At 43.0% G+C, this 115343-nt stretch carries 109 protein-coding genes (2 of these 109 only partly in view); 41 read left to right on the forward strand and 68 right to left on the reverse strand.

The features are described 5' to 3' along the window. Positions 1-2494: the 5' portion of an autotransporter assembly complex protein TamA gene (locus tag VXQ92_RS04615; protein ID WP_416680626.1), read on the reverse strand. It extends 263 nt beyond the left edge of the window; the window shows 2494 of its 2757 coding nt (coding positions 1-2494); it begins with the start codon at positions 2492-2494; the stop codon falls past the left edge of the window. Between the two features lie 174 nt (positions 2495-2668). Between VXQ92_RS04615 and VXQ92_RS04620 the strand changes: the two genes are divergently transcribed. Both VXQ92_RS04620 and coq7 read left to right on the forward strand, forming a co-directional pair. Further along, the gene (locus tag VXQ92_RS04620) at positions 2669-3988 is read left to right on the forward strand and encodes an MFS transporter (protein WP_416680628.1); all 1320 of its coding nucleotides are present in this window, start codon (positions 2669-2671) and stop codon (positions 3986-3988) included. Between the two features lie 3 nt (positions 3989-3991). Then, positions 3992-4627: a 2-polyprenyl-3-methyl-6-methoxy-1,4-benzoquinone monooxygenase gene (coq7, locus tag VXQ92_RS04625; RefSeq protein WP_416680630.1), complete on the forward strand. Its 636-nt coding sequence runs from the start codon at positions 3992-3994 to the stop codon at positions 4625-4627. A gap of 146 nt (positions 4628-4773) precedes the next feature. Here coq7 and VXQ92_RS04630 read toward each other — a convergent pair whose 3' ends face one another. Beyond that, positions 4774-5475, reverse strand: coding sequence for a DUF1003 domain-containing protein (locus VXQ92_RS04630; RefSeq protein ID WP_064096493.1), 702 nt, complete (start codon positions 5473-5475; stop codon positions 4774-4776). 283 nt (positions 5476-5758) lie between these two features. On the opposite strand from VXQ92_RS04630, the gene VXQ92_RS04635 reads away from it, so the two are divergent. After that, positions 5759-6460, forward strand: a complete 702-nt coding sequence (locus VXQ92_RS04635; protein WP_064102681.1) for a VIT1/CCC1 transporter family protein — start codon at positions 5759-5761, stop codon at positions 6458-6460. Between the two features lie 538 nt (positions 6461-6998). Here the strand turns inward: VXQ92_RS04635 and VXQ92_RS04640 are convergent. From VXQ92_RS04640 to VXQ92_RS04655, 4 genes are all read right to left on the reverse strand, one after another. Beyond that, the gene (locus VXQ92_RS04640; protein ID WP_416680632.1) at positions 6999-7436 is read right to left on the reverse strand and encodes a 2-amino-4-hydroxy-6-hydroxymethyldihydropteridine diphosphokinase; all 438 of its coding nucleotides are present in this window, start codon (positions 7434-7436) and stop codon (positions 6999-7001) included. Continuing rightward, the gene (gene folB, locus VXQ92_RS04645; protein ID WP_064096496.1) at positions 7393-7773 is read right to left on the reverse strand and encodes a dihydroneopterin aldolase; all 381 of its coding nucleotides are present in this window, start codon (positions 7771-7773) and stop codon (positions 7393-7395) included. The genes VXQ92_RS04640 and folB overlap by 44 nt, the downstream gene beginning before the upstream one ends. Before the next feature lie 169 nt (positions 7774-7942). Further along, positions 7943-9241 (reverse strand): ABC1 kinase family protein, encoded by a 1299-nt coding sequence (locus VXQ92_RS04650; protein WP_416680633.1) that lies wholly within the window; start codon positions 9239-9241, stop codon positions 7943-7945. 58 nt (positions 9242-9299) lie between these two features. Continuing rightward, the gene (locus tag VXQ92_RS04655) at positions 9300-10085 is read right to left on the reverse strand and encodes a HesA/MoeB/ThiF family protein (RefSeq protein WP_416680634.1); all 786 of its coding nucleotides are present in this window, start codon (positions 10083-10085) and stop codon (positions 9300-9302) included. Between the two features lie 687 nt (positions 10086-10772). On the opposite strand from VXQ92_RS04655, the gene VXQ92_RS04660 reads away from it, so the two are divergent. Beyond that, the gene (locus VXQ92_RS04660; protein WP_416680635.1) at positions 10773-11285 is read left to right on the forward strand and encodes a pyridoxamine 5'-phosphate oxidase family protein; all 513 of its coding nucleotides are present in this window, start codon (positions 10773-10775) and stop codon (positions 11283-11285) included. Positions 11286-11480: 195 nt separating this feature from the next. Here the strand turns inward: VXQ92_RS04660 and VXQ92_RS04665 are convergent, their stop codons facing one another. From VXQ92_RS04665 to VXQ92_RS04675, 3 genes are all read right to left on the reverse strand, one after another. Then, the gene (locus tag VXQ92_RS04665; RefSeq protein ID WP_416680636.1) at positions 11481-13127 is read right to left on the reverse strand and encodes an AMP-binding protein; all 1647 of its coding nucleotides are present in this window, start codon (positions 13125-13127) and stop codon (positions 11481-11483) included. A 273-nt stretch (positions 13128-13400) separates the two neighbouring features. Next, a complete protein-coding gene (locus VXQ92_RS04670) occupies positions 13401-14537 on the reverse strand; it encodes an acyl-CoA dehydrogenase family protein (RefSeq protein ID WP_416680637.1) in 1137 nt (378 codons plus the stop codon). A 163-nt stretch (positions 14538-14700) separates the two neighbouring features. Next, positions 14701-15471, reverse strand: coding sequence for a 3-hydroxyacyl-CoA dehydrogenase (locus VXQ92_RS04675; protein WP_416680639.1), 771 nt, complete (start codon positions 15469-15471; stop codon positions 14701-14703). Positions 15472-15605: 134 nt separating this feature from the next. Between VXQ92_RS04675 and VXQ92_RS04680 the strand changes: the two genes are divergently transcribed. Together VXQ92_RS04680 and VXQ92_RS04685 are read left to right on the forward strand one after the other, a co-directional pair. After that, positions 15606-16628 (forward strand): AraC family transcriptional regulator, encoded by a 1023-nt coding sequence (locus VXQ92_RS04680; RefSeq protein ID WP_416680641.1) that lies wholly within the window; start codon positions 15606-15608, stop codon positions 16626-16628. A 222-nt stretch (positions 16629-16850) separates the two neighbouring features. Continuing rightward, complete coding sequence (locus VXQ92_RS04685) at positions 16851-17204, forward strand: hypothetical protein (protein ID WP_064102753.1); 354 nt, start codon at positions 16851-16853, stop codon at positions 17202-17204. A gap of 182 nt (positions 17205-17386) precedes the next feature. On the opposite strand, the gene prmC is transcribed toward VXQ92_RS04685, so the two are convergent. Together prmC and prfA are read right to left on the reverse strand one after the other, a co-directional pair. Further along, complete coding sequence (gene prmC / locus VXQ92_RS04690; RefSeq protein ID WP_416680642.1) at positions 17387-18205, reverse strand: peptide chain release factor N(5)-glutamine methyltransferase; 819 nt, start codon at positions 18203-18205, stop codon at positions 17387-17389. After that, a complete protein-coding gene (gene prfA / locus VXQ92_RS04695) occupies positions 18205-19293 on the reverse strand; it encodes a peptide chain release factor 1 (RefSeq protein WP_064096505.1) in 1089 nt (362 codons plus the stop codon). The genes prmC and prfA overlap by 1 nt, the downstream gene beginning before the upstream one ends. Before the next feature lie 383 nt (positions 19294-19676). Here prfA and VXQ92_RS04700 point away from each other — a divergent pair, with 383 nt between their 5' ends. The 4 genes from VXQ92_RS04700 to VXQ92_RS04715 all read left to right on the forward strand — a co-directional run bounded on the left by VXQ92_RS04700 (position 19677) and on the right by VXQ92_RS04715 (position 22959). After that, positions 19677-20093 (forward strand): glycine zipper 2TM domain-containing protein, encoded by a 417-nt coding sequence (locus tag VXQ92_RS04700; RefSeq protein ID WP_064096506.1) that lies wholly within the window; start codon positions 19677-19679, stop codon positions 20091-20093. A gap of 244 nt (positions 20094-20337) precedes the next feature. Further along, the gene (locus VXQ92_RS04705) at positions 20338-20793 is read left to right on the forward strand and encodes a hypothetical protein (RefSeq protein ID WP_416680643.1); all 456 of its coding nucleotides are present in this window, start codon (positions 20338-20340) and stop codon (positions 20791-20793) included. 156 nt (positions 20794-20949) lie between these two features. Further along, a complete protein-coding gene (locus VXQ92_RS04710) occupies positions 20950-21954 on the forward strand; it encodes an LLM class flavin-dependent oxidoreductase (protein WP_416680644.1) in 1005 nt (334 codons plus the stop codon). A gap of 447 nt (positions 21955-22401) precedes the next feature. Continuing rightward, positions 22402-22959 carry a flavoprotein gene (locus VXQ92_RS04715; RefSeq protein WP_191730596.1) on the forward strand — a complete coding sequence of 186 codons (558 nt, stop codon included), beginning with the start codon at positions 22402-22404 and terminating at the stop codon, positions 22957-22959. Between the two features lie 250 nt (positions 22960-23209). On the opposite strand, the gene VXQ92_RS04720 is transcribed toward VXQ92_RS04715, so the two are convergent. After that, complete coding sequence (locus VXQ92_RS04720) at positions 23210-24046, reverse strand: pyruvate, water dikinase regulatory protein (protein ID WP_064096510.1); 837 nt, start codon at positions 24044-24046, stop codon at positions 23210-23212. 154 nt (positions 24047-24200) lie between these two features. Between VXQ92_RS04720 and ppsA the strand changes: the two genes are divergently transcribed. The 10 genes from ppsA (at position 24201) to rplI (ending at position 34546) form a co-directional block, all read left to right on the forward strand. After that, on the forward strand, positions 24201-26579 hold the full coding sequence (ppsA, locus tag VXQ92_RS04725; protein ID WP_064096511.1) for a phosphoenolpyruvate synthase: 2379 nt from the start codon (positions 24201-24203) through the stop codon (positions 26577-26579). A gap of 416 nt (positions 26580-26995) precedes the next feature. Further along, positions 26996-27790: an RDD family protein gene (locus tag VXQ92_RS04730; protein WP_416680647.1), complete on the forward strand. Its 795-nt coding sequence runs from the start codon at positions 26996-26998 to the stop codon at positions 27788-27790. 303 nt (positions 27791-28093) lie between these two features. Continuing rightward, positions 28094-29188, forward strand: coding sequence for a ubiquinol oxidase subunit II (gene cyoA / locus VXQ92_RS04735; RefSeq protein WP_416680649.1), 1095 nt, complete (start codon positions 28094-28096; stop codon positions 29186-29188). A gap of 3 nt (positions 29189-29191) precedes the next feature. Further along, positions 29192-31180 (forward strand): cytochrome o ubiquinol oxidase subunit I, encoded by a 1989-nt coding sequence (gene cyoB, locus VXQ92_RS04740; protein ID WP_416680651.1) that lies wholly within the window; start codon positions 29192-29194, stop codon positions 31178-31180. A 4-nt stretch (positions 31181-31184) separates the two neighbouring features. Further along, on the forward strand, positions 31185-31805 hold the full coding sequence (gene cyoC, locus VXQ92_RS04745; RefSeq protein WP_004278786.1) for a cytochrome o ubiquinol oxidase subunit III: 621 nt from the start codon (positions 31185-31187) through the stop codon (positions 31803-31805). Continuing rightward, positions 31805-32131, forward strand: coding sequence for a cytochrome o ubiquinol oxidase subunit IV (locus VXQ92_RS04750; RefSeq protein ID WP_064096515.1), 327 nt, complete (start codon positions 31805-31807; stop codon positions 32129-32131). The genes cyoC and VXQ92_RS04750 overlap by 1 nt, the downstream gene beginning before the upstream one ends. Positions 32132-32141: 10 nt before the next feature. Further along, positions 32142-33020 (forward strand): heme o synthase, encoded by an 879-nt coding sequence (cyoE, locus tag VXQ92_RS04755; protein WP_416680653.1) that lies wholly within the window; start codon positions 32142-32144, stop codon positions 33018-33020. 443 nt (positions 33021-33463) lie between these two features. Then, the gene (gene rpsF, locus VXQ92_RS04760) at positions 33464-33850 is read left to right on the forward strand and encodes a 30S ribosomal protein S6 (RefSeq protein WP_004278789.1); all 387 of its coding nucleotides are present in this window, start codon (positions 33464-33466) and stop codon (positions 33848-33850) included. A 12-nt stretch (positions 33851-33862) separates the two neighbouring features. Then, positions 33863-34090: a 30S ribosomal protein S18 gene (gene rpsR / locus VXQ92_RS04765; protein WP_004278792.1), complete on the forward strand. Its 228-nt coding sequence runs from the start codon at positions 33863-33865 to the stop codon at positions 34088-34090. 9 nt (positions 34091-34099) lie between these two features. Then, positions 34100-34546, forward strand: coding sequence for a 50S ribosomal protein L9 (rplI, locus tag VXQ92_RS04770; RefSeq protein ID WP_004645413.1), 447 nt, complete (start codon positions 34100-34102; stop codon positions 34544-34546). Positions 34547-34617: 71 nt separating this feature from the next. Here rplI and VXQ92_RS04775 read toward each other — a convergent pair whose 3' ends face one another. Continuing rightward, complete coding sequence (locus VXQ92_RS04775; protein WP_416680656.1) at positions 34618-35535, reverse strand: hypothetical protein; 918 nt, start codon at positions 35533-35535, stop codon at positions 34618-34620. Between the two features lie 283 nt (positions 35536-35818). Between VXQ92_RS04775 and dnaB the strand changes: the two genes are divergently transcribed. Further along, positions 35819-37261, forward strand: a complete 1443-nt coding sequence (gene dnaB / locus VXQ92_RS04780) for a replicative DNA helicase (RefSeq protein ID WP_416680657.1) — start codon at positions 35819-35821, stop codon at positions 37259-37261. A gap of 49 nt (positions 37262-37310) precedes the next feature. After that, the gene (gene alr / locus VXQ92_RS04785) at positions 37311-38381 is read left to right on the forward strand and encodes an alanine racemase (protein ID WP_416680659.1); all 1071 of its coding nucleotides are present in this window, start codon (positions 37311-37313) and stop codon (positions 38379-38381) included. A gap of 45 nt (positions 38382-38426) precedes the next feature. Here the strand turns inward: alr and VXQ92_RS04790 are convergent, their stop codons facing one another. From VXQ92_RS04790 to VXQ92_RS04810, 5 genes are all read right to left on the reverse strand, one after another. Then, complete coding sequence (locus tag VXQ92_RS04790; RefSeq protein WP_004645416.1) at positions 38427-38858, reverse strand: BLUF domain-containing protein; 432 nt, start codon at positions 38856-38858, stop codon at positions 38427-38429. 80 nt (positions 38859-38938) lie between these two features. Continuing rightward, positions 38939-39673, reverse strand: a complete 735-nt coding sequence (locus tag VXQ92_RS04795) for a proteasome-type protease (RefSeq protein WP_004645417.1) — start codon at positions 39671-39673, stop codon at positions 38939-38941. Between the two features lie 13 nt (positions 39674-39686). Next, a complete protein-coding gene (locus tag VXQ92_RS04800; protein WP_004645418.1) occupies positions 39687-40466 on the reverse strand; it encodes a transglutaminase family protein in 780 nt (259 codons plus the stop codon). Further along, a complete protein-coding gene (locus VXQ92_RS04805; protein ID WP_004645419.1) occupies positions 40463-41065 on the reverse strand; it encodes an alpha-E domain-containing protein in 603 nt (200 codons plus the stop codon). The genes VXQ92_RS04800 and VXQ92_RS04805 overlap by 4 nt, the downstream gene beginning before the upstream one ends. A gap of 23 nt (positions 41066-41088) precedes the next feature. Beyond that, positions 41089-42648, reverse strand: a complete 1560-nt coding sequence (locus VXQ92_RS04810; protein ID WP_416680662.1) for a circularly permuted type 2 ATP-grasp protein — start codon at positions 42646-42648, stop codon at positions 41089-41091. 238 nt (positions 42649-42886) lie between these two features. Between VXQ92_RS04810 and VXQ92_RS04815 the strand changes: the two genes are divergently transcribed. Next, complete coding sequence (locus VXQ92_RS04815) at positions 42887-43894, forward strand: WYL domain-containing protein (protein ID WP_144723808.1); 1008 nt, start codon at positions 42887-42889, stop codon at positions 43892-43894. A gap of 499 nt (positions 43895-44393) precedes the next feature. After that, positions 44394-46064, forward strand: a complete 1671-nt coding sequence (locus VXQ92_RS04820) for an FMN-binding glutamate synthase family protein (protein ID WP_159138317.1) — start codon at positions 44394-44396, stop codon at positions 46062-46064. Positions 46065-46149: 85 nt separating this feature from the next. Here the strand turns inward: VXQ92_RS04820 and VXQ92_RS04825 are convergent, their stop codons facing one another. Genes VXQ92_RS04825 through VXQ92_RS04840 form a run of 4 tightly spaced genes read right to left on the reverse strand, consistent with a single transcriptional unit; the run spans position 46150 to position 49884 of the window. Continuing rightward, positions 46150-47193: an alpha/beta hydrolase gene (locus VXQ92_RS04825; protein WP_416680664.1), complete on the reverse strand. Its 1044-nt coding sequence runs from the start codon at positions 47191-47193 to the stop codon at positions 46150-46152. Further along, positions 47193-48332, reverse strand: coding sequence for an ElyC/SanA/YdcF family protein (locus VXQ92_RS04830; RefSeq protein ID WP_416680666.1), 1140 nt, complete (start codon positions 48330-48332; stop codon positions 47193-47195). Before VXQ92_RS04830 ends, VXQ92_RS04825 begins: the two co-directional genes overlap by 1 nt. A gap of 1 nt (position 48333) precedes the next feature. Next, positions 48334-49374 carry a UDP-N-acetylmuramate dehydrogenase gene (murB, locus tag VXQ92_RS04835; RefSeq protein WP_416680668.1) on the reverse strand — a complete coding sequence of 347 codons (1041 nt, stop codon included), beginning with the start codon at positions 49372-49374 and terminating at the stop codon, positions 48334-48336. 3 nt (positions 49375-49377) lie between these two features. Further along, positions 49378-49884 carry a low molecular weight protein-tyrosine-phosphatase gene (locus tag VXQ92_RS04840; protein ID WP_416680670.1) on the reverse strand — a complete coding sequence of 169 codons (507 nt, stop codon included), beginning with the start codon at positions 49882-49884 and terminating at the stop codon, positions 49378-49380. A 120-nt stretch (positions 49885-50004) separates the two neighbouring features. Between VXQ92_RS04840 and VXQ92_RS04845 the strand changes: the two genes are divergently transcribed. Both VXQ92_RS04845 and VXQ92_RS04850 read left to right on the forward strand, forming a co-directional pair. Next, positions 50005-51165, forward strand: a complete 1161-nt coding sequence (locus tag VXQ92_RS04845; protein ID WP_416680672.1) for an iron-containing alcohol dehydrogenase — start codon at positions 50005-50007, stop codon at positions 51163-51165. A gap of 44 nt (positions 51166-51209) precedes the next feature. Further along, entirely contained in the window at positions 51210-51644 is a 435-nt protein-coding gene (locus tag VXQ92_RS04850; protein ID WP_416680673.1) for an acyl-CoA thioesterase, read from the forward strand. 8 nt (positions 51645-51652) lie between these two features. Here the strand turns inward: VXQ92_RS04850 and dnaX are convergent, their stop codons facing one another. The 5 genes from dnaX to VXQ92_RS04875 all read right to left on the reverse strand — a co-directional run bounded on the left by dnaX (position 51653) and on the right by VXQ92_RS04875 (position 58200). After that, positions 51653-53785, reverse strand: coding sequence for a DNA polymerase III subunit gamma/tau (gene dnaX, locus VXQ92_RS04855; protein WP_416680675.1), 2133 nt, complete (start codon positions 53783-53785; stop codon positions 51653-51655). Positions 53786-53917: 132 nt separating this feature from the next. Further along, a complete protein-coding gene (locus tag VXQ92_RS04860; RefSeq protein WP_416680676.1) occupies positions 53918-54361 on the reverse strand; it encodes a copper resistance protein NlpE N-terminal domain-containing protein in 444 nt (147 codons plus the stop codon). Between the two features lie 78 nt (positions 54362-54439). Next, positions 54440-55705, reverse strand: a complete 1266-nt coding sequence (locus tag VXQ92_RS04865; protein ID WP_416680677.1) for a serine hydrolase domain-containing protein — start codon at positions 55703-55705, stop codon at positions 54440-54442. A 59-nt stretch (positions 55706-55764) separates the two neighbouring features. Beyond that, on the reverse strand, positions 55765-56619 hold the full coding sequence (locus VXQ92_RS04870) for a MaoC family dehydratase (RefSeq protein ID WP_416680678.1): 855 nt from the start codon (positions 56617-56619) through the stop codon (positions 55765-55767). A gap of 189 nt (positions 56620-56808) precedes the next feature. Beyond that, on the reverse strand, positions 56809-58200 hold the full coding sequence (locus tag VXQ92_RS04875) for a 3-oxoacyl-ACP reductase (RefSeq protein ID WP_416680679.1): 1392 nt from the start codon (positions 58198-58200) through the stop codon (positions 56809-56811). Positions 58201-58440: 240 nt separating this feature from the next. Between VXQ92_RS04875 and VXQ92_RS04880 the strand changes: the two genes are divergently transcribed. After that, positions 58441-59958, forward strand: a complete 1518-nt coding sequence (locus VXQ92_RS04880) for an acetyl-CoA C-acetyltransferase (protein WP_416680681.1) — start codon at positions 58441-58443, stop codon at positions 59956-59958. A 54-nt stretch (positions 59959-60012) separates the two neighbouring features. On the opposite strand, the gene VXQ92_RS04885 is transcribed toward VXQ92_RS04880, so the two are convergent. Continuing rightward, on the reverse strand, positions 60013-62202 hold the full coding sequence (locus VXQ92_RS04885; protein ID WP_416680683.1) for a hypothetical protein: 2190 nt from the start codon (positions 62200-62202) through the stop codon (positions 60013-60015). A 164-nt stretch (positions 62203-62366) separates the two neighbouring features. Continuing rightward, a complete protein-coding gene (locus VXQ92_RS04890; RefSeq protein WP_064096540.1) occupies positions 62367-62816 on the reverse strand; it encodes an AceI family chlorhexidine efflux PACE transporter in 450 nt (149 codons plus the stop codon). A gap of 98 nt (positions 62817-62914) precedes the next feature. On the opposite strand from VXQ92_RS04890, the gene VXQ92_RS04895 reads away from it, so the two are divergent. From VXQ92_RS04895 to VXQ92_RS04910, 4 genes are all read left to right on the forward strand, one after another. Beyond that, positions 62915-63805: a LysR family transcriptional regulator gene (locus VXQ92_RS04895; RefSeq protein ID WP_416680685.1), complete on the forward strand. Its 891-nt coding sequence runs from the start codon at positions 62915-62917 to the stop codon at positions 63803-63805. 89 nt (positions 63806-63894) lie between these two features. Further along, positions 63895-64872 (forward strand): transaldolase, encoded by a 978-nt coding sequence (tal, locus tag VXQ92_RS04900; protein ID WP_416680687.1) that lies wholly within the window; start codon positions 63895-63897, stop codon positions 64870-64872. 75 nt (positions 64873-64947) lie between these two features. After that, on the forward strand, positions 64948-65607 hold the full coding sequence (gene leuE / locus VXQ92_RS04905; RefSeq protein ID WP_064102707.1) for a leucine efflux protein LeuE: 660 nt from the start codon (positions 64948-64950) through the stop codon (positions 65605-65607). A 108-nt stretch (positions 65608-65715) separates the two neighbouring features. Beyond that, positions 65716-66891 (forward strand): benzoate/H(+) symporter BenE family transporter, encoded by a 1176-nt coding sequence (locus VXQ92_RS04910; protein WP_416680741.1) that lies wholly within the window; start codon positions 65716-65718, stop codon positions 66889-66891. A gap of 39 nt (positions 66892-66930) precedes the next feature. Here the strand turns inward: VXQ92_RS04910 and VXQ92_RS04915 are convergent, their stop codons facing one another. Together VXQ92_RS04915 and VXQ92_RS04920 are read right to left on the reverse strand one after the other, a co-directional pair. Further along, positions 66931-67275: an SMR family transporter gene (locus tag VXQ92_RS04915; protein WP_004645439.1), complete on the reverse strand. Its 345-nt coding sequence runs from the start codon at positions 67273-67275 to the stop codon at positions 66931-66933. A gap of 88 nt (positions 67276-67363) precedes the next feature. Further along, positions 67364-68350: an alpha/beta hydrolase gene (locus tag VXQ92_RS04920; RefSeq protein WP_416680689.1), complete on the reverse strand. Its 987-nt coding sequence runs from the start codon at positions 68348-68350 to the stop codon at positions 67364-67366. 268 nt (positions 68351-68618) lie between these two features. Here VXQ92_RS04920 and VXQ92_RS04925 point away from each other — a divergent pair, with 268 nt between their 5' ends. After that, positions 68619-69062, forward strand: coding sequence for a universal stress protein (locus VXQ92_RS04925; protein WP_064096545.1), 444 nt, complete (start codon positions 68619-68621; stop codon positions 69060-69062). A gap of 146 nt (positions 69063-69208) precedes the next feature. Further along, positions 69209-69655: a universal stress protein gene (locus tag VXQ92_RS04930; RefSeq protein WP_064096546.1), complete on the forward strand. Its 447-nt coding sequence runs from the start codon at positions 69209-69211 to the stop codon at positions 69653-69655. A gap of 38 nt (positions 69656-69693) precedes the next feature. Here the strand turns inward: VXQ92_RS04930 and VXQ92_RS04935 are convergent, their stop codons facing one another. Further along, the gene (locus tag VXQ92_RS04935; RefSeq protein WP_416680692.1) at positions 69694-69903 is read right to left on the reverse strand and encodes a hypothetical protein; all 210 of its coding nucleotides are present in this window, start codon (positions 69901-69903) and stop codon (positions 69694-69696) included. A 207-nt stretch (positions 69904-70110) separates the two neighbouring features. After that, positions 70111-72717, reverse strand: a complete 2607-nt coding sequence (gene pepN, locus VXQ92_RS04940) for an aminopeptidase N (RefSeq protein ID WP_416680742.1) — start codon at positions 72715-72717, stop codon at positions 70111-70113. Positions 72718-73078: 361 nt separating this feature from the next. Between pepN and VXQ92_RS04945 the strand changes: the two genes are divergently transcribed. From VXQ92_RS04945 to thiM, 3 genes are all read left to right on the forward strand, one after another. Continuing rightward, entirely contained in the window at positions 73079-73336 is a 258-nt protein-coding gene (locus VXQ92_RS04945; RefSeq protein WP_064102710.1) for a hypothetical protein, read from the forward strand. 160 nt (positions 73337-73496) lie between these two features. Then, positions 73497-74657 carry a hypothetical protein gene (locus tag VXQ92_RS04950; protein WP_416680693.1) on the forward strand — a complete coding sequence of 387 codons (1161 nt, stop codon included), beginning with the start codon at positions 73497-73499 and terminating at the stop codon, positions 74655-74657. A gap of 32 nt (positions 74658-74689) precedes the next feature. Continuing rightward, entirely contained in the window at positions 74690-75538 is an 849-nt protein-coding gene (thiM, locus tag VXQ92_RS04955) for a hydroxyethylthiazole kinase (protein ID WP_416680694.1), read from the forward strand. Positions 75539-76108: 570 nt separating this feature from the next. On the opposite strand, the gene VXQ92_RS04960 is transcribed toward thiM, so the two are convergent. Further along, entirely contained in the window at positions 76109-77632 is a 1524-nt protein-coding gene (locus tag VXQ92_RS04960; RefSeq protein ID WP_416680696.1) for a TerC family protein, read from the reverse strand. Positions 77633-78378: 746 nt separating this feature from the next. Here VXQ92_RS04960 and VXQ92_RS04965 point away from each other — a divergent pair. Then, positions 78379-78843, forward strand: a complete 465-nt coding sequence (locus tag VXQ92_RS04965) for a MarR family winged helix-turn-helix transcriptional regulator (protein WP_416680698.1) — start codon at positions 78379-78381, stop codon at positions 78841-78843. 78 nt (positions 78844-78921) lie between these two features. Here the strand turns inward: VXQ92_RS04965 and VXQ92_RS04970 are convergent, their stop codons facing one another. The 5 genes from VXQ92_RS04970 to VXQ92_RS04990 all read right to left on the reverse strand — a co-directional run bounded on the left by VXQ92_RS04970 (position 78922) and on the right by VXQ92_RS04990 (position 86028). After that, entirely contained in the window at positions 78922-79584 is a 663-nt protein-coding gene (locus VXQ92_RS04970) for an SOS response-associated peptidase (RefSeq protein WP_416680699.1), read from the reverse strand. Between the two features lie 92 nt (positions 79585-79676). Beyond that, on the reverse strand, positions 79677-81125 hold the full coding sequence (locus tag VXQ92_RS04975; protein ID WP_416680700.1) for an aldehyde dehydrogenase family protein: 1449 nt from the start codon (positions 81123-81125) through the stop codon (positions 79677-79679). A gap of 127 nt (positions 81126-81252) precedes the next feature. After that, a complete protein-coding gene (locus tag VXQ92_RS04980; protein WP_416680701.1) occupies positions 81253-83418 on the reverse strand; it encodes a malate synthase G in 2166 nt (721 codons plus the stop codon). A gap of 366 nt (positions 83419-83784) precedes the next feature. Beyond that, a complete protein-coding gene (gene zapE, locus VXQ92_RS04985; protein WP_064096555.1) occupies positions 83785-84936 on the reverse strand; it encodes a cell division protein ZapE in 1152 nt (383 codons plus the stop codon). Between the two features lie 84 nt (positions 84937-85020). Then, a complete protein-coding gene (locus VXQ92_RS04990; protein ID WP_416680702.1) occupies positions 85021-86028 on the reverse strand; it encodes an AraC family transcriptional regulator ligand-binding domain-containing protein in 1008 nt (335 codons plus the stop codon). Between the two features lie 144 nt (positions 86029-86172). On the opposite strand from VXQ92_RS04990, the gene VXQ92_RS04995 reads away from it, so the two are divergent. Further along, on the forward strand, positions 86173-87669 hold the full coding sequence (locus tag VXQ92_RS04995; RefSeq protein ID WP_416680703.1) for a flavin-containing monooxygenase: 1497 nt from the start codon (positions 86173-86175) through the stop codon (positions 87667-87669). Positions 87670-87736: 67 nt separating this feature from the next. Continuing rightward, on the forward strand, positions 87737-88645 hold the full coding sequence (locus VXQ92_RS05000; protein ID WP_064096557.1) for a lysine exporter LysO family protein: 909 nt from the start codon (positions 87737-87739) through the stop codon (positions 88643-88645). 403 nt (positions 88646-89048) lie between these two features. On the opposite strand, the gene pyrF is transcribed toward VXQ92_RS05000, so the two are convergent. The 28 genes from pyrF to VXQ92_RS05140 form a co-directional block, all read right to left on the reverse strand. Beyond that, positions 89049-89729: an orotidine-5'-phosphate decarboxylase gene (gene pyrF, locus VXQ92_RS05005; RefSeq protein ID WP_144723782.1), complete on the reverse strand. Its 681-nt coding sequence runs from the start codon at positions 89727-89729 to the stop codon at positions 89049-89051. Positions 89730-89978: 249 nt separating this feature from the next. Further along, positions 89979-90344, reverse strand: coding sequence for a lipopolysaccharide assembly protein LapA domain-containing protein (locus VXQ92_RS05010; RefSeq protein ID WP_064096559.1), 366 nt, complete (start codon positions 90342-90344; stop codon positions 89979-89981). A 21-nt stretch (positions 90345-90365) separates the two neighbouring features. Continuing rightward, a complete protein-coding gene (locus VXQ92_RS05015) occupies positions 90366-90671 on the reverse strand; it encodes an integration host factor subunit beta (protein WP_064096560.1) in 306 nt (101 codons plus the stop codon). 163 nt (positions 90672-90834) lie between these two features. Then, positions 90835-92511 carry a 30S ribosomal protein S1 gene (gene rpsA, locus VXQ92_RS05020; protein ID WP_064096561.1) on the reverse strand — a complete coding sequence of 559 codons (1677 nt, stop codon included), beginning with the start codon at positions 92509-92511 and terminating at the stop codon, positions 90835-90837. Between the two features lie 110 nt (positions 92512-92621). Then, entirely contained in the window at positions 92622-93305 is a 684-nt protein-coding gene (gene cmk / locus VXQ92_RS05025) for a (d)CMP kinase (RefSeq protein WP_144723781.1), read from the reverse strand. Positions 93306-93322: 17 nt separating this feature from the next. Next, on the reverse strand, positions 93323-93754 hold the full coding sequence (locus VXQ92_RS05030) for an SRPBCC family protein (RefSeq protein ID WP_144723780.1): 432 nt from the start codon (positions 93752-93754) through the stop codon (positions 93323-93325). A 60-nt stretch (positions 93755-93814) separates the two neighbouring features. Further along, entirely contained in the window at positions 93815-94330 is a 516-nt protein-coding gene (gene tadA / locus VXQ92_RS05035) for a tRNA adenosine(34) deaminase TadA (protein ID WP_416680705.1), read from the reverse strand. A 6-nt stretch (positions 94331-94336) separates the two neighbouring features. Next, the gene (locus VXQ92_RS05040) at positions 94337-95458 is read right to left on the reverse strand and encodes an enoyl-CoA hydratase/isomerase family protein (RefSeq protein WP_416680706.1); all 1122 of its coding nucleotides are present in this window, start codon (positions 95456-95458) and stop codon (positions 94337-94339) included. Then, complete coding sequence (ung, locus tag VXQ92_RS05045) at positions 95455-96168, reverse strand: uracil-DNA glycosylase (RefSeq protein WP_064102719.1); 714 nt, start codon at positions 96166-96168, stop codon at positions 95455-95457. The genes VXQ92_RS05040 and ung overlap by 4 nt, the downstream gene beginning before the upstream one ends. A gap of 46 nt (positions 96169-96214) precedes the next feature. Beyond that, the gene (locus VXQ92_RS05050) at positions 96215-96811 is read right to left on the reverse strand and encodes a 6-pyruvoyl trahydropterin synthase family protein (RefSeq protein ID WP_416680708.1); all 597 of its coding nucleotides are present in this window, start codon (positions 96809-96811) and stop codon (positions 96215-96217) included. Positions 96812-96962: 151 nt separating this feature from the next. Further along, on the reverse strand, positions 96963-97934 hold the full coding sequence (gene gspK, locus VXQ92_RS05055; RefSeq protein WP_144723776.1) for a type II secretion system minor pseudopilin GspK: 972 nt from the start codon (positions 97932-97934) through the stop codon (positions 96963-96965). Between the two features lie 12 nt (positions 97935-97946). Beyond that, positions 97947-98582 (reverse strand): type II secretion system minor pseudopilin GspJ, encoded by a 636-nt coding sequence (gspJ, locus tag VXQ92_RS05060; protein ID WP_191730584.1) that lies wholly within the window; start codon positions 98580-98582, stop codon positions 97947-97949. Further along, positions 98579-99016, reverse strand: a complete 438-nt coding sequence (gene gspI, locus VXQ92_RS05065; RefSeq protein WP_416680744.1) for a type II secretion system minor pseudopilin GspI — start codon at positions 99014-99016, stop codon at positions 98579-98581. Before gspI ends, gspJ begins: the two co-directional genes overlap by 4 nt. Before the next feature lie 70 nt (positions 99017-99086). Continuing rightward, positions 99087-99638: a type II secretion system protein gene (locus VXQ92_RS05070; RefSeq protein WP_064102722.1), complete on the reverse strand. Its 552-nt coding sequence runs from the start codon at positions 99636-99638 to the stop codon at positions 99087-99089. Positions 99639-99647: 9 nt separating this feature from the next. Continuing rightward, positions 99648-100262, reverse strand: coding sequence for a TetR/AcrR family transcriptional regulator (locus tag VXQ92_RS05075; protein WP_064096571.1), 615 nt, complete (start codon positions 100260-100262; stop codon positions 99648-99650). Between the two features lie 40 nt (positions 100263-100302). Further along, on the reverse strand, positions 100303-101076 hold the full coding sequence (locus VXQ92_RS05080; protein WP_416680711.1) for a TatD family hydrolase: 774 nt from the start codon (positions 101074-101076) through the stop codon (positions 100303-100305). A 27-nt stretch (positions 101077-101103) separates the two neighbouring features. Then, entirely contained in the window at positions 101104-101445 is a 342-nt protein-coding gene (locus VXQ92_RS05085; RefSeq protein WP_004645468.1) for a PilZ domain-containing protein, read from the reverse strand. 15 nt (positions 101446-101460) lie between these two features. Further along, complete coding sequence (locus tag VXQ92_RS05090) at positions 101461-102441, reverse strand: DNA polymerase III subunit delta' C-terminal domain-containing protein (protein ID WP_064102725.1); 981 nt, start codon at positions 102439-102441, stop codon at positions 101461-101463. Between the two features lie 14 nt (positions 102442-102455). Further along, positions 102456-103217, reverse strand: coding sequence for a 3-deoxy-manno-octulosonate cytidylyltransferase (gene kdsB, locus VXQ92_RS05095; RefSeq protein WP_416680712.1), 762 nt, complete (start codon positions 103215-103217; stop codon positions 102456-102458). Positions 103218-103229: 12 nt separating this feature from the next. Then, on the reverse strand, positions 103230-104234 hold the full coding sequence (gene lpxK, locus VXQ92_RS05100; RefSeq protein ID WP_416680714.1) for a tetraacyldisaccharide 4'-kinase: 1005 nt from the start codon (positions 104232-104234) through the stop codon (positions 103230-103232). A gap of 3 nt (positions 104235-104237) precedes the next feature. Continuing rightward, positions 104238-105965, reverse strand: a complete 1728-nt coding sequence (gene msbA, locus VXQ92_RS05105; protein ID WP_416680716.1) for a lipid A export permease/ATP-binding protein MsbA — start codon at positions 105963-105965, stop codon at positions 104238-104240. Continuing rightward, positions 105965-106387 (reverse strand): ExbD/TolR family protein, encoded by a 423-nt coding sequence (locus VXQ92_RS05110; protein WP_064096577.1) that lies wholly within the window; start codon positions 106385-106387, stop codon positions 105965-105967. Before VXQ92_RS05110 ends, msbA begins: the two co-directional genes overlap by 1 nt. A 10-nt stretch (positions 106388-106397) precedes the next feature. Then, positions 106398-107036: a MotA/TolQ/ExbB proton channel family protein gene (locus VXQ92_RS05115; RefSeq protein WP_064096578.1), complete on the reverse strand. Its 639-nt coding sequence runs from the start codon at positions 107034-107036 to the stop codon at positions 106398-106400. Positions 107037-107068: 32 nt separating this feature from the next. Next, positions 107069-107956 carry a ParB/RepB/Spo0J family partition protein gene (locus VXQ92_RS05120; protein ID WP_416680718.1) on the reverse strand — a complete coding sequence of 296 codons (888 nt, stop codon included), beginning with the start codon at positions 107954-107956 and terminating at the stop codon, positions 107069-107071. Beyond that, positions 107953-108735 carry a ParA family protein gene (locus tag VXQ92_RS05125; protein ID WP_416680720.1) on the reverse strand — a complete coding sequence of 261 codons (783 nt, stop codon included), beginning with the start codon at positions 108733-108735 and terminating at the stop codon, positions 107953-107955. Before VXQ92_RS05125 ends, VXQ92_RS05120 begins: the two co-directional genes overlap by 4 nt. 24 nt (positions 108736-108759) lie before the next feature. Further along, positions 108760-109392, reverse strand: coding sequence for a 16S rRNA (guanine(527)-N(7))-methyltransferase RsmG (gene rsmG / locus VXQ92_RS05130; RefSeq protein ID WP_064096580.1), 633 nt, complete (start codon positions 109390-109392; stop codon positions 108760-108762). An 85-nt stretch (positions 109393-109477) separates the two neighbouring features. Continuing rightward, on the reverse strand, positions 109478-110167 hold the full coding sequence (murU, locus tag VXQ92_RS05135) for an N-acetylmuramate alpha-1-phosphate uridylyltransferase MurU (RefSeq protein WP_416680722.1): 690 nt from the start codon (positions 110165-110167) through the stop codon (positions 109478-109480). Then, positions 110168-111181 carry an aminoglycoside phosphotransferase family protein gene (locus VXQ92_RS05140; RefSeq protein ID WP_416680723.1) on the reverse strand — a complete coding sequence of 338 codons (1014 nt, stop codon included), beginning with the start codon at positions 111179-111181 and terminating at the stop codon, positions 110168-110170. Between the two features lie 121 nt (positions 111182-111302). On the opposite strand from VXQ92_RS05140, the gene VXQ92_RS05145 reads away from it, so the two are divergent. Further along, on the forward strand, positions 111303-113756 hold the full coding sequence (locus VXQ92_RS05145; RefSeq protein ID WP_416680724.1) for an LPS-assembly protein LptD: 2454 nt from the start codon (positions 111303-111305) through the stop codon (positions 113754-113756). Then, positions 113756-115063, forward strand: a complete 1308-nt coding sequence (locus VXQ92_RS05150; RefSeq protein WP_064096584.1) for a peptidylprolyl isomerase — start codon at positions 113756-113758, stop codon at positions 115061-115063. Before VXQ92_RS05145 ends, VXQ92_RS05150 begins: the two co-directional genes overlap by 1 nt. A gap of 120 nt (positions 115064-115183) precedes the next feature. On the opposite strand, the gene hfq is transcribed toward VXQ92_RS05150, so the two are convergent. After that, positions 115184-115343, reverse strand: the final stretch of a protein-coding gene (gene hfq, locus VXQ92_RS05155) for an RNA chaperone Hfq (RefSeq protein ID WP_416680726.1). 308 nt of this gene lie beyond the right edge of the window; the window shows 160 of its 468 coding nt (coding positions 309-468); its start codon lies beyond the right edge, outside the window; it ends in the stop codon at positions 115184-115186.

Consider the following 115343-nt stretch of genomic DNA (forward strand, 5'->3'; position numbering starts at 1 on the left):
CAATTTCCGGAGAAAGACTCTTGTAGTCAAAACCGCGAATACTCTGGTCACCACCAGTGAAATATCTCAGGTTATATGGCACTTTGGCAAAATCATCGGTAAAGATATACCCTAAATCCATACGCCCAACAAACTGATAATCTGCATTTTCACCCAATGAATAGATAAAACGCCAGCCTGCATTCACAATGGCCATATCCGCATCGGATAATAAAGCCTCGCTACCCAGCTCAATCTTATAGGTTTGCTTGAAGCCCTTGGTCGGATTGACCCGACGATCGCTATCGGTACGTGAAACTTCATAACCCACCAGTAGCGATTGCTGTTCATCTTCGGTATTAAAGCGAAACGCTTCTGGAATCTGATTAAAATCGACAGAACCATCCTGTGTTAAGCGATCCAGACGATAACGGGCTCCAAAAGTACGCTGCCAGTTACCCAGTGGATTTTTAATAATCCGGTCTGCACCTAACACTGCTGATTCAATCATCAGTCCTTGGCCCTGTGCGACGCTATCACGTTCTTCACGTTCGTAGCCCCCCACAATACTGACATAATCATTCAGCGGATGGTTATAAGGAATATTATAACGTCCATCAATCGACTGGCGGATGCCTGACAACTCGATATTGGCATCAAAAGAGTGGCCACGCTTATTTACAATAGCGCGCCTGTATTGACCACGCAGACGGATATCGGTATCTGTTCCATAACCCAGACCCAGCTCTGCACTGTTTACCCGGTCTGCATTTAAAGTCACGATGACCGGGATTTTCTTCTCTTCCCGTGCCTGTTCTTTTAAACGATCCTGTTCATTTTCCTTGGTCTGCTGCTCAACCCGTAAGGTTCTTAAGTTTGGATTTTCCTGATCACGGCTACCGGCAAACTGGTCTTCATCCACGACATTCTGGGTCACCTCCTGAGAAGAGGCTGGCGAGCGGGCAGGTTTTTTCTCTACAGACTGATCTTCAGAAAGTTTTTGTTCTTCAATCAGCTGCTGAATATCCGGTGCCAATTCCAATTCCTTTTCAATCGGATCAGGGCGAACCGCATCGACCATGGTATAGTTAAAATAGCGTGAATTGGTCAGATTGTTGGCCAGGCTATTGACTCGCCAGAAGGTATAATCCGCCCCATCTTTCCAGGTAACCAGACTTTCGAGTACATCGCGGTCGAGTGGGAGTTCCTTTTCAGGATCACTCATTCTGAACTCGACATTCCCCAGCTTATAACGATCACCAGTCTCAAAACGAAGATTCACATCTGCCGTATTCTGTGGCAATGCAATCCTGACATCATGCATACGCCAGTATGAATCAAAATAACCATTATTATTGGCTGCAGTAACAATCCGGTTCTTGGTCTTTTCATAATCGCCATGATTAAAAATATCGCCATCTTGCTGTTCAGGCAAAATACTGATGACCTGAAATTGTGGCTGCTCTGCGCCAGCGCCAGTAAATTCCAAGTCATAACTGGTAATAATCACAGGTTCATTAGGGGTGACAAAAACACGAAGCCTGCTGTCTGATACTTTTTCAAACCTGAACTGGGCATCGTAATAACCCACCGCCTGAGCTGCCTGCCGTGACAGTGTCCGCAATTGAGGCAAAGCTGAATTAAAATCGCCAAAAGACTCCTGGGTAAAACTGGAGAGCTTGGCTTTGACATTATTTCTTAAATTCAGATAACCCTGGGATTCACTCTTGCGATTCAGTGTGCCGTTGCTTTGCGCCACACCTTCCTCATTCACAATGACGACGTCTGCATTAATCCGAGGAACTCTTGCCGTCATAATCTGGCGTGGCGGGCGGATCTTATAAAACAGTCTTTTAAAAATATTTGGCCGCTTGTCATTTTCAGGTGAAAGCGAGTCTGGTATTTCTGCTAGGGTCATGCCTGCTTCGTTGTTTTGCACCATAATCTGGCTGTCTGCCTGAATGGATTGCATCAACTGATCCACATTGACCGGCGCCTGATTAATTTCCAGTAGTTCTTGCTGGCTGATATCTGCGACTACAGTTTCGGTGGTCTGGCTATTGCGATAATTTTGCGCTTCCTGTTTGGCTTGTTCAGCCACACGATAAATTTCATTGGCCATGTTTTGGTCAACAGTCTGAACTGGCAACTCTTCCAAATCATCAAATTCGATTGGAGTAAATTCATCTAGACCCGATCCTGCATTTTGCTGTTGTTCCAGCATCAGCATACTGTCAACTGGCACTTCCTGTTCTAAAGCTTCTTCAACTTTTTCTTCTGCTTCTGTTTCAGACGTAACTAAGCCCTGACGAATCGCCTCTTTGGACAGCTCATCTACCATTTCTGCCTGGGAAATAGCCACGGGCGTTTCAGGCTGTTCGGTTTGTGCCATGCTCTGATGGGATAACATCATAAAAAAGATGCTCATACACAGCTGCATACCACTGTGCGGTGGTATATGAGGCCCCATACTGCGATTTAGCATCGTTTTTTTAAAATTTTTCTTTGCAGGCATAGCAAACTCTAAACGAATACATTCTTTAATTGATTATTTGACCGAAAAATATAAGCTAAGGAGCTTAATTAATTGGTTTTTACCTTTACATAGCTGAAAGTATCTTACATGATTTTTCTCAATGTTTACGCATAACTGACATTTCTTAATAAAACTTAATGTAGCACGGCCTATATGAACAAAAATGAACATTTGTTAGCTTCTCGGCGCTTTCTTCCGATGTTTCTGACGCAGTTTTTCGGTGCATTAAATGATAATGTATTTAAGCAAGCATTACTGCTGGTCATCACTTATGGCTGGATTCAACAGCAATCAGCCAGCATCAGCACCTTGAATAATCTGGCGGCTTTACTATTTATTCTTCCTTATTTTATTTTTTCGGCCACTGCCGGTCAGATTGCCGACAAATACGAACGTTCACAGCTGATTCGCTATCTCAAGCTTCTGGAAATTGTCATCATGCTGCTGGGAACTATCGGTTTCCTGCTAGGCAATTTATGGATTCTGTTATTTGCCCTGTTCCTGATGGGCACCCAGTCGACTTTCTTTGGTCCGATCAAATATGCCATTTTACCTGAAGTCCTGAAACCGGATGAACTGATGTCCGGCAATGCCCTGTTCCAGTCTGGAACTTCTCTGGCAATTCTGTTCGGTATGATTCTGGGCGGCGCAGTTATTGCAGCTTCGGCTGGTCACCTGATCTGGATCAGTTTAACCATCATCAGCATCGCACTGATAGGTTATATATCAAGCCGTTATATTCTGAAGCAAAACATTTCCGCACCGGAGTTGCAAATAGACTGGAACTTTTTTCGTACCAGCTTGCAGACTTTGAAATATGCCAAAAGCTTACCATTGGTTTTTACCATTTTACTGGGCAATTCATGGTACTGGTTTTATGGTGCAACCTATCTGACCCAGATTCCTCAGCTGACGTTACAGAATCTGCATGCATCTGAAAATGTCGCCAGTCTGCTCTTAACCTTTTTCTCTGTCGGGATTGGGTTAGGCTCATACTTATGCCGTAAAATTGGTGGCAGTCAGGTCAATATCAAGATGGTGCCTTTTGGGGCAATCGGTCTAGTAGTGTTTGCCTTATATCTGGCCTCGAGTCTGGCCTTTGTTCCAGAACGTGCAGGTGCATTAATTGGTCTGGCAGAAGTGTTCCAGCAAGGCTGGAGTTATTATCATGTGATGCTAGCCATTACCTTGCTCGGTATTAGTGGTGGTTTTTATATTGTCCCGCTGTATGCCATGATGCAGGCGCATTCTCCACGCTCACATCGTGCGCGTGTGGTTGCAGCAAATAATATTCTGAATGCCGTTTTCATGGTATCTTCTGCTATATTTTCTATTATTATTTTAAGTATTCTAGAGCTTGATCTTAAAATACTTTTTTGTATTACTGCAGTATTAAGTGGCCTGTTTACTTTATGGTTACTTTACCGCCTAAAACCAATGATCAAAATCGCGAAAGCACCCTTGGAGGATTAATTCATGCGTCAATATACAGGTCTGGATAAGTTGATTCATTCTTTTGACCAGGCATTACGCAGTCTAGTCCCGGGCACGACTTCAGCGCAACGTGAAAACCCGGCCCAACCGGTAGAAACGCAGTTAACGGTCAGTGATGCACGACATGTAGCCGGTTTAATGCGGGTCAACCATAGTGGTGAGGTCTGTGCACAGGCACTGTATCATGGTCAGGCCATGACGGCAAAACTCCCGAATGTGCGTCGTGAAATGGAACAGGCTGCAATTGAAGAACAGGATCATCTGGCATGGTGTGAAGACCGTTTGAAAGAACTGGATAGCCATACCAGTCTGCTCAATCCGGTATGGTACGGCCTTTCCTTTGGTATGGGCGCAATTGCCGGAATCGCAGGTGATAAATACAGTCTGGGTTTTGTGGCTGAAACAGAACGTCAGGTCAGCATGCATTTACAGCATCATATTAGCCAGTTGCCCGCTCAGGATGAACGTTCTCGCCGTATTCTGGAACAAATGAACGAAGATGAACTGCACCATCGGGATACAGCTTTAAAGGCAGGTGGTGTAGATTTGCCCATTCCTGTCAAAATCGCCATGACTGGCATTTCCAAGCTGATGACCAAAACCAGCTATTTTATTTAAACCAGTTATTTTCATTCTTAGCCCACTCATTTGTGGGCTTTTTAATAAGTCTCAAATCTTGAGCAAGATAATATTAACTCAAGGCATGTGGTGATCTTATTACTTTTAAGCTCTATAAAATAATAGAGATTGCCTACAGTATCCTTTTAATCTTTTTTGTTCATTTCAGAAAGTAGGTCTAGCTGAATTTCCTGGATTTGTGCCAGCCTTTCCCATTGATGTAGCAGCAAATGATCTAATTTTTCATGTAAATACTGAATTTCCAGTTCAGCTTTTAAATTAATCTGATAATCATTTTGTGAACGTAAACGGTCTTTTGCTTCCTGTCTGTTCTGGCTCATCATAATAATAGGCGCCTGAATCGCTGCAAGACAGGACAGGATTAAATTCAACAGAATAAATGGATAAGGGTCTGCAGGCTGAGTCACCATCACCACAGTATTTATCGTAATCCATAGACCTAGAAAAATTGCAAAACAGATCAGAAAGACCCAACTTCCACCAAAAGTTGCAATTTTATCGGCCAGCCTTTCACCCAAGGTCCATTTTTGTTCCAATGCCGTTTCTACATTTTTGGTGATCAGCTCATGTTCATGCATGCTATGAATCACTTCAAACTCAAGATCAGTCAATTCACCCTTTTCTGAGCTTAATAATGAATGCACATACTGCATGCGATATCGGGTCAGATCTGTCTGGCAGATATAATTTTGCGGTGTCCAGTCAGGAATATCCTTTGCAATTTCTTCGGTAATGACCTTTCTGACAGTTCCCATCGGTGTAAGATTTTTTAAAGGAAAACGTTTGCCGCACACCAAGCAGCTATGATTTTCATTTTTTTCTTTCATGATAATTCTCTTTTATACCAGCTTTCCTATCTATCATTTGGATATATCTTATTGGTTTATTGATTTTTTACTTTTATAATTTTTATATCAGTTCAGTATTACTTTCCCTCGAACTATTAAATTATTAAGTCCCAAATCGGTTAGATCTTTGGTTGATAAAATGCTTTGCCAAGTGCACTATGATCTGATCATTCAGGTTAATTTTCAGATCGATTTCATCTATCTGTCTCTACCTAACATAAATTTACTATAATCATCATAATAATAAAGAAGAGGCTTCATTATGCGCCACTCATACCATCTTGAAAAACATTATATTGAACGTGCGGGCTGGCTTCGCGCAGCTGTACTGGGGGCAAATGACGGAATTATTTCAGTCACCAGTCTGGTGGTGGGTATCGCAGCCAGTGGAGCATCCAAGGAAATTTTACTGGTGACCTGTGTTGCTGGATTAATTTCTGGTGCCGCCTCTATGGCAGCGGGTGAATATATTTCAGTCAAATCCCAGCAGGATATTGAAAAAAATGACCTGCTCATGGAAGAGCGTGAACTGCAACGCCATCCCAATAATGAACTAAATGAGCTGAAGACGATTTATATACAACGCGGCCTGGAACCAGGTTTGGCACAAAGGGTTGCTGAGCAGTTGACTGAACATAATGCTTTGGATGCTCATGCCCGTGATGAGATTGGTATTTCAGCGCATACCTCTGCCCGACCCTTTCTTGCGGCATTTTCTTCAGCTCTGGCATTTACCGTAGGCTCATTATTTCCTTTAATCTCGATTATGATTCTGCCAGATCGATATCTGGATAAAGGCGTTATACTAATTGGGGTTCTAAGCTTGGGAATGATGGGTGCACTGGCAAGTTATGCAGGTGGAGTCAGCGTGTGGAAAGGTGCAGTCCGGGTAATGCTCTGGGGAATTATCGCCATGTTGTTTAGTGCCTGGATAGGATCATTATTTAATGTGTCAGTTGCCTAAACATCTGTTTATCGTTTTGACAGGCTCACAATATGATAGCGTGACTATTATTTTAAGTTAGCTGAATAAGGTTAATAAAAATCTGGCTACGCTAACAAAACTCGGGTTTATTTTAAGCTATTTTGGTTTTAATTTAGAAAATTAAAAGCAACATTCTTGAACTGAAAGATATATTTATGGAAACCGTAATTATTTTTGCCATGTTGGCAATTATCATAGTATTGCTGATCATTTTCTATAACAAGAAAAAGTAAGAAAGCAAATATTCACTTTTATAATTCTAAGGTTTTTGTAAAGCTTAAAATAAATTCTGTAGTTTTAAATCAATCAGACTTCTTTCATGAATCAGAAAATAAGGGTTTATTAAAATTTTAAATATTTTCATTATTAAATGATTTCTAAATCAAGCTCGAGCTATTTTAGCTGAATTTTTCTTTAGATCTAAAAAAAAATGAATCATAAAAAGCCTGATCTTGGTTGATCAGGCAAGACATCGATACTGAATAAAATGCATAAACAAAAAATCATGGGATTTGATTTAAATAAACTGCTTGATTGTTGGAAAACTATGTTGTCCGTATTCAAATATGGCAGCATCCCAGAGATCAAACATCGGAACTTTCACATCCAGAGCCAAAGGCAGTTTTTTTTCATTAAACTGCATATGCGTTAGATCTGATCCCCAGGCAATCAAATCAACATCCAAAGTAATCTGATGTGATGGACGCACTCGCCCAGATGCCTTTTCTAGCTGTTTAAGCAGATCAATCATGTCTTCACTGGACACCGAACTTCGCAATAAACACGCTGCATTCCAGTAATTGGCTCCTATGCCATCACGGCAAGGAATCATATAAATGGGAGAAAACTGAACTTCCCCCCATTCGGAAATACGTTGCTGTGCAGCCTGAAAATGTTGTTGAGGATGACAATTACTCGCTAATGCTAGGGCGAAAATCGTTTCGGTGGCGTTCAAGACGTATTCCTACAGAATTGGCTTGCGCGATAATGGCAGGCTTACGGATCGTAATATTAATCGATTCAATTGCTGTAAAGGTAGTAAAAAGTGCATTTAGCACCAACTTTGCTGCATGTTCAATCAATTCAGGCTTGGCTTCTTGAATGACCTTGCTGGAAATCTCACAAATTTCTGCGTAATTTAGCGTATCTGCAAGCGCATCTGAGTTTGATGCCTGTTCTAAATCGGTGTGAATAGTCAAATCCAGCATTAAAGGCTGAATAATCTGGCGCTCCCAGTTAAAGCAGCCCACAACTGTCTCGACTTTTAAGCCTTCAATAATAATGGCGTCCATTGGATTGCTCGATAAGATGATATTTACCACTAATTTCCCGAAGTCCCTTTTTATTAAAGAGGGACTTGCATTGCTTATATTTTATCAAGCAATGAGACACTCCTCCATGCGCTTTTTTAAAGCCCTGCTTTAAAATTTGCGAAAGAAAAGAAGGTCGGGAGAGATTAAATTAATGCTTTAACAGCAGATTTGGATCCATACTTTGCACCATTTGCAAACGCTGATCTGCATAAATGTCTGTATATGGCGCAAGAATCCGCATAAAACGATCGAAATACAGCATTTGTTTGAACAGTAAGGCAAAATCACGCGGGAAGCGGATGCCATGACGCTCACCCACAGCCACCATATCCATCATGATATCGTTGAGATCTGCAGGACTTGAGGTCAGCAGTTCCTGCGGATCGGCAAGCATCACCCCGCTAAACAGACGCTCAAGATCAGCAGCCAGCACTTTAGTGTCAATCTCAACTGCAGTCATGCCCATTTTCAGCATGTTTTCTGCCATCAAGGTATAATTGGTATGCTGCAAAGCATCCATAAAGGCCATACATGCAGTCCATACTTCAGGTTTGAGCTGCCCAACAATACCGAAATCAATAAAACCAACCCGGCCATCTTCAAGAAGCATCAGATTACCGGCATGCAGATCGGCATGGAAACTATTACACATCATCAGACTACCAAACCAGGTATTCATGGCTGTAATTAATACCTGTGACGGGTCCTTTGCGACCTTTTTCACCACTTCAAAATCGGTCAGTGGCACACCATACAAACGCTGCATGGTCAGGACACGACGAGTTGAATACTGATGATAAACTTTTGGTGCCGTGGCCGCCTTGTTGTTGGTAATATTCAGATAATTGACGAAGTCATCCAGATTTTGTGCTTCTTCAATAAAGTCGACTTCACGTACCATCCGGGTTTTGATTTCTTCGACAATATCGGCCAGTGAGGCAAATTTCACTTTTGGTACGGCTTTTTCCAGCAGCTTTGTTGCCCAATGCAGGACATTCAAGTCGGTATAAAGAATGGTTTCCACACCCGGCTTTTGCACCTTAATAACAACATCTTCACCCGATACCAGTTTGGCCGCATGTACCTGTGCAATTGAGGCAGAAGCCAGTGGTGTTTCCTCGATTGAGGCAAAAATCTCATCCAGATTACGGCCAGCAAATTCTGAGGCCAGTACTTCCTGAATATAGCTAAATGGCAAAGTCGGCGTCTGGTCCAGACAGCCCTGAAATTCTTCTACATATTCACGTGGAAATAATGACGGCGTACTGGCAATAAACTGACCGAGCTTGATATAAGTTGAACCTAATGATTCAAAAGTCTCGCGCATGAGTTTGGCGTTGCTTGGCTTTTCGGTAGCATATTTGATGCCTGCCTTTGCCGCAACCACCGCGGTTTCACCCATACGGGCAACCGAGCGTATTCCATCTAACCAGATATTGTTTTTCATAATGTCTTAGGAAAAATTAATTACATGCAGTGTAGCAAAAAAATTAAAAATTGCAGGTTTATCTTGCCTGACAGATTGGACAATCTGTATCTTTTTCGAAACTTAAAATTCGCTGCTTGAAGCTGAGACCATCCCAAAGCAGAAGTTTCTGTCTCAGTGGCATTACTCCCAAGCCCAAATATAGCAATGCATGATGTGCCTGCAGACTTGCCATCACGTTGGGTGTGGTTGCGAGTACACCAGAATCGGCACAGCGTAAACTAGTATCCTCTTGATGCTCTGGCGGGAAGAGGCAGGCATAACAGGCAGAATCACCTTCAATCATAAACATTTGACCTTGCATGCCAATAGCCGAGGCGCTGATTAAGGGTACATTGAGTTTTACACAGATCTGATTGACCAAGTAGCGTGTTTCAAACTGGTCACAGCCATCCAGCACCAGATCCTGCTGCCCAATAATACTTTCTGCATTGTTCTCAGTTAAGGCCTGATTGATATAGTCAATCTGCACATTCGGATTAATCTGCCCCAGCCTTTTTGCCAGTGTTTCTGCCTTATAAAAACCTAAATCCTGTGGAGTAAAAGCCAGTTGTCGTTGCAGATTACTCATTTCAATCGTATCTGGATCAATCAGGGTAATTTTACCGACACCGGCACGGGCCAGCAGTTCTGCTAAAGCACAACCAATCCCGCCACATCCCACGATACAGATATTAGAAAATTTCAGTTTTTCCTGTGCTTCGATATCCCACCCCTCTAAGAGGAGCTGTCGAGCATATAAGTGCATTTCTGCATCGCTCAGTTCGAATTCTGAAGATACAGTATCCGTATTAAATGTAGACAATGTCTTTCCCTGTTTTGAAAATAGTTAAGAAGTAATCGTCATAGAAGTATAAGTACTGAAATTTCAATATATGGATATATTTCAGGTAAATTGACTTCCCTGCATATAACCAGCAAACCAAGCAATGGCTTAGAAACGGCATCAAATAGCATATCAGTTAAATGCTCGCGATCAAGTTGCCCATCTTGGGGTGCCACAGGATTTTTTAATGATACCAATTAGATCACAACTCGTGGAAAATTCTCATTTGTTTAATAGAAGCTATCAGAAATTTTAGATACTTACGTTGATTTAGAATAGCGTATGAAAATTTTTAGCTTCCTCTACTGTTGCAACATTGTGCCTGAGGATCTGCTAAACATTTCTCTCAATAAGTTATATTGCCACGTTAAACATGCCGAATGTTAACTTGCTGTAGGGAGTGAATTAACTTTTATAGTGCTCAACTCCTTCACTTTTCTTCATTTTCACTTGCGATTTCTTATAATTTTCTCTCATTTATTATCATATATTCACTCTTTACCACCCTGTAACTGCCCCCTGCTTGTTTAGTGCTTCTGTAGTCACTTTCTGCCATTCAGTATGAAAATGTATAAGTTCAGTGAGACCTTCTGTATCGGTTCTTAAATATGGTTAAGCTGCTTAAGGCCACAAAAAACTGAATCTTAAGAACCATGGAGCAATGATATGACTGAACAGCATTCAGAACATAATAACCGTGAAAAATTATGGGAATTGATCAAAGACGTCCGCTTTACCATGATCAGTCATCAAACCGATACTCAAGAACTTCACTCACAGCCAATGACCATGCTTAACTCTGAGGCGATGAATGAGGATCAGAATCTTTATTTTATTATGAAGGACACCAACGATATTGTTCAGGCTGTAAATGCAGGCCGTCGCCATTTGGGACTGTCTTTTTCCAAGCCATCTGATGATATTTATGTATCCATTAGTGCACATGGGGAAATCAGTACAGACCGCATGTTGATTGAGAAGCTATGGAATCCCTGGGCAGAAAACTGGTTTCAGGGCAAAGACGACCCAAGCGTTCGTGTTCTGATTGCCAAAGCAGTAAGTGCTGAATACTGGAATGTGAAAGATAATAAAGTGACCCATTTACTCAAAGTTCTTAAAGGAAATGTAACAGGTAAACCGGAAGAACCGGATACAGAACATGCGAAAGTGACTCTATAAATTTTAAACTTTTCTCTCCTGTTTAGCCTCTTTTTATAAGAGGCTAAATTTTTGATTATTTTGAATTTAAATGATTAAAAATTACATTGTAATGACTCAAATAGCGTGATTAATATTTTAAACAGCTCCTCAAAAGCAATCGGCTAAAAAATAAAAAGGCCGCGATTGCGACCTTATAAATTTGCTTTAGTAAAATTAACTGACCTGTTTTATTGCTTGAATTTTAGCAATTGCCTGCTGTTTAAGCAGATTGCGCTGAATTTTACCACTGGATGTTTTGGGTAAATCACTAACAAATTCAATCTCTTTTGGATAGGCATGTTTAGACAAGCGGGAACGCACATAGTTCTGCAGCTTGATCATCAAGTCTTCATTGGCGGTATATTGTGACTTGAGCACCACGAAGGCCTTCACAATTTCAGTGCGTTCAGGATCTGGCTTACCCACTACGGCGGATTCCAATACTTCCTCACATTCCAGCAAGGTGCTTTCTACATCAAAAGGCCCAACCCGATAGCCCGACGTGGTAATGACATCATCTGCACGACCAATAAAATCAATGCCACCATATTCATTCAGTTTGACTGTGTCACCGGTTAAATAATACTGACCAATAAAGGCTTTCCGGTTATTTCCGCCATAGCCGTCAAACCACATCAAAGGTGAAGCTGAACAGTCTATTGCCAGGGTACCGACACCGCCTTTTTCTACTTCCTGATGCTCTTTATTCAATACTGCAAAACGATGCCCCGGAATCGCAAATCCAGCCGAACCAACTTTTTTATAATGCTCCAGAGCATGATGATTGGCAATCACCATCCCAAGTTCAGTCTGTCCATACTGGTCATAAATATTGACGTTTAGATCCAGATTGAACCATTGAATCACTTCTGGAGTTAAGGGCTCACCTGCACTGCTGACTACACGTAAATATGCACTGATTTCAGCATCAAATTTTTCTTTAAAGCCAAAGAACATCCTGAATGCCGTTGGTGAGCCCGTCAGGTTATTCACCTGATATTTTTTAATGATTTCAATTGCATTGTCTACACTAAAAGCACGCTCATCCATAATGATGCTATGCCCTAAGCTCAAAGGACCTGCAATGCCATAATACAGGCCATAGGCCCAACCCGGATCGGCCAGATTCCAGAATGAATCCTCCTCACGTAAATCGACAGCGTGTAGCATATAGCCTTTAAATGCCAGTAAAGCCTTTAAAGGAACAGGCACTGATTTCGCCAGTCCGGTGGTACCTGAAGTAAACATCATCAAAAAAATATCACTGAATCGGCCTTGAACCGGTTCAAAATCGCTTGGATATTCCTTGATTTCAGTCCAGAAATCGGCATCTTCTTCAGCACAATCAGGAGTTGGATGTACAGTTAAAATATGAGGAATGCTCAGATCATTCAGTTTTGAATGCTGCTCCTGATTGGTAATAATCAGCTTGGTTTGAGCAGAGTTGATCCGATGTTCAATAGCCTTGCTTTCAAAAGCAGTAAATAGAGGCTGATAAACCGCACCGATACGCCAGGTCGCCAGTATGGTAATCAGTAGTTCGGGAGTGCGTGGAAGCAGACCGGCAATACAGTCACCGGCTTTTAAACCCAGAGAATGCATATAATTGGCCAGCTGTCCTGAAGCCACGGCCAGTTGTTCAAAGGTCCACTGCTCTGCGTCTCCATTTTTACCTTCCCAGATCAGTGCAGTTCGGTTTTGACCCAGGTAGCGACCACAGCATTCGGTATAAGCATTGATGTTCTCTGCGTTTCCAACCAGATGTTCCTGAACCATATTTTCAAAATTAAAATCAGCATATGCCTGCTCTAGTGTCTTCATGACGACAACCTCTTTCCTATTGTAGTTTTCAGGCGACCTTGCCTGAGTTTATCCAATCCATTTGTATTTGTTGTTCCTGCTGATTCCATCAGCATAATTTTTTCAAATCTGCATTCATGCCCTATGGCTAGGACCTGAATAAAGCTTATTTTCGATTATTCGCACTGTATGTCTTTAGAGCATCATATTCAGTTGAATCCTGCAATTTCCATATCCATCAATGTAAGTGCAGGATTTGAACATCCCTCAAAGTCTGTTTTTTTAAATTAAAAATCAGCGTTGACATACTTCACGCGCAATCACCAGTCGTTGAATATCTGATGCACCTTCATAAATCTGGCTCACTCGCACATCACGATAGATACGTTCAACCGGAAAATCCGACACATAGCCATAGCCACCATGAATCTGGATCGCATCCGAACAGACTCGCTCTGCGATAGTCGAAGCAAACAGCTTGGCCATAGAAGCTTCTTTTAAGCATGGCTGGCCAGCATCTTTGAGCGTTGCCGCATGCAAGACCAGTTGTCGCGCCGCTTCAATCTGGGTGGCCATATCGGCAAGCCGGAATGCCACAGCCTGATGTTGAACCAGTTCCACCCCAAAGGATTTACGCTGATTGGCATACTCTACCGCGGCATCCAGTGCAGCACGTGCCATACCGACAGATTGTGCTGCAATCCCGATCCGGCCCGACTCCAGATTAGACAAGGCAATTTTGTATCCTTCGCCTTCCTGCCCCAGCAGGTTGGCAGCAGGAATCCGGCAATTATCCAGAACGATGGTCGCGGTATCAGAACAATGTTGCCCCATTTTTTCTTCCAGACTGGACACGATATAACCCGGTATATCGGTCGGCACCAGAAAACATGAAATACCTTTTTTCCCTGCAGATTTATCGGTCACAGCAAATACTAGTGCAATCTGTGCGTGTTTACCTGTGGTGATAAATTGCTTGATGCCATTTAAAACCCACTCGTCGCCATCACGTTCGGCTTTACATTCCAGAGCGCTGGCATCCGACCCAGCTTGTGGCTCCGTCAGGCAAAAACACCCCAGCCATTCACCTGTCGCCAGTTTGGTCAGATATTTCTGTTTTTGTTCCTCTGTGCCATAGCGCTGGGTAATACCACAAGGCAAAGAATTCTGCACGCTGACAATCGTCGAGATCGCTCCATCTCCGGCGGCGATTTCCTCAAGAGTCAGTACCAGCGAAACATAGTCCAGACCTGCTCCACCCCATTGCTCGGAAACAGTCATGCCCAAAGCACCCAGCTCACCCAGTTCTTTGAGCTCCTGTGTGGGAAATTGTGCTGTTTTATCGCGCAAACCAGCGGTTGGTTTCAGCTTCTGCTGCGAATAATTCCGCATCATTTCCTGAATCATTTTTTGTTCGTCATTTAAAATCACGGGCCTTTCCCTTCTTTATTCGTTCTATCCAGCATCAGCACAGACTTTTTAATTTTCAAAATGTGATGTTTTTTTGGATGTATTCGGCAAATTCAACATACAACTTTCCCTGGCACGTCATTGCCATTTTGATGAATCAGAGAAAGTATCTTTATTTAATGAATTATTTTGGTGCCATACGGATTGCACCATCCAGACGAATCACTTCACCATTCAAATAACTATTTTCAAAAATATGACCAACTAACTGAGCAAATTCCCGTGGTTTGGCCAGACGTGGTGGAAATGGCACCATTTGTCCTAAAGCATCCTGGACATTTTGCGGCATGCCTTTCAGCATTGGAGTTTCCATGATGCCCGGCGCGATGGTCATGACACGGATCGCTTCACGAGCCAGTTCACGTGCCAAAGGTAAAGTCATTGCGACTACTGCACCTTTGGATGCCGCATAAGCAGTTTGACCAATTTGGCCGTCATAAGCGGCAACCGAAGCGGTATTCACAATCACGCCACGTTCTTCTTCACCCGATTGCAGCTCATATTTTGCGATTAAAGCCGCCGCATGACGCAGCATATTAAAAGTACCGCTCACATTAATATTCAGCACTTTCTGGAACATCGCCAATTCATGGATGCCGTTTCGTCCCAATATTTTGGCAGATGGTGCAATCCCGGCACAGTTCACCAGACCATTTAGCTGACCATAATTGCTTTCGACTTCAGCAAAGAAGGCTTCGACAGCCTGCTCATCAGTGACATCCAGTTGTACAAATTCGGCCTGCTCACCCAGTTGCTCCTGCATAGCGACACCCTGTTCCTGGTTCATGTCTACCAGAATAACCTTGGCACCCTGTTCCACCAGATGGGTTGCTGTGGCTGCACCCAGACCCGACGCGCCCCCGGTAACCACTATCACTTTTCCCTGAATTTTCATGTTTATGTCCTTTAGATATTTTAAAAGTTACGACTTATGAAGAAGAGTAAACAGAGATTTTATTCTGTACAATTTCCAAATATTGCATCTTGATTGATGGATTTGGACAATAAAAAAAGGATTTCTGACCGGCCATGCATTTACCTGTCTTGGAATATAGCAAGGGAACCATCTCGATTGATCTGGTTCATGAAGCATTATTGAATGCCAAAGCACAACATTACGATATTGCTGTTATCTTAAATAAAGCCGGTATTCCGTTAGAGATTCTGCACTCAGCTAAGGCTCGGATTTCAGTGGCGCAATATGCAGCACTATGGACCGCGTTAGCAGACAGCATGAATGATGAATTTTTTGGTATGGATAGTCATCCCATGCGCCGTGGCAGTTTCAAGCTGTTATCCAAAATGCTGTTGCAGACAGAGACACTAGAACAAGCCTTGCAACAAATCCTGCAGTTTTTTAACCTGATTCTGGATGATCTGCACAGTACACTCATGGTCGAGGAAAACTTTGCCTATATCGTAATTTATGACCAGAAACAGACCAAACGCATGTTCAGTTATGCCACCTATGTAATGCTGATCCATACCCTCTTATGCTGGTTAAGCGGCCAGCGAATTTTACTCAATCAGATTCAGCTGAAATGCACCGCGCCAATCAATGATTTTGACTATAAAGTCCGGTTTTGTGAACAGATTGAATATCAGGCCAGTGAAAACTATATCCAGTTTGATGCTGCCTATTTGCAACTCCCAGTAAAACAGGATCAGACTTCCTGGTATCAGTTTATTCAGCAGACGCCACATAACCTGCTGGTCCGTTTTAAAAATCCGTATGCTTTAAGCACCCAGATTCGCAAACAGCTATTAGATGTACCACCCGCAGACTGGCTGGAACTGAATGAACTTGCTTTGAAAATGAATATCTCTGAAGCCACCATACAACGCCGTCTGAAAAATGAAGGCCTGAGTTATCAGCAACTTAAAAATGAAATTCGTTGTGATACTGCGATTGAGCTCTTAACCCGTACAGAGCAAAGTCTGCAGGATATCAGTGATCAGTTAAATTTCCAGGAAGTCAGTGCCTTTCATCGTGCCTTTAAAAAATGGACTGGTGTCAGCCCAGGGGCTTACCGGCAAAATATTACAAAATAATCTATATATTAAGACTTGAAAACGATTAAACCCCAATCAATAAATTTAACCGTATGTTTATTCAATATTTATATATTTCAAGGATCACAGCCTTAAATTACAGAACTAAACAGTCATTCTAAAAGCTTTTATTTTCCTATTAATATGGGTTATTTTTCAATCACTTTAGAACATCCATTTTTGGCTGTTTTTATATTTTCCTTTATTTTTGAAGGTATCTCCATGTTAAAGATGACTGATGTACTTGAACAAAATCTTGTTCAGAACTTCTCTAAAGCTTTATTTTCTTCAACTGATCTCATCACAGAACAGTTGAATCAAGGGATTTTAAATGCATCGGATGCAGAACTTAAACATGCAATTCTGCACTTCTTTAATCAGGTAGACGCTGTAGAAGCGGCTCAAGCCCTTGAAATACCAGCAGAACGTATCAACGAGTTACAGCAAGGTATTGCCTTGAAAGATGAAGAATCTTTGGCAGACACTTTGAAGGTTGTGGCACTTTGTCTGGCAATGGAAACCGGCAGTCTGGATCAGGTCGAAGTATATGACTGTCTACAAGACTATCCGATGTAATTCTTTTTAAGTATTCCTCGAAAGCGGTGCTCTGGCATCGCTTTTTTTATTTTTAGTTATACTGCCTTGGCGTGATGCCATTAAGAATGTTTAAGGTTTCAGATGCAGCTGGGAATTGATAAAACTTGAATAAAAAAGCGACCATACCGGTCGCTTTTTAATAAAGAAAGATAGATTACAGATTAATGTGGCCACTGCGCCAAAGTCACACGATCATTACCGCCATAATCTTTAACCGTGCGGACTTGCTTATAGCCCGCCTGTTTAAATAGATGTTGTACGGCGTCTGCCTGATCATAACCATGCTCAAGCACCACCCAACCATTCACAGTCAAATGCTTCTTGGCTTGAATAATAATGTCCTCCAGATCAGCCAGACCTTTTTTGTCTGCCACTAGAGCACGTTCCGGCTCAGTCGCCAGATTTGGCATATGTGCATCATTGGCATCGATATACGGCGGGTTTGATACAATCGCATCAAAGAACTGACGGCCAAATGGCTTCAACCATGAACCGAGAACAAATTCCACATTCTCAATATCATGCTGTTCTGCATTATACTTCGCTACCTCAAGCGTAGGCGCGTAAATATCCGAAGCCGTTACGAACCAGTTTGGACGCTCGGATGCAAGCGATAAGGCAATTGCACCTGTACCGGTACCTAAATCTGCCACACGGGCATCTTCAGGCAGATCTAACTTCAATACGGTCTCAACTAGCACTTCAGTATCCGGACGTGGCACCAAAGTATCTTTGGTCACTTTGAGGTCCAAAGTCCAGAATGGCTGTGAACCAGTGACATAAGCCAAAGGCTCACCGGCAGCTATACGCGCCAGCCCGTCTTTATACGACTGTTCCTGTTCCGGCGTTAGTTCCTGATCCTTTTTCATTAGCAGATCAAATGAATCAATCTTGGTGATGTGTTCCAGTAACCAGGCATTTTCCTGACGTTCGTAACTCTCAGCTTCGCCGCGCAAAGCCAGCGCTTGTAAAATATTCATTATCCACCATTCTGCTGTGCAAGCATGGCCAACTGATCGGCCTGATATTCACGATGCAGACTGTCCAGCAATTCAGTCAGGTCACCTTCCATCACCGCATCCAGCTTATATAAGGTCAAGTTAATACGATGATCGGTCATACGGCCTTGTGGATAGTTGTAGGTACGAATACGTTCTGACCGGTCACCTGAACCAACTAGGTCACGACGCATTTCAGAAGTAGCCGCATCCGCAGCAGCACGTTTGGCATTTTCCAGACGTGAAACCAGTAAAGCCATGGCTTTGGCTTTATTTTTATGCTGTGAACGTTCATCCTGACACTCAACCACTGTACCGGTTGGGAGGTGGGTAATACGCACAGCAGAGTCAGTTTTGTTAATATGCTGACCACCGGCACCTGAAGCACGGTAAGTATCAATACGCAAATCAGATGAATTGATTTCAACCGAAGTATCGACATCCACTTCCGGAAGAATCGCTACCGTACATGCAGAAGTATGGACGCGGCCCTGAGATTCGGTTGCAGGTACACGCTGCACACGATGCGCACCACTTTCGAATTTCAGGCGACCATAGACACCTTCACCATTAATCAGACAAATGACTTCTTTATAACCGCCATGCTCGCCTTCATTTTCGGACAGGATTTCAAGTTTCCAGCCTTGAGACTCAGCATATTTACTATACATACGGAACAGGTCACCCGAGAAAATTGCCGCTTCATCACCGCCTGTTCCAGCACGAATTTCTAAATACGCCGAGTTGGCATCATTCGGATCTTTCGGAATCATCAGGATATTCAGATCAGCTTCAAGCGATTCAATTAAAGCTTTATTTTCTTTAATTTCTTCCTGTGCCATTTCCTTGAAATCCGGGTCTGACAGCATGGCCTGAGCCGTTTCGATGTCTTCTTCAGCCTGTCTGTACTTGGTCCAGACATTGGTGATTTCTGTTAAGTCATTATGCTCACGTGATAATTGACGGAAGCGCTTGTTATCAGAAATGACTTCTACATCAGCTAGCAATGCGGTCAGTTCTTCATGGCGGTCAGAGAGCTGGTCTAATCGTAAACGTAACGATTCTTTCATTTTCTAAAAAATCTCAAACATATGGCTGCAGCTAAATATTCATTTAGCACAGCGAAATCAAAAAATTGCGCCTAGTTTAACGACTCTGGCCTCTAATGAACATCATTATTGAGTAAGTCCAGCTTGCTATTGTTCTCGTTCTAATGCCTTTGTTAATAAATATGATTAAAAATAGTAAAACTGCCTTTGTTAATAAATATGATTAAAAATAGTAAAACTGCCTTTTTAGTAATCGATCTTATGCTTATTTACTGCCGATTTTACAATTTTCCAAATAAATCCAGTAATTATGAAGAAAGATCTTCATATTGTTTGCAGCATGATTTGTTACATTTTCTGCATCGAAATAACTACAGTCCCATAAATGGACACGGAGTAATGACATGAAGCTTAATGCACTTTTAATGAGTACAGTTTTAGCTGCTGGTTCAATGATGACTGTAAACGCATATGCAGACAGTACAGCACGCGTTGCAGCAGCAAGTGCTTTGGGTAGTGTTGCGGGTACAGCTTTAGGTAAAAATATGGGTGGCAATACTGGTGCAACCTTGGGTGCTGCTTTAGGTGGTGCTGGTGGTGCAGCGGTTGCAAGCAGCAAGAAAAACCGGACTGAATCTGCAATTGGTGGCGCTCTAGGTGGCGGTGCAGGATATACAGTAGGTAAAAATATGGGCGGCTCTAACGGTGGCTATATTGGATCAGCATTGGGCGCTGCGGGTGGTGCTGCATTAGGTAACAAGATTTCCAAGGATAAAACTGCTGAAAAACGCTCTAAACACTGGAAAAAACGTTACCGTTAATTTGAATTCAGGCATTTTAGGCCAGCGGCTACATTTAACACAAGAGGCACCTTCGGGTGCTTTTTTATTGCTCTTTTATTCCCTCCAAATTCATGTAAAGCATCAACTTATCTTGCCAACATCATGAATAAATTAAGGAGATAAAAATCACAATTCGCCAACACTGCCTCCATGCTGTTTGGCGCTTGCTAGATTAAATTGATTTTATCAACAAAATACAGCTAGATATATAAAAGGTGTCCTCATGAACTATAAATCTCTAATGATCGCTGTCGTAGCAACCTCAGCCATGGGTATGACAGCTGCCAATGCAGGCAATACAACCAATACAGCTTTAGCTTCTGCTTTAGGGGGCGTTGTGGGTGCCGCAGTCGGTAATAAAATGGGTGGCTCTACTGGCGCAACAATCGGTTCTGCGATTGGTGGCGGTGCAGGTGCCGCAGTGGCAGCAAATAAACGTGACCGTAATGGTGCGATTATCGGTGGTGCTTTAGGTGGCGGTGCAGGTTATGCAGTAGGTCGAAATATGGCTGGCAGCAATGGTGGTTATATCGGTGCAGCACTCGGTTCAGCAGGCGGTTCAGCTTTAGGTAAAAAAGTTAGCGAAGACCGTCGTTATGATGATCGTAGCGAACGTCGCTATAACTCTTCTCGCAATTACCGTTACAACGATTATCGCTACAATAACCGTCGTCGTTAAGACTTCATCTTTTATCCTTTCCTCCTTTATAAGCATCTTCGGATGCTTATTTTTTTTATCTTTATAATTTAGTTTACACTTATATCGATTTTCTTCGATATACAAATACAATCTAAAGTCGTATGCTTTTAAAGATGTCTATTTAAGAGTAATACTATGCGTACACTTAACGATACCCAGTTCTCTATCCTCGAACTGGTTCCTGTTCGTGACGACAAGAGCATTCAATTTGCGCTAAACCATGCGCTCGAACTTGCCCAAACAGCAGAAAAATTGGGTTATCGCCGGATGTGGCTGGCAGAACATCATAATATGGATGGCATCGCCAGCTCAGCAACCGCAGTTCTCTTAGGCTATTTACTGGCAAATACCAAAACCTTAACTTTAGGTTCTGGCGGAATTATGTTACCCAACCATGCCCCGTTGGTCGTGGCTGAACAGTTCGGCACATTGGCAACGCTCTATCCGGATCGTATTGAACTGGGTCTGGGCCGTGCTCCAGGCACCGATCAAATGACCATGCGTGCCCTACGTCGTGGCCGTCAGGAAACCGAAGACCAGTTTCCACAAGATGTACTGGAAATTCTGCAGTATTTTAAAGATCCAATTCCTGGACAACGTATCGTGGCAACACCGGGTCAAAGCACCCATGTTCCAGTGTGGTTATTAGGCTCCAGCCTGTTTAGTGCCCAGCTCGCAGCGAAACTTGGTCTGCCTTATTCATTTGCTTCGCATTTTGCTCCACGTATGCTGGGTCAGGCGATTCAGCTGTATCGTGACAATTTCCAACCCTCTGAATATCTGGATCGCCCCTATGTTTCTATGGGCGTACCGACCTGTGTCGCAGATACCGATGAAGAAGCAGAATATCTGGCAACAAGTGCTTACCAACGTGTGCTTTCCCTGATTCGCGGTCAGAGCCTGAAACTGAAAGCTCCGATTGAATCAATGGAAGGGCTTTGGTCACCACCAGAAAAAATGTCTGTCGATAATTTCTTTGCCATGGCACAGGTGGGTTCTAAAGAAACTGTTAAAGCGGGGCTGGAAACACTTCTGGCAAAATATGATGTGGATGAGTTTATTTTCACCTGTGATATTTATGATACAGAGAAACGTCTGCATAACTTTGAATTACTGATGCAAATCAAGAACGGGCAATAGATCTCATCTCTAAGTCAAAAAATGATTTTTTATTAATATTTAAATGGGTATTTAAATTTCCTTCTCCTCTAAGGAGGAGCATGCTACGCAAGGGGGAGAAGAAATTTTTATACACAACCTCTTCCTAGCCTTTCCTATAAGGAAAGGGAATTTCTTTGATAATGCTGACTTTTTCTAGTTTGTGTTATTGTCATCTACAATACCCATTCTTCGGAATGGGTATTGTTTTTAATCTATACATTGATCTGTATGGCCAGCCACACAAATTCACGTGTTATCTTTTTTAATAGATATTTTTCTCTGGGCTTGCTCTTTTGCACTAAAAACAACTATAGAAAATAGAATGACTGTCTAAGTTAAATTTTAAACTTTACTGCTCTGGGGCTTTTGTTAATATCTATAGAAAAGCAAATAAAATCAATTATTAAAAAATTTCAAGGAAAAACAATGTCTACCAAGCAGGATGTACATATGGGCATATTCGAGAATCGTCCCGAAAATTTCCAGCATTTTGCTGGCTTTAAAGTGCCCTCTTCCCAGCTTGCTGAATTAGACTGCGCTGGGAAAGATATTGCGATTATTGGCACGGATCAGTTTACCGTGAGTCATCTCAATCACATTAGCCAGCACGCCCGATCAGTGAAAGTTTTTCAGATTAATCCGCAATTCGTGCTTCCCGGTACAGAGCATGGTCTGCAACGACTACTGAATCATCCTTTGATTATCAAAAATCGCCGCCTGTTTAATAGCCGGATCAAAAGTATTTTGTCCTTACGTTATCTGGAAAATCAGGTCCAGAATTTATGGTTAAGACGTCAACTTATGCCAAATCTCGCCGAAGTATCTAAAGTTTATTTAAAATCTGATCATTACTATACTGCCTTGCAACGTGAAAATTGCCAGCTGATTACCTGGCCCATTTCAAAAATTTCTAAAGATAGCATTTATTGTATTAATGGCGCTCAGCATCAGGTCGAACTGATTGTGTATACGTTTTCAGTATAAAACTGATCAATGGATAGGCCAGTAAACTGAAATTATAAGCTGTATCTAAAAAATGCAAGGTCTATAAAATTGAATTTTTTGGTGAGTATCTAAACAAGTTGATTATAAAATAGTGGAATGTATTTTTTAAAAAAATATTCAGTATTTTATTTGTTTATAATATTGATATTTTATTTCTATGAATCTGGCTCTTTTATTAATTTTTTATCTATAAATCAGAGCCAAGTCCTCGCTTGGCTCTGCACTTTTCTTAACCGATACGACGTTTAAGACCAGTCATTTGCAGGATACGGGTAGAAATCTCCTCAATCGACATTTCAGAGACATTCAGGTATTTGATTCCTTCTGAAATATAGATGCCTTCGATCGCACGCAGTTCCATCTGACACTGGCTAAAGCTGGCATAACGACTGTTCGCCTTACGTTCAGTGCGGATGGCAACCAGACGTTCTGCATCAATCATCAGACCAAAAAGCTTGTTTTTATGGGGTCTTAGCACTGCTGGCAGACGGTTATCATCCAGATCTTCTTCTGTCAGTGGATAGTTTGCTACACGAATACCGAACTGCAAAGACAGATAAATAGAAGTTGGTGTTTTACCAGAACGTGATACACCAATCAGAATCAGGTCGGCTTTATCATAGTGACGGGTACGTGCGCCATCATCATTGTCCAAAGCAAAATGGACAGCATCAATACGGGCTTTATAAGATTCGGAGTCCGTCACTGCATGGGTCTGTCCGACTAAAGTCGTAGGAATTGTGCCTAACTCATCAGCCAATTTGCTAATAAGCCCCTCAAATACATCAAGATTTACTGCATTTGCTGTATTAATAATATCGCGAACATAAGGATCAACCAAAGTATCAAATACCAGAGGTTTTTCACCGTCTATTTGAGCTCTTGCATTGATCTCTGCCACCACACTTGTAGCGGCTTCTTCAGAGCTAATGTAAGGGATAATATGAATGTCAAATTTTACGTGTGGAAACTGCGCTAACAGCGAGTGGCCAAGCGTTTCAGCGGTGATGGCAGTACCATCTGAAATAAAGAAAACACTACGCTGAATTTGTTTACCTTCCGACATTAAAATTCTCCTCCAACATTTGTCTTAGTGCTATATAATCTTTATAGTAAACCGATCTTACATGACTGTCGCTTAGTAAAATCAAAAACCTAGATGATTTGCTATACTCTCATGCCAAGATAGTGATTAATACTGCAAAAGTGGAGTAACAACTTTGGAAGCGCGCGTAATTGGTCTGGAAAAATTAGGGAAGCACGACGTTGAGCTGGTTGGTGGGAAAAACTCATCACTAGGCGAAATGATCAGCCATTTATCAAATGCTGGTGTATCTGTGCCAGGTGGTTTCGCAACGACTGCCGATGCCTACCGTGAATTTCTCGAGCAAAGTGGCCTAAACGCTAAAATTAATGCAGAGCTTGCTGCACTCAATGTTGATGACGTGAATGCACTCGCTGAAACTGGCGCAAAAATTCGTCAATGGATTGTGGATACTCCACTTACACCTGCATTAGAACAAGAAGTTCGTACAGCATTTGCAGAACTTTCTAACGGCAACCCTGACATCGCGGTTGCCGTTCGTTCTTCTGCAACTGCAGAAGATTTGCCGGATGCTTCTTTTGCCGGCCAGCAAGAAACTTTCCTGAACATTCGTGGTATCGATAACGTTCTGATCGCAATCAAAGAAGTGTTTGCATCTTTATACAACGACCGCGCAATCTCTTACCGTGTACACCAAAACTTTGCCCATGATGTAGTGGCTTTGTCCGCTGGTGTACAACGCATGGTTCGTTCAGAAACTGGTGCTGCGGGTGTAATGTTCACACTAGATACTGAATCAGGCTTCCGTGATGCAGTATTCATTACCGCTTCTTATGGTTTGGGTGAAATGGTTGTTCAGGGTGCAGTTAACCCGGATGAATTCTATATTTCTAAACCACTTTTAAATGCAGGTCGACACGCGATCCTTCGTCGCAACCTGGGTTCTAAGCACCAGAAAATGATTTATGGTGAAGAAGCCTCTGCGGGTAAATCAGTAGTTGTAGTTGACGTAGAAAAAGCAGATCGTCAGCAATTTGCATTGAATGATCACGAGCTACAAGAACTGGCTAAACAAGCGTTGATCATTGAAAACCATTACGGTTCTCCAATGGACATCGAATGGGCAAAAGACGGTGATGACGGTAAAATTTATATCGTTCAGGCACGTCCTGAAACAGTAAAAAGCCGTGAAAATGTCGGCACCATGGAACGCTACCTGTTGAAACAACGTGGCACTGTAATCTGTGAAGGCCGTTCAATTGGTCAACGTATCGGTTCTGGTAAAGTCCGTATCGTGACGTCGATTAAAGAAATGGACAAAGTACAAGACGGTGATGTACTTGTATCTGACATGACTGACCCGGATTGGGAACCAGTGATGAAACGTGCTGCTGCGATTATCACCAACCGTGGTGGTCGTACTTGTCACGCTGCAATCATTGCACGTGAATTAGGTGTTCCTGCAATTGTAGGTTGTGGTAATGCCACTGAAGTACTGGTTGATGGTCAAGAAGTCACTGTATCTTGTGCTGAAGGCGATACCGGCTTCATCTACGAAGGTGCGCTTGATTTCGAAATTCAAACCAACTCGATCGAATCAATGCCAGCATTACCGTTCAAAGTCATGATGAACGTGGGTAACCCGGATCGTGCATTCGACTTTGCTCAAATTCCAAACGAAGGTATTGGTCTTGCACGTCTAGAGTTCATCATCAACCGTATGATCGGCGTACACCCTAAAGCATTACTGAACATCGACAGCCTGCCACGTGAAACACGTGCAGCAGTCATGGCACGTACTGCGGGTTATGCATCTCCAATCGAATTTTACGTAGAAAAACTGGTTGAAGGTATTTCTACTCTTGCTGCTGCATTCGCAGACAAGCCAGTGATCGTGCGTATGTCTGACTTCAAGTCAAACGAATATGCGAATTTGATCGGTGGTAAGTTATACGAACCAGAGGAAGAAAACCCGATGCTGGGCTTCCGTGGTGCAAGCCGTTATGTCTCTGACAACTTCCGTGACTGCTTCGAGCTGGAATGCCGTGCATTGAAGAAAGTTCGTGATGAAATGGGCTTAACCAACGTACAGATCATGATTCCATTCGTTCGTACTGTAGCTGAAGCAAAACGCGTGATTGAACTTCTTGCTTTAAATGGCTTGAAACGTGGCGAGAATGGCCTGAAAGTCATCATGATGTGTGAACTTCCAACTAATGCCTTGTTAGCTGAACAGTTCCTTGAACACTTCGATGGCTTCTCTATCGGTTCAAACGACTTGACTCAGTTAACTCTTGGTCTGGACCGTGACTCGGGTATCGTATCTCACCTGTTTGATGAACGTGATCCTGCAGTTAAAGTACTTCTGTCTATGGCAATCCATGCATGTCGCAAAGCAGGCAAATATGTCGGTATCTGTGGTCAAGGCCCTTCTGACCATCCAGATCTTGCACAATGGCTGATGGAACAAGGAATTGAATCTGTGTCGCTTAACCCAGACTCAGTATTGGATACCTGGTTCTTCCTTGCTGAAGAAAAAGTAAAAAAAGCATAAATTCATTTTGAATATAAAAAAGACCCTTTAATAGGGTCTTTTTTATAAGCTCACTATCATTTACTAGTTCAAATCAATGGACTGAAAATATTCAAAATTTAAGCAATTGAATTACCTGAAATAATTAAATTAAATTTCTAAACATACCCCTACTGTAATGACAAACAAATACCAACAGTAAAGTCATACCAAACTAGCAATAATAAATGTCTACCTGAAGTCCAGACATGTATCTTTTTAGAACACAGAAGTTTTCAGTTTATGTGTAGGATGCATTTTAATGAGAAATATGATTGAAAATCCTCAATTAATCTATATCTTACGATGAGAGAGTGTTTGTTTTCAAAACAGAATTCACTACAATCTTGATTAAACCTATTTATCAGTTCACATTTAAATATTGAGATTCAGTTTATATGCAGATTTACTTGGCACGAAACAATCAACAAGCTGGTCCATATACGCTCGAGCAATTGAATCAGATGCTGGCGAATCAACAAGTCATGCTGACAGATTTAGCCTGGCATCAAGGCATGACAGAATGGAAAGCCCTAGGTGAACTTACCCAAGGAAAATCAGTATATCAACCTGAAGGCTATATCGCTCCAGCACCAACTCCTGAAACACCTGCATTTCAGAATAATCAAACCGAAAAAACCTCTTATGGCCAGCAGCCTCGAGTCTCTGCAAGAAAAAATGAACTGGCCAGTATTCCCAGTCGTATCCTGGCTAAAATTGTAGACCTGCTATTGTGGTTGCCGGCGACTTTTATCCTGACTGCATTTTTCACTCCTGAACAGGAAGCACGGTTCGCAGAATTGAACCAAGAATTCATGAACGTGGTGCTGAGCAGCGATGCAGATCCGGCAATGGCCCAGCAATTACAGACTCAAATGTTTGAGATGTTTTCTCAGCAGGCCTGGCTTGCCACAGCGGTCTATTTACTGATTATGCTGGCTATTCAGGCATTTCTGATTGCAAAATCAGGTCAAAGTATTGGTAAAAAACTCACGAAAATCAAAATTGTAGATGCTGATTCTGGCGAAAAAACCAGCTTGTTACGCGCTTTTACTATCCGCAGTGTGTTGTTCATTTTCTTCAATATCATGTTTATGCCTCTCAGCTTAATTATAGACTGGGCATTCGGACTGGGTAAAAAACGTCAGACACTACATGACAAACTAGCCAAAACTCAAGTAGTAAAACAATAATTTAGCAGCAAATAAAAACGGGATAATCTTCATCCCGTTTTTTCTTACATAACTTTGAAATTGAAATAAAATTCCTATAAATATTACCCAAATCATCCTACCAAAATCGGTTTTTATTACAGGCATTTAAAGCACCTTTACATATAGCTTAGTTCGTTAATCTCAGGCATAATGCCCTACAACGTAGCGGTGTATTATGATTAAAAGGATGTTTTTTTAAAAATCAGCCTTTTTTAGTCATGTGCACTTTAATCGCTATCCCATATTAAATTAGGGAATGGGACTCTTCACCGAGGTTGTAAAATGAGACAAACGATTTTAGCTGTATTGTCTTTATCTGCGATGACTGCACTCTTGACCGGGTGTGGTGGTGATATGGTACTTCTGAACTCTAAAGGTCCAGTTGCAGCAGGTCAAAGTAACCTGATGATGACTGCGATTTATTTAATGCTATTGGTGGTTATTCCATCAATCATCATGGCATTATGGTTCGGTTGGAAATATCGTGCATCGAATAAAGACGCAGACTATAAACCTACATGGGCACACTCTACTGCGATTGAAATTGTAGTATGGGGTATCCCTGTCATTATTATTGGTATTTTAGCTTGGTTAACTTGGTGGGGTTCCCACAAGTATGACCCATACCGTCCAATTGAAGCAGATAAAGCACCTTTAACTGTTCAAGTTATTGCTGAACAATTTAAATGGATCTTCATCTACCCTGAGCAAGGTATTGCAACAATCAACGAAATGCGTTTCCCAGAGAAAACTCCGGTAAGCCTTCGTTTAACCTCTAACTTCACGATGAACTCATTCTTCATCCCGGCGTTAAGTGGTCAGATTTATGCAATGGCAGGTATGCAAACTCACCTCAACCTATTAGCTGATGAAACTAGCCCAGCTGAAGGCTACCGTGGTTTCTCTTCAAACTATTCAGGTTACGGCTTCTCACAAATGCGCTTCCGTGCACATTCTGTGACTGATGCCCAGTTTGCCGAATGGGTTTCTGCTATTCAGGCAGGAAACGGTACTTCAGTTAACCCTAATGCAGTACAAAAAACTGTTCTAGACCAAGCTGAATTTGCAAGCTTACGTGACGGTAACCGTGGTGTTCACCAGATCGAAGCGATTATTGCAAGAGCTAAGACTCCTGAAGAGAAGGCTGCTGCCGAAGCAATGAAGCCTTACCCTACTAAGCCACACCCTGTGACTTACTACTCTTCTGTAGAGCAAGGTTTGTTTGAATCTGTGATTCACAAGTATATGAGTAACTACCACGGTGCTGACCATTCAGCTCCTGTAGAAGCTGCAGCGACTAATGCTGTTGCTCATGAAGCGTCTGCTTCTGAAGCTCATGTAGCTGGTGAACATGCGACTGCTTCTCAAGGAGAATAAGACATGAGCTTCTTAGGTAAGTTAGGTCCGGATGCAATTCCTTACGATCCAATCGTACTGGCAACTGTTGCAATGATGATCTTGGGTGGTATCGTAGTTGTTGCCGGTATTACCTACTTCAAAAAATGGGGCTACCTGTGGAACGAATGGTTCACATCTGTAGACCATAAAAAAATTGGTATCATGTATATCTTCGTATCTGTGATCATGCTGGTGCGTGGTTTCGCCGATGCGATCATGATGCGTCTTCAGCAGTTCCTTGCAAAAGGTGGCGGCGAAGGTTATTTACACCCTGAGCATTACGACCAGATCTTTACCGCCCATGGCGTGATCATGATCTTCTTCGTGGCAATGGGTCTTGTAGTTGGTTTAATGAACATCTCTGTACCGCTTCAAATCGGTGCACGTGACGTTGCATTCCCATTATTGAACTCTCTGAGCTTCTGGTTATTCGCCGGTGCTGCGGGTCTGATGATGGTATCACTTGCGTTAGGTGAGTTCGCTGCAACAGGCTGGATGGCATACCCTCCACTGTCTGGTATCGAATATTCTCCAGGCGTGGGTATGGACTACTATATCTGGGCACTGCAAATTTCAGGTCTAGGTACGCTATTAACGGGTGTTAACTTCTTCGTTACCATCATCAAAATGCGTGCGCCTGGCATGAAGCTTATGGAAATGCCAATCTTTACCTGGACATCTTTATGTACAGCAGTATTGATTATTGCGGCTTTCCCAGTGTTGACTGCAACAATCGCAATGTTAACGCTTGACCGTTACTTCGGTTTCCACTTCTTTACCAACGACATGGGTGGTAGCCCAATGTTGTATGTAAACCTGATTTGGACTTGGGGTCACCCGGAAGTTTATATCTTGGTATTACCAGCATTTGGTATTTACTCAGAAGTTGTTGCGACTTTCTCGCGCAAAGCATTGTTCGGTTACAAATCAATGGTGTATGCAACAGTAGCAATCACAGTATTGTCATTCGTTGTATGGGTTCACCACTTCTTTACCATGGGTGCAGGTGCCAACGTTAACGCGTTCTTCGGTATCATGACCATGATTATCGCGATTCCTACAGGTGTGAAGATCTTCTCTTGGCTGTTCACCATGTACAAGGGTCGTATTGTTTACACTACCCCAATGCTATGGACACTTGGCTTCCTTGTGACTTTCGGTATCGGTGGTTTAACAGGTGTATTGATGGCGGTTCCACCAGCGGACTTCCTGGTACACAACTCTTTATTCCTGATTGCCCACTTCCATAACGTAATTATTGGTGGTGTAGTATTCGCGATGTTCGCAGGTATCATCTTCTACTGGCCGAAAATGTTCGGTTGGAGACTGAATGAAACTTGGGGTAAAGCAGCTTTCTGGTTCTGGTTCTTCGGTTTCTACTTTGCATTCATGCCGCTTTATATCCTTGGTTTCATGGGTATGACTCGTCGTTTGAATACATTTGACAACCCGGACTGGGATCCGTATGTAAACATTGCCATGTTTGGTGCGGTTCTGATTGCGCTTGGTATTGTATGTTTCATCATGCAAATCGTGGTTGGTTTCCTACAACGTGAGCAACGTCTAGATTTGACTGGCGATCCATGGGATGGTCGTACCCTTGAATGGTCGACATCATCTCCTGCTCCATTCTATAACTTCGCTCATCTTCCAAAGATCCATGGTATTGATACTTTCTGGATCGAGAAAGAAAATGGTGTTGCATACGCAAAACCGACGAAGTATGAAGACGTGCATATGCCGACTAACCGTGCTGCTGGTTTCGTTATCGCGATGTTCATCACTATTATGGGCTTCGGTTTAATCTGGCACATCTGGTGGTTAGTAGTTGTTACGTTCCTTGCTTCTATCATTAGCTTCATCGTGTCTTCTTTCACCAAGAAAGTGGATTACTATGTTCCAGCTGCTGAAGTTGAGCGTATTGAAAACGAACGCTATGCGATTCTTGAAAAACACTTGAAGAAGGACTAAGACAATGGCTGAAGTACTTCATCACGATAACCACGGACATGATGAGCATCATCATCACGATGATACTGACATCACTGTCTTTGGTTTCTGGACTTACTTGATGAGTGACCTTGTCCTGTTCGGTACACTCTTCATTGCGTTCGCTGTTTTGAGTAGCCACATCCCTGTGGGTACTCCAAGTGCGAGAGACCTGTTTGGCGACTCTTTAGGTTTCGTTCTTACTGAAACCTTCGCCCTCTTGATCTCTTCTGTAACCTTTGGTTTTGCAGTTCTTGCTGCATACAAAAAAGACGTTGCAAAAGTACTGACTTGGTTAGCGATTACTTGGGTATTCGGTGCTATCTTCATCGGCATGGAACTATATGAATTCAACCACCTAGTTCATGCGGGTCACGGTCCAAGCACAAGTGCGTTCTTATCTGCGTTCTTTACTTTGGTAGGTACGCACGGTATTCACGTAACTTCTGGTCTGGTCTGGATGATCGTGCTTATGGTTCAAATCAAGAAATATGGTTTGACTCTTGCAAACACGCGTCGTCTAGCTTGCCTAAGCTTGTTCTGGCACTTCCTTGACATCGTTTGGATCTGTGTATTCAGCGTAGTTTACTTGATGGGAGTTCTGTAATGAGTCACGATCATAACGCTGCTGGCGAATCACACGGTAACGTTAAGCAATATACTGTTGGCTTCATCCTTTCTATCATCCTTACCGTAATTCCATTCGGTATGGTGATGGCAGGCGGTTTTGGCCGTGGTACTTTGATTACCGTCATTGCGATTACTGCGGTTGCTCAGATTCTTGTGCAGTTAATTTATTTCCTGCATATGAACTCTTCTTCAGAGCAACGCTGGAACGTAATTGCGTTTGTGTATACCATCTTAACCATTGCTATTCTTCTAGTAGGTTCTGTATGGATCATGAACTACCTACACTACAACATGATGATCTAAACTGATCGTCATGCTGAAAAAGTATTTATTCCTGACTAAGCCAGGAATTCTCTTCGGTAACTTTGTTACCACTTTGGGTGGCTACTTTGTAGCCACTCAAGGTTCTGTAGATTTCCTTCTCCTGCTTATTACCTTGCTCGGTACTACGCTTGTCGTAGCATCAGGATGTGTGGTCAACAACGTGATTGACCAGGACATCGACCAAAAAATGCAGCGCACAAAAAATCGTGCTCTCGTCACCAAAGCCATCTCTGTACCTGTTGCCCTGTGCTTTGCCCTGGTATTAGGCCTTGTTGGTTTTAGTCTTTTATGGTTCTGGGTAAATGCGTACGCTTTCTTATTCGCGGTGATTGGTTTTGTCGTATATGTCGGTTTTTACAGCCTATGGACAAAACGAACCACAATTCATCAAACTGTTGTAGGTAGTATTTCTGGTGCAGCTCCGCCTGTCATTGGTTATACCGCAGTAGCCAATCAATTTGATTTAGGTGCGTTACTGATCTTTTTAGGTTATGCATTATGGCAAATGCCTCACTCATGGGCGATTGCGATTTACCGCTTTGATGATTACAAAAATGCAGGTATTCCGATCTTGCCTGTAGCGCGTTCGATTCATCGTACCAAGGTTGAATCACTGGTTTATGTGGTGTTATTCACACTCACCATGAATGCGTTATTCGTCTTTGGTTATGCCAACTGGCTCTATGCAGTGGTTTTAAATTTACTGTGTATATACTGGCTGTATCTGGGTGTGATTGGATTTAAAGCTGAAAATGATCAACTTTGGGCAAAGAAATATTTCTTGTTCTCTGTGATCCTGATTACTGTCATCAGTATTATCTTTAGTTTTACCTCAACTGCGCCATCTACACAGATTGTGTTTTTTTAAAAAGGATAGAGTTAGTCTCTATCTTTTTTATTTTGATTTCTCTTAATCCCCTACTTCCAATAGTTGTAGAGCAGCATCAAAAATTCGGCTTTATTTTTATAAAGCTAAACCTCGATCTTCCTGATTGCTTAGAAAATTCAATCTTTCTGGTTCCAGACTCCGATCCTTCAGTTTTCTAGATTTTTAACCTGATAAGTCCAGCTTGATCTTCGCAACAATACATGTGCTGAATTTAACCAGTCCAAATTTGCTTAAAGCCAAAATAAGGTTCTGATAATCGATCTGGTTATAGAGATAATTTCGCAAAAATGTCTTATTTGGTTGAAATTATCCCTAAAGATCACTACAATTCCCCCTTCGCAAACACTGCGACACAACTTTGGTTGTGACTCCTTGCTTCAATTTACTTAAATTGGGGCTGTCCAAACCGTAAGGAGCTGACAATGCGTCATTACGAAATCGTACTTTTAGTACACCCTGATCAAAGCGATCAAGTAGTTGGTATGGTAGAACGCTACCTAACTCACATCAAAGAAGCTGAAGGTCAAATTCACCGTCTTGAAGACTGGGGCCGTCGTCAATTGGCTTACCCAATCAACAAGATCCACAAAGCTCACTACATTCTTATGAATGTTGAGTGTGGTCAAACTACTCTTGATGAGCTTGAAGAATTGTTCCGTTATAACGACGCAATCATTCGTAGCCTTATCATCCGTCGTGAAAACGCTATCACTGAAGAGTCACTATTGGCGAAGAGTGCTGAAGAAAAACGTGCGCGTAAAGCTCAACGTGAAGAAGCACAACACGCTCAAGACTCTGCTGAAGCTTAAGGAGAACATAACATGGCACGTTTTTACCGTCGTCGCAAGTTCTGCCGCTTTACAGCTGAGAACGTTACGTACATCGACTACAAAGATATCGACACTTTAAAACAGTACATCACTGAAAACGGCAAGATTGTTCCTAGCCGTATTACAGGTACTAAAGCTCGTTACCAACGTCAATTAGCGTTAGCTATCAAACAAGCTCGCTACTTGTCTTTGATCCCTTACACTGACAATCATAAGTGAGGTTGAGCTGTGGATATTATCTTATTACAACGCATTAAAAACCTAGGTAAACTAGGCGATAAAGTTTCAGTTAAAGCTGGTTACGGCCGTAACTTCCTTATCCCACAAGGTATGGCAGTTGCTGCAACAGAATCAAATACTGCTGCTTTTGAAGCTCGTCGTGCTGAACTTGAGAAAGCTGAAGCTGATGTTTTAGCTGCTGCTCAAGCACGTGCTGACCAATTGAACGAAGTGAACATCGTTATCACTGCGAAAGCTGGTGATGAAGGTAAACTATTCGGTTCTATCGGTACTCGTGACATCGCTGACGCGTTGACAAATGCTGGTCTAGAAGTAGACCGTGCTGAAGTACGTCTTCCAAATGGCGCGCTTCGTCACACTGGCGAATTTAACATCGCAATCCAATTGCACCATGATGTTACTGCAGAAGTTCTAGTTACTATCGTAGCTGAGTAATTTCTCGCCTCAAAAAGAGCATGCTTTCGCATGCTCTTTTTTATTGCCAATAGAAATTGGTATTTACTACGCTAACCAGCTTCCTCAATGTTTAAGTTACCATTTTCGTTAAAATCCGCAGGCACTAAAACCAATAATATCGCCAAATTATGATCTTTAGTATACTCAGTCATTTTCATAAGATGTTGATAGTATTGTTTGATTAGATTATTCGATTCTTCTGCATACTGTGCTAATTGCGTATCAAATTTCTGTTGTTGATGTGCATATTGAAAAGCTTTTGCAATTTGCGCAACCCTATTTAGAGAATAATATTGTGCATCTAAACGCTTAGATTTTTTCCCATGATCAATTTTAATGGTTTTATATACATAGTCATGACTATTAAATTTATTAAGCGGTACATATATTAAATTGGCTGCATAATAGTCATTATCTTCATCAAACACAGCGAAGCAAAAAGAGAGAAATTCTGCTAGATGTTTACTTAACCGTAATTTCTGAGGTGCTAGCTCTAGTAATTGTTGCAAAGTGCATTTACTTCCTTCAGCAAGATATTGCTCTTCTGCACAAATAAAATAATAGTCTTTTTTAACATTTAAAAAATGATACTCATTTTTCTTAATGCTCTGTTGCCGCCCTAAAAAGAATTGAGAATATGCCGTATAGCCATCTACTATTAATTTCAGCTTGAAATAATAGTTAGGATGCAAAGCTGAAAAATCTTTTAAGTCTTGCTCTACATTGTCCCAAATCGTAGGACTTCTATAGCGCCCCATAGGATCAATTCCAATGGGCACTTCAACTCTCCCATTATATTGTGGGTCATTAATCGCATGAGATACACGTTCTTCTAAAAATTGCTGTAATTGGGTAAAGATCGTTATTTGCTCTGATGGTTTAATAAAATATTGTTTTCCTACATATTCGTTATTTTCGCCTTTCATTACTTTTTCGAGTTTAAAATCAACATCAATTGTAAGTGCCACACAATCACCAAATTATATTAAAATCAATAATATATATATTAAAAATACAAATCGAGTCAATATCTGCTCGTCTAATATAACTTCTCATCACAAAAGATGAGCATGCTCTTTTTTTATCCCTTATTTTTTATATCACGGCGCTTAAAAATTATTTTATTATTCGTATAAAAGAAAATATCTATTCGCATTTTTGATCAGAGCGCGTATCATTTCATCTCGTAGTGAATAAACGCTATTCATCTCCGACGATATTTAACCATTGTATTTAAAATCAGGGATTTATATGTCACAGGCGAATGCCAGCAAAAAGGTAGCTCCTGCTAAACCGGAAATTGTTACTGAAAATAGCAATCTCAAGGAGTTCCGTACTCCGCCACACAATTTAGCAATTGAACAGGCTGTACTTGCTGCCCTTATGACTGTGGCTGAATCTTTTGAGCAGGTCGGTGATGTACTGACCGAAAATGATTTTTATGCCACCCGACATAAATATATCTTCCGTGCCATTGAGCAGCTCTCTAAAGAAAACTCACCTTATGATGCGGTTCTGGTGCATGACTGGCTCATCAAACAGAATTTACTCGATGCTATTGGTGGTGAAGAGTATCTGATGCAGTTGATGGCAGATTCGCCATCGAGTTTCTATAACCTAGAAACTTATGCAGGCAAAATTAAAGAATTCTCTACCCTGCGTAGTATGATTAAAGTCAGCTCTGAAATTTTACAAAATGCCTATGACACCAAAGGCCGTACTGTCAGTGAAATTCTGGATCTGGCTGAGACCAATATTTTCTCGATTGCCGAACAACATAATAACAATGCCAAGGCTCAAGGTCCAAAAGCGATTAATACCGTTGTAGCTGACGTGTTCGACAAGTTGAATGAACTGTCCCAATTAGAAGGTTCAATTACCGGTCTGACCACCGGTTTCGTGGAACTAGACAACAAAACTTCCGGTATGCAGGCCGGCGATTTAATTATTGTCGCAGCCCGTCCCTCTATGGGTAAAACCACCTTTGCCATGAACCTGGTCGAAAGTGTGCTGTTTAACAACAACCTTCCTGCGCTGGTCTATTCGATGGAAATGCCAGCCGACTCGATCGCCATGCGTTTGATTTCTTCATTTGGTCGCGTGCATCAGGGACATTTACGTTCCGGTAAAATGGACAGTGATGAATGGTCAAAAGTCACCAGTACCATTGTGCATTTACAAGAAAAAAATCTGTATATCGATGATTCTTCTGCGCTTCCACCGACAGAATTACGTGCCCGTGCGCGTCGTATTGCCAAAATGCATGGCGGAAAACTAGGCTGTATCATGGTCGATTACCTGCAGCTGATGAAAGTCCCTGGCATGGGTGATAACCGTGTTGGCGAAATCTCGGAAATTTCCCGAAGCTTAAAAGCCTTGGCGAAGGAAATGCAGTGTCCGGTAATTGCCTTGTCGCAGCTCAACCGATCGCTGGAGAACCGTCCAAACAAACGCCCGGTGATGTCCGACTTGCGTGAATCCGGTGCGATCGAGCAGGATGCCGACTTGATCATGTTTATTTACCGTGATGAGGTTTATAACAAAGAATCCAAGGAAGCTGGCACCGCTGAAATCATTATCGGCAAACAGCGTAACGGCCCGATTGGTACCGTGCGTCTGGCATTCGAAGGTCAATATACCCGCTTTAGTAATCTCTCGCCTGAGTTCTATGCTCAGTATGATGATGAAGAGTAATCAGGCTCTCGTCATCACATTTCCATCGTCCCTCTAGGAGTAATTTAGGGTGCGTCAAGCTACAGTTTATATTGACAGTGCTGCGCTGCAATATAATTTAAACCGTGTCAAACAACTTGCCCCAACCGCGAAAATCGTCAGCATGGTGAAAGCCAATGCTTATGGACACGGAGTTAAAGACTGCTTAGCAGCCTTAAGCGAAACCGATGCCTTTGGTGTCGCCTGCCTGCAAGAAGCCTTGGAAATTCGTGAATTGGGCTATTTACAGCCGATCACGCTCATCGAAGGTATTTTTTCAGCCGATGAAATGCAGCTTGTAATCGATCAGAATATTGAAGTTGTGGTACATCATCAGGCCCAACTCGACTGGTTACTGGCTCATAAAGAGACCTATATCGCCAAAGGCCTAAAAGTCTGGGTCAAACTGAACAGCGGCATGAACCGTCTAGGCTTTAAAATTGATGTGATTAAAACCGTGATCAATCAGTTGAAAGCTGAAGGCTTTACTTGTGTACTTGCCATGCACTTTGCCAATGCAGATGCCGATCATCCATTGAATGAACAGCAAATCCAGCAGTTCCTTGAAGTGAAAAATGACTGTGCACCACTCATGGGTTCATGCTGTAACTCGGCTGCAATCTATAAATATCCAGAATTGCATTTTGACTATGTCCGTCCCGGGATCATGCTCTACGGCGCCACGCCTTTTGCAGACCGTGATGTACATGACCTGGATTTAAAACCAGTTATGACCTTTACAGCTGAAATTATTGCTTTGAATGATATTCAAGCGGGTGAGCATGTCGGTTATGGTTCGACGTTCACCGCAGATCAGGACATGACTTTGGCCATTGTTTCAATTGGCTATGGTGATGGCTATCCTCGTGCTTTCCCCAAACAGAACTATGTCGCAATCAATCGTCAGCAAACTCGCGTGATTGGCCGCGTAGCGATGGATATGATCGCTATTGATGTCACAGGATTAGAAGTGCAATTAGGTACAGAAGTCGAACTTTGGGGGAAAACCCGTCTGGTGGATGATGTGGCGACAACCAATGGTACGATTGGTTATGAACTATTATGCCGACTCAGCAATCGGGCACGACGTAAAGTAATCTGATTTAATCTAAAGATCCAAAAAAGCCCAACCAGTGTTGGGCTTTATTTAGGCTGACTTTTGTTCTTCACCTTGCTCTACACATAATTGCAGCAATAGAGCATCAACATGACTTTGCTGAAATGCAAAAGGGTTAAAGTCATTAAATCCCATGTCCTGACAGAATTGCTGGATTTGACTGCGTTTAGAAATATATTTCATCGACCAGTCCGGGAAACTCGGATATTCAATTTCCTTGGTTTCAAATAGTTTAATGTCCTGATGGCGAGGATCTTTATTCAGCCTCTCGACCAGCAGACTTTTTAAAGTAAGACATTCACCTTCCAGACATTGAAAAAAATAACCATCAGCAAAATACAGTACACCTGTAACTTGATGCTGGTAATTAAAATCACGAGCCTCTTTCAAAATATTCGCTAAATCTTCAAGCAAATCAGTTTTGGGAGAAGTGCTTTTACTGGCGTAACAAAATTGGTACATGTGCTAACTTCTCTTTTTTTATTATGCCTGACGCATAGAAGTTAACACTGTACGTGAAAAACCGGACCTACGATAGGTTTTTACAAGAAATACTCATTAGATGGAACCGGAAGTTCTGCCAGTCCTTTTTTCAAGGTTTCTGACCATTGCCGGCTGATTGCCGTGAAATACTCGTCATCTTCAGCAATACGCTTACCTCTCGGCATCATCAGACTGTCCTTTTTATAGACCAGTACATCGAGTGGCATACCAACTGAAACATTAGAGCGCAAGGTAGATGCAAATGAAATCAGGGAACAGCGCAAGGCTTCATCCAGCGGCATATCATAAGTCAGCGCGCGATCCAGGATTGGCTTGCCATATTTGCTTTCGCCAATCTGGAAATATGGTGTATCTCGTGTCGCACAGATAAAATTTCCCTGCGGATAAACATGATAAAGCTGCATATCCTGGTCTTTGAGTTGTCCACCCACCAGCAGATTACAATAATAATTGCTCTGTTCTGAAATATCGCTCGTGACGTTGGCAATTACTTTTTTCAGCATGCTTCCCACCAGTTCCGCGACATCAAACATGGTATGCAGGCTCAATATATTAGGTTCCTGCTTCAGTTCAAGCTGATTTTTGATATGTCCGATCACGGCTTGGGTGGTTGCCAGATTGCCGGATGCCTGTATCACGATCATACGTTCCCCAGGAACTCCGAAGGTGTATAGCTTTCGAAATACAGAGATGTGATCTACTCCGGCATTGGTCCGGGTATCACTGATAAATAGCATACCTTGCTCTAAACGCAATGCACAACAATACGTCATTAGTTCGTCCTTATTAACATCCTAGCACCTGAACGCTGGAAAGCATGGATTCCACACCGCCCATCTCTCTTACACCGCGTACCGGTGCCACATCCCAATAATCCCGTCCAATTGCCACATAAACATGCGAACTTGGAGTGAACAGCAAATTACTGACATCAAAACAATACCATGTCTGGTCTACAAACACCTCGGCCCAAGCGTGACTGGCCAGATGCGAGGCATTTTGTGCATATAAATAACCAGACACATAACGGGCAGGTAAACCCAGATATTTACACATGGCAATAAAAATATGGCTATGATCCTGACAAACCCCCTGTCTGGACTCAAAGGCATCTATTGCTGTGCCTTGTACAGAAGTGCTGTTGGAAATATAAGGTACATGCTCCAGCAATGCCTGTGCCAACCCAATCAGATGCTGACGGCTTAATACAGGGACATGACGTTGTGCAAAATCCTTCATTGCTACATTACACTGGGTCGATTCGGTCGGCTGTAAAAAAAGATTGGGATTGATTGAATCATTCAACCCACTCTGATGTGCAGGATTCAGCTCGACAATCCCCTGTGCCATAATGGTTAAGGAATAGTACGGCTCGCGCTGGTTACAGGTCATCCACAAATTTTGGAATGCATCTTTTCTTATCTGTTTATAACCAGGTACACTGATATCCCACGAATGCACCCGCTGATGCGCATTATTCGAAGGCATCATTTTGATGTACTGAATACTGTTCCTCACCTCGGCCGTGTACATATAATGGGTTTGGTGATTCACCATCAATTTCATACATCTGCCTCAAACAGTTGATGAATATGGTCGCTAAACTGATAGAATTCAATCCGGTTTGGCTCTGCACGCAACTGTTCCCAGTACTGTTCCAGATCGCCCCAGCCCATTTCCACCAAAATTTTGACGATATAATCAATTTTACCCAGTGTAGTACCAGTTTCCTCACCCAGACGCAAATGATGATCAAGCTGTTCTACACACTGGCCTAAACTAAAAAACAGAAAGATATCGGAAGACTCCGCTTCCAGAATCTCTTCACATTCATTCACTACTTCACAAATATAACCGGCATTTTTGTCTGCAGTTTTGATCAGCTTCATCATCTCCGCATAGCCTGATGCCGACAATACTCCGCGCAACTCCTGAATATTATCTTTGGCAATTCCTAACTGCTGGCTAAAAGATGCCAGTTGAGTAGGATCGAGTAGCAGCTCGTTTAAGGAGCTGGCATCGAAAGCAGGTAAACAAAAGGCGTGTGCATAGGTTAAAGCCGCTTCATCTTCTAAAAATGGAAAGCGGGCACATAAAAAATGTGTGCGGGCTAAATAGCGCCCTAACCAAAAAATATGTTTTGCATTGCTATTTAGCAAAACCATGACATTTTTCCTTCTTTGGAATTTTATGAATGTAAATTGTCGACTACCCAGGTATCTTTAATACCGCCACCCTGGGATGAATTCACCACCAGTGAACCAGGTTGCATCGCTACACGTGTCAAGCCACCCTGTACGATTTCAGTACGATAAGGTGAACTCAGTACAAAGGGGCGTAAGTCGATATGACGTTCAGCAATACCAAAATTGGTTAAAGTCGGACTAACCGATAAGTCCAAAGTTGGCTGCGCAATATATAAATGTGGCGCAGCTAAAATTTTCTCCCTAAAATCTTCAATTTGCTGTTTAGATGCCTGTGGGCCAATGAGCATGCCATAGCCACCAGAACCTTGGGCTTCTTTCACCACCAACTGATCCAGATGAGCCATGACATAGTCCAGTTCTTGTGAATTACGACATTGATAAGTCGGAACATTCTTCAGAATTGGCTGTTCGCCCAAATAAAAATGAATCATTTTGTCGACATATGGATAAACTGATTTGTCATCTGCCACACCAGTTCCTGGAGCATTTGCAATCACGACATTATTTTGCAAATAAGCTGACATCAAGCCAGCTACACCCAAGGTGCTATCCGGTTTAAAGCATAATGGATCGAGAAAAGCGTCATCGACACGTCTATAAATAACATCGACTCGTTGGCGACCACGTATAGTTTTTACATAAACCTTCGAGTCATCAACAAAAAGATCACGTGATGTTACCAATGGTACATCCATCTCTCTTGCAAGAACCGCATGCTCGTAGTATGCACTATTGAAACGTCCTGGCGTCAGTACCACAACAAATGGCTTATCGACATAGGCATTTTCTATCAAAATTTCTTTTAATAATTGTGGATATTGCTCAATTGCAGCAATTTTGGACTGCTCAAATACTTTTGGCATCAGCTTTTCACTGATCTTACGGCATTCCAGCATATAAGCCACACCCGATGGCGTTCTGAGATTATCTTCCAGAACATAAAACTCACCTTTGGAATCACGAATCACATCTATACCGCTGATCTGGCTATAAATCCCGCCTTTCAAGCTGTGTTGATACATGTGTGGCTGATAGGCCTCATGGGTCAAAATCTGCAGTTCAGGAATAATATTGGCTCTTAAAATATCCTGTTGATGATAAATATCATGCAGGAATAGATTTAGTGCCCGTACACGTTGGGCCGAACCTAAAGCCACCATATTCCACTGTTTCCGGTCAATGACTCTCGGAATGATATCAAAGGGAATCGTTCGCTCTACGCCTTCTTCCTCCCCATAAACCGTAAAAGTAATACCGTGATGTAAAAAATGTTCTTTTGCAACCTGATTAAGTGTATTAAGTTCATCAAGAGTATGTTGAGATAACCATTCTTCCAGTCTTTGGCCGGCCTGACCGGACAGCACATGCTCATCCTGCATTTCATTAAAAAACTTTGAAGACAGTTGCTGTAATAAAAGTTGTGGATTGGTTGTTGTAGATACCGTTGGGGTTTTAGTGTCTATAAAATTCTTCCCAAGATTCGGAGAAGTAAATTTATCAATCGTTTCAATCACATTTGTATCCTGATTTCCTTTAAGCATACAAACCCTCGTATTATCATCTATTCTAATTTAATCAAAGCAATATCTATGCCAGCGCATCTATATTCCGCCTATCATTAATCTAGGAAATACCATTTAAACTCAATGCTATTTCTTGCCAAGTTGTTTTTAGTTTGTAGGACAATTGTTGCGTTTAAGGACTTGCGAAAAAATGTGAGTTTTCTTATTGTGTTAATCTAAGTTTAAATCCCGTCTTTTATTGCCAGTAAAATACACTATGTCAGCACAAGAAAAAGAAACCTCGAACAGCCTGTATCGCCAATGGCAAATCTTGTCGCGTCTTTCTACCGGCAAATGGATGGGAACACGTGAATTACAGGAAATCCTGAATCGCGAAGGTATCGATATCAGTCTGCGTACCATTCAGCGTGACCTGAACCAGATTGCGCAACGCTTTCCAATTGAAAGTAGTAAGACCACACCACAAGGCTGGCGTTGGCGCTCAGATGCGCCACTGCAAAGTTTGCCGCATATGACCAGCTCGCAAGCCGTCACCTTTATGATGGTCGAAGAACATTTAAAACACCTGCTGCCACCGAGCCTGATCGAAGAAATGAATCCCTGGTTTGATCTGGCGCGACGCAGTCTTTCCTCCCAGAACAATGTCCGGCAATGGATTAATCGCGTGCGTATTGTTCCAGCTACCCAGCCACTGATTCCACCTGTTGTTGATAAAGCGGCTCAACAAGCCGTGTATGAAGGCCTGTTACAGGACAAACAACTGGAATGTGTGTATCAGGGTCGTGTTCATAACAGCGAAGAAAAAACCTATATTCTCAATCCTCTGGCCTTGGTGCAAAAAGGTTCCATTATCTATTTGGTATGTACCCGTCATGACAAGTCCGATATCCAGACTTTTGCCCTGCATCGCTTTAAATCTGCCGTAGTACTGAATTCACGTGCCTTGCATCCGGTGAATTTTGACATTGATGAATATATTGATTCTGGTGCACTGGGTTTCCGGGTGGATTTCAATCAGCCTACTGAGAACGTCACGCTTAAATTAACCATGTCGGAAGCAGATGCACATTATCTGGAAGAAAGCCAGCTTAGCAAAGACCAGAAAATTGAAAAAATAGATAAGGGTATGGCATTAATCACAGCCACCGTGCCATTTACCTCACAACTGGTCTGGTGGCTGCGTAGCTTTGGTAAAAAGATTAAACATATTGAACCGAGTATTGTGGCGGATGCAGTCAATCAACGGGATGAGGGGAATCCTTAGCCAGGGTTTCATCGAGATTTTATAAAAATTAAAAATAAAAAAGCCCCCAAATTGGGGACTGGAGAATTATACTTATATTTTTGTAATTATTGTGGTGATCTGTCGCTGTGCCCACCTGCCTCTCTTTGGTACCCTGAGATTCAGGTTGGATGAAAGTTCGATATTTAAAAATAACTGAGACATGAGCAAGCCAGTTCAGCAGTATTAAAGCGAATGGACTTTTTGGTCATGGGATCAAGCTCCTATATAATAGTGGATAAACCAACTATAAAATTATCGCTCCATCTTGTGAAATAAAGAGAATATCTATCTTATGCAGATTTTTTCTATAGGAATTTTTCAGTAATGTTTATCAGCAATCGCTGTGGAATCATTGCATCGCTTGGTAGGGTTTTCGGCAAGTTTATAAAATTGAATAACAATTCTCTGCTTGTATAAGATAACGGGCTCTGCACATCATAAAGCCCTGTAGAAGTCGAAATAGGGACTTAATTTTACAATGGCTAACCCTGCGCAATTAGTACGTCATAAACTGCTTAATACGTTTTTTTCCCGCCATTCGGTCTGGTTTGCCTGCATTCTGATAGCAGTGATTTTTACCACATTCCATATCGGTTATTCGCCGCGTTATATCTATTATTTCATGCCGCAAACTTTGGTGAATACCCTGTGGATTCTGAGTATTCTCCTCAGCCTATTGGGTTTGTATGATGTACTGCAAAATAAGCATTCTATTCTGAAAAATTACCCAATTATGGGACATTTCCGCTTTATCTTTGAAGAATTCCGGCCAGAGATTCGTCAGTATTTTATTGAAGCCGACCGCGATGCACTGCCTTTTTCCCGCATGCAACGCAGTCTGGTGTACCAGCGGGCGAAAAACGAAAACTCAGATAAACCTTTCGGCTCGATATTGAATGTTTATGAAGATAATTACCGCTTTGTCAGTCACTCTATCACCCCCTGTAAAGTTGCCGATCCGCAGACTTTTCGTATCCTGATTGGGAATGAGCAATGTACACAGCCATTTTCAGCGTCTATTTTAAATATTTCAGCCATGAGCTTTGGCAGCATGAGTGCCAATGCGATACGTGCACTTAATCTCGGCGCTCAAAAAGGTGATTTTTTTCATGATACAGGCGAAGGCAGTATCAGTCCCTATCACCTGGAATATGGCGGTGATCTGGTCTGGGAAATTGGCAGTGGATATTTTGGCTGCCGTACTTTAGACGGACAGTTCGACCCGGAACGTTTTGCTGCTCAGGCCAAATTACCCCAAGTCAAGATGATTGAAATCAAACTTTCGCAAGGCGCAAAGCCTGGACATGGTGGCATTTTACCTAAAAGTAAAATATCGGAAGAAATCGCACAAATCCGGGGCATCAGCCGTGATCATGACTGCGTTTCACCTTCTAGCCATCCGGCATTTAGCACCCCAATTGAAATGATGAATTTCATTCAACAATTACGTGAACTTTCCAACGGAAAACCAGTCGGTTTTAAGCTGTGTCTGGGTCAGCCTTGGCAATTTATGAGTATTGTAAAAGCCATGTTACATACCCAGATTTACCCGGATTTTATCGTGGTCGATGGATCTGAAGGTGGAACCGGTGCTGCACCAATTGAGCTAATTGACTATGTCGGCGCACCATTACGAGAAGGTTTACTGTTTATACATAATACCCTTGTTGGTGCAGGATTGAGAGATAAGATCAAAATTGGTGCAAGTGGTAAAATTATTAGTGCATTCGATATTGCAAGCACGCTTGCCATTGGGGCGGATTGGGTGAATTCCGCCCGTGGTTTTATGTTTGCAGTGGGCTGTATTCAGGCACAAAGCTGTCACACCAATCAATGTCCGGTTGGAGTCACCACCCAGGACAAAGATCGCCAAAAAGCACTACATGTACCAACCAAGGCAGAACGTGTCTTTCATTTTCATAAAAACACCTTGCATGCTCTGTCCGAGCTGATTGCATCTGCGGGTCTCAAACATCCTTCAGCCATTAAGGCGCATCATCTGGCGCAACGTGTGAATAGTCACGAAATAAAAAACTTTGCACAGATTCATTTTTGGTTGAAAGAGGGAGAATTATTGTCTTGTGAAAATAAGGATGATGAAAACTTCTACTTCCGGATGTGGAATTTGGCCAAATTAGAACAATTTTAAATCAACAAAGTTAGAAATAAAAAGGCGTTCTAAAAAACGCCTTTTTTTTACTTGAATGTTTAATCTTCACTCTATTAACAATAAATTAATAATAAGTTTTACTGCCATGGGCATGTAGAAAGGCCGGAATCAAGCCTGTTAATGCAGCACGAATGTCTGCACGCTCATTGATTAACTGATGTGAACCTTCTTCCAGCATCAATAAGGTCTGGAGCCGGAATTTACGCCGGATAAATTCAATATTATAGCGCCAGTCCACAGTCTGATCTTGCGCACCCTGCGCCAGCCAGACCGGAATACGGCAAGCAGGTCGCGCTTCCATTTCCAGCATCCAGCGCGACATCGCCAGAATCCAGTCCATGCCCATCATCCGCGGTTGTAATGGATCTTTAAGCCGGATAAAACGCAGAAATTCCGGATTATGATTATTGCGTCTGAAATGTCGGGGAACTTCACGTTTGATGCGGCTAATAATGCCCAGCCCCACCGAATTATGCCACCAAGCAGTTTTGGCAGGTCGAATCAATGGTGATAACAGCAGAACCCGTTCCACAAAAGGATTTTCGCGACGCTGTGCAAATTCCAGTAAATGATGCATCCAGATCGCACCGCCGGTACTTTGTCCGATCCCCACCCAAGGTTTAGGTAATTGTGAGGCGTGCTGTACATAACGCTGTACTGCATGCAAAACCTGCTGATAGTGATCAAAATTCTGAATGCTGGCAGATGAACCATCACTCAGACCATGTCCAGGCAGATCATAGGTCAACACACTAAAACCCTGCTCCAGCAGCTCTTTTACAATCGGCTGATAAATACCACTATGTTCCAGATAACCATGCAACAGAAAAGTGGTTCCCTGAATCTTGTCAAAGCGGGTATTTTCCAGATTGGGCTCAAACACCTGTACATGCAGCCTGAATAATGGCATCTGCACATAGCCCTGCCAGTGTTTGCAGTCCAGCAAATCAAAACCATAAAGTTTTCGATAGGACTGCAAATCAATTGGCGGTTGATCACTACGATTCAGGTTCAAAGGTGGCAAAAGCTGTGGGGTAATGTCCCGACTGGGAATAGGTAAATCCAGCTGTTTCAGGATAGTGGGATTTAAAAATGGGATATCAGACATTATGGCACCTCCCGACAATCACTGGATCCAAACCACATATCGCGCAGGGTCGCCAACATTTCATAATTGGCTCGACGACTATGATCATAATTTTGCGCACTTGGACGCCATCGTGTCAAAGGCTTTGGCATCGGTGCTTCTACCGGAATGGTTTGTATGCCATTTAAAGCAAATAAACGGCGGGTACGCGGCATATGATAACGATCAGTAATCAGAATCACCGTCGGGGCTCCACCTTTCTTTTGTAATAATAATGAACTAAAACGGGTATTTTCACAGGTATTCATACTGCGATCTTCCAGCAATTTGGCATCGACCCCATGGTTTTTTAGCCAGCGCTGCATATACGGGGCTTCAACCCCACTCAGAACAATCGGCAATTCATAATGCTTCTCTACTGCCAGCGTGGTTTCCAGACGTAGTCGCGTATAGTTATTCACCACAATTTCCTTGCCCTGCTCATCCAGGGTTAAACCACCACCCAATACCACAATGGCATAAGGCTGGGAGCTATTCACCGGTTTAACCTGTTGCTGATCTTGTAGTAAAGCCAAGTCCTGCCGGATTTCTTCTCCATCAGACGCCTGTACCGAACTCGCTTCACCCTGCTCAAGCGGATGCGTCGTCAAAAACTCCATATATTGCTCAATACGTTCCTTGTTTTCGCTACTGTCCCACTCCAGTAATTCCCGGACATTGGCTGTCGGATCGACTGGCTCTGCAGCTTCCTGCGAGGACAATAACGGTACTTGAGCAGGCGGGTTTTGTTCTGTTTTCTGATCTTGCTGCTCGCGCTGATAATCTTCAATTACTTTCTGTAGCGCTTTATAGCGCGCCTGAATCAGCATCAGATTAGCCGAGTTATTTTGCTGGATATCCTGCTCCATCACTTTCAAGTAGGCCTGACGGGCAATCCATAAGTCAGACCCGGGTTCCAGATTTTCATGCTCGCTTAACGCTGCCATTTTCTGGCTTTGTGCCGCGACTTCATTCAGCTCTAGCGATACAAACTGGTTTAAACCCCTGACGATCAGTTTTGAGTAAAAAGGCGTATAGATAAACACCATTAGACAGCCGCATAGCACAAACAGTCCAGTGACTATTTGTAGCAAACGTATCATCCAATGGGTGTTTTTCATGTTATTCCTCTTCCTGATGAGAACGGATTAATCCATTCTGATCGAATAATACAGGTTCAGGTTCCAGCATCAGATTGAATTTGCTCCAGACCGACTGCTGTACCGCACGATACGTTTTACGGACATCGGTGAGAGAGGCCTGACCATAATTCACCAAGACCAGCGCCTGTTTATGAAACATACCAACAGGCCCCAACTGTTTACCCTTCCAGCCTGCCTGGTCAATCAACCAGCCCGCTGCCAGTTTAACTTGAGCATTGGCTTGCTGGTAATGGGGTAAATTCGGGAAAGATGCCGCAATTTGGTCAAAGACCGCCTGATCAACCAGCGGATTTTTAAAGAAGCTGCCCACATTCGGGAATTCTCGTGGATCAGGCAATTTGCTCTGACGAATCTGGATGACCTGCTGTTGTAGATTCTCTGCTGTGAGCTGATCACCGACTGCGGTTTTCAGATCACCATAATTCAGCTTCAAATCTGGCTGCTTAAGTAATCTAAAAGTCACATGGCTAATCACATAACGGTTCGGATCATCTTTAAAAATACTGTGTCGATAGGCAAACTGGCAATCAGCAGCGCTAATCGAAGCAAACTGTTTGCTCTGACGATCGTAAACTTCGACAGAATCGATAAACTCGCCCACTTCGACGCCATAAGCACCAATGTTCTGGACCGGAGAAGCACCCACACGCCCAGGAATCAAGGCCAGATTCTGCAAACCATATAAACCTTGTGTCGTGGTCCAGAGCACGAATTCATGCCAGCCCTGTCCAGCGCCCACACGTAAACGTTGCGATTGATCATCAGCATCCAGCATCTCGATGCCCTGAATATTCATATGCAAAACCAGCGCATTAATCTGCTCCGGCAACAACATATTGCTGCCGCCTGACAGAATCAGCACATTTAGTTGCTGCTGTTCAGCAAAATCCAGTGCAGCCAGCAGATCTGCAGTCGATTGAATATGGGCATAGTGTGAAGCCACGGCTTCTAAATTTAAGGTATTAAAAGGTTTAAGTTGAACCTGAGTTTGAATCTGCATCGCTTAAACCTTGTGTAAATTCTGTTTAAAAATCTCAATCCATGCCCGGCTGCTGGACTCGCACTGATCTAGCACCCGCTCAAAACCATCCGCTTCGCCATAATAAGGATCGGGCAGAGCCTGTTTCGGATAAAGCTGATCATGCTCACTCATCAATGCCACTTGTGCACGTATATGATTAAACTCGTCTTCAGCCAGACGCTGTATGTTCCTGATATTGGACAGGTTCTCCAGATCCATCGCCAGAATCAGGTCATAATCAATAAAATCATGCAGCGTCAGTTGACGTGTACGCAGAGCTGAAAGGTCATAGCCACGTTTCAGTGCATGCTGCTGGCTACGCAGATCTGGTGCCTTGCCCGGATGATAATTACTGGTTCCGGCAGAATCGACAATGATATTGAGTTGCTGTTCATCACAATAATGTCTGAGTACAACTTCTGCCGTGGGAGAGCGGCAAATATTTCCCAAACAAACACATAACACCTTGTATGGCGTTCTGGATGACATAAACAACCTCAGAGCTACTTCATTTTAAGGATTCTTATGTTAAGTTATTTATATACTGATTCCTATCTTACAACCATAGAATAATCTCGTATTTGCAATAAAAAAATCAAGGATATCGCCATGAATCGTTTTCAGTTTCAAACCGTCCCCAATATTATTGCCGGACTCGGCACGATTCAGGAATTATTGAAAATTCTTAAAAATGGCCGCTATCAACGTCTTCTGCTGGTCACCGATCCCGGCATGCTCAAGCAGCAATTACATCTACCAGTTCTGGAGATGATTGAATCTGCCGGACTGGATTATGTGATTTATTCGGAAGTTCAAGCCGACCCACCTGATACCGTAGTGCTTGAAGCGGCGGCCTTTGCAAAAAAGGAAAAAATCGATGTGGTACTGGGTTTTGGTGGTGGCAGCTCGATGGATGTGGCCAAACTGATTGCGATTCTGGCACATCCCCAGCAGAATCAGACACTAACCGATCTGTATGGCGTCGATAATGCTACCGGACCGCGTTTAGCTTTAATTCTGGTTCCAACTACCGCTGGAACAGGCTCCGAAGTGACGCCAATTTCAATTGTGACCACAGGTGAAACCACCAAAAGCGGCATTGTCGCCCCGATTCTCTATGCCGATATCGCCATTCTGGATGCCACCTTTAGCCAGCATCTGCCGGCACAGATTACTGCCGCCACCGGCATTGATGCCATGGTGCATGCCATTGAAGCCTATACCTCAAAACACAAGAAAAACCCTTATTCGGATATGCTGGCCAAACAGGCCCTAAGATTATTAAATGCCAATTTGCAACGGGTGCTGCAAGATGGCAATGACTTAGAGGCCCGTCAAAATATGCTGGTCGGCTCCATGCTGGCCGGACAAGCCTTTGCCAATGCACCGGTAGCCGCCGTACATGCACTGGCCTATCCGCTCGGTGGACATTTCCATTTGTCACATGGACATAGCAATGCTTTGGTACTGACTGAAGTCTTAAAGTTTAATGCTCCGGCAGCCAAACAGCTCTATGCCGAATTGATGACCTGGTTAGATCCACATAGTAAAGGTTGTCATGATGGCCTGACCGATCTGTTTATTGATCATTTTAATAATCATCTGATGCAAAGCGGTTTGACCCTAAAATTAAAGCAGCTCAATGTACCGGAACATATGCTGCAGGTCATGGCAAAAGATGCGATGCAACAAGGCCGCCTGTTGCAGAATAATCCACGTGAACTCAAGGTGGATGATGCTTATCAGATTTATCAGGCCATCTACGCCTAAATCAATTTCCACCTAAGCCTTATCTAGCTGAGGACTGAATACTGATGAAAGCCACGATCAAGCAACGCGAGCACTATACATTTTTCTTGCCCATTCAAACCCGCTGGGCAGACAATGATTTATACGGTCATGTCAACAATGTGACCTATTACAGTTATTTTGATACCGCAGCCAATGCCCTGCTGATTCAGGAAGCCGATTTTGATCCGAAATATTCCCCTATGATCGGACTGGTGGTCAGCTCCAATTGTCAGTTCAATCAGGAACTGTCTTATCCGGAAATTATTGAAGTTGGCGTAGCCATTGAAAGCATGGGAAATTCATCGCTCAGCTATGATCTGGCTATTTTTAAACGCAATTCAGATACAGCGGCTGCACAAGGCAATTTTGTTCATGTCTTTGTCGATCGCGAGACACGAAAAAGCACCCCGATTCCAGTCGAAATGCGGGATGCTTTATCTCGATTTGTGATGCCTTAAAGCCCTGTCTATTTCAGCTGAATATTTTGCAGTTCACCATCAAATTGCTGTAACAGATCGCGTACTGCCGGTTCAGCATGCAACAATTCTTCGGCACGTTTAAAAGCACGCGCCTTACGCTGATGCTGCATGGTATACGGCGTGAGCTGATCCACATTTTCAAATTTCACCTGGAAGTGTGTTTGCGGCCATTGCTGTTGTAAGGCCGCTTCCAGATGATGTTGCAACTGGGTCAACAGCTGCTGGTACTGCTCAGGAATATGGAAAACAGATTCACCATTAATCTGGCCGCTCATGACGCCATACTGCGCCAGTTCCTGAACTGCCGGAGAAAGCTGACTATTACGGAACCAGTATTCCCATTTTTCTACGCTCCACTCGCCTTCTAATGCTTGCTCAGGTATTTTCAGAATATCCTGTGGCATCAGATTCTGGGTATTGGCTTCTTGGGCAATAACATCCGGGGCAATTACCTGTGCCGTGGTTTGCACTGGAGCTTTCTCTTCAGTAACAGGCTGATTAATCAATTCCTGCGCAAGTTCCAGTTCCGGCGCAGCCAGACTAAATTCCTCATCAGCAGACATGATGTTTTGTGCTGGCTCAGCAGGAATGACGGCATCTGCAGGAATAAACTCTTCAAGCAGGAAATCATCCGAACTGTTGCTAGTAGCCGGTGCTTCTGGAGTATTCTCGATTTCATCAAAACCAAATAAGCCTTTGTCGTCATTTGGATCAAAAACAATTTGATCACTAGACCGCACTTCTTCAATCACTGTTTGAGTTACTACAGGCTGGACAGGTTCAGGTGCATTGATGCTGGTGGGCTCGTCTTCATCGAGAAAATCATCCGAAGAAGGCTCAGACGCTGATGCGACATCAATCTCCTCATCCGTCCCATCATCCAGAGAGAAATCATCAAATACCGGTTCTGCCTCCAATGATTGTGTTTCTACTGATTCAGATTGAAGTTGTGTCTGAACAGGTTGCTGTAGGTGTGTTGTATGGGTTGTTGCCTGTTGCGATGCAGTCTCCTGCATTACTGGAATTTCACTTGGTTGTAATGGACGGAAAGCCAGTAAGCGTAGCACCGTCATCTCAAAGCCTTGTTCCTGCGTAACTGCAAGCTGTAAATCGGCACGACCCTTACAGGCAATTTGATAATACAGTTGCAGGTCCTGAGCAGAAATCAGACCGGATAATTGCATGATCTTTCGATTGATCTCTGCACTGTATTTCAGGCTCAGATCTGGCAGGTACTGCAATAAAGCCAGTTCATGCAGTGTCGAAATCAGCTGGTCTAGAACCAGTGACACATCCAAAGCTTGCTGACGGAACTGTAGCAATAACTGACTGACTTGCGCTTTCTGATTCTGGTGAATCGCCAGAATCAGATCATAAATAATGGTACGGTCAATCAGTCCCAGCATGTCTTTAACATCCTGATGCTGAATCGCTCCCTGACCATAGGCAATCGCCTGATCGGTCAACGACAAGGCATCACGTAATGAACCTTGCGCAGATTCAGCAATCTGCCAGATGGCATCCTGATCAGACTGAATACTTTCTTTGCTGAGAATATGGCCCAGATGTTCGGTAATTTCATCGACTGCCAATGGGCGCAAGGTAAATTGCAGACAGCGAGAAATTACGGTAATCGGTAGTTTTTGCGGATCGGTGGTTGCAAACAGGAATTTGACATGTTCCGGCGGTTCTTCCAGCGTCTTTAACAGCGCATTGAAAGAATGCGTGGACAGCATGTGCACTTCATCGATCAGGTAGACCTTGAAGCGTCCTTGAGTCGGTGCATAAGGAACATTGTCGAGCAGCTCGCGGGTATCTTCCACCTTGGTGCGTGACGCCGCATCAATTTCAATCAGGTCAATAAACCGACCTTCATTGACTGCGGTACAGGTCGCACAGACTTCACAAGGCGTCGAGGTAATACCGGTCTCACAGTTCAAGCACTTCGCCAAAATACGTGCAATCGTGGTTTTTCCGACACCACGCGTTCCCGTAAACAAATAGGCATGATGCAAACGGCCACGTTCGAGCGCGCTGGTTAAAGCACGAGAAACGTGGTTTTGCCCCACCAATTCATTGAAATTACGAGGACGGTATTTTCGCGCAAGTACTTGATACATGTATGCTCCTTTTTACAGGTCTAAGCATACTGTTTTTTTATGAAATAGTGAAATGAATGCCGGTTTATAAAGAATAAAAATCCCTTGATCAAAATCCTTGAAAAAGGGATATAAAACAAAGATTTTTTAAAATCAGACGGATTCAAACAGGATAAAGTCACTTTGTATCTGGTAGCGTTTGCCTGTTTGATCTTCACGAATTTCCAGAACATGCTTTTTCAGATCGACATACAGCAGATTTCGGGTATCGACATTCAGCAGTTCAATCTTTTGTTGTGATTCATCCTGAAACCGGATCTGCCCGCTCATCGTTTCAATTTCATTATGACCACTTAAACTTTCACGCTGTAAAGTAAAGGTCTGATCTTCATTCAAGGTCAAGGCCACTGCCATACCTGGACAATCTTCACAACTTGAAAAGCATCCCATACATGGCGTTGTGCCCTGATAATTTCCCACCCATGCAGGTAGCTGCACCTTGGCTTCAGCGACAGTATTTGTAACTGATTGATTTTGATCCTGACAACCAAATAAAGCACCGGTTACCACCAAAGGAATCAATATCACTTTCTTCATGATTTCATTTCACAGAACTGGAATTCGCCACAAAATAGCACATTTTAAAGGATGGATTAAGTCCTGGATCAGGGTGATCTAACGCCAGCCTTTGCGCCCGGTCAGTACCGCATCCGCACAGCGTAAGGTTTCCTGAGTCAAACCCCAAAGACGGTAGTCTCCGGTCAATGAACCTGTAGGAAAGTTATGTGTATAGGCAAAACTTAAACCACGCTCAGGATCGCACCAGGCACCAGAGCCATTAAAACCCATATGACCAAAACCTTTAGAGGCTTTTCCTAAAGTGAGAACACGGTGATAACCCAAGCGCCAGTGCATCGGTAAAGGCATAACCCGATCTCTTGTTTTATATTGCACCTGACTAAGTTGCTGGAATACCTCAGGCGAAATGAATTGTTGATCTTGCCATTCACCACGATTCGCCAGCATGGCATAGATTCTAGCCAGACTCTCTGCGGCAAATACTCCATTAGCAGACGGAATAATGGCCTGTAGACCCTCATTACTAAAGAAACTGAAGTTCTTCATGCCCTTAGGAATCATGCCATCCTGAAAATCCTGTGGACTCTGACCACTCCATACCAAGGCTCGTTCCATCAGGCTTGGTTGCCTTGACACAGTTTTTTTCGCGGTCTGGGTTTGAGACTTGGTTATTTTAGGCTTTAAAATGGGTAAGGCCACCCGAGCCAACTCATTCGTCGGTACGCTAAAATAAGCACCATTTAATTGTAATGGCTTTACCAGATATTCCTGCATCAGTTCACCCAGTTTTTTACCAGTCGCTTTTTCCAGTACACCACCCACCTGCCAACCAAAAGTCAGCGGTTGATAGGCTGCATCGGTTGCAACCTGAAATCGTGGTTCCGCTACCGCAATCCGGTCCAGCATATGCGACCAGTCGGCCATTTCAGTGGCATCATCAATCATATTACGGATATCAAACAATCCGCTTTGATGACTCAGCATATGCGCCAAAGTAATATTTTCTTTACCCTTTTGTGCAAATTCAGGCCAGTATTCTGCAACCGGTCGATCATAATCCAGATAACCTTGACTGACCAGAATATGCGCCAACGTCGCCAGTACGCCTTTGCCGGTGGAATAACATAGCGACATGGTATCGGGTTGCCAGTTTTCAGTGACAGACTTTTTACCGGTATAAATATCGACGACCTTTTGTCCCTCAAAATATACCACCAGCGCTGCACCACCCTGTTCGGTACGTGCATCCTGCAAACGGCTAAACTGACGGGCAAGGTCACTGAAACTCTCATCGACATTGCCCTGATAATTATGCTGATCAGCAAACAGATAATCTTTAATTGGCTGCATCATTCTATCCATAGAATATTGATCCCTTAAAATGAAAAAGCCTAAATCGGGTTTAGGCTTTTGATTCAGATTTAAATCGCTTTGATATGACCGGTGACATGCGGTTTTTGATTCTTACTGCTTCGTATCAGAAAATCTGTATCATTCGCTGCCTGCGCGGTCAGGAATTCAACTTTAGATGGCAAGTACATCGGTAACTTGAACCAGACATCAGCTTCATAGGCATCTGGCAATGACAGATTCGCCAGTGCTTTGGCCTTGCTCCACATGCCATGTGCAATTGCCTGTTTAAAGCCAAAGGCTTTCGCTGTGACTGCATGAATATGGATCAGGTTAAAATCACCTGAAGTCATAGCATAACGACGACCAGTATTTTCCGAGATGTTCCATTCATTGTTCAGCTTAAATTCTGATGCCTTACTTTCTGCAGGTTTAGCAGTAGCTTTACCATTAGTCTTTTGACGTGACAGATAAGTCGTTAATCCTTCAACCACCACTTCATTACCTACTTTGACTGTAGTAATGAAATCAAATTGCACACCTTTATCATGCGGCTGCAATTCGCCAAACTTACATGACAGCGTCAAAGTCTCATTCACACCGATTTTACGGTATTGCTTGACCTGATTACGGATATGTACCAGTCCCAAAATCGGAAACGGAAATGCTTCTGAAGTCATCATGTGCATTTGCAGACTTTGAGATAGCACGGTCAAATAAATAGCTGGAATATAACCATTATTTTTAAAGCCACATACTTCATTATAGGCTTTTAAATGTTTCTGATCGACCTTGAATGAATCCACCACATATTCAACTTGCGGCAGAACTTTTTCAGCTTTCGGCTTTTTAAAAATCAAGCCTTGAATCACTTTTGGATAGGCTAAATAAGGTTTTGGAAGTTGACTAAAATGGCGCGTATTCATACTGAACCTTTGGAAATATTATCTTTATAAAGTGACCTCTCCTGAGCATACTTCAATCATTGTATGAAAGTGAAGCACTGGAGAGGTTTTGAGAATTCTTGGAATTTTCTCTTTAGAATTTTAATCTCCCTGAATTCCCCTTTAAAAGGGGGCTTCTCCTCTCTTTAAGAGAGGTCGGGAGAGATTCCATTAAGCCCCTAATAGGCTTTGACCACAGACACGAACCACGTTGCCATTTAAACCTGTTGAAGCCGTAGAAGCAAACATGGCAATTGTTTCTGCAACATCTACAGGTAGACCACCTTGGCTCATTGAGTTCATACGGCGGCCTGCTTCACGGATTGCAAATGGAATCGCAGCCGTCATTTGTGTTTCGATAAAGCCCGGTGCAACAGCATTAATGGTTATACCATTTTTTAAGGTTGGTGCTGTAAATTTCACCACACCAATCACACCCGCTTTAGACGCTGCATAGTTGGTTTGACCCAGGTTACCTGCAATACCTGAAATTGAGGATACACAGATAATGCGACCATTGGCATTTAGACCATCGTTGGAGATTAAATAGTCATTTACACGTTCAATGGCAGACAGGTTGATGTTAATCACCAGATCCCATAGCTCAGGCTTCATATTGGCCAAAGTCTTGTCACGGGTGATACCGGCATTGTGCACAATAATGTCCAGACCGCCTTGCTCAGCTGCTGCCGCTTTGATTTTCTCACCTGCATCTGCAGCAGTAATATCGATGGCTAAAGTTGAACCGCCAATTTCACCGGCTACACGGTCAAGGTCCGCTTGCTGCTGCGGAACATCCAGACAGATAACATGTGCGCCATCACGTGCCAATACATGAGCAATCGCTTCACCAATACCACGGCTCGCACCGGTCACTACAGCAGTTTTACCCGCTAATGGTTTAGTCCAGTCCACATCCACTTTTTCAGCAGGTGAAACACGGATCACCTGACCAGAAACATAGGCAGAACGTGGAGAAACTGCAAAACGTAAAGCAGACTCAAGGTTTGCTTCAGCACCGGCATCTACATAGATCAGGTTCGCTGCAATACCCTTTTTAAACTCTTTACCCACAGATTTTACAAAACCTTCCAGTGCGCGTTGAGCAATTGACTGACTGACTGATTTAGCAGTTTCAGGCGTAGTCCCCACAATCACGACACGGCCAGAACTTTGGATTTGACGCGCAATCGGGTTGAAGAAATCATAAAGTGATTTTAACTGTTCTGAATTTTCGATCCCTGAAGCATCAAAAATAACGACCTTGAATTTTGATTCTTTATCGCCCGGGTTAAATGCACCCAGATTCAGTCCAGATGCTGCAGCTGCCTGTTGCAACTCAGTATTATTGCCTGCATAGCTATTTGCATGAATATTTGCCAGAACCTGAGCAATAGCACCCGTTAATTGACTTGCTGGTGCTGCGCCCAATAATACTGCACCTTTTACCACTGGCGTAGCAGACTCAAAACGGTCTAAAGAAGTTGGGGATGGTAGACCCAAATTTTTAATGACAAATTTACCAATAGGAGATTTTGCAAAAGTTTGGTACTGATCAGTCATGTTTATTATCTCTCATACAAATTAATTTTTGGTTGATCTAAAGTTATCCTTAAACTTCAATATGATGCCAGACACTTATATTTCAACAGATCCACCAGATTCTGCCCAATCATACTTGAGATAATAGGCAGATGACTTGACCTGAGCGCAGTCTGTAATGTCATTGTAGTCAATACAGCCTATCTTCTTCTGTGCTAATGTAAGCGCCAAGAAGATGATCTATTTGCCTGGTCAAGCCTTATGAGCAAAACAACTCAACAAAATCCAGCAGTCGAGAACCCTGCGACAGAAACTGTGTCAAAACCATCAACGCGTGCTAAGCGTAGCACTAAAAATACTGATACAGTGAATCCAGCAGAAAAAAGTCCGGCTAAAACCACGCGTACACGCAATACGGCTACACGTGCCCAAAAAATGACTTCAAGCCAACAAGATTCAAAATCTATAACACAAACTTCTGTTCAACAGGTACCAAACATGAGCCAAAATACAGTTCGCCGCGTTGCGATCATCGGTGGTAACCGCATTCCATTTGCACGTTCAAATGGTGCTTACTTTACGGCATCCAATACTGATATGTTCACAGCAGCCCTGAACGGTCTGGTTGAGCGTTTTAATCTGCAAGGTCAACGCTTAGGGGAAGTTGTTGCCGGTGCAGTTCTGAAACACAGCCGTGATTTCAATATGACCCGTGAATGTGTACTAAATACTGCTCTTGCAGCTGAAACGCCTGCTTATGACATTCAGCAGGCCTGTGGTACTGGTTTGCAGGCGGCATTTCTGGTTGCCAACAAGATTGCCTTAGGTCAAATCGAAGTGGGCATTGCAGGTGGTGTGGATACAACTTCCGATGCGCCAATTGCTTTTGGTGATGGCCTACGTAAAGCACTGCTTGAGCTGAATATCGCGAAAACTGCAAAAGACCGTCTAAAAGCACTGACCAAGATCAATGTGAAAGACCTGATGGATGCACCAAAAAATGGTGAACCGCGTACAGGTCTGTCTATGGGTGATCATCAAGCGATTACCACACTGGAATGGGGAATTTCCCGTGAAGCACAGGATGAACTTGCTGCATCTTCACACCAGAAAATGGCTGCAGCGTATGAAGAAGGTTTCTTTGATGACCTGATCACGCCATTCTTAGGCCTTGAGCGTGATAACAACCTGCGCCCAGACTCTTCAGTTGAGAAGCTGGCAAAACTTAAACCTGCTTTTGGTAAAGGTGATGCACGTACCATGACGGCGGGTAACTCGACGCCGCTAACAGATGGTGCTTCTTGTATACTGCTCGCTTCTGAAGAATGGGCGAAGGCAAACGGTCATGAAGTGCTGGCTTACCTGACTTTCCAGGAAACTGCTGCTGTTGATTTTGTCGAGAAGAAAGAAGGCTTGTTGATGGCGCCAGCTTATGCTGTACCACGTATGCTGGAACGTGCAGGTCTTAAACTGCAAGACTTCGACTATTATGAAATTCATGAAGCTTTTGCATCTCAAGTATTATGTACTTTAAAAGCTTGGGAAGATCCTAAATTCTGTAAGGAGCGTTTAGGTTTAGACGCTCCACTGGGTTCAATTGACCGTGCAAAACTGAACGTAAAAGGCTCTTCACTTGCTGCTGGTCACCCGTTTGCAGCAACTGGCGGTCGTATCATTGCTACAGCAGCAAAACTGATTAACCAGAAAGGTTCAGGCCGCGTACTGGTGTCGATCTGTGCCGCAGGTGGTCAAGGTGTAACGGCAATTATTGAAAAATAATCCGTTGACCAATCCAATTAAAAAGCCCCTCAAATGAGGGGCTTTTTTTATGTTTTAGCGATTTGGCATTGGATTATTTTTAAAATATTCATCCACTTTGTTCCACGGTGCAGTCGATGCTACATCTTTCACCATATTCTGGTTTATCTCCTGCCCCTGACAAAGCGCACTGTCCGGCGTTAAATGGAAAGCATTCACATTTGGATCCATATAAGGAATTGAGCCAGGACGGCGCTGGAAATAGAAATTCAGCCAGTCCACCATGGCTTCAAAACCATGTCCTGCCATTGCCCATGCACTGTTATGCCCGCCCCAATGATGTCCGAATTCATGTGCAATAATACGATAGCCAGATAATCTATAGTGGCCATAGAACAACCAGGTATCTACTCCTAATACTGCTCCACCTCCCAGACCACCACCCATATTCGTCACGCCAAGATTAATTTCATTACGGTTAAGAATTTCTCCATAGATCCGGACATAATCTTCTGGCTGAAAGAAACCGTTCGGTCCTTCTACCTGACCATCATTGCCAAAAAAGTCGTGTCCCATGACAGATTTATGGTTAAACCATAAGGTTTCAAATTCTGGAGTACTGAGCATATAGGCCAGGTTGGTCATCATCATGACCCATTCCCGGGCATAGACCGGCGTAATACGGCACCATTTATTTGGCTCATTATAGGTGCCGAAATAAATTTTCCATTTGGCTTTAATCTGGTTCAGCTTTTTGACGTGCTCATCGGTTTCAGAGCTAATTTTCAGATCAAAAATATTACTTGGGTTTTGCGTGGTCTGACTCAGACCTGCCAGCTGGATCGAGCCTGTGCCATCAAGCAACGGGAAACGGGATTGATCGGTCAACTTGAGATCAAAATTTGCCTTCGAAAATGGCGTCAACTGATCCAGCTTAGCCAGAATTACCCAGTCTTCTGAGTTTTTAATTTTGGCACGAATCTGCAAATCACGTACAGGCACAGCACTGTAGCTTTGCAATTGCAGGCGATTGCCATTCAGTGTTGCCGATAAAATCTGGTCCATATAGACATGACGCTGGCTGCTATTGGTCAAGGTTTCCCATGATTCACCATCCTGTAAAACACGGCTTCTCTCGCGTGCCTGAGATTCGGTCAAGATCACAGGTGGACTGAGTTGATTCGATTTATTCTGTTGCAGGGTCAGCATTGGCAGAATATAAATTTTCTGATTGGCCATGTGTAATAGATTCTGACCATAAATATAAAGATCGCTGGCCTTGGCCAGTCGACTGCTCTGATTTTGCCCTTTTAAAATACAATCTCGGAAGGTATCTATACTTTTATTGGGTAAGATAGAGTCAAGATTAAAGGATTTTTCCTTGTAACTTTCTACAGTGCCATCATTCCGTGACACATAGACCAAGCCATCGTTATGGCGATGCATGACTGCCGACAAATTGGTTTCTGTTAAAATGGGCGCAATATTATTTTCATTTTCCTGAATCTGATTGATATCGTGGACATAGGTCATACCATCCGGCAGGCTGGTATACAGATAATCACCTATGACTTCCATGCGTGCATTACAGTTGCGTGCACAGCCCGGCAAGCTGAGCCGTGCAAATTTCTGCGCTTTTAAATGGTTTTGCGCCGTTACATCACTTTGACGCCACACATTAATGCGGCCTTCAATATCAGGCACATAAACGTAACGATCATCGGCAGTCACTGCATTGCTATGTACCAGCGCATAATTAAGCGCATCGCCCCACCATACACCTGTGCCGAGTGCCATAATGAAGCTCGGCTGTTCACCACTAATATCTAGAATATCAATTCGGTTTGAGCCATAGTTGGCCACATATAAACGCCCTGCATGAATTTCCAGATCATTCAGACTGTCCCATTTTTTGGCCAGACCCGAAATTTTCATAGGATCTATAGAGCTCAGTGCACGTTTTTTTCTTAAGTCATAACGTAAAATATTCGATTCTGCCTGGCTGTTGGCAATATAAAGAACATCGCCCTCTACCACCATGGCGGTAGGATTCCAGCTGGTCAGACCAAAATTTCCTGCGCTTAATTCTGAACCTATATCCAGAACCTTAAACTCTGCAATTTTGCTCAGCTGCTCTCCCGTACCTGGTGTTATCACTGAATCTGGTCCTGTTGGCTGTGAGGTACTGCTATCGCTTCCTCCGCCTCCACATCCAGAGACCAATAATCCAATGAATACTGACAAGACCGTATACCTAAACAACATTAAATTCCCCAATAATTTTAAAAATTAAAATAAAAAATCAGAGTCTTATAGCTTAATTTTCAGTAGGGTTCGAGCATAAAAAATGAGGACCTGATCAAGTCCTCATCGCTGAATATTTCACCTTTGGCATTTTCCCTAAAGGAGTCTGAACTGTGTGGTATTTTTTATGGCTTATGTGATGATGAGATTTTCCGATAATCCGGCTCTAGCCCCAGCCTGGCTTCTAGATGATCATAAATCCACTGGAAGATAAAGGTATATACGAGGATACAAAGGGTTAAAGCTAAGTCCAGCAAAAAAGCTTGACCCAGACTCATGTGTAAGGCATAAGCCACCATTGGAATAGTCGCTAGCATCAAACCGCCTTCGAAGCCAATTGCATGGGCAATCCGCACTTTAATAGTCCTTTTCAGGCGATGTTTCGCTTCAAACTTTTCAAAATAATGATTAAACAGCATATTCCAGAGTACTGAAGTCACAGCCATAGCAATCCCGAGAACGCCTGTTACCTCAAGGGGCATATGCATTAATGTACTTAGCAGTACAGCGATCACGACCAGTAAAATACCTTCATATAAGGTGGCATGAATCAGTCTTCTTTTGGTAATTAACATATCAAATCAGCTTAATTCATCAGAGAGTTTAGAAATTATATTTCATTAAACCTGATTATTCGAGTTAGAATCTATCAATAAAAATGAAAGGTTGAGCTATGAATGTTAATCAGGAACAACTGCTGATGTTCAAAACTGTGATGGAAACCGGTTCTTTCTCTGCGGCTGCGCGTCAACTGGGGAAAGTACCTTCAGCAGTCAGTATGGCGATTGCCAATCTGGAAATTGACCTGAATCTGGAGCTGTTCCAGCGCTCAGGCCGTGAACCTAAACCGACCCCGCAGGCACAGGTACTGTATGAGAAAACCCAGCAATTGCTGGTAGAAATGAACCAGTGGAAACAGCACGCTCAAGCCTTAAGTTCAGGCCAAGAATCTGAACTGAATATCGTGGTGGTATCAGAATTGCTGCATACGCGCTGGACCGATTATATCGTCTTGCTGGAACAGGAATTTCCCTCACTGCAAATCAATGTCTTTAGTGCACCTCAGGAAGATGCACATCGTATGCTCTTTGAAGGTTCAGCACAGCTGGCCCTGATGTTTGAACGCGAACAACTGGAAACCCGTGAACAGTTTGTGGAAGTAAAGCGTGAGGTGCTGGTCGCTGTAGTCGCCAAACAGCATCCCTTAAGTCAGTTTGCTCAAGTCAGCTATGAACAGATTTTGCAAAACAGGCAGATTGTGGTGGCCAGTCGCGATCGCACCATCAAGCCAGAACTGCTCTTTTCAAGAAATTACTGGCGCACCGACAACCATCACTCGGCTTGCAGCATGATTCAGCAAGGACTGGGCTGGGGGGTTCTGCCACTCGAGATGCTGAATGAGCAGCCACATTTGCAAGATCAGTTACAGGTTTTAAACCTGCTCGATTTCACGCCAAAGTTTGCATATTTTGTTGATCTGGTCTGGAGCCGGGAAACCCGACTAGGCACAGCTGCTCATTTTTTGATTGATCACTTGCGCAAACAACGTCAAATCGGGCATTAATCACAGAAATTCAACGACAGTCTACTTGGTTAACCGGCTATTTATGATATATAAGAATGCATAAGCAATAACCATAGAACTAGATCGTAATGACATTAACTGCGTTAAACCAATTAAAAAACTTGACGACCATTGTGGCAGATAGCAGTGATTTAAGTGCAATTGAAAAATTTCGCCCTCTGGATGCAACCACCAATCCATCGCTGATTACTGCAGCAGCGAAACAACCTGAAAATCAGGCTTTAATTGAAGCTGCTTTTGAGCAGGCCCAGCAAGAAGGTTATGTGGATAATGCCCTGATCGAACGTACCATTGATATTTTGACGGTCAAATTCGGTGTTGAAATCTTAAAACTGGTTGAAGGCCGTGTTTCGACAGAAGTCGATGCTTCGCTATCCTTTGATACCGAAGCTACGATTGCCAAAGCCAAAGAACTGCTGGCACTTTATGCACAATATGGAATTGATTCAGACCGCATCCTGATCAAGATTGCCTCTACCTGGCAAGGTATCCAGGCAGCAAAAGCGCTGGAAGAAGAAGGTATTCATACCAACCTGACTTTATTATTTGGCCAGCACCAGGCCCATGCCTGTGCGGATGCAAAAGTAACCTTAATCTCGCCTTTTGTCGGCCGTATTCTGGACTGGTACAAAAAAGCTGAAGGTGTTGAAGCTTACCCGATTGAAAAAGATCCGGGTGTACTTTCGGTTAAGCGTATTTATGAATTCTACAAGGCACACGGTATTCAGACTGAAATCATGGGTGCCAGCTTCCGCAGTATTGATCAGGTTTTAGGCTTGAGTGGCTGCGACCTGCTCACGGTAGCACCAAACCTGCTGGCCGAACTGGAAAATGATCAGCGTGAAGTGCAAGCTCAACTCTCAGCCAAAGATATTCAAGTTCAAGGTGAACTCAGTCCAATTAGCCATGCCGAGTTTGATGCACAATTGAAACAGGATCCGATGGCCAGTGAATTATTGCAAGGCGGCATTGATGGTTTCATTAAAGCACGGGAACAACTGGCTGCTTTATTACGTGAAACTTTCCTGAGTACCACTGAAATTTAAAGAAAATTTAGCCAGTTTCTCCAAGCCGATGTTGCTATAATGCCGCATCGGCTTTTTTGTTCTTGCGAGCTTTTCGTGTTTGGTATCACAGATCTAACGACCTTTATCATTGGAACTACGTTGATTGTGTTACTACCCGGACCGAACTCTCTGTATGTCATGTCGATTGCCTCCCGTTTTGGCATTAAAACAGGTTATAAGGGCGCATTGGGGGTATATACAGGCGACCTGATCCTGATTACATGTACAGCACTGGGTGCGGCCTCGCTTCTACATGCCTTTCCGGTACTGTTTATCGCCCTGAAAATTATCGGAGCGATCTATCTCAGTTACCTCGGTATCAAGCTGCTCATTGCAGCCTATCAGACTTTCTTTCCGGCAAAGGCATCGCAACGTGTACAGATTAAAAAGACGACCTCAGATACGGTAGAATCGATTCAGCCCTTTCGTACCGCACTTACCATTAGCATCTTAAATCCCAAAGCAATTCTGTTTTACCTGTCTTTTTTTGTGCAATTTGTCGATCCTGCCTATCCTTACCCTGCCCTGACATTCACGATACTGGCTGTGATCCTGCAATTGATCAGCATGACCTATCTTTCAATCCTGATTGTTTCTGGGGTTAAACTGGCGTCCTATTTCAACCAGAATTATAAAGTAACTGCCAGCTGTGTCGCGGCGGTCGGGATTCTATTTTGTGGTTTTGGTCTTAAACTGGCGACCTCAACATTCTAGAATCCAGGTTTTTCAACCCCTTTCGCCTTTCTTAAATTTGTTAAAAGCATTGTTTTGATACATGAAAAGCGTATGATTTAAACGCATTTAGAAATAGTGTCATGGATGATGCCTAAACTTTTACAAGATCTCTCCTTTCCTGCCATCATGGCCGGTTTTATTACCTGCATGATTGGTATCAGTGTTTCTGCCGTACTGGTCATTGAAGCTGCGCAAAGTCTGGGTGCCAATGCTGCACAAATCAGTTCCTGGTTATGGGCACTGGGTATAGGTATTGGAGTTTCCGGGTTTCTGCTTTCCTGGAAATATCGCTATCCGATTTCAACCGCCTGGTCGACTGCCGGTCTGGCGCTGGTCATTGCTTCTGCCGGTCACTATAGTCTGGGTGAAGCAATTGGCGCTTTTCTGATTTCAGGTATCCTGATTGCCTGTCTGGGATTTTTTGGAATTTTCGAGCGAATTTTCCAGTTTATTCCACAAAGTTTGACCAGTGCCATGCTGGCAGGTGTGCTATTAAAATTTGGCATCTCGGTCTTTGGCAGTCTGCAACAGTCCTGGCCATTTGTACTTTGTGTACTGGCAGTTTATCTGGTTTCCAAAAAACTGAGTATGCGTTATAGCATCGTGATTACTGTCTTGATGGCTATCCTCCTATGCCCTTTCTTTATTGATTTCACTATTCCTGCACTGAACTGGAGTATTGCCCAGCCGGTCTGGACTACGCCTGAATTTAGCCTACAAGCCCTTTTAGGCTTAGCCTTACCCTTAATAGTAATTAACCTGGCATCGCAATACCTGCCCGGCTTGGCTGTGATTAAAAGTTATGGCTATCCACCCAAGGTCAATCCGATTTTAGGCTGGACGGGTATTACCCAGGTGATGCTGGCACCCTTTGGCTGTTTCAGTGTCAATCTTGCCGCAATCAGTGCGGCAGTCAGTCTGGATGCCCAAGCGCATCCTGATCCGGCCAAACGTTATATTGCAGGCATGAGCTGCGGCCTGTTTTATATTCTGATGGGTTTTTTTGCTGCGACCTTGACCAGTGTACTGATGGCTTTTCCGGGGATTCTGATTACCGTCTTAGCAGGAATTGCCCTGTTTGGCACCATTGGCCACAATATTGCGCTGGCTTTTCAGGACAGTCACGACCGTGAAGCGGCACTGATGACCTTCCTGTTTAGTGCATCCAATATCCAGTTTTTTGGAATCGGTTCAGCTTTCTGGGGGCTGCTACTTGGTTTGACTGTTTATTTGCTATTTAAACTTAAACCGCAAATGGCATAAGCTTATTGTAGAAATGAGGCAGCTACTTTGTCTGCCTTTTTAATGCCCTGCAGTTTGGGAAAACAGGTTAATCACCACCACACCGGAAATGATCAGTGCAATCCCGATAAAAGCTGGCAAATCCAGCGCCTGCTTAAATATGACATATCCTACAATTGCCGTAAGAACGATACCTACTCCCGCCCAGATCGCATAGGCAATGCCTAAAGGAATTACTTTAATCACCTGAGAGAGTAAATAAAACGCAATACAGAATAAAATGACCACAGCTAGAGAAGGCCATAATCGGGTAAAACCTTCCGACTTCACCAGAAATGTAGATCCAGTTACTTCTGCAATGATGGCCAAAGCCAACAATAAATATGCCCACGAGACAGGATTCATCTCTTAAACTCCAAACTATTTTTTAATGATTTGTCGGGGCTATTGACTAAAACTAAACATAAGAAATTCATCCTGCTTAATCCCATCTTTAAGGGGAAAGCTGATGTAAAAAATCCAGCGTCTTGATAAAAGTTTCCTGACTTTCTTTCTTGCCCATAAAAAACTGATATTCATGAATCAGCCAGGCTTTAGATTCCGGATAAAACACTGCAGTCACCGGAATCTGCTGCTCCTTTAAGGCTTTCACAAAAGGCAAAGACTGGGTATCGGTCAGAAAGTCCTTATTGCCTCCACTGATGAACACCGGTGGATAAGACGGCGTAATATACTGAATTGGAGAAATATGCTTTAAAAATGTCGCATCATTCTTGCGCTCACCCGTATAAGCCTGAATCAGGTTATATACCCCCCACTCCACAATTTTCATTTCTTCAGGTGCAGTGCTGGCAAATGCTTCCAGATCATAAATCCCGCAATGCAGAATCAACCCCTTAAGCTGCCCGGGTTGCAGATAAGGCTGAATACCAGATTGCTCGGCAAATGCGGGATTAGTCAAAAGTGCGGCATAATGACTGGCGAGATTGGCTCCGGCAGAATCCCCGGCCAGATATAAGTTCTGGGCATCAATATGGTAGGTGTCTGCATAGGTATCTAGAAATTTGAGTGCCTGATTGATCTGGTGTAGCTGGCTAGGATAGGTAGCTTTAGGCGCAAACTGATATTGTACGGAGACTACATTATAACCTTGAGCGGCCAGAAGCTTGAAATATCCCCGCGCATGTTCTTTAGAACCTGAAATCCAGCCTCCCCCATGAATCCAGACAATAGTGGGGCGTGGGCCAATACTGGCAATATTCTGTGGCTGATACAAATCCAGAGACAAGTTTTGCTGTGGCGCATAGACAATATTTTGCTGCACGATGACAGTACCAGGTGCATAACGATCCATCACTTTTTGCTGCAAGCCCGTGGTCAGGTTAAAAGCACTGGCAATAACTTTACTGTTCTGTACAGTCTGGCAACCGGAGAGGATGACTGAACTTATCAGCAAAAGCTGAATAGCGAAAAACCTCAACACTGTCTCCTCTATATATGATCTAAAAACAGGCTACAGCAGTCTAAACCATCCTTGTGTAAACGAGGACCATTCATCCACTTTTTTTTAATCATTAAAACTGCTATCCCGAGTTTTTTACTCTGTTTTTTTTCATTACTTTTACATTAAAAATATTTGTAATTTAATGAGTTTTTTCAATTTTACCGCTTTTTTGCAATTGCACCTGTTACAGCACTATGCTATCAATAAACCAAGGCAAAAATTAAACAACCTGCGGAGAAAAGCCATGACCTATCAACATATTTTAGTCCCAGTGGACGGTTCAGAAATTTCCTTTTCTGCAGTAAGACATGCTGCCAAAATTGCCAAGGCATTCGGTAGTCAGCTTTCTCTGATCAGCCTGATTGCAGAAGATCCTTTTACCGAGGCTGATTTTTATTACAGCTCTTCTATCATGAAAGAATATTTTGTCGAGGCACATGCCAATGCCAAAAAGGCATTGAAAGAAGCTACTGCCATCGCAGCCGCTGAAGGTATTGAAGCAGATTCCCGCATTGTCACAGGTTTAGTCAATGCAGAGCATATTGCGCAAACCGCCAATGAAGTAAACGCGGACCTGATTGTCATGGGTTCTCATGGCCGCAAAGGCTTCCAGAAAATGATTCTGGGCAGCTTTGCACAGGATGTTTTGGGTGCAAGTGAAATCCCGGTATTGATCGTGAAAAAATAATCCAGTTACTGCGCATCTTCAAGATGCGCAGTACTTATTCATTTAGCTTTTCAGTTATTTTTGAAGTTCAAACAAGACATCCTGTAGCGATTGATTCGCTCAAGCCATATTTTCCCTTAGCACCATAATAAATATGAGGAAGCACCATGAATAACTATGATCATATTCTCGTAGCAGTCGATGAATCCCCGATTTCATATGCTGCCGCAGAGCATGCCCTCGAGCTGGCCAAAGTTTTTCATAGCCATGTTACTTTGCTCAGTGTGATTGCAGTGGACCCCTTCACCGGCGTAGATTTCTACAAAGTTGCTCCGGCAGTCACAGACTACTTTATGCATGCAGAACAAAATGCTCTTGATCGTTTAAACGAGCTAAAATTGAACTTTGTTCGTGATGGCATAGAGGTTACAACAAAAGTCGTACATGGTATGCCACCCTCAGAAGGCATTATGCAGGCTGCAGATGAATCATCAGCTGATCTCATCATCATGGGCTCACATGGCCGTAAGGGCCTGCAAAAACTGATGCTCGGCAGCGTAGCTCAGAATGTTCTGGCAATTTCTCCAATACCTGTACTCATCGTCAGACAATAATAGTACTGATCAAAGCAGAGCCTGCGTCATGCAGGCTTTTAACGGAGCTTTTGATTGAGTTCATTTAAGAAAATTTCAGCATCAAGTTGGCTTTGAAATACTTTTTTGTATTCTCCGACCTGCTGAACAGAATGCGGCGTATATTGAATAGAAATTTCAAATAAACCATTTTCAGGATTCTTGCTGACATGTATGGCAATAATATGCTGGCTATTTAAATAAAAACCATCTTCAATTTTCACTAACATATCTTGGACAACCTCTAGTAAGCGAATCTGTAGATCCCTTTACCTAGCTTACAGCTTAATAAACAAATACTCTTTTCCGTATAATCATACTGTAACACCCTTTGATACTTAACTCGGCCTTTAGGGAAATTCAACTGTATTTAAAGACAGCATTTGAAAAAGTAAAAAAAACCGGATCATGTCGATCCGGTTTTTTAACAAGAAATATTATATGCTGAGCATACTATTAAGTGTCTCAGACACATTTTTAGATTTGACCAGTGGCTTTAAGGTTTCAAGTTGAGCTTTTACTTCACTACGTTGTGGTTCCGCCAAGGTATACCAGCGTGACAATACCTGTAGCAAACGTGAGCCTACAATCGGGTTTTTCTCATCCAGATATTTTGCCAGACCAATAAAATGCTGTACGCCAAAGCTCCAGGTATTGACTGGGTTGGCATTCAAACCGCCACTGACTGCACGAATACGGTTAGGCACCGCCAGATCATAATCCGGATGTTGGGTCAAATATGCAATCGTTGCATCCGTTGCTTTTGGATGTGCTGCCTGAACCATAAACCATTGATCCAAAGACAAGGCTTCGTCTTCAAAACGGCTGTAGAAATCGGCTAGCGCTTCTGGTGCTTGTGGCGCATCATTCCAGACCAAAACTTTCAGCGCCCCTAAACGTTCAGACATATTGCCTGTATGATACTGCTCATAGGCCAAGTCAAAGACAGATGCATCTCCCTGACGAGCCATCATCGTCAGCATGATGTTTCTCAGGGCACGCACCCCCATTGCTTGCGAGAAATCAGATTGCAAATCTGGATCCAGACTCAGATAAGTTTCTTTCGCTGTTTCTCCAAAGGCACGGGCCAGAGTATGCAGTAAAGCCTCACGCTTTTCCTGAATCATGGCTGGCTGATAATCCTGATCAATACGGCTGCCCAAGTAACCTTCAGATGGTATATCAAACAGACGTGATGCCAGCAGCGGATCTTTCTCAATCATATCCGGCAAGGTATTAAGCATGGCCTGAATATAGATCTCGGCAGGTTGATCATCCAGCAGGATACGTTCAAGTAAGGTTTGGGTCGCCTGCCACTGGTTAAAACCATTGGTCTCATATTGCAACAGGAAAGCCAGTTCTTTTTCTGAATAGTCAAAGTCCAGATTTACCGGTGCAGAGAAATTGCGCAGCAAGGACACTACTGGTTTCGCTGCAACACCACTAAACTCGATCGTTGCCTCATCCTGATCAAACAGATACATACCATCCTTAACGCCATTTTCAAAGAGCGCCTTAGAATTTAGCGTTAGCTGTTCACCGCTTTCAGCATCAAACAGTGCTAAAGCAACTGGAATTGGAACTGCTTTCAGATTCGGGTATTTGGCATGCGGTTTCAGGCTTTGCTTGAAGTGAAGGCGATAGATTTGGGTCTCTACATCGTACTCAGCTTTTACTTGCAGTTTAGGCGTACCGGGCTGGTTGTACCAGGTCAGGAAGTTTGAAAGATCCACACCTGAACCTGCTGTAAGTGCGGCTACCCAATCCTCAACCGTTACCGCCTGACCATCATGACGGCGGAAATATTCATCAGTTCCTTGACGGAATTTTTTCTTGCCAAGCAAGGTCGCCATCATGCGGTTAATTTCCGCACCTTTTTCATAAACAGTGGCAGTATAGAAGTTGTTAATTTCTACAAAATGATCCGGACGCGGTGGATGTGACAATGGTCCTGAATCTTCCGGGAACTGATGCGCTTTCAGAACCGCCACATCATCAATACGCTGTACCGCAGCCGACTGCAAATCTTCCGAGAAAGACTGGTCACGGAATACAGTCAGGCCCTCCTTAAGACATAACTGGAACCAGTCACGACAGGTAATCCGGTTACCGGTCCAGTTATGGAAGTATTCATGGGCAATGACTGACTGCACCCGCATGATTGCGGCATCAGTAGTGTACTCTTCATCGGCTAGCACGCATGAAGTATTGAAGATATTCAGACCTTTATTTTCCATGGCACCCATGTTGAATGCACTGGTCGCCACAATCATGTAGTTATCCAGATCATAAGGCAGACCATAATGCTCCTCATCCCAGCGCATGGAATGTTTGAGCGCTTCCATGGCGATTTTGCATTTTGGAATATCTTTTTCTTCTGCATAGATTTCCAGAGCCACATTGCGGCCTTCCGAAGTAACATAATGATCTTTCATCACGGCCAGATCACCAATCACACAGGCGAACAAATAGCTCGGTTTCTTGGTCGGATCCTGCCAGATGGCATAGTGACGATTGGCATCTACTTCACCGGTTTCCAGCAGGTTACCATTCGCAAGCAAGACCGGATATTTCTTGTCTGCCTCTACACGCGTCGTAAAGACCGACAACACATCAGGACGGTCTGGATAGAAAGTAATTTTACGGAACCCTTCTGGTTCATTTTGGGTCACAAACAGATCTGAACTGGCCTGATATAAACCTTCCAGCATCGTATTACTTTCAGGATGGATTTTAACCACAATTTCAAGTGATACCTGATCAGGTGCATTGGCAATGACTAGCTGTTCAGCATCCAGGTGGTAGTCACTGGCATTCAGGGTTTGACCATTTAACCGAATCGATTGCAGTTCCAGATCGCGGCCAAGCAGAACCAGATCACCAGCAGTCTGACGCTGCATCTCCAGCTTGCTGCTGACCAGACTGTGATCACTGTAGACTTGAATATTCAGGTCTACAGAATCGACGACAAAGGAAGGTTTTTGATAGTCTTTTAAATAAATGGTTTGATCCGCTTCGATCACCGGGTTTGCCGCAATATTCATGTCCTGTCCTAATCTTTTATCGTGTTCGACATTGTTCATGTCAAAATCATACGCCAAGTTTGAAACGCTGTCTGTGCATTTGTATTGTCAGATCTAATATGGGCATTTCATGCACCACTTTCAATGCATTCTGCCTAAATGGGCAGCACTCCGCTCTACATAAGAAATATCTGTGCCATAAAAATAGTCAGGATCATAATTTCTTACATTTTCATAAACAACTGATTTAAAAATATATAATTTTATTTGCAGAGTACCGCATAAATCCAGATTAAAAAATGAGCACACTTCTTGCTACAGTTAAACTGTGTTTTTCCACACTTCCAATGAAAGAATAATGATAACGATGATGAGGTGAGTCATGTATTTAAAACAGCATGTAATACGGATCGAAAATATTAAAACTTTGCAGACTCTGGATCAGGCCAATATTGACCATAAAGTGATTGCACTGCTGATGAGCTGTGAAGGCATTCCGCTTCAGGCCCATGAAGTGACTGCCATTCTTAACACCTACGATGCACTCGGTGCCAAAAAAGTACCCTCTAAAAAGGTTCAAGCCTTAATTCATGCCAAAAACCTTGGAGAGCAGGACGATACTTTACCCTGCCCGGTTTAAAAAGTGTCATTTCATGTTTTAAAATCAGAGCTACTTCGGTAGCTCTTCTTCTGTTTGTGTGGCTGTTTTTGATTTTAAAAAATTGCGCCAGTCCACTACGTTTGCATCTCATCAGCCGTGTATAATCAAATGCCCGACCATTCTAGAGTTGCCCGCAACCATGGTATTCAGTGTTCTGCAAAAACAGCTTGATGAAAGTACTCACTGCCCATTGTGTAAGGCATCGATGTATTGGATTGAGGCAGAACAATATGATCAGGAGCTGAGCTATCATGAATGCAGCCATTGCCAGCATCAGCTTTATTCCGATCAAAAGCACAATTGTTATTGTGAACACTGTCTGGCACAGCGTAAACGCATGCTCAAGGAAGTCCGCTTACAGGAAAACCGTCAATATCATAAAAAACAGGATCGACCGGTTCTTGAGCTCAATCAGCTCAGTTTTATCAATAAACTGTTTTTACTCGCGATTCTGGATGAACAGGTGCAGGAATATAGCCAGCACCGCGAATATATTGACTGGCATCAAATTCGATATTATTCCATCAGTCCAAATTATCTGTTTCAACATGGTCTGGTGAAAAGCCTGATCCGGGATCAGGTGCTGATTCCCAAAGATCTCCAGCAGGAAAACCTGCACTATTATATTAATGTGCGTCTGGATGGCTATTCTGAGCCCACCCTATTCAGCATTACCCAGCAGCTGCGCAATTGGTTTTATCAAAACCTGAGCCAAGGTGTGCCCTTTAAAAGTGCAGATGAAGTCAAAGATGCACTCTATTGCCTGCTGTATGAAGAAATCATTCAGTTTGCCCAATTCTATTGCCGTAGCTGGAATGTGCAGATTGCCGGAAATCAGAGCTTTCAGACTTTTTGCTATCGTCTTTTGGATGTACTGGCTGTGGGACAGATTTATTATCTGGTACAAACGGGACTTGAATATCTGTACAAGCAAAAAGCCCTTAAGCCACGCAATGAAAATTTTATTAATACCAATCTGCTAAAAAAAACCTTGCAGCAGTACCGGGAACGTTCCATCACGGAAAAATGGGAAACCTCTACTTTGCCTCGCCCACCTCAACTGGCATTTAGCAAGATGAGCGAAATCCTGTTTTACCGTTTTCTGGGCTATGATGAAAATATCTTCTTTCAGCCAGTGTGGCGTTCTTGGCACAAGATCGAACCCCGCCTGAAATTTTATTCCCAGAAACGCTGTATGCACTGCGGCTCACAGGAACTATCGGTGGATTATGATGCCAGTGACTATGTCAGCCTGTTCTGTCGTAGCTGCAAGCATCAAGACCATTATTTTACCCGCTGACCGAATAGACAACTTATCTTCCACTTTTATAAATGACCATGATGACGACTTCGATGCAAGCATTACAGCAAACACTTCTGGACCAGATCTGTGAAGGCTGGTTGAAACTTCAGCAACAGCAGCCCCTGGTGCATATCATGACCAATACGGTGGCCAGCAACTATGTCGCCAATATTGTACTGGCTGCACATGCGTCTCCGGCCATGATCGACAATCCGTTTGAAGCTGAAAGTTTTGCCAGGATTGCAGCAGCCATCAGTCTGAATCTGGGTACACCGACGACAGAACAGGTTCAGGCGATGCAGGTTGCTGCGGAAACTGCACATCAGCTGCAAAAACCCTGGGTGCTTGATCCGGTCGGTTATGGAACAGTTCTGCACTGGCGTTCAGGCATCGCAGATCAGTTGATGCATTTCCATCCTGCCATTTTGCGTGGCAATGCCTCTGAAATTGGTGCTTTGGCCGGCAAGCAAATCGAATCCAAAGGTGTGGACAGTACGGTAGACAGTGCGGATGTTTATTTACAGGCGCAAAGTTTGCTGGATTATTGTGAATGTATCGCGATCTCCGGTGAATCCGATTACATTATTTCTAGAGACTATCCTGTGATACAGGTGTCAGGCGGTTCTGCTTTACAGCCCCGAATCACGGCGATGGGATGTGCGCTCGGTGCACTGATTGCTGCATATAGCGCAGTAACGTCTCCCGCCCTTGCTGCATTAACGGCACATGTACATTTTGCAATCGCCGGTCAATTGGCATTTGAACGCGCACAACAGTTAGGCAGTTTTAATGTCGCCTTTCTGGATGAAATCCATCAACTCAATACTGAAACAATCCGACAATACGCAAGCTTCAAAATTCTGCCGGAATCCATTTAGTTTATTGGCTACTTTACGGGGTGTGTAGGTTTAAATAGGTGAACACGCCCCTATCTAGTTTACCTACTTCTTTTATATCCATATCGATAGAAATCTTCTATTTGAGTCTTATGTGCCAAGCATTTTGATAAATGCTTTGCTTGATGAGCAGAGCTTCATGAAATTTATATATCGATTTCCTTAAAAAGCATATCTTCTTTAATTAAGATATCTTTGCATAAGGTTAATTTAGTTCATGTGAATTGTAGTTTATTTTCTTATTCCTATTTAAATAGGACTTTTAAGTTTTGATTAACAGGCTGTATGAATCCACATCCAGTGCCTGATCATGCTTATTTTTAACGATCGATTTGACCTCTTTTGGCTTGAATTTTTTAGTCTAATACCAGCATATTTAGCTCAATTTGGAACTTGAAATATAGTATGAATAAACTGATAAAAATCAGTTTAAACAAAGGCTCATATTATTTTAATAAACCAGATTCAACAGACATACATTAAAAAAAGCCAGCTGCCACTCAAGCAACTGACTTTTAGAATTTGAACAAATAACGTGTTTAAAACACCTGTTTAACCTGCGTAATGAATGCTGACCGACTTGATACGATTGCTTTCAATTTCAGTGACTTTGAACTGCACACCTTGATAATTTAACTCGGTGCCCACTTCAACCGTACTGTTGGTTTTATCTAGAATCAGACCTGCCACACTAATATAACCAGCATCTTCATCAATCAGATCAATCATGCCAAGTTCTAGCTCAAGCTGATACAGGTCTAACATGCCCGATGCGATCCAGTGCGTATCATCGATTTTAACTAGATCTAGCTGCTCATCAGCATCCGGGAATTCACCGGCAATTGCTTCAAACACATCCAGCGGTGAAATCAGACCCTGTACATTACCAAATTCATCGCTGACCAGAACCAAAGAACCCTTAGAAGTACGCAAGGTATTGATCGCATCAATAACTTTCATTCTTTCAAAGATATAAATTGGACGATGACGTTTGATCAGTGCTTTTAATTCTTCCGGCTCTTCCAGTACATCCAGTAATTCTTTTGCACGTACTACGCTAATGACCTTATCTAGGCTACCGCGACATACCGGGAACAGGCTGTGTGGAACGGAAAGAATTTTTTCACGGATCTCCTCTGGACTATCTTCCAGATCGACCCATGAAATCTGGCTCCGGGGCGTCATGATCGAAGCGACTGAACGCTCTGCAAGGGTAAGAACCCCACCAATCATATAACGTTCTTCATCTGCAAAGGTTTCTTGTGCCTCATTATTTTGAGTATCAGTCGTCTCCAGCTTACCGCCCATCAATTTCAGAATCGAGTCAGCCGTACGATGACGCAAAGGGATCTTCGATTCATGTTTAGCAGCATTACGCTGACCGAACTGGTTAAATGCTTCGATTATGATCGCGACACCAATACCTGAATAGATATAGCCTTTTGGAATATGGAAGCCAAAACCTTCTGCAATCAGACTGATACCAATCAAAAGCAGGAAGCTTAAACACAGAATCACCACGGTTGGATGACGGTTCACAAAGTTGGTCAATGGTTTCGATGCCAGTAGCATCACGCCCATTGCGACAATCATAGCAGCCATCATGACATAAATATTGTCGACCATACCAATTGCGGTAATCACTGAATCTAAAGAGAAAACAGCATCTAAAACAACAATCTGTGCAACAACGGCAGTGAAACTTGCATATACCACGTTGGTAGATACTGTGACTTCAGGTTTGCCTTCAATTTTTTCATGCAGCTCAGTAACGGCCTTATACACCAGGAACAAGCCACCAAATAACAAGATCAGGTCCCGACCGGAGAAGGTCCAGTCAAACACAGTAATCAATGGTTGTGTCAAAGTGACCAACCAGGCAATGGCAAATAACAGGCCTAGACGCATGAATAATGCGAGTGACAAACCGACAACACGCGCTTTATCGCGTTGTTCAGGAGGAAGTTTTTCAGCCAGAATGGCAATGAAGACTAGGTTATCAATACCTAAAACAATTTCAAGAATAATAAGAGTAATTAAACCTACCCAGATTCCGGGATCTAATAAAAATTCCATTAGAGAATTACCCCGTTCGAGTAAGCTAAAAATAGAGATGGAAGATCAACGCACGGCGAGGGATCCATTAAAATAAAACCTATGCAACTTAAGACCATTCCATTATGCATAAACTGAATAATTTGTAATGTATTAATTTACAAAAAAATTACATGGTCATAGGGTTACAGCGGCTTTTTAACTACCTAGCAGATGCTGAAATTGATTAATTTCAATTTTTTCTACATAACTTATTATAATTTAATGAAAACTTATCATAAGTTAACTATAGATAGTTTATCCCTCTTATTTTTAATGTGATTTAAGAAGTGAACTATAAAATATTTTTTCATTGAAGGAACAATCACTTAAAAGTTTAGCTTCGAATGAGCAGTCTAACGAGTTCACTAAACCACTTTACTGTCCTCTACTCTCGATCAGTTAATTTATTAAAATACAATATTTTATAGGAAAATTTATTTGGAGCGCCTGATGAGTAATCATCAAGTGTCCTACAACACTTTTCTACAAGCCAAATATCCGATGAAGAATTAAATTTTAACAAAATGTTATCGCCTTTTATCTGATTCTAATGAGCAATCCCTACTCCTGAAAGGGCTGGCGTGCAGAACTCATCAATATCTTGGGCTGTTAAGCAAAACTAAAAAGTGTCAGGACCTTAACATTTTTAAAATAAAGGTTGAAACATGCATAAACTTTTTCATAAAATGAACGGGCCCTAGAACAATAAATACAAGGAACATTTCATGACTAAAAAATATGCAAAATTTTTGCCGTGTACGGAAGAATTTAATTTAGAAAACTTTCCATATTATTGGGTAACTCAGGTTCATGCTCAATACGTCCTTAATGTCGACCATGCACTAAAAAAGTATGGTGTTGACAATTCCCGTCGCCGCATTCTTCTTGCCTTAAGATCCAAACCGCATGCCAGTGTTTCTGACTTATCAGAGATGGTTGTCTCTAAAATGTCGACCACGACGAAAATTGTTTACCGCTTAAAAGATGAAGGTCTGGTTGAAACCTATTCATGTGAGGATGATGCACGGATTACCCGAGTGATTTTGACCGAAAAAGGCACACAAATGACCCATAAGATCAATGACCTGACCAATGTTGTACTGGAACAGTCATTTGAAGGTCTGACACCTTTGCAAATTGAAAAAACCATGGAAAGTTTACGTCATATTTTTAAAAATTTAGCTCGTTAAGAGTCTCATTTTTTATTTTAAATAGACGCTGGCGAATTTCTTACATGCTTTTAATAATAAATAATTCGCCAGAGCTTTCTAAGAATCAAAAAAGTTTAGTTGCGCACTGACTTTTTTGATTTTTTCTTTAGGTACATGTGAACATTCAAACTCTTCTACCGGAAAACCCTCTACAAAGCTGTGAATAGCTGGATAACTTAGTGTTAGCCATTCTTTTAGGCGATCTTGAGGAATTACAATCACCGATCGTTTGACATTACCCGGCTCATGAAACTCTTTCATCATTGGATGGCCAATTGCATCCATGGTTATCATGCTGGCCGAGCGTATTATTTCTCCTTGTACCCGAGCAATCTCATAGAGCGCCGCAATAAAAGTCGCTTGACCATCTTTACGTCTTATGCCCCAACGTTGCGGTTTATTGTCGAAATATTTGGACTCATAAAATTCTGATACCGGGATGACACCAAAATGACATTTAGCAGTAGCCTCAGCAAAGGTGGGCTTTTCAAGTAAAGTTTCATTTCTGGCATTATAGGTTTTATTTCCTATTTTTTTATCTTCTGCCCATTTCGGAATAAGACCAAAATTCACCAACCGCCACTCTGGTCCTTGAGCTGAATGAAATAAAAGTGGTATGGCATAATTGGGATAGACCTCTTCTGGATATTCAAAAGAAATTTCTGGCAACTCCAGATTATGCAACTGCTCTAGGGTTAAAGGTTTAAAATTGGCGCACATGCTTCATCAGATAAATCATTTGATTTACAGATTATAACTTGGCGCCTGCAGTGAACCTGTATGGATTATAGGTAAGTTTATATTATTTACTATTATTCACTTGGAACCGTCAGCCAGTGCGTGCGGGTAAACTCTTCAAAAATCCAGCGTCCATTAAAACGACCCAGTCCTGAATTTTTCTCACCGCCAAAAGGTGCATTCGGCTGGTCTGCAACACTAATCCCATTAATATGTGTCATACCAATATCCAGTTGTGCCGCAAAAGCAGTGCCTCGCTCGATGTTTGAAGTACATACGGCACTGGACAAACCAAACTCGGTTGCATTGGCCAGCTCTAAAGCATGTGCTTCATCACGGGCTTTTAGGATAGGTAAAATCGGTCCAAAGCTTTCTTGTTGTGCCAGATCGGAATTTTCAGCGACATCAATAAAAATATGCGGAGAAACCAGATTCCCTTCAATGCCTCCTTCATAGACCAGTTGCGCGCCCTGCTCGCTACCCGTTTGAATGATCTGCTGATGTTTTTTGACCTGACTCTGATTAATGATTGGTCCGATCACGGTATCTTCCAGATTTGGATCACCCACCGGAATCATTTTGACCCGATCCAGAAGCTTGTCTACATATGCATCATGGATAGAGGCATCGACAATAACCCGGTTGGTACTCATACAAATTTGCCCCTGATGCAAAAAACGCCCCATCAAGGTCAGTTCAACAGCCAAATCAAGATCAGCATCATCCAGAATGACCAAAGGTGCATTGCCACCCAGCTCCAGCGCCAGACGCTTGATTCGGGAACTGGCTAAAGCTTTGCTACCGACACTTTTTCCCACTTCAGTCGAACCGGTAAATGAAATCATTTTGGGTACCGGATGCTCAACAAAATAATCCCCGATTTCACTGCCAGCACCCGCAACAATGTTTAGCGCACCTGCAGCCAATCCTGCTTCTTCAAAGAGTTTGCCGATTAATGTGCCGCCAGTCACCGGGGTATCACTGGCTGGCTTCAGTACAACTGTATTACCACAGGCAATTGCTGTTGCTACTGAGCGTAAAGACAAATGAAGTGGAAAGTTCCATGGGCTAATGACAGCAATTACACCTAAAGGCTTACGCAAAACTAAACTTTTACGTGCCGGATCCTTACTTTCCAGCTGTTCTGTTTGGATCCGGTCTGGAAAAGCCAGACTTTCCTGAATAATGCCTAAAGCAGCATTTATCTCAAGGCCTGCTTTAATACGTGTACTACCGGATTCAATGATCAGCCAGTCAATGATTTCGTCACGACGCTGCTGAATAATTGAGATCACATTTTGCAGCACTGTTTTACGTACTTCAATGGATTTTAAGGCACCTTGCTGGAAAGCCTGCGCTGCTGCTGTATAAGCACTGTCTACATCAACAGAACTGGCCGCTGGCATACTAAAAATTTCACTCTGGGTATAAGGATTGATATTTTTTATAATTCTAGTTGAAGTACCGGCTTGCCACTGGCCATGAATAAACTGCTGGTCTAAATTTTGATATACCGTCATCATTTTATTGTTTCCTGGAATACTTTTCCTCACTTTAAGAGTTCGGCTAGAAAATTTCCAGTCAGGACGACAACGGCTTACCATTAGACAATAAAAAAGCCTCCGAAGAGGCTTTTTCAATTAGACAGGATTAGTCACCTGTATAACCTTTCAGTTTTAAACGCGCTGCATGTAAAAGTGGTTCGGTATAGCCTGATGGCTGTTCACCACCTTTAAAGATCAAGTCAGATGCTGCCTGGAATGCAATATTGTTGGCAAAGTCATCAGACATTGGCGTGTAAAGTGGATCATTGGCATTTTGCTCATCCACAATTTTCGCCATACGTTGCATGACTTCTTCTACCTGCTCACGACTTACGATGCCGTGACGTAACCAGTTAGCAACATGTTGCGAAGAAATACGGAGTGTTGCACGGTCTTCCATTAAACCGACATCATTAATGTCTGGCACCTTAGAACAACCCACGCCTAAGTCTACCCAACGCACGACATAACCTAGAATACCTTGACAGTTATTTTCAAGCTCTTTGAGCTTCTCTTCTTCTGTCCAGTTGGTATCTTTTGCAAGCGGTGGCGTTAACAAGTCATCAAGTGGCAATGCTTCAGTCGCAAGAAGTTCTTTCTGACGGTTGGCCACATTGATTTGATGATAGTGAATCGCGTGAATCACCGCACCTGTTGGAGATGGTACCCATGCACAGCTTGCGCCCGCTTCAGGATGCTCAGTCTTGGTCTTGTACATGTCAAGCAACATGTCTGGTTTTGGCCACATGCCTTTACCAATTTGTGCTTTACCACGTAAACCTGCTTGCAGACCAATCATCACGTTACGGTTTTCGTATGCTGGGAACCATACCTGGCCTTTGATCTCGCCCTTACGAACGAATGGACCTGCTTCCATTAAGGTATGGATTTCGTCACCAGTACGGTCCATGAAGCCTGTGTTAATGAAGATGGTACGGTCTTTAGCTTGAGCGATACAGTTCTTCAAGTTCACAGAGGTACGACGTTCTTCATCCATAATCCCGATTTTTAATGTCTTCGCAGGTAAGCCAAGTGCCTGTTCAGCACGCTCGAACAGTTCAACTGCAAATGCAACTTCTTCAGGACCATGCATTTTTGGCTTCACGATGTACATCGAACCCTTACGTGAGTTCTTGATCGTGTTTTCGCCGCGAATGTCAGCAATGGTAAGCAGTGGAGTCACCAAAGCATCCATGATGCCTTCATAGATTTCTTCGCCATCTACCAGAATTGCCGGGTTGGTCATCAAATGACCCACGTTACGAAGTAACATCAATGAACGACCGTGAACCTTAGTTTCACCGCCTTCAACATTTTTGAAAATACGGTCTTCATTTAGTTTACGTGTAACAGTTTTGCCATTCTTTTCGATGGATTCTTCCAGCGTACCGCGCATCAGGCCTAACCAGTTACGGTAACCTTCAACTTTCTCTTCGGCATCTACTGCTGCAACCGAGTCTTCCAAGTCTTGAATGGTGGTTACAGCTGCTTCAAGTACCACATCTTTTACGCCAGCAGCGTCAGTTTGACCAATCGGGCTAGTGGCATCAATTTGAATGATGGCATGCAGGCCGTTGTTTTTTAAAACAACTTCTGTTGGTGCAGAGGCTTCACCGTTATAACCTACAAATTTAGACGCATCTGCAAGCGTTGTGGTTGAACCGTCTTTCAGGCTTACAACTAAAGCATTACCTTCAACTGCGTATTGAGTCGCATCGGCATGTGAACCTTGCGCCAGAGGGAAAGTTTCATCCAGGAAGTTTTTCGCAAATGCGATAACTTTCTCACCACGTTTCGGGTTATAGCCTTTGCTTTTTTCCGCACCATCTTCTTCAGAGATCACATCAAAGCCATAAAGTGCATCGTACAATGAACCCCAACGTGCATTCGCTGCGTTCAGGCAGTAACGTGCATTACGTACTGGTACCACCAACTGTGGACCTGCCAATACTGCAATTTCTTCGTCTACATTTTCAGTGCTGATTTGAAAATCTTCTACTTCTGGTAACAAGTAGCCAATTTCAGTCAAGAAAGCTTTGTAAGCTTGTAATTCAAATGTGTTATTGCGGTGCCATTCGTCAATTTTTGCCTGAATGTCATCACGCTTAGCCAAAAGTGCTTTATTTTTAGGGCTAAGATCAACAACGACTTGTTCAAAGTTCTTCCAGTATGTTTCGCTGTCCAAACCCGAACCTGGTAGTGCTTCATTTTCGATAAAATCGTAAAGTTCTTTAGCAATCGCTAACTTGCCTTTTTGAATACGTGCAGTCATTGTCTTTCCTGATATTGCTACTTTTTATACAAGAGATTCTAGTATACCGATTAAAATCTAGCTGAATAGTATTATCACATTGCTAAATACTGAGCATTTTTTCTAGTATGAATACCCTCATAAACATATTTGATTCAGCTCAGCCACAATTAGATATCATTATGCTAAATACCCTAATGACAGTGTATAAAGTTTTCGAAATGTAGAAATTAGACTTAAGTTCAGATTTTCGAGCAAAAATTATGCATTCTTGTTATACACGATCATATTTAGATCAAGATTAAGCCATGTTTGATCAGGCTTGTCGATAATTTAAGTACCTATTTTTATAAAAAAAGCGCCAGTAAATAACCAGCGCTTTTATTGTTATTCTTCGTTTAAAGAGACTATTTTCTCGATCTGACGATGTTCTGAATTCAGGTATTCATCCGACTGCATTTCCAGCAAACGGGAACGGGTTCGTTCAATTTCAAAGGCCAGCTTCTCTCCCTGATAAATATCCACAATATTATCTTCCGAGGTCAAGAGCAACTTGACGCCGCGGTCATAAAACTCATCTACCAGATAAATAAAACGGCGCGTGCCATCACTCAGAAAATCGGTTAGATGGGGAACATTGCTGACCAAAACAGTATTATAAATATTGGCGATTTCAATAAAATCAGCCGGGCTACGTGGTTTTAAACATAGCTCAGAGAATTCACACCACAATACATCTTCGGTATGCGCTACGGTTTCAACAATACGGTTGTTGATAATAATCGGTTCTTCAGAGCGTGTTTGAGTCTGGGTTAAAGCATTAAAGCGCTGCGCAATCCAGTTTTTATGATCATGTGTTAACGGGAATTTAAACAGTTGTGCCTGTTTTAAAACCCGTAAACGGTAATCGACTCCGGCATCGACATTTAATACCACACAATTTTTCTTGACCAGTTCAATCGTTGGCAAGAAACGGTCGCGGTGAATCCCGTTTTTATATAACCCGTCTGGTGCAATATTCGAGGTAGCGATCAAGGTAATGCCGCGCTCAAACAGCTTCTGGAATAAATCGCTCAAGATCATTGCATCTGTCACATTCGATACAAAAAACTCATCAAAACAGATGACGACTGCTTCTTTATAAATCCGGTCCGCTACGATATCTAGCGGATTACGCTGCCCGGATAACTTATTTAATTCACGATGCACATGCTGCATAAAATGATGAAAATGCATCCGGGTTTTACGGCGAAACGGAATGGAATCATAGAACTGATCCATGAGCCAGGTTTTGCCACGCCCCACCCCACCCCACATATATACTCCTTTCGGAGATGTCTGACGGCGAAAGCGGCGGAATGCTTTTTTCGATGCCTTAAATCGCTGAATCAATTCCAGCCAGACACGATTCAGTTCATGTACTGCCATCGCTTGTGCTTCATCAGGCATAAACTGTCCAGAAGATATTGCTTGTGCATAACGTTCTGCAGGAGAAATCGGACTAAAGGCGGTGCTGTGCTGTGAATTAAAATCGGACATAGAATTTCGTACTATTTGGGATCAATTTAATTATAACGGAGTTTAATCAACACGCTATAACACTTTGGCATAAACAAACTTAGGCTATTTTATATATTGCCGAGGACTTTGCCCAAACCAGCGTTTAAAGGCATGGTTAAAAGCGGCCGGCTCGGAATAGCCCAATAATTCTGCAATCATTTCAATCGAATACTGCTTATATTCAATTAATCGCAAAGCTTTATCTTTAATAATCTCTTCACGAATCTGCTTATAACTGGTATCACATTGCTGTAACTGATGCCGCAAGGTCCGTTCGGGAATATTCAGTGCCTGTGCAGTTTCAGCCATACTTGGCATTAGACCGCTTTGGATTTCCAGATAATCCTGCACCCGCTGCACCACAGTCGGTGTCTTTTCGTCCTCCTGCAACCGCTCTAGCTCAGCCAGACATTTGGCTTCATAGATTGCAAAAGTTTCCTCATCCTTCGAGGGAATTTTAATATCCAGAACCGCTTCATCAAACCAGAATGCCGCCCGAGGTGCATCAAACTGTACCTGATTCCCATAATAATCATGATAGATCTTTAAGGTATTCGGATTTGCCGGATAGGCAAATGGCAACTCAATCCGCAAATCAGGTTTGGATAAACCCATCATTTTGTAAATTTCCCGGATAAACTTAAAAGTTCCGGAAATTTCCGCCTGTGCCAGCAACCTTCCCAAATGGTCATCTAGCTGCTTGGCTCGATAACATAGCGCACTATAATGTTCGCTATGCTCCAAAGCCAATTGACCGGTCAGATGCGTCAACTGCTGAAAACGGATCACCTGATTCAGTGCATCACGTACCGTAGGGCTCGTCACCAGCAACATGAGTAAGGGACCATAGCCTGCCAAGGCATAATGCTGGCCAATCAACAATCCTTGTTCAGGCTGAATTTCCTGCCCCACCACCTTGAGCACATCATTTTCCAGACTCGGATGGATAATCGAGCTTGGATCAAAGGCATCTACACGCAGCCCAATGTTTTGCAGTTTCTGATCGACCTGCATACCAGCCTTACGCATCCCTTGAATCAAATACATCAGACTGAGAACAGAACGTTTCATAACCATACAAGTACAATGTGATTTCTCTAGTTGTACTATAAAAATAATATGCCGGCTATTGCCGTTTAGATCAATTTTCTGTCTAATCACTAAGGAGCAGATTACGATAAATATCCCACATTAAAATAAGCAAGGAATGTACAAATGCTAGATCACGCCACTGCTACAGGCTCCCATCCCCATACCAAAGTTGCCATTATTGGAGCCGGTTTCGGCGGTATTGCCATGGCAATACGTTTACAGCAACATGGTATTTATGACTTCGTTATTCTGGAAAAAGGAAGTGATTTTGGTGGGACTTGGCGAGATAACCAATATCCGGGAGCAGCCTGTGATGTGCAATCACATTTGTATTCCCTGTCATTTGCTCCAAAAAGCAATTGGTCCAGGCGTTACGCTGAAGCACCAGAAATATTTTCTTATATTCAGGATCTGGTAACTGACTATAATCTCCGTGCTTTCTGCCGTTTAAATACTGAAGTTCTGGCTGCACATTACCAGGCAGATCGCTGTCTATGGCAATTACAGCTTCAGGATCAAAGTATCCTTGAAGCCCAGTTCGTTATCTTCGCTTCTGGGCCATTGCATATTCCCCAAATCCCACATATACCCGGTATTGAGAAATTTCAGGGCAAAGTCTTTCATTCCGCACAATGGGATCACACATATGACCTGAATGGCAAAAATGTTGCTTCAATCGGGACAGGTGGTAGCGCGATTCAATATATTCCGGAAATCGCTCCACAATGCAAACAACTTTACGTCATGCAACGTACAGCGGCCTGGATCATTCCTCGTGATGAACGTATCTACCCCGACTTTGAAAAGAAACTATTTAAAAAATATGACTGGTTTCGAAAGTTACATCGCACCCGCCTGTATTGGTCAAATGAATCGCGTGTCGTACCGATTGTCAAACCAGGCATTATGAAATTCACCCAAAAACTTGCAGAACTATTGATTAAATATGAGGTTAAAAATCCTGAATTGGCCAAAAAACTGACTCCCGATTACATCATGGGCTGTAAACGCATTCTGGTTTCAAACCGCTACTTTCCAGCTTTTAACCGCCACAATGTAGAACTGGTGACCGAGAAGATTCAGGAACTGACTGAACACAGTGTCATTACCCAAGATGGAAAAGAGCGGCTGATTGACTGTCTGATTTATGGTACCGGATTCATTACAGATCCACGTATCTATATGAAGAATTTTCAATGCACCGGACTCCATGGTGCAGAGCTGAATGACGTCTGGAAACAAGGCGCTGAAAGCTATTATGGAATTTGTGTAAAAGATTTTCCAAACCTGTTTCAGTTATTGGGACCCAATACTTTATTGGCGCACAATTCTGTGATTTTTATGATCGAGGCGCAAGTTGAGTATATCTTGCAACTAATAAAACTAGTCGATCAATCTCATAGTGATGCCATCATGGTCAAAGAGCAGGCGCAAGATACATTTAATCAGCAGGTGCAACATATGTTTGAAAAGACTGTTTGGCAATCTGGCTGTGTAAGCTGGTATCAGCAGGAAGGTGGTAAGAATTTCGCCTTGTGGCCGACTTATACCTGGAAATACTGGCTAAAAACCAAAAAAATCAATGCTGCAGATTATCAATTATTCAATAAACTTACCTAAAAGACTTTAGCATCCGATATCAAGCGATGGCATAATTTAAAGGTAAATTTTTCAATCCATTAAACTTATGCAATCGCTCTGGCTCATCTTTCAGCTTCTATTCTGTCTAGCACTCGGTTTTGCTATGGCAAAACGAATTCCGCAACCTATTATTAAAATCTGTTTCAAGCTATTGCCCTATTTTAGCTATGTATTATTGATTGCAATTGCCTTTGAATTTTCACAGCTTGTCGATGAATTACAGCATCCTCTCCAGATTCTGAGCACCTCGATCAGTATTGCCTTTCTGACTTCACTCGGTGCTTTTGCATTTTGTTATCTTCTATTTAAATGGGCAGGTTATCTTCCTAGTTCCGGTCGGGTATCCGTCGACCTGGTGCTTAAATCCCTACTGAACATGAGCTATGCCTTTTTGGCTCTCGCCGGCGGATACTTTTTACATGCAGGCTTGAGTCTATTTGATCTGTCCCTGCAAATCAGCACCTGGCATTTATTACTGGTATTTATGTTCATGATTGGCCTAGATCTGGCCAACTCACCCTTAGATCGATCCTGGTTAAATTTTAAAATTCTACTGGTCCCGATCGGTTGTATTTTTGGTTCATTATTTGCAGTCATCGCATATTCATTCTGGAATACCCAGATGGATCTGAAAGATTTGATCATGCTGTCACAAGGCTATGGCTTTTATTCGATGTCAGGCGTCGTTGTCACGGAACTTCGTAACGCTGAACTCGGCAGTATCGCCCTGATGAATGACCTGTTTAGAGAAATTTTTGCCATTTTACTGATGTATTGTATGGGCTGGAGATATCCAAGATCTGCGATTTCAGCAGCGGGTGCAACTGCAATGGATGTGACTTTACCGATGGTTAAACAGGCGTGCGGGCATGATTTTATTCCGCATGCTATGGTCAGCGGTTTCATTTTGTCACTGTTAGCACCAGTCATGGTAAGTGTACTGGCAGTGATTTAATTACTTTATCGCTTTCTCACTCTCTTCCCTGAGTCAGTTTTAAAGCAGGGTTTTAAAACGAAACACAAACAAGGAGGCTGAGAGGGCTGACTAAAAACTTAAATCAATATCACTTAAGGTATCGCCTACTGTTTCAACAACATCCGAAACCAGACTGATAGCATCAGATGCCAAACTGACCACATCAATTCCCGCTGTCCAATCTGTTGAGCTTGCCTGTTATTGCTGCTGTTCTTGTTGCTGAAGCTGTTCCGCCTGTTGAACACTTTGAATCAGATCATTCTGTTCCTTTTCTGAAGGTAATTCAGATGCATTCATAGGTTTTCCTTTAATTATTATTGATATTTTCTGAATATATAAAAAAAGCCTTTCATTGGAAAGGCTTTTTGTTGGTCAAATCATATTACAAGGTATCTAGAATATCTTTTAAGGTTTGGCGCATATTTTTAGACTGGGTAATCGGACGACCAATCACCAGATGCGTTGAACCATCTAGCATCGCCTGTTTTGGTGTTACAATACGTTTCTGGTCATCTGCATTTGACCCTTCTGGACGAATGCCGGGTGTCACTAATGCAAAGTCTTTTCCAATCGTTTCACGCAACATTTTTGCTTCTTGAGCTGAGCAGACCACACCATCTAGACCACTGTCTTTGGTCAGCTGAGCCAGACGTTTTACATGCTCATTGGGTTCAATATCCAGACCAATATCCTTTAAGTCTTCACGGCCCATCGAGGTAAGAACTGTGACGGCAATCAACTGAGTCTTATAATTACCTGCTTTTAACCGCTCTACACAGGTTTCCATCATTTTACGGCCACCTGAAGCATGTACATTGACCATCCACACTCCCAGATCTGCTGCCGCGCATACTGCCTGTGCTGTTGTATTTGGAATGTCATGAAATTTCAGATCCAGAAATACATCAAAACCTTTATCTTGAAGTGCTTTGACAATGATTGGCCCCTCATGGGTAAATAACTCTTTGCCAACCTTTACTCGACATAAAGCAGGATCTAGCTGTTCCGCAATCGTTAAGGCATCAAATTGGCTTTTAGCATCCAGTGCAACGATGATACTCATGAGTAGACCCTTCAAATTGACAAAATTAAGATATTATACGGACTAAGCTCATGCCGACCAAGAATATTTTCACAAAATATACTTGGTAATTCAAACTAAGTTATTTATTTATATAATTTTAAATATTATTTTAGCTATAATTATATATAGATAAATAATAAAAAACGCCTTTAAAGCTAAGTTAAAAGGCGTTTAATTAAAATTGGCAATATAAAATGTTTAAAAACAACTTTTGCCTGGCACTTTCACCTAAAGTGGTGTCGATGGTCGGTCATTAGAATTAATATCTAACACAGTTTTTTCATGCCGGGTATGGACGGCTGCTTCAGCAGCCATTAACTTGGCTGAATTCAATTGTTCTTTACGTAGGTGTTCAATGTCTTTACGAAGCCTTTTAATTTCCCAATTCGCCTGAAAAACCCTGAAGATCTGAACACCTAATAACAGGCCCAAAACTACACCCAAAGATAAAGTGAGGAGAAGTAATAATCCCAGGCGCATTGCTGGAACTTGAGTAAATAACAAGTCCACTGACAATTCAGTACCATTTTGCAGAACTAAAGCTAATGAATAACCAAACAGTACTAATAATAGAATGACCAGAACGTAACGCATGAGCACCCCGTATATTTACAATTATTTTTGTGCAGACTCGTTTACCGCATCACGAAGTGCCTTACCTGGTTTGAAGTGCGGAACTGCTTTTGCAGCCACTTCTACTGATTTACCAGTTTTAGGGTTACGCCCTACGCGCGGTTCACGGTGATGCAATGCAAAACTACCAAATCCACGAATCTCGATACGATTATCAGATGATAAAGCCTCTATCATTTGATCGATCATGATTTTAACTGCTTCTTCCACTAAGGGTTCAGCCAAATGCGGATTTTTTAACGCAATACGCTCTATTAAGTCAGACTTATTAAGTGCTTCAGTAGTCATCTGCGACCTCTTTAATTATCAAGCTACTTGGGATCTATTTCCAGATAATAACCTGTTTAAATACAAAACGGTAGCGCAATAATTAAATACTACGCTACCGTTTACAGTATTTGTATAAAAAGTATTAGTTAATTTACATTAACAATACAATTCAGACGCTTACTTAGTTGCTCATTTGCGCCTTGATCAGGTCACCAATAGTTTTAGGACCATTGTCTTGACCAGCTGGTGCTGTTTTCAAGTTAGCAACTGCTTCTTTCTCTTCAGCTTCGTCTTTCGCTTTGATAGACAAGTTGATTGCGCGAGATTTACGATCAACGTTGATGATCTTCGCTTCAACTTCTTGACCAACTTCAAGGAACTTAGTTGCATCTTCAACGCGATCGCGATTGATTTCAGATGCTTTCAGAGTCGCTTCAACTTCGTCAGCCAACTTAACAGTTGCGCCTTTAGCATCAACTGCAGTTACAGTACCTTTAACCAAAGCACCGCGTTCGTTAGCAGCAAGGAAATCATTGAACGGATCGTTGTTCATTTGTTTGATGCCAAGGCTGATACGGTTGCCTTCAGCGTCTACAGAAAGGATAACCGCTTCAACAGTGTCGCCTTTCTTGTAACGACGAATTGCTTCTTCGCCTTGTTCGTTCCAAGAAATATCAGACAGATGAACTAGACCGTCGATACCGCCTGGTAAACCGATGAAGATACCGAAGTCAGTGATAGATTTGATCGTACCAGAAACTTTTTCGCCTTTGTCGTGCTCTTTAGCAAACTCTTCCCATGGGTTAGCACGAGTTTGTTTGATACCAAGAGAAATACGACGACGCTCTTCATCAACCTCAAGAACCATAACATCAACTTCGTCACCAATCTGAACAACTTTAGATGGGTGGATGTTTTTGTTTGTGTGGTCCATTTCTGAAACGTGTACTAAACCTTCAACGCCTTCAGCGATTTCAGCGAAACAACCGTAATCAGTCAGGTTAGTTACGCGCGCTTTAACGATTGAACCTTTAGGGTAACGGTTCATGATCGCTAACCATGGATCTTCGCCAAGTTGTTTAAGACCTAGAGAAACACGGTTACGTTCGCGGTCGAATTTAAGTACTTTAACAGTAACTTCTTGACCCACTTCAACCACTTCTGAAGGATGCTTGATACGTTTCCAAGCCATGTCAGTGATATGAAGAAGACCATCAATACCGCCAAGGTCAACGAATGCACCGTAGTCAGTAAGATTTTTAATAGTACCAGTAACTGTTTGACCTTCTTCAAGCTGAGCAAGAAGAGCTTCACGGTCAGCTGAAGATTCAGCTTCCATAACAGCACGACGTGAAACAACAACGTTGTTACGTTTAGCGTCAAGTTTGATTACTTTAAATTCTAACTCTTTGCCTTCTAGGTGAGTAGTATCACGAATAGGACGAGTATCAACTAAAGAACCTGGAAGGAACGCACGTACTGGACCGATGTCAACAGTGAAACCACCTTTAACTTTACCAGAGATAACACCAGTAACGATTTCGCCGTCTTCAAAGATTTTTTCAAGTTTAGTCCAAGTTTCTGCGCGTTTAGCTTTTTCGCGAGAAAGAACTGTTTGACCCATACCGTTGTCAAGTGCTTCAACAACTACGTCTACAGTGTCGCCAACTTGAACTTCAAGTTCACGTTGTTCATTTAAGAACTCAGCACGGTCAACAACGCCTTCAGATTTAAGGCCAGTGTCAACAGTTACCCAATCAGAGTCAATGCTTACTACAACGCCCTGGATTACTGCACCCTTTTCAACGTTGAGGTTTAATTCGCTTGCTTCAAAGAGGGCTGCAAAAGATTCGGTCATGATATTTCCGATAAAGTCAGCGGTCTTGGATCAGACAAGGCCGGTTTAATTAAGCATCTACATAGTCCATATAAAACTGATCAAGCTATGCGTTTGCTGATAAAATTGGGTTAATTTGCTAACTGCTGATCTACATAAGTAGTCATCAGCTGGAATACTTCATCGATGTTCAAATCTGAACTGTCGATAATGTAAGCATCATCGGCAGGCTTGAGCGGAGCGACAGTGCGTTCCATATCTCGTTTATCGCGTGCAATGATATTAGCTAAAATGTCGTTTATTTTAACATCCAGCCCCATACCCTGCAACTGCTTTACACGTCTTTGCGCGCGCGATTCAGCCGAGGCAGTCAAATATATCTTGGCTTGGGCGTTAGGAAAGATGCTGGTTGCCATATCACGCCCGTCCGCCACCAAGCCCGGCGCCTGTGCAAAAGCATGTTGACGTGAAACCATGGCGGTTCTAAGCTCAGGAATTGCTGCGACTTTTGAAGCAAATTCCCCCACCCGCTCAGTACGAATGGTTTGGGACACATCTTCGCCATCCAGCCACACCTGCACCCCGGTGTCTGTATTCACAAACTGGATATCCAGATTTGTTGCGATTTGTACGCATTCTGGCAATTTGGTATCCAATGAGTCCAGCAAATCATGATGATGCAATGACAAACCCAAAAGACGGTATAAAGCACCAGAGTCTAATAAATGAAACTGATAATGCGCAGCCAGTTTCGCTGCCAACGTACCTTTGCCCGACCCACTTGGACCATCAATGGTAATAATTTGAACTGTCATTGCTTTCCCGTTGTTGTTTAAACAGATTTTGCGAGTTTTGTCAGGCCTAGTTTAATCGCTGCCCGTAACTGTGCAAGGATTAATTTACTCACAAAAGGTGCTCGTGCCTGCAATTCAATCGTATAAGTCACTAGTGTTTTATCATCAGTCAGCGCTTCAAATTCAATAATACCCAAATGATGCTTGATCAGCGGATTTTTAATAATCTGGTATTCGATGCGGCTATTCGGCTCGAACAGAGTAATTTGTTCTTTCAGCGGCTTCACTGGCCCCACCCCCATTGCACGCACTGAACCCAGCCCATCTGGATATTCAACATCTGCAGAATCCTTGATTCGCTCAACCTGCATCGGTGCAAAAGCCACATTATAGGTGGCATGCTTGGACATCAAATTAAAGACATCATCAATTGCTGCCGGAAATTCTTTTTTTACTTGAATACTGTTCATTATTATTCCTGAAAATTACAGATATTTGAAAGTGAGCAAATTCTAGCGGATAAGCTGGAATTATTTCTGCGTATTTAATGACTTTTCTTGTAACTTGAGTTGCCGTTTCTGTTCACGACGCACTTTAAAAAATACACTGAGCTGTTCCGAGCATTGCTGCTGCATACAACCCGCCTTGAAAGGAAACACATGATTATAATAGCCAGTTTCAAACAGTTGGCGTGCGCTCACCAGTGAGCCTGCTTTCGATTCAAATGCCCCGAATACTATCCGTGAAACCCGTGAATGAACCAGTGCGCCGACACACATGGTGCATGGCTCGAGGGTTACATACAGTACCGCATCTTCAGGTAACCGATAATTTTGAATGTTTTGACAAGCATCCCGCAGTGCAACAATTTCTGCATGTGCAGTCGGATCATTTAATGTGATCGGCGCATTAAACCCTTGGCCAATGATCTGATTCTGGCTGACAATAATCGCACCCACGGGAATTTCACCCTGTGCAGCAGCAAGTGCAGCCTGCTCGTAAGCATGCTGCATCCAGTATTCATCTGTAAATTGTGTTTCGGACATTGAGACTTAAATCACACCATACTGCTTGAGCATGTCATTCCAGCTTTCAATAGTCGTAACTGGAGGATTTTGAGATAAGATTCCTTTCAAGCTCATATCTGTACCCTTTTTCCATTCAGGAGAAAGATCTTTATCGACCAGACGTGCTCGTACACCCTCAACAAAATCATGATGACGAATTTTCCAGTCTGATATCTGAACTTCCAGTTCAAAAACTTCCTTCCAGGAATGTACCTGCTTACCCCATTGCCATAATAGCCAGGTCAAGGCTGCAGTGGTGGGTGAACCTTTTTTAAGGTTTTCACTGGCCTGACGTAACCAGTCACTGCGTGCGTCACTGAGGCCAATAATTGACTCATAATCATGCTCAAAGTTGATACCACGACAAACACTATGAATGACATCCAGGGAGTTTTGCAGCGGTCCTGGACCTACCGGACGGTGCATACTGTTCAGGGTGTCATCAATGGCGCGAAAGTCACCTGCAGGATAATGACCCCAATCGATATTAACGACTTTATGCAAAACTGAATCACGCTGTGCATCACAAATATGGGTGGCCCAGCCAATCCCATAAGCGCCCGCAGCGGTCATGATCGAACCAGTTAATCCGTTAAACAAGCCAATCGCACCACGATCTGCCAGGAAGCGGGTTGCGCCTACATCTGGATATAAACCGATATTAATTTCAGGCATCGCCAAACGCGAATACGGTGTCACTAAACGAAAAGGCGCCGCCATAAACAGGCCCAAACCACCACCCATTACATAACCCTCGCCCCAGACTAAAACGGGTTTGGCATAATTATGCAATAACAGATCGAGCGCGTATTCCTGCTCAAAGAACTTATTGGCAGCCGCCACTTCATCATTAATAACCAGTTGACGCAGCTTACGTACATCCCCACCTGCGCAGAAAGCTTTCGGTGTGGTTGAGTCCAGCCAGATGGCTTTGACGCTGTCATCATGATGAAAATCCTGAAATACTTCCAGAAGTGCGGAAGCAATCGATTCATCGAGAGCGTGCAAAGATTTTGGTCGATTCAAGCGAACGATACGCCAGCCATTGTTCGCTTCTTCAACAATCAGATCCGGATGGTAAGGTTTAGTTACAGGAGAATATGTCATGCGTCCAGCTGCCAATCTATAGGCTCAATGCCATGTTGTTTGAGATAATTATTTGTTTTCGAAAAAACTTTACAACCAAAAAAACCACCCCGGTTAGCCGACAAAGGCGACGGATGCGCTGCTTTTAATACCAGGTGTTTATTTTGGTCAATGCGCTGTCCTTTACGCTGTGCGTATGCGCCCCAAAGAATAAATACAATATGTTCACGCTGTTCATTCAATACATCAATGACGTGATCAGTAAAATCTTCCCAGCCACGTTTCTGATGTGAAGTTGGTTGAGCGGCTTCCACTGTCAGTACAGCATTCAGCAAAAGTACGCCCTGTTCTGCCCAGTGCGTCAAGTCACCATGCTTAGGAATCTTTATGCCTAAATCATTGTGCAACTCGTGAAAGATATTACGTAAAGATGGGGGCAATGCAACCCCTTTTTGCACTGAAAAGCTTAAGCCATGTGCCTGATTTGGACCATGATAAGGATCCTGACCAATAATTACGACCTTGACCCGATCTAGCGGCGTAGTATTCAAAGCATTAAAAATCAGGTGATTCGGTGGATAAATGACTTTATCCGCTTTTTTTTCTTCAAGGAGAAATGCTTTTAATTCATCCATTTTCGGACTGAGTAAAAAATCACTCAATCCGTATTTCCAGCTTTCATCCAACTGAACTTTATTCAGTTTGGCCAGTTGCTGTTCATTTAAAGACATTCTTCAATCCTAAATCTATGTCAATCGATTTAAAGTCATGCAGACTCTAGATCTGTACCTGTAAATCTACTGCAGGGTTATGAAATGGCACACCCTGTTTCAGCTTGGCAAACATGTCCGGATCTGCCCATTCAGCCTGCACCTGCTCCGAGAACTCGATCTGGTCAAGACTCAAAACACCCATCTGTTCATTTTGAATATCTTCTAGAAAACTCTGTGCATAGCCTGTGTCGGTTTCATGCACAATCACAGAATAGACTTCAACATCACCCTCGCCATTTTGCGTCACCGTCGATACCAGCACCTGCTGTGCCAGAAAGAAGAAAATGCGAGAAAACTGTTCTGCAGATGGCGAAACCGGCAAAGAAACCCAACGCGCACTAAAATTCTTGCAAGCCTGAATATATTCAGGATCATCTTTTTGCCAGAAGCAGATTGCATGGTCAAATGAATCAAAGAAATCCTTAATCACCCCTTTGAGCAGACCAAAATCATAAACCATCTGGCCATGATCCAGCTTCGAGGCTTTCAGCAATAACTCGACTTTATAGCTATGGCCATGGATCGAACGCTTACAGCGATCTGACGTGCAGTTACGCACAATATGAGCATTCTCAAACTTAAATAACTTACGAATTAACATATGCCGTAATGTCGTCAAAAAATAGGTGAATTAATTATGATTATAAAGCAAAAGTAGAGCTTTGAGGATTAATTTTGCTGTTTAGCATGATAGGGAAAAGGCATCAAGCCATATTCAGATCCATTCGATTTGTATAATTTATAAACTATACTTAAAAGGGCGCCATGCTGCGGTAAGCGACATAAACCTGTTTATCCCGACGCACCAGCTCACTGCTAAACTGACGCTTGCGCTCACTTAAAACCACTTCAATTTGGGCTTTAAAATAATTGGATTGCACTCCAAGCAGACTGTTCAACACATTTCGCTTAGCTGCCTCGACCTGAGCAAAAGGCTCAAGCGCCCATAACTCAGAAACATTGGAAAAATGCTCCAAATTGGCCTGACGCTGATCCAGTAACTGCTGCACTGCATTCACATCAAGCTTTTCATCCATACTGGCCAGAAGAAAAGCCGAGGCTGTATTGATATTGACTGTACTGTCCTGCATGGGTGCGGCACTGAGATAAGATTCAATCAGTTTATATTTATTTTCTTCAAAGCCGCGAATCAGTTTTAATTCTTCCACACTATGAAACTTTGCGTTTGGGGGCAAAGCCGCATTGGGCAAGCCTTGATAATAATTAGATTCAGCACCCATCGAACCGCTGGGAATCTCATTTTCATCCTGCCAGTCAATGACTGCTTCACTCAGCTGTGCGGGTAAACCGGCGCGCTTTAAGATCAGCTCAAACCATACCTTGGCATTTTCATTCACCGTACCTTCAGCAGTGACCAGGCTATTTAAATTAAACTTGCCCGATTCATCCTGTATTATTCCTGAGACATACCCGTCTTCTACCGGAAAAGCCGGCATGGGCTGCGCCCAGGTTTCCTGTAAATGATCAACCTCAGCGGCATTTTCGGCATCATCGACCAAGAGTTCTGAAAAAAAGGCCTCAGCACTTTTGGCATATATAAGAGACTGATTTTGGCGCATCAGATAAGCAGTACTTTCTGCTGTGGCAGCCTGACGCTTTGCAATTGTGGCAGCGAGAATAGTCGCCAATGCCACCATCACTAAAATGGTAATCAGTGCAATGCCTTGTTGCTGTTTGATCATGATCGCTTTTTTCATTTTCATTTCTTATTATTCTTAGCCTGGTTGGCCTGTATTCTGAGCATCAAGCAAAAAATCTGTGTTTAACAAACTAAATATCCATTCATAGCTAATAGCATTTACGGTTAAATTGATTTTAATCCCTTTGGGCAAACGTTGCTTCTGCTCTAACTGGTTCAGATCCACAGAGGCATCCGGCCATTGCGTGAGTTCATTCGGATTAAGCACCACAATCTGAAATTGTTCAACTTCCGACAATAAAACACTAGATTCCGGCTGGTCTTGGCCGGTTTGATTCAGGTTCCGGTATTTCAGGCGATAAAGTTTCTGCTCATCAGGCCGGTATTGATATTCAATGCGCTCATCGGGAGAAATTCCTTCTTGCAAAGGATCAGTTACCCCGGTTTTACTGAAATTAAAGCGTCCGTTCTGCAACACCAGAGCCGGCTGTATATCTCCATTAATGTTGGCCGTTAAGGGCACTGCCTGTACGGTATCTCGTAGAATTTGCTGATATGTTTCCTGTAACTGCCCTAAACGCTGTTCATGAATCACATTCTGATCTTTGGTTTTGACAATATAATCAAAAACTTTCCAACCTAAAGCAGACAATACTGCAAAGATCGCAATTGCGACCAATAATTCAACCAGGGTAAATCCTTTAGGTTTCATGGAGTATTGTTCATGCGATGATTAAAGAACGTCAGGCTGCTGATACCAGATTCTACCTGACCATTGTCCGGGTTGATCAGACTGACCTGCAACTCAATTCGTTGTACGTTGGGACTTACTGTCGGTTCACTGCGTTTATCGATTTTCCAGGTTTCACCTTGCTGGGTCAGCTGTTTAGAAGCCGTCCCTTCCATCCATTCCTGATTAATTTCCATTTTTGCCACTTCATTTAAAGCAATAAACTGCGCCTTAGTCCGCAAAATAGCATTTGAGGTCGACTGGGTATATTGCATTGCGACTTTGGTCAAGGTCATGGCTGCTGTCGCAAAAATTGCCAGGGCCACCATGACTTCCAGTAAGGTAAAACCTGAGCGAGGATAAACGAAACAACGTTTCGTCCGAGTGCAAGACGAAGTCCTATGCTCGCAGTACACATGATCAAATCCATAAACACTGGGCTTAAACGACTTGATAACATCCGAGCCAGCATTCTGCTTGAAATATCTAGATTTCATTGATTTTACCCAGATGGTCAACTTCAATGGCAGCTCCTATTTCACGCTCTTCGAAAAAGAACTGAATCCGTACCGGTTTAACCTCACCATTGCCAAGCCAGATTAACTGAGGAGAATTTGCCTGAGTCAGATCACGGTTTTTTGCATTGGCAAAACGCTGCTGCTCCAAGCTCTGAATCTGGAAGGAAACATGATCAGGCAAACTGCGCAATTTAAAATCTGCATAACTTTGCCATTTCTCATTTTGCAGGTTCTGACCACTCTGCACTGTTGAGCGATACTCTATAATTGCATAACGAAATGGCGTGACATCTGTCGCAGTCTGAACATCAAGCGCGAGTATCCTGGACTGGTCATTGGCTTCTCGTAATACCCGCTGCAAGTCCATTAATAAAATTTCACGCGCCTGCATGGCCTTACGCTGATCGACACCACTGGTATTTAACAGCACCAAAGACGCCATGATACCCATGATCACAATCACCACCATCAATTCGATTAAGGTAAAGCCACGAACTGCGCTGTGAGGTGATCTGATCATAGGACGACCTTAGGCAAACTGCTCGGCAGGATGTACCTGCTTGGGCAAAGCCAGTGCCTGATCAATATAGGCCACACGCAAGGTATCTCGTGAACCCAGATAACGCTGATAGAAACTGGAATTGAGAATTGCTGCAGCACCATGGGTCAGCGACCAGATCGAAGCCAGATAATCGCGTACTGACATATGGCTGTTGATGGATGCCAGATAAGTTTCTGTCATACGGATAATCAGACGTAAGCGCTGTTTACGTACCTGATAAAGTTCGCTAAACAGGTGCTGAATTCCAACGCCAGTTGTTGACAGGCGTTCTTCAATCTGGTGAAACAGCACGGTACGCTCAGGATGATGCAAATGATGCAGCATAAAGAAGGCCAGATGTTCAGGAAAAGCTTTATCGCTATCCTGAATCATTTCCAGCAACATGCGCTCATTACGGATAATCAGCAGCATGTATAGCTCATCTTTACTCTGGAAATGTTTATAAAGTGTCCCTTTGGCCAGATCAAGCTCGGCAGCAAGCGCATCTAGCGTCATTCCCGCTTCACCATTTTCCAGCAGGAGCTGTTCTGCAACTTGAAAAATCAAGGTTTCTCTTGCTCGAAACTGAGCCTGACGATCCATCTTCACCCTATAAACTCTCTTGTACTTTATATAACTTTATTTACTTTAAATTCAGAAGATTTTCAAAGTTCTGCTTTGTGATATAAGCCATTTCTTCTATTGACTTATCATATACATCGCAAAGCGCTTTGGCTACATAAGGAACGTATTTAGGCTCATTAGATTTACCACGATACGGCATTGGCGCAAGATAAGGACTATCAGTTTCAATCAGCACACGATCCAGCGGAACCTGCTTGGCGACATCACGCAAATCTTGCGCATTCTTAAAGGAAATAATTCCGGAAAATGACACATAATAACCGCAGTCCAATACTGCTTTTGCAGTTTCCCAGTCTTCGGTAAAACAATGCAAAATCCCGTGTGTCGATTTTTCCGCCCGGATAATATCGACAGTATCATGCTTAGCGGAACGGGTATGAACAACTACAGGCTTTTTGGTGATTTGTGATGCATGGATATGCCGGGCAAAGCAGGCTTTCTGTTCTGCAATAAAATCGGTACTGTGATAATAGTCCAGACCGGTTTCACCGAGCGCCCAGACTTTTTCCGGTTGTGCCAGCTCGACCAGATATTCAGTCGTGGCACGCGACATCGTGGCAGCATCTTCGCAAGGATGTACGCCAACGGTATAACCGACATCTGCATGACGCGCGGCAATTTTGGCCAGCTCGATATGATCATCCAGATCGACCGAGATACTCATGAATTTGGAAACACCGGCTTCACGAGCCTGAGCCAATGCCTGATCCAGATCACCATGATATGGTGTCAAATCAAGCAGGGTTAAATGACAATGAGTATCTACAAACACGATGCGTTCCTACCAAGGGTAAATTAACTACATAGTGTAACTTTTACGTCCTTCAGATTTAAGACCTGCAACCAGACGATCTGCTTCATTTTTGAAATAAACGCCTTTTTCACCGCTTAACTGGATGCCAAAGCCTTGGGGCTTGATGCCATTCTGCTTTTGCGAGACCCAGATGACTTTACCAGTTAAAGGAATTTTCTGGGTCTGGTCAGGCAAAGTTGTCAATACAAAAACTTCTTCGCCCAGTTTGACCGGCTGCTTGGAAGGAATAAAAAGCCCACCACCCACAACATAAGGCATATAGCTGGCAAACAATGTTTCGATGTCAGGAATAGTAGCCTGAATAATACCGCCCATACGTGGTTGCATGTGATTTCCCCTTAATTAAAGATTCATCAGCTTGATAAACAATTCATCAATGACCAGATTGCTCTGGACATTCTGTTCAAGGTATTGCTTGGCTTGCTGAAAATCCTCATAAATTTTAAAAAGTGCTTCTAATGAATATTGTTCGGCAAGTACATTGAATTCAAGGTCAATGTTTTTCACCGTCTGATTTAGCTTGACACAAATTAAATCGGACAACAAGTATTCAAACATTTGAGCAAAGTCACTAAAATTCAGGTTTTTATTCCATTTGGTCGCAATTGCCAGTGGCATATTTTTTTGCATGACCAGTTTTTGCCAGTCTTGCAGAAAGTCCTGACGCAGTGGCAGCCAAGCACTTTGTGCAACCTCTAATGCCTGTAATGGCATCTGATTAGACAGGTTCATCAATAACTGTTGCTGGCTAGCACCTGCATCCGGGAGCTGATTCTGGACATAATCGCTAAATTGTTCTGCGGAAATCCGGTCCAAAGCAAAATGCTGCAAACGACTGCGGATGGTCGCAGGCAATTTTAAATAATGATTCGCCAGTAAAATAATAACTGTATTATCACCGGGTTCTTCCAGTGTTTTGAGCAAGGCATTGGCAGAGGCAATATTCAAGGCTTCTGCCGGTTCAATCACAATCACGCGCCAGCCATCTACAGTCTGTTGCACAAAAGGCAATAAATCACGAATCTTCTCAATCTTGATTTTGGCATTCTGTTTTTTATTGTCGTCATCGGTACTGATATGCACATAGTTGGGATGGGTGTCTGCCTTTAACCATTGACAGCTACTGCATTCACCACATGACCCCACAGGCTGACGATTCAGGCATAACACCCAAGCCAGAAACTGTTGGGTAAACGCTTCTTTGCCACAGCCTTTTTTTCCATAAAACAATAAACCATGCCCAAGCTTGGGAAAGCGCCCGGTCAGGGTTTCCCAAACCTGTTGCTGCCATGGATAGATATGTGCATTGACATCAAAAGGCATGTATTTGACTCTTCTTAGGCAAAATGGGAAAGATCCATCTGATTCAGGCGATCCAGATCTTCCTGGGTATCCACCCCTGGCGGCAAATTGGCTTCAGCCACCGCAATAGCAATACGGTGTCCATTTTCCAGAACCCGTAACTGTTCTAGAGATTCCAGTTTCTCCAGCACACCCATTTCCCAGGTCACATATTCTTGCAACAGTTTGACCCGATAGGCATACAGGCCTAAATGACGATAGGCTTGATCATGCAGTTTTGGTTCAGCCAGTTTCGCGCCATCACGGTCATAAGGAATGGTGGCACGGCTAAAATACAGTGCCTGCTGGTGTTTTGACATGACGACTTTCACAATGCTGTCACGCTTGAATTCATCCAATTGATGGATCGGCTCACATAGCGTCGACATGGAAGATTCAGGCTGATCTTCTAGAAGTTGAGCCACCTGTTTTACCAGTTGCGCCGGCAGTAAAGGTTCATCCCCCTGTACATTGACAATAATGTCATCACTGGCCCAGCCTTTAATTCGAGCCACTTCACTCAAGCGGTCTGTGCCGGAAGGATGATCCGCTGAGGTAATCACCACATCAATGCCTTCAGTAAGGCAAACAGCGGCAATACGTTCATCATCAGTTGCCACACACAGATCGTCAAAACCTTGCACTTTTTTGGCTTGATCCACTACCCGCAGAATCATGGGACGACCATGAATTTCCAGCAACGGTTTACCCGGCAGACGTGAACTGGCGAAACGTGCAGGAATAACAATGTGTTTCATAATGAATGAGCCTTAAGAAATTTGAATACCGTATTGTTGTAACTGTTGCTGCAAGACTGTATAGCAGGCTGGCGATAGGACTGCATCGACTGGCACCACCCAGATATCCTGTTTAAAATCTGGATATTGTTTAAGTAGCGCCATAATTTTTACTGCGTCCTTTTCAGTCGTAATGATCGGATTACTATCATCAAACTGTAAATCCTCAATATCATAGTCATGATGGTCTGGAAACTCATGACACTGAAATTGTTCTATGCCTAAATTTTGCAAGGTCTGATAAAACCGCTGTGGAAAGCCAATGCCGACCACCGCATAAAAAGCCGCTTGAGGGTTAAAGATTTTAGTGCTGTCCTGATTGAGCAAATAAGGCTGTGATGCAGCCAGATGCATATTCAGTTCAGAACCTGGATGGGCTGCATGCTCAATTACGGTTCCCGTTTTCAAACGGGTCACTGGTTCACGTAGATAACCTTCTGGAAGCAGTTTCTGATTACCCAGACCGCGATTATTATCCAGCACAATCCACTCAATCTGGCGGTTCAAGGCCCAGTGCTGCAGGCCATCATCACAGATAATCAGATCCAGCTCATGTTTCTGCAATAACAGTTCAATACTTTTCTGCCGGTTGGGACCAACTGCCATCGGCACGCCTGTTGCCTGTACAATCAAGGCGGGCTCATCTCCGACAATCTCCGGCAGGGTATTAAAGTCGACATAGGCAGGAAATGGACCTTGGCCGCCATAGCCTCGACTGATCACGCCTACCCGAACATTTTTCACGGTTAAATAATCCACCAGATGAATCAGCAAAGGTGTTTTACCGCTACCACCGACTGTGATGTTACCAATCACCATAACGGGAATCGGCGCGCTATAACTTTTTTTAATGCCTTTTTGATAAAGCCAGTGATTGCCGACAAAACCCAGGCGATATAACCATGACAAAGGACGCAGCACCACCAGCCACTTTGCCTGTGCATTCCAAGCATCCTGAATGATTTGTGCCAGTGCCATAAGTTACTGTTCCTCAAAGTTACGCTGATGCAACTGATAATAAGCACCATGTAGCGCAATCAGTTCGGCATGACTGCCCTGCTCAACAATACGGCCCTGATCCATAACTACAATACGATCAGCATTTTCAATCGTCGATAGACGATGTGCAATTACGATGGTGGTACGGTCCTGCATGGCTTTATCAAAGGCACGCTGAATAAAGTATTCCGACTCGTTATCCAGCGCACTGGTCGCTTCATCCAGAATCAGGATAGAGGCATTTTTTAAAATTGCGCGTGCGATGGCGATGCGCTGACGCTGGCCACCAGACAGGTTTAAACCCTGGGCACCTAACTGAGTATCATAACCTTGCGGCAATGCCATAATAAAATCATGCGCATAGGCTGCCTTTGCTGCCGCGATAATATCTTCATCGGAAGCACCTTCAAGCTGACCATAAGCAATATTTTCCCGCACGGTTCGGTTAAACAGTACGACTTGCTGGTTCACCATGGCAATCTGGGTACGCAACGCGGTAAGTTCAAAATTTTCAATCGGTTTCTGATCCAGCAGGATTTGCCCCGAAGTTGCATCCTGATAACGCACCAGCAGATTCACCAGCGAGCTTTTACCGGCCCCAGAACGACCAACCAGCGCCACTGTTTCACCGGCCTTCACCTTTAAATTAAAATCATGAATGGCATGATGACCATCATCATAAATCAGGTTGACATCTTTAAATTCAATGTCGCCTTTTAAGCTATCAGTCAACGTCCCGGTATTTTTTTCTTCAGGCATATCCAGCAATTCAAATACTGAATGCGCTGCGGCCATACCACGTTGAATTTTTTCATTGATATCCGTCAAGGCTTTGATTGGTCTTGCCAGCATACCCGCCGCAGTAATATAAGCGACAAATTCACCCGCAGAGGTATCACCCAGAATTTGCGGACGCAAGGCAATAAACATCACAATACTCAGTGAAATCGACATGATCAGCTGAACCACAGGACTATTCAACTGTTGTACAGCAACCATTTTCAAGCCACGACGCAAGTTTTCCAGCGAGTTCTGTTTAAAGCGTTCCTGCTCGTAGTTTTGTCCACCAAAGCCCTTGACGATCAGGTTGGCATTCACCGTTTCCTGCACCACATGGTTCACATCACCCATGGTGTCTTGTACTTGCTGCGATAATTTACGCATCCGTCTTGCAGCTTTACTGATAATAAAACCGATGACGGGTGCAAAAATCAGGATACACATGGTCAGACGCCAGTTGGTATACAACAGGTAGCCTAATAATGCCAGAGTGATCAAACCTTGTTGCAACAAGGTTCTTAGGGCTTCAGTTGAAGCGGCGGTTAGCTGCTCCACGTTATACATGATTTTGGCAGTAATATGCCCGCTGGTATTGTCCAGATAATACTGGGACGGTAAACGCAGCAATTTTGCAAAAACTTCCTGACGGATATTGAACACCAGATTCCGGGAAATCACCGCAGTAAAATACCCCCCCATGAACAGACCCAAGCCCCGGAAGAACATGAGTATGACCACCAAAAATGGGAAAAGTGAAGTGAAACTCTGGTCTTTATTTTGAATCGCCTCAATAATATATTCCAGCAATTTGGCGACAGAAACTTCTGTGGCCGCATTAATAGAAAAACCTACCAGGACAAGTAATGCGATGCCCCAAAATGGTTTTAAATAACTTAAAAGGCGAAGATAGACCTTAAAATCGTGCTTCACTAATAACCTCGGGTAGGTACTTTGGTACTGATATTGATATTCACAAAGCCGAGCTGCCCGGCCACATCCATGACACGAATCACGTCCTGATGACTGGCTTTTGCGTCAGCTGCGATGACAAACATTAAATCACGGCGTTCATTTGAAATCTGTTTAATTGCAGTACTTAAATCCGCAACTTCCTTGCTGACCAAGGATTGACCGTTGACTGCATAATGACCATTAGCATCCACAATCACTTCAACTTTCTGATCATAGCTTTTAGGCGGTACCCCTTGCGCATCAGGCAAGGTCAGATTCATTCGGCTCATTTGACTAAAAGTCGTCGACAAAAGCAAAAAGACCAGAATAAACAGCAGACAATCAATCATTGGTGTCAGATTAATATGTACATCTTCCACCTGGTTGCGTTTGAATTTCATCATCCGCCTCCTAGCTGGCTTTTTGCATATCTTGGTCTATGTCTGCATGATTGCGATAAAAAAGATCCGCATGAAACAAAGTCGCTTGCTGCTCAAGTTCAGCCACATATTCCTGAACAAGACGCTGAAAATAACGGTGCGCAAACAGTGCAGGAATTGCAATCAGCATACCGGCTGCTGTGGTAATTAAAGCCTTGGAAATACCGGGCATCATCAAGACCGGATCACTTCCAGTTCCCACATCGATCATCAGGAAAGATTCAATAATCCCAAGTACAGTCCCCAACAAACCGAGTAAGGGTGCAACTGCACTCAGCGTACCCAGAAAATTAATATTTTTTTCCAGATACCCGATTTCCTGTGAAGCCACTACTTCCATCTGCGCGCGAGCATACTGCTCACCCTGCTGTTTAGTCGCATAACCTGCGGTAAATACCCGACCCAAAGTACTACGCTTTAAGGCCGCACTTTGATTCATTTTTTGCATGACTTGTGCAGCATTTTGCGACGAACCCATTAACAGAGTCAACGGAAGTACTGCGTTCTTTTTCAGGCGAATCAGGCGTTCGATCGAAATCGCCAGCATAAAGATAGAACACAAGACCAGTGGCAGCATGAGCCAGCCACCTGCTTTAACCAATTCCCACATCTAATTTATTCCCCAATAAAAAATAGATAAATTTATTCATCTTCTAAAATAGACAGAATGCCATCAAGTTCTTCTAAAGAGTGATAGCTAATAACCAGTTTTCCTTTGCCTTGCTTGTTATAGTCAATTTTAACATCTGCACTGAAACGCTCCGAAAGGCGCTGAGTCAATTGTTGAATATCTGGTGCTACTGCTTCTTTTACTTTTTCTTGTTTAGGTGTATTGAAATCGCGGACTAACTGCTCGGTTTGGCGCACAGACAGACTTTTTTCAATCACAATATCCGCTACTTTAAGCTGATCTTTAGCTTTTAAGGTTAAGATCGCACGTGCATGTCCCATATCCAGCAAACCCTGCTGCATAAAGTCTTTTACTTCTTCAGCCAGGCTGAGCAAACGAAGCAGGTTGCTCACTGTTGTGCGGGCTTTACCCACTGTATCGGCAATTTCCTGATGGCTTAGGCCAAATTCTTCATGGAAGCGCTGTAAGGCCAGCGCCTGATCAATCGGATTCAGATCTTGACGCTGGATGTTTTCAATCAGCGCCAGTGCAATGGCAACCTGATCATTCAGATCCCGTACAATCGCAGGAATTTCAGTTAAACCCGCTAACTGTGCCGCACGCCAGCGACGCTCACCTGCAATAATTTCATACGGATAGCGCTCATCATCAACCGGTCGGATCACGATTGGCTGCATGATGCCATGCTTCTCAATCGATGCCGCCAGTTCCTGCAAATCCTGCTCGTTAATATAACGGCGTGGCTGGTATTCACCGCGCTTGAGCAAGTTTACATCGATCTGTTTCAGCTGACCATGATCAATGCCTTGGGCTTCGAGTTGTAATTTTTCTTTTTGAATTGATCCCAGCAAGGCATCCAAGCCACGACCTTTGGCGAGTCCACGTTTCTTGACGGTCATGCTTTACTTCCTTTTTTCACTTTGCTTTTCTTTAATACTTCAGCTGCCAGATTTAAGTAGGCAACTGCACCCTTTGAGCTTTTTTCAAAATAAATCACTGGCAAACCGTGCGCCGGCGCTTCAGCCAGACGTATATTTCGTGGAATCACGGTTTCATACAGTTTTTTACCAAAATATTGTTCCAGTTCTTCAGATACATCACGGGTTAAGGCATTGCGTGCATCGTACATGGTGCGTAATACCCCAACAATCTGCAGCTCCGGATTAAGTGCTTGCTGAATCCGGTCGATGGTCTGGGTCAGATCTGCCAGACCTTCCAGGGCATAGTATTCACATTGCATTGGAATGATCACACCATCCACGGCAGCCAAAGCATTCACCGTAATCAGGCTTAAACTTGGCGCACAGTCAACAATAATATAATCATATACAGATTCAATTTCCTGCAGGGCTTCACGCAAAATGAACTCGCGCCCTTCCTGTTCTGCAATTGCCAGCTCCACCCCAGCCAGATCCCGGTTGGCCCCCAGAACCTTGTAGCCAACTTCCGCCTTAGAGATCGCCGTTTCAATCGGCACTTCACCCAGCAAGACATCCGTGACCGAATACAGCAGGTCATTTTTCTGAATTCCCGACCCCATGGTTGCGTTGCCCTGAGAATCCATATCCACCAGCAGAACGCGTTTTTTTAACACAGCTAAAGATGCCGCCAAATTTACTGCGGTTGTGGTTTTACCGACACCACCCTTCTGGTTAGCAATCGCAATAATTTGTGCCATGTTGACCCCGATTTTCCAAAAATTTTAAATACGTTTTAATAGAAGTAAATGACGTTGTTCGTCCAGGCGCGGAACTTTCAGTTCAATAATCTGACAGCTAAATTCATCTTTTAATGCAGCCACTTCATCTGCAGGGATTAAACCTTTCATGGAAGCAATAATAGTTTGCTCATGCATATAAGGTTTAGCTGCATTGACAAAATCGGTCAATGAAGCGAATGCTCGACTGGTAATCACATCAAACTGGCCCAGCTCGTTAATACTGTCTTCATTTTCTACACGGGTTTGTACTGCAATGACATTTTTTAATTTCAGGTCAGCAATAAACTGCTTCAGGAAACGAATTTTTTTACCATTCGAATCCAGCAATACACATTCGCGTTCAGGCTGACATAAAGCAATGATCATGCCCGGCATACCACCACCCGTACCGATATCGAGCAAACGGCCTGCTGGTAAATCTTTCAGAATGCTCAGACTGTCGAGCAGATGCTTGACCAGCATTTCCTTAGGATCACGGATTGCGGTCAGATTATATGCTTTGTTCCACAGCACCAAAGCATCCTGATACTTGAGTAATAAATTTAAAGCCTCGTCAGATAGCTCTAAACCCAAAGCCTGGCTACCCTGCTTTAGTTCTTGAAAAAACATATGCATAAACAATCTACGCTCGAAAAAGTTAGGTGGAAGTATACCGTTTTCTCTATATTGGCACAGTAGGCAGTGCTTAGTGAATATTCACTTAAGCAGACTTCCCTTCACGGATTGCCAAATCCAGTGCTGTCAAACGCTCGGGGGTTCCTACATCAACCCAAATACCTGTCAATTTTGAGGCAGCAACTTCATTATTCAACATCGCAGCCTTTAATAAAGGCGCCAGAGGACGCTTTCCAGCTCCCAGGCCTGCAAACATTTTCGGATCAAGTACGGATATACCGCTAAACGTCAGATTTTCACCATCGACTTTCTGATCAAAAGTATAGGCTTTCCCATCTGCAAGCGTAAAATCACCTTCAGGATGTTGTTGTGGATTCTCGACCAGAACCAGATGTGCCAGATTATCTTCCAGTTCAATACCCAGTAAAGGTGCAAAATCCATACTGGTCCAGACATCACCATTTAATAAAATAAAAGGTTCATCACCGAGTAACGGCAAGGCATTGATAATTCCGCCTGCTGTTTCCAGGCCTTCACCTTCATGTGACCAAAGGATGTGCACGCCAAATTGCGAACCATCACCCAAAGCTTCTGCAAGTTTCTCACCCAGCCAGGCCGTATTGATCACAATTTCAGTGACACCGATTGCAGCCAGTTTTTCTAGATGCCAGACGATAAGTGGTTTGCCACCGACTTCAAGCAAGGGTTTCGGGGTATGCAAAGTTAACGGGCGCATACGATTGCCAAGACCTGCGGCCAAAATCATCGCTTTCATTTAGGCAGCCACCTCATATGAGCCATATTTGGCTTCAAAGGCCGGCATCACTCGGTCACGGATAAACTGCATGAATGGCTGAAGTTCAGTATAAGCTTTTGATTCTTCGAGCAGATACCACATTACACGTGGTAAATCCTTGAGATAACCTGACTTGCCATCACGTTCAAACAGACGCACAAAAATACCTAAAATCTTGATATGACGCTGAATCGCCATCATGTCGGCATCTTTTTTAAACTGTTCAAAGTCACGCTCTTCTTTAGCAGATGCTGGCAATAACTCATAGAAATTTTTGAACCAGCGATACACACGGTCGGCATTCCACTGCACATAGGCATCACGGGTAATCGAAATCAGGTCATAAGTATCCGCACCAATCACGGCATCCTGAAAATCAATCACACCGAGTTCAGTTTCATTTTCAATTTTCATCAAATTCCGGCTATGAAAATCACGATGCACAATGACCTGAGGTTGTGCCAAAGCGGCATTGGCCAGAATTGCAAAGGTACGCTTGATCAAGGCTGATTCTGCCTCTGTGGGCTGTACCTTTAAAGCCGGCAGCATCCAGTCGGTCAGCAACTCCATTTCCGAGATCAGCTTTTCATAAGAATAGGCGGGGAATTGCCCTTCTCCCGGAATGGATTGCAGCTGAATCAGCTGTTTAAAGCTTTGCTCATAATAGGCATCTACAGTCTCATCATTCAGCAGATTAGACAGCAGGACATCACCAAAGTCTTCGAGCAGTAAAAAACCATTCTTCAAATCTTTTGCGACGATATGCGGAACACGCACGCCATGCGCATCAAAAAATTCATCAATCGTCACAAAAGGCACACAATCTTCTTTTTCTGGTGGTGCATCCATCAACATAAATGTTTTATTATTCAGCTTGATTCGTGCATAACGACGAAAGCTGGCATCACCTGCTAAAAAATGAGTTTCAAATTGATCTGAACCGAGTACAGAGGCAATCCAAGATTGTATCAATTGTTCGCGTTGTGTATTCATTTGCAATTAATTCTAATACAGGCTGAGTTTTTAAAGTGCTAAGTGTAGCTACTTATCAACTTTTTCTCTATGATGCGACAATAATTAATTGCGATAAAAGCATGATTGGTTAATGAGACAAATGAAGCATCACTTTAAAATAAATCCTCTAGCGACTGCGATCTTAACCCTTTTATGTGGCAGCTCAGCCTCCAGCTTTGCTGCATCAAATGTCTCGTCCGATGTAAATGCAGAACAGCTTAAACAGCGCATTAATGAGACCTATCCAGGCGAAGCCTTCTTCTCGCAATATTATGTCGATAAATCCTCTGCTGAAGCACAGCAACGTCAGGGAAAATATTTAAGCTCTGCCTACTGTAAAGGTGCCTGGGTCACTCCGATTGCCCCCGATGCAGAAACCGTTGCGCCAGATCAGGCTACCTCAACCATTAGCGCCGATTATGGATATTATGATCCGACGGGTGATTCTTTCCTGCAAGGAAATGTGGTAATTGACCAGCAGGGCCGTCAAATCCGTGCGGAGCGAGTCACCATCGATCAGAGCCAGACCTATGCCAAGGCAGAAGGTAATGTGCAACTCGCACAAGGTGGACTAATCTCGCAAAGTGACGATATAAATTATAATTTAAAAACCCAGCAGGGTGATTTATATAACAGTTTCTACATTGCAGAACAGCAGCATGCTCACGGTCGTGCTGAAAAAATTGCCAAGACCTCTGACAATACTCTTGAGTTGGAAAATGCCACTTACTCCACCTGCCCGCCTGATCAGAAACCTACCTGGAAAATTCAGGCAGAAAAGATCAAGCTTAATCAGGAAACCGGACGTGGTGAGACCAAAAACACCAAGCTTTATGTTAAAAATGTTCCAGTATTAGCAGTTCCTTATTTTAATTTCCCGATTGATGATCGCCGAACCACCGGTATTTTGACACCGATTTTTGGCTTTACCAATGATGGTGGATTTGAACTTGGTGTTCCTGTTTATCTGAATTTAGCACCACAATATGATGCGACAATCACGCCGCGCTATATTGGAGACCGTGGTTTAATGCTGGAGGGCGAGTTCCGCTATCTGACTGAAGATTATGGATTAGGACGGATCTGGGGTGGCTATTTACCTTCAGATAGAAGCTATGACAATAGAGACCGCAAAGACTTACACTTTTTGCATGCCTGGCAAATCAACGAGCAGTTTTCCACCAATCTGGAATATAATTACGCATCAGATAAAGATTTCTTTGCCGATCTAGATAACAACCCGAACTCAAAAAGTGATTTAAACCTGCGCCGTGCCTGGGAAGTCAATTATAGAAATGGTATTCCCGGCCTAAAAGCACAATTTAAAGTTGAAGATTTCCAGACCCTTGACCCATCTGTTCCGGATGAAGATCGTCCTTATGCACGTTTACCTCAGCTTTTAGTGCATTATAAAACTGGCAATCCATTAGGGTTACAGTATGAATTTAAAAATGACACAGCTTATTTCCAAAAAGACCTGAAAAATTTTGTTGATACGGGTTCAAATGATGAAAAGGTATATCAACCAAGTGGTACGCGGATTTATAACGACTTTTCTGTAAGTTACAACCATTTTACCCCTTGGTCTTTTTTCATCCCTAAAGCATCATTACGTAACATCAATACCTTCTATGATGAAAAAACCCAAAACCGTAGTGCATCCAGTGAAAACAGCTCAATTGTAGTTCCACAGTTCACTCTGGATACCGGCTTGATCTTTGAGAAAGAAGGAACTTATCTACAAACCCTGACACCTCGCCTCTTCTATGCCTATTCGCCATATGAAAACCAGCAGAATCAACCTAACTTTGATTCCGTAGTAGCTTCGATCAATTACGACCAGTTATTTAGTGCACGCCGTTTTTATGGTAATGACCGTTTGGAAGACAATAATTTTGCCTCCCTCGGCCTCAGCTATAGCCTATTCAATGAAGAAGGTCTGGAGCGTTTACGTGCCAGTATCGGACAGAGTTTCTTTTTTGAAGACCGCCGGGTAACACTGGAAAGCGATGCAGATGAATTTGATCGTGAAAGTCATACCGGACCAGTGATCCAGCTCACCAGTCAGCTCTCCAATAATGTGTATATAAATCTGAACTCAAGCTGGATGTCAAATGGTGATAATGCTGAACGCGATTTGCAGGTCTATTACACGGGTGATCAAGGCAACCTGTACAACTTAGGCTATTTCTACCGCAAAAATATTCCAGACCGTCAGGAACGCTATGATCAGATTGTTGGCTCATTTATCCAGCCGATTGCCAACAACTGGCGTCTGGTTGGACACGCCCAGTTTGATCTCAACAATAGTGTCGCACGTGAATATTTACTTGGCGTAAACTATGAGTCATGCTGCTGGGGAGTATCTGTTTATGGCCGCTCATATTACAATGACTTAGATGATGTTAATGATTCAAACGTCAAGCCTAAACGAGCTATTTTGGCCGAAGTCAGCCTGAAAGGCTTAGGTGGGTTAAGCAGTAAACTCGCCTCATTACTAGAAAATCGTATTCTAGGTTTTAACAATATCAATCAAATTTGGACAGAACGTTAATGAAGACAAAACAGTTAAAACAAATTTTTAAAGCAACCGCTCTTGCGCTATGCCTTTCTTCAGCGATGACGACATTTGCTGTTGCCCAACCTAAAGATGAAGTTGTAGCTGTAGTCGACAATAGTGTTATTCTGCGTAGTGACCTGGCTCAAGGCGTAGCCGAAATTTCACATCAGCTGCAAAAACAGAAAAAGACAGTTCCACCACAACAATATCTTGAACAGCAAGCCCTAGAACAACTCATTATTCGCCAAGCACAGCTTGAGCAAGTAAAACGCTATAACATTCGTCCAGATGAAAAAGCCTTAAATGAAGCAGTCCTGAAAGTTGCCCGTAATGCTGGTTCCCCAACTCTGGAAGCCTTCCAGCAAAAACTGGATGCCATGGGACCAAATACCTATGCTTCTTTACGCAATCGTATTGCTGAAGATCTGGCGCTAAACCGTTTACGTCAACAAATTGTGACTTCACGGATTCAAATTACAGATCAAGATGTTAAAAACTTCCTGAATACACCACAAGGTCAGGCTTTGCTCGGCAGCCAGGTGCATGTGCTGCATATGCGTATAAGCGGTGCAAATGCTGAACAGATTGCGAATCAGGTAAAGCAAGAATTAAATAACAGCAATGATATTCAGGCAATCAGCAAAAAATACAGCAAGAGTGGCATTAAAGTCGAAGCTGCTGACATGGGGGTAAGAAACCTGTCAGAAATTCCGGCTGAACTGGCTGCTCGTGTGACCACCCTGCAACCGGGTCAGACTTCTGAACTGATTCCTGTTGCCGATGGAGTACATGTCCTAAAACTTCTGGAACGTAAAGGTGGTGAACAGAAAGCTCTTGTTACTCAGTATTTGACGCGGCATATTTTGATTCAACCTTCTGAAGTGGTAAGTCCAGAAAATGCCAAACAGATGATTGATAGTCTGTATAACCGCCTGAAACAAGGTGAGGATTTTACTGTTCTAGCTTCAACATTCTCTACTGATCCTGGCTCGGCACGTGATGGTGGAAGCCTGGGTTGGGTCAGCCCAGGAGTAATGGTGCCTGAATTTGAACAGCAAATGAAAAGCACCCCAGTAGGTCAGTTTAGCAAACCGTTTCAATCCCAGTTTGGATGGCATATTCTTCAAGTGAGTGAAACACGTCAACAAGATATGACACAGGAATATCAGGAACGTATGGCCCGCCAATTATTAGGTGAACGTCAATTTGATGCGGAGCTGGACAGCTGGTTACGTGAAATACGTAATAACGCTTATGTTGAAATTAAAGACCCACAACTCGATCCTAAACGTAACCGTTAAGCTCCTTGAGCTACTAATAAAAAGCCAGCAATATATTGCTGGCTTTTTAATTCAACTTTTCGAAACATGCACATATAAAAAAACCTCTCCAGGAGAGGTTTTTTTATTTTTCAGACTTGATTAACGATTGTTTTCATCTTCTGACGAGTCGTCAAATTTAGTATCGTTATCAAAACCAGCGCCTTGACCGGCACCGAAGCCACCTTGACCACCGAAGCCACCTTGACCACCGAAGCCACCTTGACCACCGAAGCCAGCGCCTTGACCGCCACCGAAGCCA

The organism is Acinetobacter sp. 228, from assembly GCF_048147885.1.

Excerpts from the sequence above, each read along its gene's own strand:
- VXQ92_RS04830 (WP_416680666.1), bottom strand. The coding sequence starts at position 48,332 with ATGAAAAACACCCATTGGATGATACGTTTGCTACAAATAGTCACTGGA.
- rpsR (WP_004278792.1), top strand. The coding sequence starts at position 33,863 with ATGGCACGTTTTTACCGTCGTCGCAAGTTCTGCCGCTTTACAGCTGAG.
- VXQ92_RS04805 (WP_004645419.1), bottom strand. The coding sequence starts at position 41,065 with ATGGTTTTGCTAAATAGCAATGCAAAACATATTTTTTGGTTAGGGCGC.
- murU (WP_416680722.1), bottom strand. The coding sequence starts at position 110,167 with ATGAAAGCGATGATTTTGGCCGCAGGTCTTGGCAATCGTATGCGCCCG.
- VXQ92_RS04800 (WP_004645418.1), bottom strand. The coding sequence starts at position 40,466 with ATGAAATTGATGGTGAATCACCAAACCCATTATATGTACACGGCCGAG.
- VXQ92_RS05090 (WP_064102725.1), bottom strand. The coding sequence starts at position 102,441 with ATGCCTTTTGATGTCAATGCACATATCTATCCATGGCAGCAACAGGTT.
- VXQ92_RS04650 (WP_416680633.1), bottom strand. The coding sequence starts at position 9,241 with ATGAAAAACAATATCTGGTTAGATGGAATACGCTCGGTTGCCCGTATG.
- VXQ92_RS05150 (WP_064096584.1), top strand. The coding sequence starts at position 113,756 with ATGAAGACAAAACAGTTAAAACAAATTTTTAAAGCAACCGCTCTTGCG.
- VXQ92_RS04935 (WP_416680692.1), bottom strand. The coding sequence starts at position 69,903 with ATGTTAGTGAAAATTGAAGATGGTTTTTATTTAAATAGCCAGCATATT.
- VXQ92_RS04665 (WP_416680636.1), bottom strand. The coding sequence starts at position 13,127 with ATGAAGACACTAGAGCAGGCATATGCTGATTTTAATTTTGAAAATATG.
- VXQ92_RS04730 (WP_416680647.1), top strand. The coding sequence starts at position 26,996 with ATGCAGATTTACTTGGCACGAAACAATCAACAAGCTGGTCCATATACG.
- pyrF (WP_144723782.1), bottom strand. The coding sequence starts at position 89,729 with ATGAGTATCATCGTTGCACTGGATGCTAAAAGCCAATTTGATGCCTTA.
- VXQ92_RS04635 (WP_064102681.1), top strand. The coding sequence starts at position 5,759 with ATGCGCCACTCATACCATCTTGAAAAACATTATATTGAACGTGCGGGC.
- VXQ92_RS04930 (WP_064096546.1), top strand. The coding sequence starts at position 69,209 with ATGAATAACTATGATCATATTCTCGTAGCAGTCGATGAATCCCCGATT.
- VXQ92_RS04960 (WP_416680696.1), bottom strand. The coding sequence starts at position 77,632 with ATGGAATTTTTATTAGATCCCGGAATCTGGGTAGGTTTAATTACTCTT.
- VXQ92_RS04810 (WP_416680662.1), bottom strand. The coding sequence starts at position 42,648 with ATGCTTAAAGGAAATCAGGATACAAATGTGATTGAAACGATTGATAAA.
- VXQ92_RS04870 (WP_416680678.1), bottom strand. The coding sequence starts at position 56,619 with ATGAATACGCGCCATTTTAGTCAACTTCCAAAACCTTATTTAGCCTAT.
- VXQ92_RS05075 (WP_064096571.1), bottom strand. The coding sequence starts at position 100,262 with ATGGATCGTCAGGCTCAGTTTCGAGCAAGAGAAACCTTGATTTTTCAA.
- cmk (WP_144723781.1), bottom strand. The coding sequence starts at position 93,305 with ATGACAGTTCAAATTATTACCATTGATGGTCCAAGTGGGTCGGGCAAA.
- cyoA (WP_416680649.1), top strand. The coding sequence starts at position 28,094 with ATGAGACAAACGATTTTAGCTGTATTGTCTTTATCTGCGATGACTGCA.
- prfA (WP_064096505.1), bottom strand. The coding sequence starts at position 19,293 with ATGAAAGAATCGTTACGTTTACGATTAGACCAGCTCTCTGACCGCCAT.
- rpsF (WP_004278789.1), top strand. The coding sequence starts at position 33,464 with ATGCGTCATTACGAAATCGTACTTTTAGTACACCCTGATCAAAGCGAT.
- rsmG (WP_064096580.1), bottom strand. The coding sequence starts at position 109,392 with ATGCATATGTTTTTTCAAGAACTAAAGCAGGGTAGCCAGGCTTTGGGT.
- VXQ92_RS04910 (WP_416680741.1), top strand. The coding sequence starts at position 65,716 with ATGCCTAAACTTTTACAAGATCTCTCCTTTCCTGCCATCATGGCCGGT.
- zapE (WP_064096555.1), bottom strand. The coding sequence starts at position 84,936 with ATGTCCGATTTTAATTCACAGCACAGCACCGCCTTTAGTCCGATTTCT.
- VXQ92_RS05070 (WP_064102722.1), bottom strand. The coding sequence starts at position 99,638 with ATGATCAGATCACCTCACAGCGCAGTTCGTGGCTTTACCTTAATCGAA.
- thiM (WP_416680694.1), top strand. The coding sequence starts at position 74,690 with ATGACCATGATGACGACTTCGATGCAAGCATTACAGCAAACACTTCTG.
- kdsB (WP_416680712.1), bottom strand. The coding sequence starts at position 103,217 with ATGAAACACATTGTTATTCCTGCACGTTTCGCCAGTTCACGTCTGCCG.
- VXQ92_RS04875 (WP_416680679.1), bottom strand. The coding sequence starts at position 58,200 with ATGACTGATCAGTACCAAACTTTTGCAAAATCTCCTATTGGTAAATTT.
- VXQ92_RS04685 (WP_064102753.1), top strand. The coding sequence starts at position 16,851 with ATGTTAAAGATGACTGATGTACTTGAACAAAATCTTGTTCAGAACTTC.
- cyoE (WP_416680653.1), top strand. The coding sequence starts at position 32,142 with ATGCTGAAAAAGTATTTATTCCTGACTAAGCCAGGAATTCTCTTCGGT.
- VXQ92_RS04750 (WP_064096515.1), top strand. The coding sequence starts at position 31,805 with ATGAGTCACGATCATAACGCTGCTGGCGAATCACACGGTAACGTTAAG.
- VXQ92_RS04945 (WP_064102710.1), top strand. The coding sequence starts at position 73,079 with ATGTATTTAAAACAGCATGTAATACGGATCGAAAATATTAAAACTTTG.
- VXQ92_RS04710 (WP_416680644.1), top strand. The coding sequence starts at position 20,950 with ATGCGTACACTTAACGATACCCAGTTCTCTATCCTCGAACTGGTTCCT.
- VXQ92_RS04850 (WP_416680673.1), top strand. The coding sequence starts at position 51,210 with ATGAAAGCCACGATCAAGCAACGCGAGCACTATACATTTTTCTTGCCC.
- gspK (WP_144723776.1), bottom strand. The coding sequence starts at position 97,934 with ATGAAAATGAAAAAAGCGATCATGATCAAACAGCAACAAGGCATTGCA.
- VXQ92_RS05015 (WP_064096560.1), bottom strand. The coding sequence starts at position 90,671 with ATGACTACTGAAGCACTTAATAAGTCTGACTTAATAGAGCGTATTGCG.
- VXQ92_RS04975 (WP_416680700.1), bottom strand. The coding sequence starts at position 81,125 with ATGATGACGGTATATCAAAATTTAGACCAGCAGTTTATTCATGGCCAG.
- VXQ92_RS05120 (WP_416680718.1), bottom strand. The coding sequence starts at position 107,956 with ATGACCGTCAAGAAACGTGGACTCGCCAAAGGTCGTGGCTTGGATGCC.
- VXQ92_RS05145 (WP_416680724.1), top strand. The coding sequence starts at position 111,303 with ATGAAGCATCACTTTAAAATAAATCCTCTAGCGACTGCGATCTTAACC.
- rpsA (WP_064096561.1), bottom strand. The coding sequence starts at position 92,511 with ATGACCGAATCTTTTGCAGCCCTCTTTGAAGCAAGCGAATTAAACCTC.
- VXQ92_RS04965 (WP_416680698.1), top strand. The coding sequence starts at position 78,379 with ATGACTAAAAAATATGCAAAATTTTTGCCGTGTACGGAAGAATTTAAT.
- dnaX (WP_416680675.1), bottom strand. The coding sequence starts at position 53,785 with ATGTATCAAGTACTTGCGCGAAAATACCGTCCTCGTAATTTCAATGAA.
- VXQ92_RS05110 (WP_064096577.1), bottom strand. The coding sequence starts at position 106,387 with ATGAAATTCAAACGCAACCAGGTGGAAGATGTACATATTAATCTGACA.
- VXQ92_RS05030 (WP_144723780.1), bottom strand. The coding sequence starts at position 93,754 with ATGAACAGTATTCAAGTAAAAAAAGAATTTCCGGCAGCAATTGATGAT.
- VXQ92_RS05050 (WP_416680708.1), bottom strand. The coding sequence starts at position 96,811 with ATGTTAATTCGTAAGTTATTTAAGTTTGAGAATGCTCATATTGTGCGT.
- coq7 (WP_416680630.1), top strand. The coding sequence starts at position 3,992 with ATGCGTCAATATACAGGTCTGGATAAGTTGATTCATTCTTTTGACCAG.
- VXQ92_RS04860 (WP_416680676.1), bottom strand. The coding sequence starts at position 54,361 with ATGAAGAAAGTGATATTGATTCCTTTGGTGGTAACCGGTGCTTTATTT.
- dnaB (WP_416680657.1), top strand. The coding sequence starts at position 35,819 with ATGTCACAGGCGAATGCCAGCAAAAAGGTAGCTCCTGCTAAACCGGAA.
- VXQ92_RS04795 (WP_004645417.1), bottom strand. The coding sequence starts at position 39,673 with ATGACGTATTGTTGTGCATTGCGTTTAGAGCAAGGTATGCTATTTATC.
- VXQ92_RS04790 (WP_004645416.1), bottom strand. The coding sequence starts at position 38,858 with ATGTACCAATTTTGTTACGCCAGTAAAAGCACTTCTCCCAAAACTGAT.
- VXQ92_RS04845 (WP_416680672.1), top strand. The coding sequence starts at position 50,005 with ATGAATCGTTTTCAGTTTCAAACCGTCCCCAATATTATTGCCGGACTC.
- VXQ92_RS05140 (WP_416680723.1), bottom strand. The coding sequence starts at position 111,181 with ATGAATACACAACGCGAACAATTGATACAATCTTGGATTGCCTCTGTA.
- VXQ92_RS04825 (WP_416680664.1), bottom strand. The coding sequence starts at position 47,193 with ATGTCTGATATCCCATTTTTAAATCCCACTATCCTGAAACAGCTGGAT.
- VXQ92_RS04660 (WP_416680635.1), top strand. The coding sequence starts at position 10,773 with ATGACTGAACAGCATTCAGAACATAATAACCGTGAAAAATTATGGGAA.
- VXQ92_RS05115 (WP_064096578.1), bottom strand. The coding sequence starts at position 107,036 with ATGTGGGAATTGGTTAAAGCAGGTGGCTGGCTCATGCTGCCACTGGTC.
- VXQ92_RS05085 (WP_004645468.1), bottom strand. The coding sequence starts at position 101,445 with ATGCAACCACGTATGGGCGGTATTATTCAGGCTACTATTCCTGACATC.
- prmC (WP_416680642.1), bottom strand. The coding sequence starts at position 18,205 with ATGAATATTTTACAAGCGCTGGCTTTGCGCGGCGAAGCTGAGAGTTAC.
- VXQ92_RS04700 (WP_064096506.1), top strand. The coding sequence starts at position 19,677 with ATGAAGCTTAATGCACTTTTAATGAGTACAGTTTTAGCTGCTGGTTCA.
- VXQ92_RS04895 (WP_416680685.1), top strand. The coding sequence starts at position 62,915 with ATGAATGTTAATCAGGAACAACTGCTGATGTTCAAAACTGTGATGGAA.
- gspJ (WP_191730584.1), bottom strand. The coding sequence starts at position 98,582 with ATGAAACCTAAAGGATTTACCCTGGTTGAATTATTGGTCGCAATTGCG.
- VXQ92_RS05000 (WP_064096557.1), top strand. The coding sequence starts at position 87,737 with ATGCAATCGCTCTGGCTCATCTTTCAGCTTCTATTCTGTCTAGCACTC.
- VXQ92_RS04720 (WP_064096510.1), bottom strand. The coding sequence starts at position 24,046 with ATGTCGGAAGGTAAACAAATTCAGCGTAGTGTTTTCTTTATTTCAGAT.
- VXQ92_RS04630 (WP_064096493.1), bottom strand. The coding sequence starts at position 5,475 with ATGAAAGAAAAAAATGAAAATCATAGCTGCTTGGTGTGCGGCAAACGT.
- VXQ92_RS04980 (WP_416680701.1), bottom strand. The coding sequence starts at position 83,418 with ATGACTGCACGTATTCAAAAAGGCAAGTTAGCGATTGCTAAAGAACTT.
- ung (WP_064102719.1), bottom strand. The coding sequence starts at position 96,168 with ATGTCTTTAAATGAACAGCAACTGGCCAAACTGAATAAAGTTCAGTTG.
- tadA (WP_416680705.1), bottom strand. The coding sequence starts at position 94,330 with ATGTCCGAAACACAATTTACAGATGAATACTGGATGCAGCATGCTTAC.
- VXQ92_RS04990 (WP_416680702.1), bottom strand. The coding sequence starts at position 86,028 with ATGAAACGTTCTGTTCTCAGTCTGATGTATTTGATTCAAGGGATGCGT.
- cyoC (WP_004278786.1), top strand. The coding sequence starts at position 31,185 with ATGGCTGAAGTACTTCATCACGATAACCACGGACATGATGAGCATCAT.
- VXQ92_RS05010 (WP_064096559.1), bottom strand. The coding sequence starts at position 90,344 with ATGCGTTACGTTCTGGTCATTCTATTATTAGTACTGTTTGGTTATTCA.
- VXQ92_RS04995 (WP_416680703.1), top strand. The coding sequence starts at position 86,173 with ATGCTAGATCACGCCACTGCTACAGGCTCCCATCCCCATACCAAAGTT.
- VXQ92_RS04880 (WP_416680681.1), top strand. The coding sequence starts at position 58,441 with ATGAGCAAAACAACTCAACAAAATCCAGCAGTCGAGAACCCTGCGACA.
- VXQ92_RS04865 (WP_416680677.1), bottom strand. The coding sequence starts at position 55,705 with ATGGATAGAATGATGCAGCCAATTAAAGATTATCTGTTTGCTGATCAG.
- VXQ92_RS05040 (WP_416680706.1), bottom strand. The coding sequence starts at position 95,458 with ATGACATATTCTCCTGTAACTAAACCTTACCATCCGGATCTGATTGTT.
- VXQ92_RS04705 (WP_416680643.1), top strand. The coding sequence starts at position 20,338 with ATGAACTATAAATCTCTAATGATCGCTGTCGTAGCAACCTCAGCCATG.
- VXQ92_RS04925 (WP_064096545.1), top strand. The coding sequence starts at position 68,619 with ATGACCTATCAACATATTTTAGTCCCAGTGGACGGTTCAGAAATTTCC.
- VXQ92_RS05125 (WP_416680720.1), bottom strand. The coding sequence starts at position 108,735 with ATGGCACAAATTATTGCGATTGCTAACCAGAAGGGTGGTGTCGGTAAA.
- VXQ92_RS04715 (WP_191730596.1), top strand. The coding sequence starts at position 22,402 with ATGTCTACCAAGCAGGATGTACATATGGGCATATTCGAGAATCGTCCC.
- pepN (WP_416680742.1), bottom strand. The coding sequence starts at position 72,717 with ATGAATATTGCGGCAAACCCGGTGATCGAAGCGGATCAAACCATTTAT.
- VXQ92_RS04950 (WP_416680693.1), top strand. The coding sequence starts at position 73,497 with ATGGTATTCAGTGTTCTGCAAAAACAGCTTGATGAAAGTACTCACTGC.
- murB (WP_416680668.1), bottom strand. The coding sequence starts at position 49,374 with ATGCAGATTCAAACTCAGGTTCAACTTAAACCTTTTAATACCTTAAAT.
- lpxK (WP_416680714.1), bottom strand. The coding sequence starts at position 104,234 with ATGGCACTGGCACAAATCATTCAGGATGCTTGGAATGCACAGGCAAAG.
- VXQ92_RS04915 (WP_004645439.1), bottom strand. The coding sequence starts at position 67,275 with ATGAATCCTGTCTCGTGGGCATATTTATTGTTGGCTTTGGCCATCATT.
- VXQ92_RS04680 (WP_416680641.1), top strand. The coding sequence starts at position 15,606 with ATGCATTTACCTGTCTTGGAATATAGCAAGGGAACCATCTCGATTGAT.
- VXQ92_RS04885 (WP_416680683.1), bottom strand. The coding sequence starts at position 62,202 with ATGTTGTTTAGGTATACGGTCTTGTCAGTATTCATTGGATTATTGGTC.
- VXQ92_RS04970 (WP_416680699.1), bottom strand. The coding sequence starts at position 79,584 with ATGTGCGCCAATTTTAAACCTTTAACCCTAGAGCAGTTGCATAATCTG.
- VXQ92_RS04890 (WP_064096540.1), bottom strand. The coding sequence starts at position 62,816 with ATGTTAATTACCAAAAGAAGACTGATTCATGCCACCTTATATGAAGGT.
- VXQ92_RS04675 (WP_416680639.1), bottom strand. The coding sequence starts at position 15,471 with ATGAAAATTCAGGGAAAAGTGATAGTGGTTACCGGGGGCGCGTCGGGT.
- tal (WP_416680687.1), top strand. The coding sequence starts at position 63,895 with ATGACATTAACTGCGTTAAACCAATTAAAAAACTTGACGACCATTGTG.
- folB (WP_064096496.1), bottom strand. The coding sequence starts at position 7,773 with ATGGACGCCATTATTATTGAAGGCTTAAAAGTCGAGACAGTTGTGGGC.
- VXQ92_RS04815 (WP_144723808.1), top strand. The coding sequence starts at position 42,887 with ATGTCAGCACAAGAAAAAGAAACCTCGAACAGCCTGTATCGCCAATGG.
- VXQ92_RS04840 (WP_416680670.1), bottom strand. The coding sequence starts at position 49,884 with ATGTCATCCAGAACGCCATACAAGGTGTTATGTGTTTGTTTGGGAAAT.
- VXQ92_RS04620 (WP_416680628.1), top strand. The coding sequence starts at position 2,669 with ATGAACAAAAATGAACATTTGTTAGCTTCTCGGCGCTTTCTTCCGATG.
- VXQ92_RS04820 (WP_159138317.1), top strand. The coding sequence starts at position 44,394 with ATGGCTAACCCTGCGCAATTAGTACGTCATAAACTGCTTAATACGTTT.
- cyoB (WP_416680651.1), top strand. The coding sequence starts at position 29,192 with ATGAGCTTCTTAGGTAAGTTAGGTCCGGATGCAATTCCTTACGATCCA.